The sequence below is a fragment of the Amycolatopsis sp. NPDC104819 genome, from assembly GCF_055583145.1.
This window is the reverse complement of record NZ_JBVJON010000003.1, coordinates 567,515-680,007: the sequence shown is the minus strand read 5'-3', so window position 1 is coordinate 680,007 and position 112,493 is coordinate 567,515. Positions and strand designations below refer to the sequence as shown.

The 112,493-nt window shown below is 69.7% G+C and carries 108 protein-coding genes and 4 tRNA genes (2 of these 112 running past the window's edge); 75 read left to right on the top strand and 37 right to left on the bottom strand.

Annotated features, from left to right (window positions below):
- The 3 genes in view from nuoL to nuoN are tightly spaced (at most 2 nt apart) and all read left to right on the top strand, a layout consistent with a single transcriptional unit that may run on beyond the window.
- Window positions 1-1,082, top strand: partial view of an NADH-quinone oxidoreductase subunit L gene (nuoL, locus tag ACZ63E_RS12490; RefSeq protein WP_465336047.1) — the 3' portion only. The gene continues 820 nt to the left of window position 1, outside the view; the window shows 1,082 of its 1,902 coding nt (coding positions 821-1,902); the start codon falls outside the window, past its left edge; it ends in the stop codon at window positions 1,080-1,082.
- On the top strand, window positions 1,082-2,632 hold the full coding sequence (locus ACZ63E_RS12485) for an NADH-quinone oxidoreductase subunit M (RefSeq protein ID WP_465336046.1): 1,551 nt from the start codon (window positions 1,082-1,084) through the stop codon (window positions 2,630-2,632). Before nuoL ends, ACZ63E_RS12485 begins: the two co-directional genes overlap by 1 nt.
- Window positions 2,633-2,634: 2 nt before the next feature.
- Complete coding sequence (nuoN, locus tag ACZ63E_RS12480) at window positions 2,635-4,203, top strand: NADH-quinone oxidoreductase subunit NuoN (RefSeq protein ID WP_465336045.1); 1,569 nt, start codon at window positions 2,635-2,637, stop codon at window positions 4,201-4,203.
- Window positions 4,204-4,245: 42 nt separating this feature from the next.
- Here nuoN and ACZ63E_RS12475 read toward each other — a convergent pair whose 3' ends face one another.
- The 5 genes from ACZ63E_RS12475 to ACZ63E_RS12455 form a co-directional block, all read right to left on the bottom strand.
- Window positions 4,246-4,923, bottom strand: a complete 678-nt coding sequence (locus ACZ63E_RS12475) for an ESX secretion-associated protein EspG (RefSeq protein WP_465336044.1) — start codon at window positions 4,921-4,923, stop codon at window positions 4,246-4,248.
- Window positions 4,924-6,186, bottom strand: coding sequence for a PPE domain-containing protein (locus tag ACZ63E_RS12470; RefSeq protein WP_465336043.1), 1,263 nt, complete (start codon window positions 6,184-6,186; stop codon window positions 4,924-4,926).
- 4 nt (window positions 6,187-6,190) lie between these two features.
- Window positions 6,191-6,814, bottom strand: coding sequence for a DUF3558 domain-containing protein (locus ACZ63E_RS12465; RefSeq protein WP_465336042.1), 624 nt, complete (start codon window positions 6,812-6,814; stop codon window positions 6,191-6,193).
- Window positions 6,811-7,158 (bottom strand): hypothetical protein, encoded by a 348-nt coding sequence (locus ACZ63E_RS12460; protein ID WP_465336041.1) that lies wholly within the window; start codon window positions 7,156-7,158, stop codon window positions 6,811-6,813. The genes ACZ63E_RS12465 and ACZ63E_RS12460 overlap by 4 nt, the downstream gene beginning before the upstream one ends.
- A 235-nt stretch (window positions 7,159-7,393) precedes the next feature.
- On the bottom strand, window positions 7,394-8,050 hold the full coding sequence (locus ACZ63E_RS12455) for a hypothetical protein (protein ID WP_465336040.1): 657 nt from the start codon (window positions 8,048-8,050) through the stop codon (window positions 7,394-7,396).
- Window positions 8,051-8,220: 170 nt separating this feature from the next.
- Between ACZ63E_RS12455 and ACZ63E_RS12450 the strand changes: the two genes are divergently transcribed.
- The 3 genes from ACZ63E_RS12450 (at window position 8,221) to ACZ63E_RS12440 (ending at window position 11,000) form a co-directional block, all read left to right on the top strand.
- On the top strand, window positions 8,221-8,547 hold the full coding sequence (locus ACZ63E_RS12450) for a DUF6204 family protein (RefSeq protein ID WP_465336039.1): 327 nt from the start codon (window positions 8,221-8,223) through the stop codon (window positions 8,545-8,547).
- A gap of 115 nt (window positions 8,548-8,662) precedes the next feature.
- On the top strand, window positions 8,663-9,715 hold the full coding sequence (locus ACZ63E_RS12445; protein ID WP_465309405.1) for a polyprenyl synthetase family protein: 1,053 nt from the start codon (window positions 8,663-8,665) through the stop codon (window positions 9,713-9,715).
- Window positions 9,716-9,731: 16 nt separating this feature from the next.
- Window positions 9,732-11,000 (top strand): sunset domain-containing protein, encoded by a 1,269-nt coding sequence (locus ACZ63E_RS12440; protein WP_465336038.1) that lies wholly within the window; start codon window positions 9,732-9,734, stop codon window positions 10,998-11,000.
- A gap of 43 nt (window positions 11,001-11,043) precedes the next feature.
- On the opposite strand, the gene ACZ63E_RS12435 is transcribed toward ACZ63E_RS12440, so the two are convergent.
- The 4 genes from ACZ63E_RS12435 to ACZ63E_RS12420 form a co-directional block, all read right to left on the bottom strand.
- Entirely contained in the window at window positions 11,044-11,373 is a 330-nt protein-coding gene (locus tag ACZ63E_RS12435) for a VOC family protein (RefSeq protein WP_465336037.1), read from the bottom strand.
- A 97-nt stretch (window positions 11,374-11,470) separates the two neighbouring features.
- Window positions 11,471-12,535, bottom strand: coding sequence for a 2-oxoacid:ferredoxin oxidoreductase subunit beta (locus ACZ63E_RS12430; protein ID WP_465336036.1), 1,065 nt, complete (start codon window positions 12,533-12,535; stop codon window positions 11,471-11,473).
- On the bottom strand, window positions 12,532-14,454 hold the full coding sequence (locus ACZ63E_RS12425; protein WP_465336035.1) for a 2-oxoacid:acceptor oxidoreductase subunit alpha: 1,923 nt from the start codon (window positions 14,452-14,454) through the stop codon (window positions 12,532-12,534). Before ACZ63E_RS12425 ends, ACZ63E_RS12430 begins: the two co-directional genes overlap by 4 nt.
- 262 nt (window positions 14,455-14,716) lie before the next feature.
- Window positions 14,717-15,472, bottom strand: a complete 756-nt coding sequence (locus ACZ63E_RS12420) for an enoyl-CoA hydratase (RefSeq protein ID WP_465336034.1) — start codon at window positions 15,470-15,472, stop codon at window positions 14,717-14,719.
- Between the two features lie 23 nt (window positions 15,473-15,495).
- Between ACZ63E_RS12420 and ACZ63E_RS12415 the strand changes: the two genes are divergently transcribed.
- Complete coding sequence (locus ACZ63E_RS12415; protein ID WP_465336033.1) at window positions 15,496-15,879, top strand: hypothetical protein; 384 nt, start codon at window positions 15,496-15,498, stop codon at window positions 15,877-15,879.
- A 4-nt stretch (window positions 15,880-15,883) separates the two neighbouring features.
- On the opposite strand, the gene ACZ63E_RS12410 is transcribed toward ACZ63E_RS12415, so the two are convergent.
- The gene (locus tag ACZ63E_RS12410) at window positions 15,884-16,330 is read right to left on the bottom strand and encodes an Lrp/AsnC family transcriptional regulator (protein WP_155548792.1); all 447 of its coding nucleotides are present in this window, start codon (window positions 16,328-16,330) and stop codon (window positions 15,884-15,886) included.
- A gap of 83 nt (window positions 16,331-16,413) precedes the next feature.
- Here ACZ63E_RS12410 and ddaH point away from each other — a divergent pair, with 83 nt between their 5' ends.
- From ddaH to ACZ63E_RS12310, 20 genes are all read left to right on the top strand, one after another.
- Window positions 16,414-17,241, top strand: coding sequence for a dimethylargininase (gene ddaH, locus ACZ63E_RS12405; protein ID WP_465336032.1), 828 nt, complete (start codon window positions 16,414-16,416; stop codon window positions 17,239-17,241).
- Between the two features lie 80 nt (window positions 17,242-17,321).
- Window positions 17,322-17,975, top strand: a complete 654-nt coding sequence (locus ACZ63E_RS12400; RefSeq protein ID WP_465336031.1) for a polysaccharide deacetylase family protein — start codon at window positions 17,322-17,324, stop codon at window positions 17,973-17,975.
- A gap of 329 nt (window positions 17,976-18,304) precedes the next feature.
- Window positions 18,305-19,024, top strand: a complete 720-nt coding sequence (locus tag ACZ63E_RS12395) for a glycoside hydrolase family 75 protein (RefSeq protein ID WP_465336030.1) — start codon at window positions 18,305-18,307, stop codon at window positions 19,022-19,024.
- Between the two features lie 63 nt (window positions 19,025-19,087).
- Window positions 19,088-19,351 carry a helix-hairpin-helix domain-containing protein gene (locus tag ACZ63E_RS12390; RefSeq protein WP_465336029.1) on the top strand — a complete coding sequence of 88 codons (264 nt, stop codon included), beginning with the start codon at window positions 19,088-19,090 and terminating at the stop codon, window positions 19,349-19,351.
- A gap of 184 nt (window positions 19,352-19,535) precedes the next feature.
- Window positions 19,536-20,852, top strand: coding sequence for a nucleotide sugar dehydrogenase (locus tag ACZ63E_RS12385; protein ID WP_465336028.1), 1,317 nt, complete (start codon window positions 19,536-19,538; stop codon window positions 20,850-20,852).
- Entirely contained in the window at window positions 20,842-22,023 is a 1,182-nt protein-coding gene (locus tag ACZ63E_RS12380; RefSeq protein WP_465336026.1) for a glycosyltransferase family 4 protein, read from the top strand. The genes ACZ63E_RS12385 and ACZ63E_RS12380 overlap by 11 nt, the downstream gene beginning before the upstream one ends.
- A 125-nt stretch (window positions 22,024-22,148) precedes the next feature.
- Entirely contained in the window at window positions 22,149-23,483 is a 1,335-nt protein-coding gene (locus ACZ63E_RS12375) for a YveK family protein (RefSeq protein WP_465336025.1), read from the top strand.
- Window positions 23,480-25,255, top strand: coding sequence for a Wzz/FepE/Etk N-terminal domain-containing protein (locus ACZ63E_RS12370; RefSeq protein ID WP_465336024.1), 1,776 nt, complete (start codon window positions 23,480-23,482; stop codon window positions 25,253-25,255). Before ACZ63E_RS12375 ends, ACZ63E_RS12370 begins: the two co-directional genes overlap by 4 nt.
- 36 nt (window positions 25,256-25,291) lie before the next feature.
- On the top strand, window positions 25,292-27,202 hold the full coding sequence (gene asnB / locus ACZ63E_RS12365) for an asparagine synthase (glutamine-hydrolyzing) (RefSeq protein ID WP_465336023.1): 1,911 nt from the start codon (window positions 25,292-25,294) through the stop codon (window positions 27,200-27,202).
- A complete protein-coding gene (locus ACZ63E_RS12360; RefSeq protein WP_465336022.1) occupies window positions 27,199-29,376 on the top strand; it encodes a bi-domain-containing oxidoreductase in 2,178 nt (725 codons plus the stop codon). Before asnB ends, ACZ63E_RS12360 begins: the two co-directional genes overlap by 4 nt.
- Entirely contained in the window at window positions 29,373-31,316 is a 1,944-nt protein-coding gene (locus ACZ63E_RS12355; protein WP_465336021.1) for a heparinase II/III family protein, read from the top strand. Before ACZ63E_RS12360 ends, ACZ63E_RS12355 begins: the two co-directional genes overlap by 4 nt.
- Window positions 31,313-32,833, top strand: a complete 1,521-nt coding sequence (locus ACZ63E_RS12350; RefSeq protein ID WP_465336020.1) for a right-handed parallel beta-helix repeat-containing protein — start codon at window positions 31,313-31,315, stop codon at window positions 32,831-32,833. Before ACZ63E_RS12355 ends, ACZ63E_RS12350 begins: the two co-directional genes overlap by 4 nt.
- Complete coding sequence (locus ACZ63E_RS12345; protein ID WP_465336019.1) at window positions 32,833-34,113, top strand: O-antigen ligase family protein; 1,281 nt, start codon at window positions 32,833-32,835, stop codon at window positions 34,111-34,113. The genes ACZ63E_RS12350 and ACZ63E_RS12345 overlap by 1 nt, the downstream gene beginning before the upstream one ends.
- A 100-nt stretch (window positions 34,114-34,213) precedes the next feature.
- Window positions 34,214-35,413 carry an HAD-IIIA family hydrolase gene (locus tag ACZ63E_RS12340; RefSeq protein ID WP_465336018.1) on the top strand — a complete coding sequence of 400 codons (1,200 nt, stop codon included), beginning with the start codon at window positions 34,214-34,216 and terminating at the stop codon, window positions 35,411-35,413.
- Window positions 35,414-35,417: 4 nt separating this feature from the next.
- A complete protein-coding gene (locus ACZ63E_RS12335; protein WP_465308519.1) occupies window positions 35,418-36,563 on the top strand; it encodes a glycosyltransferase family 4 protein in 1,146 nt (381 codons plus the stop codon).
- A complete protein-coding gene (locus tag ACZ63E_RS12330) occupies window positions 36,560-37,672 on the top strand; it encodes an NAD-dependent epimerase/dehydratase family protein (protein WP_465336017.1) in 1,113 nt (370 codons plus the stop codon). The genes ACZ63E_RS12335 and ACZ63E_RS12330 overlap by 4 nt, the downstream gene beginning before the upstream one ends.
- The gene (locus ACZ63E_RS12325; RefSeq protein ID WP_465336016.1) at window positions 37,669-38,367 is read left to right on the top strand and encodes a nucleotidyltransferase family protein; all 699 of its coding nucleotides are present in this window, start codon (window positions 37,669-37,671) and stop codon (window positions 38,365-38,367) included. The genes ACZ63E_RS12330 and ACZ63E_RS12325 overlap by 4 nt, the downstream gene beginning before the upstream one ends.
- Window positions 38,364-39,353, top strand: a complete 990-nt coding sequence (locus ACZ63E_RS12320) for a GHMP family kinase ATP-binding protein (protein WP_465336015.1) — start codon at window positions 38,364-38,366, stop codon at window positions 39,351-39,353. Before ACZ63E_RS12325 ends, ACZ63E_RS12320 begins: the two co-directional genes overlap by 4 nt.
- A 37-nt stretch (window positions 39,354-39,390) precedes the next feature.
- Window positions 39,391-40,071 (top strand): phosphatase PAP2 family protein, encoded by a 681-nt coding sequence (locus ACZ63E_RS12315; RefSeq protein ID WP_465336014.1) that lies wholly within the window; start codon window positions 39,391-39,393, stop codon window positions 40,069-40,071.
- 28 nt (window positions 40,072-40,099) lie between these two features.
- A complete protein-coding gene (locus ACZ63E_RS12310) occupies window positions 40,100-41,548 on the top strand; it encodes a right-handed parallel beta-helix repeat-containing protein (RefSeq protein ID WP_465336013.1) in 1,449 nt (482 codons plus the stop codon).
- A 317-nt stretch (window positions 41,549-41,865) separates the two neighbouring features.
- Here the strand turns inward: ACZ63E_RS12310 and ACZ63E_RS12305 are convergent, their stop codons facing one another.
- The 10 genes from ACZ63E_RS12305 to ACZ63E_RS12260 are packed head-to-tail and all read right to left on the bottom strand — an operon-like array spanning window position 41,866 to window position 52,054.
- A complete protein-coding gene (locus tag ACZ63E_RS12305; protein ID WP_465336012.1) occupies window positions 41,866-43,185 on the bottom strand; it encodes a glutamate-1-semialdehyde 2,1-aminomutase in 1,320 nt (439 codons plus the stop codon).
- Window positions 43,186-43,190: 5 nt separating this feature from the next.
- On the bottom strand, window positions 43,191-43,739 hold the full coding sequence (rfbC, locus tag ACZ63E_RS12300; protein ID WP_465336011.1) for a dTDP-4-dehydrorhamnose 3,5-epimerase: 549 nt from the start codon (window positions 43,737-43,739) through the stop codon (window positions 43,191-43,193).
- Complete coding sequence (locus ACZ63E_RS12295) at window positions 43,736-44,926, bottom strand: polysaccharide pyruvyl transferase family protein (RefSeq protein ID WP_465336010.1); 1,191 nt, start codon at window positions 44,924-44,926, stop codon at window positions 43,736-43,738. Before ACZ63E_RS12295 ends, rfbC begins: the two co-directional genes overlap by 4 nt.
- Complete coding sequence (locus ACZ63E_RS12290; protein ID WP_465336009.1) at window positions 44,923-45,780, bottom strand: glycosyltransferase family 2 protein; 858 nt, start codon at window positions 45,778-45,780, stop codon at window positions 44,923-44,925. Before ACZ63E_RS12290 ends, ACZ63E_RS12295 begins: the two co-directional genes overlap by 4 nt.
- Entirely contained in the window at window positions 45,777-47,075 is a 1,299-nt protein-coding gene (locus tag ACZ63E_RS12285) for a hypothetical protein (RefSeq protein ID WP_465336007.1), read from the bottom strand. Before ACZ63E_RS12285 ends, ACZ63E_RS12290 begins: the two co-directional genes overlap by 4 nt.
- Window positions 47,076-47,080: 5 nt before the next feature.
- Window positions 47,081-48,361 carry a DUF4910 domain-containing protein gene (locus ACZ63E_RS12280; RefSeq protein WP_465336006.1) on the bottom strand — a complete coding sequence of 427 codons (1,281 nt, stop codon included), beginning with the start codon at window positions 48,359-48,361 and terminating at the stop codon, window positions 47,081-47,083.
- Complete coding sequence (locus ACZ63E_RS12275; RefSeq protein ID WP_465336005.1) at window positions 48,361-49,380, bottom strand: NAD-dependent epimerase/dehydratase family protein; 1,020 nt, start codon at window positions 49,378-49,380, stop codon at window positions 48,361-48,363. The genes ACZ63E_RS12280 and ACZ63E_RS12275 overlap by 1 nt, the downstream gene beginning before the upstream one ends.
- Before the next feature lie 4 nt (window positions 49,381-49,384).
- Complete coding sequence (locus ACZ63E_RS12270; protein WP_465336004.1) at window positions 49,385-50,032, bottom strand: PIG-L deacetylase family protein; 648 nt, start codon at window positions 50,030-50,032, stop codon at window positions 49,385-49,387.
- Window positions 50,029-50,820 carry a sugar phosphate nucleotidyltransferase gene (locus ACZ63E_RS12265; protein WP_465336003.1) on the bottom strand — a complete coding sequence of 264 codons (792 nt, stop codon included), beginning with the start codon at window positions 50,818-50,820 and terminating at the stop codon, window positions 50,029-50,031. Before ACZ63E_RS12265 ends, ACZ63E_RS12270 begins: the two co-directional genes overlap by 4 nt.
- Window position 50,821: 1 nt before the next feature.
- Window positions 50,822-52,054 (bottom strand): class I SAM-dependent methyltransferase, encoded by a 1,233-nt coding sequence (locus ACZ63E_RS12260; RefSeq protein WP_465308549.1) that lies wholly within the window; start codon window positions 52,052-52,054, stop codon window positions 50,822-50,824.
- 236 nt (window positions 52,055-52,290) lie between these two features.
- Between ACZ63E_RS12260 and ACZ63E_RS12255 the strand changes: the two genes are divergently transcribed.
- Both ACZ63E_RS12255 and ACZ63E_RS12250 read left to right on the top strand, forming a co-directional pair.
- Entirely contained in the window at window positions 52,291-52,611 is a 321-nt protein-coding gene (locus ACZ63E_RS12255) for a hypothetical protein (protein ID WP_465336002.1), read from the top strand.
- Between the two features lie 73 nt (window positions 52,612-52,684).
- Window positions 52,685-53,053, top strand: a complete 369-nt coding sequence (locus tag ACZ63E_RS12250) for a YrdB family protein (protein WP_465336001.1) — start codon at window positions 52,685-52,687, stop codon at window positions 53,051-53,053.
- 57 nt (window positions 53,054-53,110) lie between these two features.
- On the opposite strand, the gene ACZ63E_RS12245 is transcribed toward ACZ63E_RS12250, so the two are convergent.
- Complete coding sequence (locus ACZ63E_RS12245) at window positions 53,111-53,986, bottom strand: LLM class F420-dependent oxidoreductase (protein WP_465308553.1); 876 nt, start codon at window positions 53,984-53,986, stop codon at window positions 53,111-53,113.
- A gap of 39 nt (window positions 53,987-54,025) precedes the next feature.
- On the bottom strand, window positions 54,026-54,994 hold the full coding sequence (locus ACZ63E_RS12240) for a YncE family protein (RefSeq protein ID WP_465336000.1): 969 nt from the start codon (window positions 54,992-54,994) through the stop codon (window positions 54,026-54,028).
- Between the two features lie 136 nt (window positions 54,995-55,130).
- Between ACZ63E_RS12240 and htpX the strand changes: the two genes are divergently transcribed.
- On the top strand, window positions 55,131-55,991 hold the full coding sequence (htpX, locus tag ACZ63E_RS12235; RefSeq protein ID WP_465335999.1) for a zinc metalloprotease HtpX: 861 nt from the start codon (window positions 55,131-55,133) through the stop codon (window positions 55,989-55,991).
- A gap of 12 nt (window positions 55,992-56,003) precedes the next feature.
- Here the strand turns inward: htpX and rfbA are convergent, their stop codons facing one another.
- The gene (gene rfbA / locus ACZ63E_RS12230; protein WP_465335998.1) at window positions 56,004-56,885 is read right to left on the bottom strand and encodes a glucose-1-phosphate thymidylyltransferase RfbA; all 882 of its coding nucleotides are present in this window, start codon (window positions 56,883-56,885) and stop codon (window positions 56,004-56,006) included.
- Window positions 56,886-56,959: 74 nt separating this feature from the next.
- Window positions 56,960-58,096: a sialidase family protein gene (locus tag ACZ63E_RS12225; RefSeq protein WP_465335997.1), complete on the bottom strand. Its 1,137-nt coding sequence runs from the start codon at window positions 58,094-58,096 to the stop codon at window positions 56,960-56,962.
- Between the two features lie 189 nt (window positions 58,097-58,285).
- Here ACZ63E_RS12225 and ACZ63E_RS12220 point away from each other — a divergent pair, with 189 nt between their 5' ends.
- The 3 genes from ACZ63E_RS12220 to ACZ63E_RS12210 all read left to right on the top strand — a co-directional run bounded on the left by ACZ63E_RS12220 (window position 58,286) and on the right by ACZ63E_RS12210 (window position 59,963).
- Window positions 58,286-58,951, top strand: coding sequence for a hypothetical protein (locus tag ACZ63E_RS12220; RefSeq protein WP_465335996.1), 666 nt, complete (start codon window positions 58,286-58,288; stop codon window positions 58,949-58,951).
- 65 nt (window positions 58,952-59,016) lie between these two features.
- On the top strand, window positions 59,017-59,610 hold the full coding sequence (locus tag ACZ63E_RS12215) for a hypothetical protein (RefSeq protein ID WP_465335995.1): 594 nt from the start codon (window positions 59,017-59,019) through the stop codon (window positions 59,608-59,610).
- Window positions 59,607-59,963 (top strand): toll/interleukin-1 receptor domain-containing protein, encoded by a 357-nt coding sequence (locus ACZ63E_RS12210; RefSeq protein WP_465335994.1) that lies wholly within the window; start codon window positions 59,607-59,609, stop codon window positions 59,961-59,963. The genes ACZ63E_RS12215 and ACZ63E_RS12210 overlap by 4 nt, the downstream gene beginning before the upstream one ends.
- A gap of 48 nt (window positions 59,964-60,011) precedes the next feature.
- Here ACZ63E_RS12210 and ACZ63E_RS12205 read toward each other — a convergent pair whose 3' ends face one another.
- On the bottom strand, window positions 60,012-60,503 hold the full coding sequence (locus ACZ63E_RS12205; RefSeq protein WP_247015184.1) for a YajQ family cyclic di-GMP-binding protein: 492 nt from the start codon (window positions 60,501-60,503) through the stop codon (window positions 60,012-60,014).
- A 128-nt stretch (window positions 60,504-60,631) separates the two neighbouring features.
- Between ACZ63E_RS12205 and ACZ63E_RS12200 the strand changes: the two genes are divergently transcribed.
- A tRNA-Tyr gene (locus ACZ63E_RS12200) sits at window positions 60,632-60,714 on the top strand.
- 292 nt (window positions 60,715-61,006) lie between these two features.
- Window positions 61,007-61,828 (top strand): class I SAM-dependent methyltransferase, encoded by an 822-nt coding sequence (locus tag ACZ63E_RS12195; RefSeq protein WP_465335993.1) that lies wholly within the window; start codon window positions 61,007-61,009, stop codon window positions 61,826-61,828.
- Between the two features lie 73 nt (window positions 61,829-61,901).
- Here the strand turns inward: ACZ63E_RS12195 and lon are convergent, their stop codons facing one another.
- The 4 genes from lon to ACZ63E_RS12175 form a co-directional block, all read right to left on the bottom strand.
- Window positions 61,902-64,304 carry an endopeptidase La gene (lon, locus tag ACZ63E_RS12190; RefSeq protein WP_465335992.1) on the bottom strand — a complete coding sequence of 801 codons (2,403 nt, stop codon included), beginning with the start codon at window positions 64,302-64,304 and terminating at the stop codon, window positions 61,902-61,904.
- 100 nt (window positions 64,305-64,404) lie between these two features.
- Window positions 64,405-65,253 (bottom strand): SAM-dependent methyltransferase, encoded by an 849-nt coding sequence (locus tag ACZ63E_RS12185; protein ID WP_465335991.1) that lies wholly within the window; start codon window positions 65,251-65,253, stop codon window positions 64,405-64,407.
- Entirely contained in the window at window positions 65,250-66,104 is an 855-nt protein-coding gene (locus ACZ63E_RS12180; protein WP_465335990.1) for an SAM-dependent methyltransferase, read from the bottom strand. Before ACZ63E_RS12180 ends, ACZ63E_RS12185 begins: the two co-directional genes overlap by 4 nt.
- A 71-nt stretch (window positions 66,105-66,175) precedes the next feature.
- Window positions 66,176-67,114, bottom strand: a complete 939-nt coding sequence (locus ACZ63E_RS12175) for a GNAT family N-acetyltransferase (protein WP_465335989.1) — start codon at window positions 67,112-67,114, stop codon at window positions 66,176-66,178.
- Window positions 67,115-67,617: 503 nt separating this feature from the next.
- Here ACZ63E_RS12175 and ACZ63E_RS12170 point away from each other — a divergent pair.
- From ACZ63E_RS12170 to ACZ63E_RS12145, 6 genes are all read left to right on the top strand, one after another.
- Window positions 67,618-70,272, top strand: coding sequence for a putative bifunctional diguanylate cyclase/phosphodiesterase (locus ACZ63E_RS12170; protein ID WP_465335988.1), 2,655 nt, complete (start codon window positions 67,618-67,620; stop codon window positions 70,270-70,272).
- An 80-nt stretch (window positions 70,273-70,352) separates the two neighbouring features.
- A tRNA-Thr gene (locus tag ACZ63E_RS12165) sits at window positions 70,353-70,425 on the top strand.
- 50 nt (window positions 70,426-70,475) lie between these two features.
- A tRNA-Met gene (locus tag ACZ63E_RS12160) sits at window positions 70,476-70,548 on the top strand.
- 51 nt (window positions 70,549-70,599) lie between these two features.
- Window positions 70,600-70,764, top strand: coding sequence for a 50S ribosomal protein L33 (gene rpmG, locus ACZ63E_RS12155; protein WP_005152047.1), 165 nt, complete (start codon window positions 70,600-70,602; stop codon window positions 70,762-70,764).
- 81 nt (window positions 70,765-70,845) lie between these two features.
- A complete protein-coding gene (locus ACZ63E_RS12150; protein ID WP_465308580.1) occupies window positions 70,846-71,295 on the top strand; it encodes a MaoC family dehydratase N-terminal domain-containing protein in 450 nt (149 codons plus the stop codon).
- A complete protein-coding gene (locus ACZ63E_RS12145) occupies window positions 71,292-71,690 on the top strand; it encodes a MaoC family dehydratase (protein ID WP_465308582.1) in 399 nt (132 codons plus the stop codon). Before ACZ63E_RS12150 ends, ACZ63E_RS12145 begins: the two co-directional genes overlap by 4 nt.
- Here the strand turns inward: ACZ63E_RS12145 and ACZ63E_RS12140 are convergent.
- Genes ACZ63E_RS12140 through ACZ63E_RS12130 form a run of 3 tightly spaced genes read right to left on the bottom strand, consistent with a single transcriptional unit; the run spans window position 71,687 to window position 73,930 of the window.
- On the bottom strand, window positions 71,687-72,592 hold the full coding sequence (locus tag ACZ63E_RS12140) for an SGNH/GDSL hydrolase family protein (RefSeq protein WP_465335987.1): 906 nt from the start codon (window positions 72,590-72,592) through the stop codon (window positions 71,687-71,689). The two genes, ACZ63E_RS12145 and ACZ63E_RS12140, sit on opposite strands and share 4 nt — an antisense overlap.
- 34 nt (window positions 72,593-72,626) lie before the next feature.
- Window positions 72,627-73,583: a hypothetical protein gene (locus tag ACZ63E_RS12135; RefSeq protein WP_465335986.1), complete on the bottom strand. Its 957-nt coding sequence runs from the start codon at window positions 73,581-73,583 to the stop codon at window positions 72,627-72,629.
- Window positions 73,580-73,930 (bottom strand): GntR family transcriptional regulator, encoded by a 351-nt coding sequence (locus ACZ63E_RS12130; RefSeq protein WP_465308588.1) that lies wholly within the window; start codon window positions 73,928-73,930, stop codon window positions 73,580-73,582. Before ACZ63E_RS12130 ends, ACZ63E_RS12135 begins: the two co-directional genes overlap by 4 nt.
- Window positions 73,931-74,065: 135 nt before the next feature.
- Here ACZ63E_RS12130 and ACZ63E_RS12125 point away from each other — a divergent pair, with 135 nt between their 5' ends.
- Complete coding sequence (locus tag ACZ63E_RS12125) at window positions 74,066-74,281, top strand: hypothetical protein (RefSeq protein WP_465308590.1); 216 nt, start codon at window positions 74,066-74,068, stop codon at window positions 74,279-74,281.
- Window positions 74,282-74,285: 4 nt separating this feature from the next.
- On the opposite strand, the gene ACZ63E_RS12120 is transcribed toward ACZ63E_RS12125, so the two are convergent.
- Window positions 74,286-75,209: a TIGR03619 family F420-dependent LLM class oxidoreductase gene (locus ACZ63E_RS12120; RefSeq protein ID WP_465335985.1), complete on the bottom strand. Its 924-nt coding sequence runs from the start codon at window positions 75,207-75,209 to the stop codon at window positions 74,286-74,288.
- Between the two features lie 206 nt (window positions 75,210-75,415).
- Here ACZ63E_RS12120 and ACZ63E_RS12115 point away from each other — a divergent pair.
- The 6 genes from ACZ63E_RS12115 to ACZ63E_RS12090 all read left to right on the top strand — a co-directional run bounded on the left by ACZ63E_RS12115 (window position 75,416) and on the right by ACZ63E_RS12090 (window position 79,006).
- Window positions 75,416-75,488 (top strand) — tRNA-Trp (locus ACZ63E_RS12115).
- Window positions 75,489-75,514: 26 nt separating this feature from the next.
- Complete coding sequence (gene secE, locus ACZ63E_RS12110; protein ID WP_465308594.1) at window positions 75,515-75,955, top strand: preprotein translocase subunit SecE; 441 nt, start codon at window positions 75,515-75,517, stop codon at window positions 75,953-75,955.
- Window positions 75,956-76,028: 73 nt separating this feature from the next.
- Entirely contained in the window at window positions 76,029-76,853 is an 825-nt protein-coding gene (gene nusG, locus ACZ63E_RS12105; protein ID WP_465335984.1) for a transcription termination/antitermination protein NusG, read from the top strand.
- 74 nt (window positions 76,854-76,927) lie between these two features.
- The gene (gene rplK, locus ACZ63E_RS12100; protein WP_043781763.1) at window positions 76,928-77,365 is read left to right on the top strand and encodes a 50S ribosomal protein L11; all 438 of its coding nucleotides are present in this window, start codon (window positions 76,928-76,930) and stop codon (window positions 77,363-77,365) included.
- 77 nt (window positions 77,366-77,442) lie between these two features.
- Entirely contained in the window at window positions 77,443-78,162 is a 720-nt protein-coding gene (gene rplA, locus ACZ63E_RS12095; RefSeq protein ID WP_284747830.1) for a 50S ribosomal protein L1, read from the top strand.
- Window positions 78,163-78,232: 70 nt separating this feature from the next.
- The gene (locus ACZ63E_RS12090; RefSeq protein WP_465335983.1) at window positions 78,233-79,006 is read left to right on the top strand and encodes an alpha/beta fold hydrolase; all 774 of its coding nucleotides are present in this window, start codon (window positions 78,233-78,235) and stop codon (window positions 79,004-79,006) included.
- A 6-nt stretch (window positions 79,007-79,012) separates the two neighbouring features.
- On the opposite strand, the gene ACZ63E_RS12085 is transcribed toward ACZ63E_RS12090, so the two are convergent.
- Entirely contained in the window at window positions 79,013-79,864 is an 852-nt protein-coding gene (locus ACZ63E_RS12085; RefSeq protein ID WP_465335982.1) for a hypothetical protein, read from the bottom strand.
- A gap of 314 nt (window positions 79,865-80,178) precedes the next feature.
- On the opposite strand from ACZ63E_RS12085, the gene rplJ reads away from it, so the two are divergent.
- The 14 genes from rplJ to ACZ63E_RS12015 all read left to right on the top strand — a co-directional run bounded on the left by rplJ (window position 80,179) and on the right by ACZ63E_RS12015 (window position 93,163).
- The gene (gene rplJ / locus ACZ63E_RS12080; RefSeq protein WP_465335981.1) at window positions 80,179-80,733 is read left to right on the top strand and encodes a 50S ribosomal protein L10; all 555 of its coding nucleotides are present in this window, start codon (window positions 80,179-80,181) and stop codon (window positions 80,731-80,733) included.
- 49 nt (window positions 80,734-80,782) lie between these two features.
- Window positions 80,783-81,169: a 50S ribosomal protein L7/L12 gene (gene rplL / locus ACZ63E_RS12075; protein ID WP_465308605.1), complete on the top strand. Its 387-nt coding sequence runs from the start codon at window positions 80,783-80,785 to the stop codon at window positions 81,167-81,169.
- Between the two features lie 108 nt (window positions 81,170-81,277).
- Window positions 81,278-81,415, top strand: a complete 138-nt coding sequence (locus ACZ63E_RS12070; protein ID WP_465308607.1) for a hypothetical protein — start codon at window positions 81,278-81,280, stop codon at window positions 81,413-81,415.
- A 288-nt stretch (window positions 81,416-81,703) separates the two neighbouring features.
- A complete protein-coding gene (locus ACZ63E_RS12065; protein WP_465308609.1) occupies window positions 81,704-82,915 on the top strand; it encodes an ABC transporter ATP-binding protein in 1,212 nt (403 codons plus the stop codon).
- A 38-nt stretch (window positions 82,916-82,953) separates the two neighbouring features.
- On the top strand, window positions 82,954-83,706 hold the full coding sequence (locus ACZ63E_RS12060; protein ID WP_465309407.1) for an MlaE family ABC transporter permease: 753 nt from the start codon (window positions 82,954-82,956) through the stop codon (window positions 83,704-83,706).
- A gap of 4 nt (window positions 83,707-83,710) precedes the next feature.
- Window positions 83,711-84,547 carry an MlaE family ABC transporter permease gene (locus ACZ63E_RS12055; RefSeq protein ID WP_003060266.1) on the top strand — a complete coding sequence of 279 codons (837 nt, stop codon included), beginning with the start codon at window positions 83,711-83,713 and terminating at the stop codon, window positions 84,545-84,547.
- Window positions 84,544-85,869, top strand: a complete 1,326-nt coding sequence (locus ACZ63E_RS12050; protein WP_465335980.1) for an MCE family protein — start codon at window positions 84,544-84,546, stop codon at window positions 85,867-85,869. Before ACZ63E_RS12055 ends, ACZ63E_RS12050 begins: the two co-directional genes overlap by 4 nt.
- Window positions 85,866-86,894: an MCE family protein gene (locus ACZ63E_RS12045; RefSeq protein WP_465335979.1), complete on the top strand. Its 1,029-nt coding sequence runs from the start codon at window positions 85,866-85,868 to the stop codon at window positions 86,892-86,894. Before ACZ63E_RS12050 ends, ACZ63E_RS12045 begins: the two co-directional genes overlap by 4 nt.
- Window positions 86,891-87,877 (top strand): MCE family protein, encoded by a 987-nt coding sequence (locus tag ACZ63E_RS12040; RefSeq protein ID WP_465335978.1) that lies wholly within the window; start codon window positions 86,891-86,893, stop codon window positions 87,875-87,877. Before ACZ63E_RS12045 ends, ACZ63E_RS12040 begins: the two co-directional genes overlap by 4 nt.
- Window positions 87,874-89,058 (top strand): MCE family protein, encoded by a 1,185-nt coding sequence (locus tag ACZ63E_RS12035; RefSeq protein ID WP_465335977.1) that lies wholly within the window; start codon window positions 87,874-87,876, stop codon window positions 89,056-89,058. Before ACZ63E_RS12040 ends, ACZ63E_RS12035 begins: the two co-directional genes overlap by 4 nt.
- Window positions 89,055-90,233, top strand: coding sequence for an MCE family protein (locus ACZ63E_RS12030; RefSeq protein WP_465335976.1), 1,179 nt, complete (start codon window positions 89,055-89,057; stop codon window positions 90,231-90,233). The genes ACZ63E_RS12035 and ACZ63E_RS12030 overlap by 4 nt, the downstream gene beginning before the upstream one ends.
- The gene (locus ACZ63E_RS12025) at window positions 90,233-91,498 is read left to right on the top strand and encodes an MCE family protein (protein ID WP_465335975.1); all 1,266 of its coding nucleotides are present in this window, start codon (window positions 90,233-90,235) and stop codon (window positions 91,496-91,498) included. Before ACZ63E_RS12030 ends, ACZ63E_RS12025 begins: the two co-directional genes overlap by 1 nt.
- A gap of 36 nt (window positions 91,499-91,534) precedes the next feature.
- Window positions 91,535-92,131: a hypothetical protein gene (locus ACZ63E_RS12020; protein ID WP_465335974.1), complete on the top strand. Its 597-nt coding sequence runs from the start codon at window positions 91,535-91,537 to the stop codon at window positions 92,129-92,131.
- Window positions 92,132-92,218: 87 nt separating this feature from the next.
- The gene (locus tag ACZ63E_RS12015; protein WP_465336110.1) at window positions 92,219-93,163 is read left to right on the top strand and encodes a hypothetical protein; all 945 of its coding nucleotides are present in this window, start codon (window positions 92,219-92,221) and stop codon (window positions 93,161-93,163) included.
- 1 nt (window position 93,164) lies between these two features.
- On the opposite strand, the gene ACZ63E_RS12010 is transcribed toward ACZ63E_RS12015, so the two are convergent.
- On the bottom strand, window positions 93,165-93,503 hold the full coding sequence (locus tag ACZ63E_RS12010) for a hypothetical protein (protein ID WP_465335973.1): 339 nt from the start codon (window positions 93,501-93,503) through the stop codon (window positions 93,165-93,167).
- A 202-nt stretch (window positions 93,504-93,705) separates the two neighbouring features.
- Between ACZ63E_RS12010 and ACZ63E_RS12005 the strand changes: the two genes are divergently transcribed.
- From ACZ63E_RS12005 to ACZ63E_RS11960, 10 genes are all read left to right on the top strand, one after another.
- A complete protein-coding gene (locus ACZ63E_RS12005; RefSeq protein ID WP_465335972.1) occupies window positions 93,706-94,614 on the top strand; it encodes a helix-turn-helix domain-containing protein in 909 nt (302 codons plus the stop codon).
- Between the two features lie 20 nt (window positions 94,615-94,634).
- Window positions 94,635-94,811, top strand: coding sequence for a DUF397 domain-containing protein (locus ACZ63E_RS12000; RefSeq protein ID WP_465335971.1), 177 nt, complete (start codon window positions 94,635-94,637; stop codon window positions 94,809-94,811).
- Between the two features lie 112 nt (window positions 94,812-94,923).
- Window positions 94,924-95,286, top strand: a complete 363-nt coding sequence (locus ACZ63E_RS11995) for a hypothetical protein (RefSeq protein ID WP_465335970.1) — start codon at window positions 94,924-94,926, stop codon at window positions 95,284-95,286.
- Window positions 95,287-95,384: 98 nt separating this feature from the next.
- Window positions 95,385-95,840: a hypothetical protein gene (locus ACZ63E_RS11990; RefSeq protein WP_465335969.1), complete on the top strand. Its 456-nt coding sequence runs from the start codon at window positions 95,385-95,387 to the stop codon at window positions 95,838-95,840.
- On the top strand, window positions 95,837-96,439 hold the full coding sequence (locus tag ACZ63E_RS11985) for a DUF3558 domain-containing protein (protein ID WP_465335968.1): 603 nt from the start codon (window positions 95,837-95,839) through the stop codon (window positions 96,437-96,439). Before ACZ63E_RS11990 ends, ACZ63E_RS11985 begins: the two co-directional genes overlap by 4 nt.
- A complete protein-coding gene (locus tag ACZ63E_RS11980; RefSeq protein ID WP_465335967.1) occupies window positions 96,439-97,713 on the top strand; it encodes a hypothetical protein in 1,275 nt (424 codons plus the stop codon). The genes ACZ63E_RS11985 and ACZ63E_RS11980 overlap by 1 nt, the downstream gene beginning before the upstream one ends.
- A gap of 5 nt (window positions 97,714-97,718) precedes the next feature.
- Window positions 97,719-98,423 (top strand): ESX secretion-associated protein EspG, encoded by a 705-nt coding sequence (locus tag ACZ63E_RS11975; RefSeq protein ID WP_465335966.1) that lies wholly within the window; start codon window positions 97,719-97,721, stop codon window positions 98,421-98,423.
- A gap of 831 nt (window positions 98,424-99,254) precedes the next feature.
- A complete protein-coding gene (rpoB, locus tag ACZ63E_RS11970; RefSeq protein ID WP_465335965.1) occupies window positions 99,255-102,758 on the top strand; it encodes a DNA-directed RNA polymerase subunit beta in 3,504 nt (1,167 codons plus the stop codon).
- Window positions 102,759-102,851: 93 nt separating this feature from the next.
- Window positions 102,852-106,763, top strand: a complete 3,912-nt coding sequence (locus ACZ63E_RS11965) for a DNA-directed RNA polymerase subunit beta' (protein ID WP_465335964.1) — start codon at window positions 102,852-102,854, stop codon at window positions 106,761-106,763.
- Window positions 106,764-106,858: 95 nt separating this feature from the next.
- A complete protein-coding gene (locus ACZ63E_RS11960) occupies window positions 106,859-108,343 on the top strand; it encodes an SdrD B-like domain-containing protein (protein ID WP_465335963.1) in 1,485 nt (494 codons plus the stop codon).
- Here ACZ63E_RS11960 and ACZ63E_RS11955 read toward each other — a convergent pair.
- The gene (locus ACZ63E_RS11955; RefSeq protein ID WP_465335962.1) at window positions 108,321-109,097 is read right to left on the bottom strand and encodes a M15 family metallopeptidase; all 777 of its coding nucleotides are present in this window, start codon (window positions 109,095-109,097) and stop codon (window positions 108,321-108,323) included. The genes ACZ63E_RS11960 and ACZ63E_RS11955 overlap by 23 nt on opposite strands.
- A gap of 47 nt (window positions 109,098-109,144) precedes the next feature.
- Window positions 109,145-109,645, bottom strand: a complete 501-nt coding sequence (locus ACZ63E_RS11950) for an Lrp/AsnC family transcriptional regulator (protein WP_465335961.1) — start codon at window positions 109,643-109,645, stop codon at window positions 109,145-109,147.
- Window positions 109,646-109,740: 95 nt separating this feature from the next.
- On the opposite strand from ACZ63E_RS11950, the gene ACZ63E_RS11945 reads away from it, so the two are divergent.
- The 3 genes from ACZ63E_RS11945 to ACZ63E_RS11935 all read left to right on the top strand — a co-directional run.
- The gene (locus ACZ63E_RS11945) at window positions 109,741-110,913 is read left to right on the top strand and encodes an MFS transporter (RefSeq protein WP_465335960.1); all 1,173 of its coding nucleotides are present in this window, start codon (window positions 109,741-109,743) and stop codon (window positions 110,911-110,913) included.
- Window positions 110,914-110,974: 61 nt separating this feature from the next.
- On the top strand, window positions 110,975-111,616 hold the full coding sequence (locus tag ACZ63E_RS11940; RefSeq protein ID WP_465335959.1) for a zinc ribbon domain-containing protein: 642 nt from the start codon (window positions 110,975-110,977) through the stop codon (window positions 111,614-111,616).
- Between the two features lie 299 nt (window positions 111,617-111,915).
- Window positions 111,916-112,493 carry the start of a hypothetical protein gene (locus ACZ63E_RS11935; RefSeq protein ID WP_465335958.1) on the top strand. It continues 1,270 nt past the right edge of the window, so 578 of the gene's 1,848 nt are visible here — the first part of the coding sequence; its start codon is at window positions 111,916-111,918; the stop codon falls past the right edge of the window.

Genomic DNA, 112,493 nt, shown 5'->3' with positions numbered 1-112,493 from the left:
AGGACGGCAGGCTGATCGTCACGCTCGTCGGCACGGTGACCCTGCTGCTCGGGTGCATCATCGGCTGCGCGTACGACGACATCAAGAAGGTCCTCGCCTACTCCACGGTCAGCCAGATCGGCTACATGATGCTGGCGGTCGGGCTCGGGCCCATCGCGTACGCGCTCGGCATCATGCACCTGGTCGCGCACGGCTTCTTCAAGGCCGGGCTCTTCCTCGGGGCCGGGTCGGTCATGCACGGCATGAACGACGAGGTCGACATGCGGAAGTTCGGCGGCCTGCGCAAGAAGATGCCGATCACGTTCATCACCTTCGGTCTCGGTTACCTGGCCCTGATCGGCATCCCGCCGCTGTCGGGCTTCTTCACCAAGGACGCGATCATCGAAGCGGCGTTCAGCCAGGGTGGCTGGCGCGGCTGGGTGATGGGCGGCGCCGCGCTGCTGGGCGCCGGGCTCACCGCGTTCTACATGACCCGCCTGATGGTGATGACGTTCTTCGGCAAGGAGCGCTGGAAGGACATCAAGTCCACCGACGGCCGCGACTTCCACCCGCACGAGTCCAAGGCGGTCATGTGGGTCCCGATGGCGGTGCTGGCGGTGGGCTCGGTCGGCGCCGGCGCGTTCTTCGCCATCGGTGACCGCTTCACCGAGTGGCTGACCCCCTCGGTCGGCAAGCTCGTGGAGGAGCACCACGCGCCGTTCGACGCCTGGGTGATCTCGGCGGGCGCGATCGTGTTCTCCCTGCTGGGCGTGCTGATCGCGATCCTGATCTTCCGCCGTGACGTTCCGGTCGAGCGGCCGGAGCGGGTTTCGTTCGTCACCCGCGCCGCGCGCAAGGACCTGTACGGCAACACGCTCAACGAAACCCTGGTCGCCCGCCCGGGCACCTGGCTCTCGCGGGCGCTGGTGTTCGTCGACAACCGCGGCGTCGACGGCGCGGTCAACGGCCTCGCCGCCTCGCTCGGCGGCGGCTCCGGCCGGCTGCGGCGGCTGCAGACCGGCTTCGTCCGGTCGTACGCGCTGTCGATGCTCGGCGGCACGTTCCTGCTTCTGGCGGCTCTCCTGCTGGTGAGGTTCTCCTGATGACCTGGTTGCTGATCCTCATCCTGGTGCCGCTGGTCGGCGCCGGAGTGCTGGCGTTCCTCAAGGGGAACGACCGCTCCGCGGTGCTGGCCGCGCTGGCGTTCTCGATCCTCGAGTTCCTGCTGATCATCCCGTTCTGGCTCAGCTACTCGCCTTCGGGCGCGCGGCTGCAGATGACGTCGAGCTTCGACTGGATCCCGAGCTTCGGTGTCCACATCGCGTTCGGCACCGACGGCATCTCGCTGATCATGATCGCGGTGATCGCGCTGCTGGTGCCGATCGTCGTCGGCGGCCTCGGCACGATGGACAAGCTCCCGCCCGGCCGCAGCGCCGGCGGGTTCCTGTCGCTGATCCTGCTGCAGGAGGCGCTCACGATCGGCGTCTTCGCCGCGACCGACGTCTTCCTCTTCTACGTGCTGTTCGAGATCATGCTGATCCCGATGTACTTCCTCATCGGCGGGTACGGCGGCGCGAACCGGCAGTACGCGGCGGTGAAGTTCTTCCTCTACTCGTTCCTCGGCGGCCTGATCATGCTGGCCTCGGCGATCGGGGCGTACTCGCTCTCGGTGGAGAAGAACGGGCACGGCACCTTCGACTGGGCCACGCTGGTCACGGTCGTCCGCGACGCGCCGCTGTCCACGCAGATCTGGCTGTTCCTCGGGTTCTTCCTGGCGTTCGCGATCAAGGCGCCGCTGGTGCCGTTCCACACCTGGCTGCCGGACGCGGCGGGGGAGGCGCCGATCGGCGTCGCCGTCCTGCTGGTCGGTGTGCTGGACAAGGTCGGCACGTTCGGCTTCCTGCGTTACTGCCTGCCGATGTTCCCGGACGCGAGCAAGACCCTGGCGCCGCTGGTGCTGGTGCTCTCGGTGATCGGCGTCCTTTACGGATCGATCCTCGCCGCGGGCCAGCGGGACATGAAGCGGTTCATCGCCTACGTCTCGATCGCGCACTTCGGGTTCATCTCGCTGGGCATCTTCGCGTTCAACGAGCAGGCGATGATCGGCTCGGCGACGTACATGCTCAACCACAGCCTCGCGACCGGCATGCTGATCGTGGTGATCGGCCTGGTCATCGCGCGCGGCGGGTCGTCGAAGATCTCGGACTACGGCGGCATGGCGAAGGTGACCCCGCTGCTGGCGGGCTTGTTCCTCCTCGCCGGGCTGTCCACGTTGTCCCTGCCGGGCACCAACTCGTTCGTCTCCGAGTTCCTGGTGCTCATCGGGTCCTATGTGGACCAGCCGGTGTACACGATCCTCGCGACGGTCGGCATGGTCCTGGCCGCGGCGTACGTGCTCTGGCTCTACCAGCGCGTCATGCAGGGTCCCGTCCGTGGTGACGCCCTCGTGGGTGTCGGCGGGGGACCGGGCACGGCGATCGCGCCGGAGCTGGGCGCGAAGAAGGCCATCCGCGACCTGAACGGCCGTGAGATCGCGATCCTCGCGCCGCTGGTCGTGCTGATCATCGTCCTCGGCTTCTACCCGAAGCCGGTGCTCGACACAGTCACCCCGACGGTGCAGCAGACGCTGTCCGCGGTTCAGGGAGGCAAGTAACCGTGCTCGACATCCTCCTGGCCCAGGCACCGGAGCCACCGGTGCAGGTGCCGTCGGTGAACTACGGCGCCGTGCTGCCGGTGCTGATCATCTTCGGCGCGGCGTGCGTGAGCGTGCTCGTCGAGGCGTTCGCGTCGAAGCGCTCGCGGTTCGGCGTGCAGGTCGTGCTGAGCCTGGCGGCGATCGTCGTGGCCGGCGTCTTCCTGATCACCTACGCGATCGGCTCGCCCTCCACCGGCGTCACGACGTTCAGCGGCGCGATCTCGGTCGACAAGCCGGCGCTGTTCCTCTGGGGCACGCTGCTCGCCCTGGCGGTCGGCGCGGTGCTGCTGATCTCCGATCGCGTGGTCGAGCCGGGCGGCGCGCTGGTCGCGCAGGCCGGCATCCGCCCGGGCACGGTCCAGGACCGCGCCCAGACGGCGACGGTCATGCAGACCGAGGTGTTCCCGCTGACGCTGTTCGCGCTCGGCGGCATGATGGCGTTCTGCGCGGCGAACGACCTGCTGACGATGTTCATCGCGCTGGAAGTGCTTTCGCTGCCGCTGTACCTGATGTGCGGCCTCGCGCGGCGCCGGCGGTTGTTGTCGCAGGAGGCGGCGGTCAAGTACTTCCTGCTGGGCGCGTTCTCCTCGGCGTTCTTCCTTTATGGACTCGCGCTGCTGTACGGCTACGCGAACTCCGTGAAACTGGGCGACATCGCGGCGGCGGCGGCCGGTTCGGACCGGTCGGACACGCTGCTGTTCGCCGGCCTCGGCCTGCTGGTGGTCGGCCTGCTGTTCAAGGGTTCGGTCGGCCCGTTCCACACCTGGACCCCGGACGTCTACCAGGGCGCGCCGACCCCGGTGACGGCGTTCATGGCGGCGTGCACGAAGGTCGCGGCGTTCGGCGGGATTCTCCGCGTGCTGTCGGTGGCGTTCGGTTCGACTTCGTGGGAGTGGCGCGGAGTGCTGTGGGGCGTGGCGATCATCTCGATGGTGATCGGCGCGATCCTCGGCCTGACCCAGACCGACGTCAAGCGCATGATCGCGTACTCGTCGATCGCCCACGCGGGCTTCCTGCTGATCGGCGCGATCTCGATGACGTCGGAAGGCCTGTCCAGCACGCTCTTCTACCTGCTGTCGTACGGCTTCACGACGCTGGCGGCGTTCGGCGTGATCAGCCTGGTCCGCGATTCCTCGGGCGAGGCAACACACCTCTCGGCGTGGGCAGGGCTGGCGAAGCGGTCACCGTTGCTGGCGGCGGTGTTCACGTTCCTGTTGCTGGCGTTGGCGGGTATCCCGTTGACGTCAGGGTTCGTGGGCAAGTTCGTCGTGTTCTCGGCGGCGCTGTCGGACGGAATGGCCCCGCTGGTGGTGGTGGCCCTGGTGTTCAGCGCGGTGGCGGCGTTCTTCTACCTGCGCGTGATCGTGTTGATGTACTTCTCGGAGCCGGCGGCCGAGGGCCCGTCGGTCTCGGTCCCGGGCTTCGGCACGGGAACGGCGATCTTCCTCGGCACGGCGGTGACGCTGGTGCTGGGCTTGGTGCCGGCGTTCGCCCTGTCTTGGGCCGGTGCGGGCGGTTTCGCTCTCTGAGTTTTGTCCGGGGCCGTCGCTCTTCGGAGCGGCGGCCCCTTTTTAATGCAGTTTTTGACTCAGCAGGGCGGGTTCCCCGGGCACAACGCTGATGTAGCCGTCGGCGAGGGTGAAGCCCACGCGCCCGGCGTCGAGGTCGAGATAACTGAGGGTCTTGTCCCCGGCGTACAGTTGTCCGATGCCGTGGTAGGGCTGAGCGAAGAGGGCGTCGAGCTCCTGCGCTTCCCGGCTGCGCGCGGGAGCGTCGTCGAAGATGTCGCTCTCCTCGGCCTTTTCGAAGTCTTCCTGAGGGAGCGAGAAGGGTCTGATGCCGGCCGCGGGGTATCCGGGCAGGGCGCCGACAAGAGCGTCGACGGGCCGGGTGTCGGCGGAGACCCCGGCGAGTTCAACCCGCTCACCCCGGCAGACCACAGAGACGGCGGTCCGCCCACTCGCGGCGACGAGAATCCCGATCTGCCCGGTTGTGTCCCGGGCGTAGCCGAAGAATTCCCGCGCGGGCCGCGTGATGAGGTGCAGGACGTCTTCGAATTCGGGCGTGAAGCCGTCGCCCTGGGTGAACCCGTATTCGCTGAGCTCCTCGAAGGCCTGGCGGTCCACCGCGGTTTTGCTGCTCGGCGGGATGTACCGAAGCCCGTGGGCGAAGACGGGATGCGGGTCCCCGCAGCCGATCCGGCGCATGGCCGTGAGCAGGGTGTTCAGCGAGAATTCGGCGTTGAGCATTTACTTCTTGTTCCGGCTCTCACCGATTACCGGCGGCATCGGCTTTTCGGGGAAACCGCCGAAGGTCTCGTCGGGGTCGGGGTTTTGGAGGTAGGGGGCTTTTTTCTTTTCGCGGTCTTCGTCTTTACCGCCGCGGCCGGCGCCGAGAGGGCCGCCCATGGGCATGCCGTTGGCGCCGCGGGGTCCGGCGGTGCCGCGAGTGTTGGGGCCGTTGCGTTCTTCGGGGAGGCGGGCGCCGGAGTTGGCCCCTGGGCTGCGCATGCCTTGGCCTGTTCCCGGCCCGGCTCCTGGTCGGTATCCGGTGCCTGTTCCTGTGCTTGGGTTCGCGCCGGTGCCGTATCCGCCTGTGCCGGGCCCGAATCCACCGCCGGAGTAGCCACCAGTGCCGGGCCCGAAGGGGGTGTAGGTGTTGTTCCCGCCGAGGTTGCTGACGGGCTGCCCGGTGGGCCCGAACTCATAACTGCCCTGCGCGGCCGGAGGCATGACGGGCTTGGGAACGTAGCTGTCGGCGTGGGTGTTGTCCCCACCGGTGTTCCCGGGCTGCTGGACCTGGTTTTGCCCCTGGTTCGGGTTGGGGATCTGGTGCTGATTCTGGTTCTGCACCTGGTTCTGTCCGGGTTGGACGGTCTGCCGATTCTGCTGCACGGGAACCTGAGGCTGCCGCGGGTTGCGCGCCCACTCACCGGCATCGGTGGTCCCGCTGGTCTTCTTCGGCGTGTCGTCAGCCATGGAGACGGGAGCACCGGAGTCACGAAGCTGGGCGTATTGAGCGGGCATCTGCCCACCATTGGCCGAGCTGGCGGAGTGATAGGCGCTGAAGGCGTCGATGTTGGCCTGACTGTCGGCCTGCCAGCCGGCGACCTTGGAGTTGTAGGAGCCCCAGCCCTTACCGCTGATGGCCTCGACAACATCACCTGCAGTCAACTCAGGCGCGGCCGGCGCCACGGGCTTGACGGAGTTCTTGGCGGTACCGAAGGCATCCATCTGAGCCCCAACCGCGGTCCGCGCAATCTGAAGATGAACAGCATCATCAGCAGCGGCCTGCACGAGGGGAAGGGTGGCATCAGAAGCAGAGTCCCCAGCACCCCCTTGCCAGCCGGTCATGGTCTTGGCCCGGAGGGCGCTGATCCGTTGGGCCCGTTCAACCATCCGAGTGGTCAACTGCTCGGCGCTCTCGTGCGCGGTCCCGAGTGATTGAGTGCCCTTCCCGCCTGTGATCTGCTCGTAGATCTCAGCGGCGGTCAGCAGTCCTTCGTCGACCATCAGTTCACCCGGCCCGGAGATTGTTCAGCACGGTCACCGTCACCTCGTGCGCTGCGGCGCAAGGGTCCTTCTTGCCGACATTGCCCTCCGAAAGGGCTACCGACACGTCGAGCATGTCTTCGTTGCTGGTTCCCAGAGCGATCGCGCAAGTGCCCTTGGGGCGCAGGTCTGCTTGTCCGTAAGCCACGGTCGGGTAGCCATCGATCGGATCCATGGGAACGAACAAGGGAAACGTCGTCCCCTGTTGCTGGTAGATCGATGTCAGGCCACGCCGGTTCTTAGTGGCGTAGATGACCGATACGGCAGCCTGGGTGACCGATCTCGGATGCCAGAAGCAGCTGGAGCCGGCCGGGTCGTTCGGATCTTCCTTCGGCTCAGCGTCGGGACCGAGAAGTTCGGCGATCTGCGCATCAGTGAGTGTGGTGCAAGGTTTCTGCTGAAACTTCGTGGTGTCGATCGGGGTTGCTACGCCGGGTGCACCGGCACCGGGCAGTTGTGAGGCTGGGGTATCGGTCGGAGAGTTGGACGCATCGGCCGGTGAAGGTGTGGCAGTGCCGTTCTGAGTCGTGGTGCAAGCAGCTGCGATGAGCATCGTCGCGCCCAGCCCGAGCAGCAGTGGGCGTTTCACAGGCTGCCTCCGGCGTTTTTGATCTGCGTCGTGTGCGTCTCTTCGGCAGTGGCGTATTTGCCCAGCGCTGCTTCGAATTTCGCGGCCATGTTCCGGCAGTAGGACGCACGCTCGTCAAGGGTGGTCGTCAACGCTGAGCCGGACCGGCGAATCAGATCGGCGTTGCCGCCACTCGCGTAGTCAAGACCAGGTCCCTCGGTCGCAGCGATCAAACGCGCTCTGCTCAGGTCGTCCTGGAACTCGTTCGCGAGGTCGTTCCACTCCCGAACCAGCTCATGCAGCGTCGCCTCGTCGTACTGGAACCCCGGCCCCCCACCGGACTCCACCCCATACGAACCCGCCACCGGAACCCCATTCGGTCCCGGAAGCTCCCAATCCCCGCTCGGGTCGTAAACCGGTGGTTCAGGCACCGTGCATCACCGATACCGCAGTCGTCATCAGCCCTCCCCTGGCTCGCAGTGTGCTCCCTCCCGAGCACCCTGCGTATCCGACGGCGAAAACCTTACCAGGGTTCCCCCGTCCGAAATCCCGAAACAGCACGAGGGCCGCGGCCCCCTCGGCCGCGGCCCTCAATCACCCCTACGGGGTCGGTGAGCAGGACGTATGCCCCAGGATCACCTGCCCACTGATCCCCGACGCCGGCAGGAAGTCGATCTTCAACATCGTCAGCCCGATGCTCCCGTCCCCGGGAAGGTTCTGCGTGTTGAACACCGCGTTCGCCAGCACCGTGCCGTTGGACTTCTTGATCGGCGCCACGTACCCGACCGGCACCGGGCTCGGCGGGTTCGGGATCCCGGACATTCCGCCGTATGTCCAGCTCGCGTTCGTCTGCGTCTGCGTTGCCGTGCACGTCACCTTGAAGCTCGACAGCTTGATGCGCGCGCCGCCCGCGCTGACCAGGGCCGAGAGCTCGAAGTTCTTGCCCGTGGCCGTCGAGGCCGTCGATGTCGCGTCCGTGTTCGGGTCCGTCACCGTCGTTGTGCACGACGACGTGCCGCCGCCGAACGTGATGCCCGTTTTGGTCACCGTCTGGGCCGTGGCCGTCGTCGGGCCGTCGATGGAGCACTTGCCCTGGACCGGGACCTTGATCGTCGTGCCGCTCTTGGTGAACTCGGCGGAGCCGATCTGGGCCACGCCCGGCTGGGGCGCCGCCTGGGCCGGGGCCGCGGTCACCGCGATGCCGGCCACCATCAGTGTTCCGGCGAGCGCGGCCCGCCTCGCGAGGGTGTTGCGCATTTCGCGTCCTCCTTGCCGACCGGGGAGAGCCACGCTCTTCCTCGAGCTGAATATCCGCCCGCCGGAGACGTCCGTTGCGCCGGAAACCGCTGATCACCCCTTCGTGGATCATGAACCACCCGGTGGATAATCCCTTCGGTATCCGGATACAGGTCTGTATCTTGACGCGCATGCCGACCTACCGCGTCCTCGTCCGGGGCAAGTTCGACCACCCCGCCCAGGCAACCCGCGCGAAACTCCTCGCCGCCCCCGACACCGGGGACGACCTGGCCGGACAGCTCTTCAGCGAAGCCGGCACGCTCACCTACAGTCACCATCTCGGCGGCTTCAGCTTCCGGGTCGCCGTCGAGGTCGCTGCTGGTGACGGCGCGACCCAGGCAGCGCACGAGCAGGCGGAGCTCGCGGCCATGGAACTGCTGGAGCGCGAGGGCTACCCGTACCGGGATCTGACCGTCAGCTCCACGTGCCTGGACGACGTCCGGGCCAGGCGCCGGTGAGGTGTCATGTTCGTCACCGTTTCCGCAGGACAGCGGGTAAACGACAGCGCGGGGTAACCACTACGCTCAAGGGACAACCCGACCGGTGCACGAGTAGAGCGGAGCCGACGTGTCTGTGCCTTCCCCAGCCCCCGGGGCGGGATCCCTCCCCGCTGCGCCGGGTGGCGCCCTCGAGGACCTGCGCGCGTCCGTCGGCCTGCAGATCGACGACGAAGCCCTGCTGCGCGCGATCGCCGGCGGGCTGGCCGAGGTCGAGAAGCTGCTGCGCGACGTCGTCCGCAGTGACGTCCAGGCTGTCAACGACGCCGCGTTGCACCTGGTCGAAGCCGGGGGCAAACGCTTCCGTCCGCTGTTCACCCTGCTCGCCGCGCAGTTCGGGCCGAAGCAGGACGACCACGTGGTGATCGCCGCCGCCGCGGTCGAGCTGGTGCACCTCGCCACGCTCTACCACGACGACGTCATGGACGAGGCGGACATGCGGCGCGGCGCCGAGAGCGTCAACTCCCGTTGGGACAACACCATCGCCATCCTCACCGGCGACTTCCTCTTCGCGCACGCCTCACGCCTGGTCGCCGACCTCGGCACGGACGCGGCACGGATCATCGCCGAGACCTTCGGCGAGCTCGTCACCGGCCAGATGCGCGAGACCGTCGGCCCCGGCCCGGGTGACGACGCCGTCGCGCACTACCTCACCGTGATCGGCCAGAAGACCGGTTCGCTGATCGCCACCTCCGGCCGGTTCGGCGGCATGATGTCCGGCGCGGCCGAGGAGCACATCGGGGCGCTGCGGCGCTTCGGCGACATCATCGGCGCCGCCTTCCAGATCTCCGACGACATCATCGACATCGCGTCGCCGTCCGACGAGCTCGGCAAGGCGCAGGGCACCGACCTGCGCGAAGGCGTCCGGACGCTGCCGATGCTCTACGCGCTCGCCGACCCGGGCACCGACCCCCGGCTGGTCGAGCTGCTCTCGGGGCCGATCGCCGACGACGCCGTCGTCCAGGAGGCGTTGGAGCTGCTTCGGGCGAGCAGTGGACTCGAACGAGCACGCGTCACCCTTTCCGACTACGCTCGTCGCGCGCGAGCCGAGCTCGCCGCGTTGCCCGCGTCACCCGCCCGGGACGCGTGTGAGTCGGTCGCCGACTACCTGGTCGCGCGCACGCACTAAACAGGGGCAGGGATAGATGTCCATATTCGGACAGGTTTGGCTGTGGAGCCTCGCCGCGTTCTTCGTCGGAGTCCTCCTCACCTGGCTGGTGCTGGTGCTGCCGCTCCGCAAGAGCGTCCGCAAACTGGAGAGCTCGCTGGCGCAGGCGCACGCCGACGCCGCGCGCACCCCCGCGAACGCCGCCGGGCTGGCCGCGCCGGGCACCGAGGTCTTCGCGCGGCCCGAGCCGCGGCCGGAGCCGGAGCCCTCCCGCCAGGAGACCTCCTACCCGGGCACGCTGGTGGCCGCGCCGCCGATGAGCCGCGGTGACGTCCACGACGACATCGACGAGGACTTCGCCGAGCTGGACTCGCAGGTGCCGCCGGGGACGCTGCCGGAGCCCGAAGGGGCTTACCGGCCGGAACCCGAGCCGGAGCCGGAAGCGGACGACCCGTACCGCTCGGCGGCGACGCAGTTCCTGTCCCCGGTCGGCGAAGCGGTCGAGCCGGACGCCGACCCGTACCCGTCCGCGGTGACGGAGTACCTGGTCCCCGACGAGGAGCCCGAGCCCGAGACGCCCGCGCTTTCGCGGCTGGAGCAGCAGCTCGAACCGGACAGCACGGCGGGCTCGCTGTTCCAGCCCCCGCCGGGGGAGTCGCACGCGCCCGATCCGGACTGGTTCGACCACGAGCCGCCGGCCGAGCGGTCGGCGTTCGAGGAGCCGATGGAGCGCACGCGGTACATCGGTGAGCACCCCGGTTCGGCGCGACACGCGGAGCCGGAAGACGACGAGGACGAAGAAGAGACGCCGCAGTACGCCTTCGCCGGAGATGACGCGGCCACCGGCGGCGAGCTGGACGTGCCGCCGGAGACTCCGGCCGAGGCGACGCAGGTGTTGCCGAAGCGGCAGCCGCGGGGCGCGGTGCGGGGCGGGTTCGACGCACCGCAACCGATCCAGCCGTCGATGCGCACGGTCGAGCGGCGCGAGCCCGACCTGGCCGGCGCGCACAGCGGCTCGCTGTTCGAGCCGTCCGTGCAGCCGAACCAGGCGGCGGTCTCGGCCCCCGAACCCCCGCCGGCCCGGCAGACGGCGGGCGACGCGGTGCCGCCCGGCCCGTTCGGCCCGGGCTCGGCGATGCCGCGCCCCGGCGGCGGAGCGCCGAGCGACGGCTTCGTGGTGAAGGCGAGCGTCACGGCGTTGCGGTACTGCACCGAGGAATCCGCGCAGTTCCCGAAGATGGTGGCCGAGGTGTGGTTCCGCACCGCCGAGGACGCCGAGCGGGTCGGGTTCCGGCCGATCACCTGAGTTTTCCCGACCCAGGGCCGCCTTCGGGCGGCCCTTCGTCGTTTCAGGCCACTTGGAACAGGACCATGGCCGCGCCGCCGGGATCGGTGACCACCACGAGGGAGCCGACCGGCAGATCGGTGCGTTCGCGCACGACCTTTCCGCCCAGCGCCACGGCTTTCGCCGCCGCGGAGTCCACATCGGACACCGGCGCGTAGGGCAGCCACTGCGGCGCGCGGCCGTCGTCCGGCGCCAGTTCGGTCAGGCCGCCCCACGGCACGCCGTTGTCGGTCAGCAGGGCGCCGGACGACTGCCAGCCGAGCAGCTCGCCGAAGAACCGCTTGGTGCCGGCCACATCGGCGGTCCGGACGTCGAAGAACACAAAAGGTCGCATGACCCAAAACTTAGGACACTTGTCCCAACTCTGGCAACCCCGGAAACACCGAAGGCCGCCACGCGCTGGGCGTGGCGGCCTTCGGGGCAGCGTGGGACTACGCGACCGTCCAGGTGTCCTTGCCGCGCAGCAGGCCCTGCAGGTCGGGGGTGCGGGCCGCGCGGGCCTGCTCGACCTGGGCGCGGGCGCCGTCGTCGTAGGTCGGGCGCTCGACCTGGCGGAGGATGCCCGTCGGGACGTGGTTCAGGCTCTGGTCACCCAGGCGCGACAGCGCGAACGCGTACGACGTGTCGGCGATCGACGGGTCGTGCACCACGACGTTGTCCTCGCCGATGTCGGCGACCTTCCCGACGTCCAGGCCGCCCCAGTCGCCGCGCTTGACGCCGAACTCCTGGTTGGGGCCGAAGCGGATCGGCTCGCCGGCCTGCAGCGGGATCAGCCGGGCGGCGGCCTCGTCGGCGTCCTTGAGGACGTCGAACGCGCCGTCGTTGAAGATCGGGCAGTTCTGGTAGATCTCCACCAGCGCCGACCCGCGGTGCTGCGCCGCGGCCTGCAGGACCTCGGTGAGGCCCTTGCGGTCGGAGTCCATCGCGCGGCCCACGAACGACGCCTCGGCGCCGATCGCCAGCGACAGCGGGTTGAACGGCGTGTCCACCGAACCCATCGGGGTCGACTTGGTGACCATGCCCTGCCCCGACGTCGGGGAGTACTGGCCCTTGGTCAGCCCGTAGATCCGGTTGTTGAACAGCAGGATCTTGATGTTCACGTTGCGCCGCAACGCGTGGATCAGGTGGTTGCCGCCGATGGACAGCGCGTCGCCGTCGCCGGTGACGACCCACACCGACAGGTCCGGGCGCGTGGTCGCCAGGCCGGTCGCGATCGACGGCGCGCGGCCGTGGATCGAGTGCATGCCGTAGGTGTTGAGGTAGTACGGGAAGCGCGAGGAGCATCCGATGCCCGAGATGAACACGATGTTCTCGCGCTTGAGGCCGAGCGTCGGCAGGAACGACTGGACCGCGTTCAGCACGACGTAGTCGCCGCAGCCGGGGCACCAGCGGACTTCCTGGTCGGACTTGTAGTCCTTGGCCTTCTGCGGCTCTTCGGTGGTGGGCACGAGATCCAGACCGCCCAGTGCGGGCAGCCCCAAGTCGGTCGCAGTCACTTCGCCGCCTCCATAACGCCGGTGATGATCTCCGAGAACACGTTCTGCAGCTCTTCGGCCTTGAACGCCATCCCGGCGACCTTGGTGTGCGAGTGGACGTCCACGAGGTACTTCGCCCGCAGCAGCAGCGAGAGCTGGCCCAGGTTCATCTCCGGCACCACGACCTTGTCGTAGCTGCGCAGGATGTCGCCGAGGTTGCCCGGCAGCGGGTTGAGGTGCCGCAGGTGGGCCTGCGCGATCGGCATGCCGAGCTTGCGCACGCGCCGGCAGGCCGCGCCGATCGGGCCGAACGACGAACCCCAGCCCAGCGCCAGCACGCGGGCCTTGCCGCCGCTCGGGTCGTCGACGACGAGGTCCGGGACGTCGATGCCGTCGATCTTGGCCTGCCGCAGGCGAACCATCTTCTCGTGGTTGTCCGGGTCGTAGGAGATGTGTCCGGTCTTGTCGGCCTTCTCCAGCCCGCCGATGCGGTGCTGCAGCCCGGGCGTGCCCGGGATCGCCCACGCGCGGGCGAGGGTCTCGGGGTCGCGCACGTACGGCCAGAACTCGCCGGAGTCGTTGTCCGCGTTGGGTTCCGAGGCGAACTCGACCCGCAGGTCCGGCAGCGTCTCGACGTCCGGGATCAGCCACGGCTCGGAGCCGTTGGCGATCGCGCCGTCCGAGAGCAGCAGCACCGGCGTGCGGTACTTCAGCGCGATCCGGGTGGCCTCGACGGCCGCGTCGAAGCAGTCGGCCGGGGAGAGCGGCGCGACGATCGGCACCGGCGACTCGCCGTTGCGGCCGAACATCGCCTGCAGCAGGTCGGCCTGCTCGGTCTTGGTCGGCAGGCCGGTGGACGGGCCGCCGCGCTGGACGTCGACGACGACCAGCGGCAGCTCCACCATCACGCCGAGGCCGACGGCTTCGGACTTCAGCGCGACACCCGGCCCGGAGGTCGAGGTGACGCCGAGCGCGCCGCCGTAGGACGCGCCGAGCGCGGCGCCGATGCCGGCGATCTCGTCCTCGGCCTGGAACGTGATGATGCCGAAGTTCTTGTGCTTGGACAGCTCGTGGAGGATGTCCGACGCCGGCGTGATCGGGTACGTGCCGAGCAGGATCTGCAGGCCCGAGCGCTGCCCGGCGGCCACCAGCCCGTAGGCGAGCGCGGTGTTGCCGGTGATCTGCCGGTAGGTGCCCTGGGCGAGCTTGGCCGGCGCGACCTCGAACGTCGTCGCGAACGACTCGGTGGTCTCGCCGTAGTTCCACCCCGCGCGGAAGGCCAGGATGTTCGCCTCGGCGATGTCCGGCTTCTTCGCGAACTTCTCGCGCAGGAACCGCTCGGTGCCCTCGGTGGGCCGGTGGTACATCCAGGACAGCAGGCCGAGCGCGAACATGTTCTTGCAGCGCTCGGCGTCCTTCTTGCCGAGGCCGGTCTCGGCCAGCGCGCCCTGGGTCAGCGTCGACATGGCGACCCGGTGCACCTGGAAGGGGCTGAGCGTGTCGTCGTCGAGCGGGTCGGTGGCGTACCCGACCTTGGTGAGGTTGCGCTTGATGAAGTCGTCGGTGTTCAGGATGAGCGTGCCGCCGTGCGGGACGTCGGCGAGGTTCGCCTTGAGCGCCGCCGGGTTCATCGCGACGAGGACGTCCGGGCGGTCGCCGGGGGTGAGGATGTCGTAGTCGGCGAAGTGCACCTGGAAGCTCGAGACGCCGGGGATGGTGCCCTGGGGCGCACGGATCTCGGCGGGGAAGTTCGGCATGGTCGACAGGTCGTTGCCGAACGCGGCGGCTTCGGACGTGAAGCGGTCACCGGTCAGCTGCATGCCGTCACCGGAGTCGCCCGCGAACCGGATGACGACCCGGTCCAGCTTGCTGACCTCGGTGGGCCTGGTAGCGGCGAGCGAGCCGTCACCAGCGCCGTTGCCGTTCGCACTCGTGCTCATGGCTCAGGGATTCCCTCTCTCCCGACGTTGCGGCCTTCGTTCGCCCGCCCGGTGTCGTGACAGGCCGATCACCAGGCCTTACCACGAGGTTAGCTCGCGCACGACCTCGATGTTCCTAGACTCCCGGCTTGCCGGCGACCTCATCTGTGCGCTTGCCGGTTCCTCTGCGCTGGTCCGGCAATTACCTGTAACCGATGGTAACGGGCAAAGTGCAGGGCACGCTGTGACACGTGTCTCGGGGAGAGTGTCCACCCGCTGGGATTCAGGCCCGGGACCGGATCCGCGCCCGCATCGCTTCGAGCCGTTCGGCGAACTCGGGCGAGGCCAGCGACGCCAGCTGCGGCTCGATTTCGACGTCCACGGCGTCGGCGTGCGCGGCCAGCGAAGCGGTCTTCCGGAGGCTGCGCTTGGTGGCCAGGAGAGCCTCTCGCGGAGCGGCGACGGCGGGCGCCGCGAGCTCCCGCGCCGCGGCCACGACGTCGCCGTCGACGACGCGCAGCGCCAGCCCGGCGCGGACCGCCTCCTCGGCGTCGAGCGACTGGCCGAACAACGTCATGGCGGCGGCCTGCTGCGGCCCGGCGAGCCGCTGCGTCATCCAGGTCATGCCGCCGCCGGGGTGCAGGCCGAGCTCGAGGAACCGGGCGACGAACTTCGCGCGCGGCCCGGCCAGCCGCACGTCGGCGGCGAGCGCGAGGTTCAGCCCGGCCCCGACGGCCGCCCCACCGACCGCGGCGATCGTCGGCAGCGCACACCGGGCGACGGCAAGGAAGCCTTCGTAGATGGCCCGCAGACCGCGTTCGTCGGCTTCACCCAGCGCGGACAGGTCGGCGCCGGCGCAGAAGGCGGGCGGCGTGCCGGTGACGACGACGGCGTGGACTTCGTTGTCGCGCTCCGCGGCTTCGACAGCGGCCGCGAGCTGCGCGGACAGGTCGAGGGTGAGCGCGTTGCGGCTGCCGGGCGCGTCGATGGTGAGCAGGGCGATGCCGGATTCGTGCTCGCTGACGATGCGGTCGGTCATCGGTCCAGGGTATGGGTGGAGACATGGGGGAACTTCTCGGCGTCCTGGTCAAGGGAATCATCGTGCTGGCGGGCAACGCGCTGACGGTGGTCGACACTTCGGAGCTGTTCGGTGGCCGCCGCCGGCGCTCGCGGCGGAAGGCTTTCGAGAGCGGCTCGCGGGTGGAGTTCCCGTGCGTGCTGCGGGACCCGGAGCTGACGGAGGGGCGCACGCGGCGGGGCTGGGTGGCGGTCGGCGGTGGGGTGGCGGAGTGGCGGGTGCCGGGTGGGGAGCCGGTGGTGTTCGAGCCTGGTGAGTTGACGATGCAGGCGGTTGATCGGCAGGCGGTGACGTTCCAGGCGGGTGCGACCGAGCTGCGGGTGCATCCGGACGAGGCGCCGTTGGTGTTGCGGGGGCTGGCGGGGTGAGGCGTCAGCTCTCCGGCGTCGGCGGGCGTTCCAGCAGCCGGGAGAGCACCACCGTCGACACCGTGCGGTCGACGATCTCCAGCCCGCGCAGCCGCTCCAGCGCCGTCTCCAGGTGGTGGATGTCCGCCGCGCGGAGGTGGACGATCGCGTCCGCCGCGCCGGATACCGTGTACGCCGCCACCACTTCCGGCAGCGGCTCGAGGCGCGCGCGGATGCGGGCCGGCGTGATGTTGCCCTGGCACGTGACCTCGACGAACGCCTCCGTGCCCCAGCCGAGCGCCTCCGGGTCGACCACCGCCGTGAACCCGCGGAGGATGCCCGTTTCGAGGAGCCGGTCGACCCGCCGTTTCACCGCCGGGGCGGACAGGCCGACGACCTTGCCGATCTCCGCGTAGCTCGATCGGGCGTTCGCCACGAGGCACGAAACGATTCGCTGGTCGATGGTGTTCACACGCAACATCTAGCACAGATGCGCGCAGCGAACAGCGATTGATTGCGAGTTTAGGTGCCCCTTACCCTGCAATCATGCAGGCGATGCGTGTACCGACCACCCGTCGATACTTGATGTGTTCCCCGCGGCACTTCGCGGTGGACTACGTGATCAACCCCTGGATGGACCCGACCCAGCCGGTCAGCGCCGACGTCGCCGTCGCGCAGTGGACCGAGCTGCGCGACACCTACCGCCGCCTCGGCCACACCGTCGAGGAGATCGAGCCCCAGCCCGGCCTGCCCGACATGGTCTTCGCCGCGAACTCCGGCACGGTCGTCGACGGCCGCGTCCTCGGCTCGCGGTTCCGCGCGCCGCAGCGCGCCGCCGAGGCCGAGCACTTCCGCCGCTGGTTCGTCGAGCACGGCTACCGCGACATCACCATGCCGGAGAAGATCAACGAGGCCGAGGGCGACTTCGCCTGGACCGGCTCGGTGCTGCTGGCCGGCACCGGTTTCCGCACCGACCCGGCCGCGCACGCCGAGGCGCAGGAGGTCCTCGGGGTCCCGGTCGTCTCGCTGAACCTGACCGACCCGCGCTACTACCACCTCGACACGGCGCTGTTCGTGCTCGCCGAGGCCACGGACACCACCCGCGCGCAGATCGTCTACTACCCGGACGCGTTCTCGGCGGGATCACGCCGTGTGCTCGAGCGGCTGTTCCCGGACGCCGTGCAAGCGACCGCCGCCGACGCCGAGTGCTTCGGGTTGAACGGCGTTTCCGACGGCCGCAATGTCGTGCTGCCCGTCGAGGCCACCCGGCTGGGTGAGCTCCTCGCCGACCGCGGGTACGAGCCGGTCTACGTCGACATCTCCGAGCTGCGGAAAGCCGGCGGCGGCCCGAAGTGCTGCACGCTGGAGATCCGGAAGGGCTGAATTTCCGGAAAAACTGTAACTCACCCGTTTGCCACCGCGATTAATCGAGGTAACAAAGCGACTACTCGCGGTGGCAGGCGGTGGGAGAGGTGACGGTGAACCTCGCCGTGCACGGGATCGGCCGTCCGGCTCGCCCGCTCGACCCCGGTGAGGACGAGCGCTGGGTGACGGTCGAGCAGTTCGAGCGCGTGCTGGACGCGGTCGAGGGCGAAGACGTCCACCTGACCTTCGACGACGGCAACGAGTCCGACGTCGAGATCGTGCTGCCGCGCCTCGTCGACCGCGGCCTGACGGCGGAGTTCTTCCCCCTGGCGGGCCGCCTCGGCCAGCGCGGCTACCTCGACCGCGACGGCCTGCGCGAGCTCGTCCGGGCGGGCATGGAGATCGGCTCGCACGGCTGGGAGCCGAGGGACTGGCGCCGCCTCGACGACCGTCACGCCCGCCGCGAGCTGACGGACGCGCCGAAGCTCCTGGGGGATCTGTGCGGCCGGCCGGTGGAGCGGTTTTCGCTGCCGTTCGGGGCGTACGACCGGCGGGTGCTGGCGCGGCTCAAGCAGGCGGGGGCAACGCGGGTGTACACGATCGACGGCGGCGAGGCCCATCGCGACGGGTGGCTTCAGGGGCGCACCGAGGTCCGGCACGACCTGGACGGCGAGTGGCTGGATGGGGTGCTCGCCGGGGGACGGCGGCGGGGGAGCTGGGTGGAGCGGTTGTTTCGGCGGGGTGGCCGCTAGCCGGGGTGCTGCGGCGGCCCGCAGTTGGATGCGCGCAGCCGCGACCATCCAGCCCTGAGCGACCACTGCGCACTCCTGCCGGCTACACCCGGAGAATCCGCTAAGACCGTTTTGACCGTTCCTCTGCTCATCAGCCGGTTTCCCGGTGGCCGGAACACGGTCCAGACCAATTTAACGCTGCCGCACCCACTGAGCAGCCTTTTCGTCAAGACCGGCCGCATGATGGGAAATTCCCGCACCGCAAGGTCTTGAACCACCCCCTCCCCGGGTGCATCCTGAGTGCCTCGCCGCCGTAAGGAAAGTTTCCTAACTAAAGGGAGCAACCAGGAATGCGGAAACTGATCCTGCTCGCGACCATGGCGCTGGCCGCGGCCGTGATGCCCTCGGCGCTCGCCTCAGCGGCCCCGGCGCCCGCCTCGACTCCGGTCCAGGCCCAGCCGGCCCAGACCCAGACCGTCGCCGCTGCCCCCACCGCGGCCCAGCTGCTCGCCAAGACGAACAGCTGCAAGCAGATCTCCAACGGCAAGTACAAGACCGACGAGGACGTCTCGGCCAAGACCGTCGCCGTCTGTGATGCCAATGGTGCCGTCTTCTGGAAAGCCGACATGGACATCGACTGCGACGGCCAGCGCTCGACGCAGTGCAACGAGGACACCGACTGCTGCTACCAGGACGACACCGCCTTCCACCAGTCGGACGGCAAGCCGCTCAACGCCGCGAAGCTGCCCTACATCGTCGTGCCGAGCTCGAGCAGCATCTGGAAGTACTCCTCCTCGCAGCTGAAGGGCGGCGGCTCCTGCGCCGTGATCTACAACGGGAAGGTCGAGTACACCGTCATCGGGGACACCGGCCCGACGCAGATCATCGGTGAGGCCTCCTACGCGACCGCGAAGGACCTCGGCATCAACCCCGACCCGTCCAACGGCGGCACGGACTCCGGTGTGACCTACATCTGCTTCAAGAACTCCACCGTCTCGCCGATCGAGAACCACTCCGCCGCGATCAGCAAGGGTGAGGGTCTCGCCACCACGTTCGTCAACAACAACTGACACACGCATTCCGGGGCCGATCCGTTCAAGACGCGGATCGGCCCCGGCTGCTGTCCTGGGGGCATGAGCCAAGAACTGCTGAAACTGGCGAACATCGGCCCGGCGATGGTCCGCGACCTCGCCCGGCTCGGCATCACCGAACCCGCCCAGCTCGCCGGGCGTGACGCCGTCGAGCTGTACGAGCGGCTCTGCGAGACCGACGGCGTCCGGCACGACCCCTGCGTGCTCGACACCTTCATGTCGGCCGTCGACCAGGCGGACGGCGCGCCGCCGCGGCCGTGGTGGACCTACACCCCCGAACGGAAACGGCTCTACGAAAGCCGTTGACGAAAACCGCGCCGAGCGTGTTGCCCGCCCACGGCAAGTTGCAATTCGAGACCCGATTTTTACGCGAAAACCGTTACGCCTAACGGCCTCCTCACGCTTTACCCCGTTCGCCGCGCCCCCGGTAACGATCCAGGGGGCCCCGCCGACCAACTTGAGGGTCGCGCGGAAAATGCGGAGGTTTGGCGTGAAGATCAGTGTCTTCGGGCTCGGTTACGTCGGTTGTGTCTCCGCCGCGTGCCTGGCGGGGCAAGGGCACCGGGTGGTCGGCGTGGACGTCAACCCGGTGAAGATCGACCTCATCACCCAGGGCAAGGCCCCGGTGGTCGAGGAGCGGATCGGCGAGCTGACCGCCGAAGTCGTCGCGAGTGGCGCGCTGAGAGCCACGACCGACGTCGCGGAAGCCGTCGCCGACAGCGAGATCTCGCTGGTCTGCGTCGGCACGCCGTCGGCGCCGAACGGCAGCCTCTCGACGGTCTACCTCGAGCGCGTCGCCGAGGAGATCGGCGAGGCGATCGCGAACAAGAGCGAACGGCACACCGTCGTCTTCCGCAGCACGATGCTGCCGGGCACCTGCCTCGACCTGCTGATCCCCATCCTGGAGAAGTCCTCGGGCCGCACCGCCGGGGTCGACTTCGGTGTCGCGGTGAACCCCGAGTTCCTGCGCGAGGGCACCAGCGTCAAGGACTTCTTCGACCCGCCGAAGACCGTGATCGGCGAGATCGACACCGCGAGCGGGGACGCCGTCGCGGCGCTGTACGAAGGCCTGCCCGGGCCCGTCTTCCGCGTGCCGATCCCGGTCGCGGAGATGACGAAGTACGCCGACAACTCCTTCCACGGCCTGAAGATCGGGTTCGCGAACGAGCTCGGCTCGATCTGCCGCGCGCTCGGCCTCGACTCGCACCAGGTGATCGACGTCTTCCTCGCCGACACCAAGCTGAACATCAGCCCGGCCTACCTCAAGCCCGGCTTCGCGTTCGGCGGCTCGTGCCTGCCGAAGGACCTGCGCGGGCTGGTCTACGCCGCGCACCGCGCCGACGTGAAGGTGCCGATCCTGTCGCACGTGCTCAGCTCCAACGAAGAGCACCTGCAGCGGGCGTTCGACCTGGTCGCGCGCACCGGCAAGCGCAAGGTCGGGCTGTTCGGCCTCTCGTTCAAGCCGGGCACCGACGACCTGCGCGAGTCGCCGCTGGTCGAGCTGGCCGAGAAGCTGCTCGGCAAGGGCTACGACCTGAAGATCTACGACGCCAACGTCAGCCTCTCGCAGCTGATGGGCGCCAACCGCGAGTACATCGAGGGCCGGCTGCCGCACCTCGGGCAGCTGCTCGCCGGATCCGTCGAAGAAGTCATGGACCACGCCGACGTCGTCATCGTCGGCTGCAAGGACCCGGCCGTGCTGGCGGCCCTGCCGCACGGCGGCGACCGGGTGCTGATCGACCTCGTCCGCCTGCCCGACGCCGAGACGCGTCGCCTTGAAGAGGGATACGCCGGCCTTGCCTGGTAAAGCGCTCATCCTCGTCGAAAACCTGTCCGTCCCCTTCGACCGCCGCGTCTGGCAGGAGTCCACGACCCTGCGCGACGCCGGCTGGGAAGTCCACGTCATCTGCCCGCAGGGCACCAAGCGCGACACCGAGGCCGAGGCCGTCATCGACGGCGTCCACATCCACCGGTACCCGCTGAAGGCCGCGACCGGCGGCCCGGCCGGGTACCTGCAGGAGTACGGCAGCGCGCTGTGGCACACGCTGCGGCTGGCCCGCAAGGTCGGGCCGGTCGACGTCGTGCACGCCTGCAACCCGCCGGACCTGCTCTACCTGGTCGCTAAGTACCTGAAGCGGCAGGGCGCGCGGTTCATTTTCGACCAGCACGACCTCTGCCCCGAGCTGTACCTCTCGCGGTTCGACCGCGGGCAGGACCTGCTCTACCGCGGGGTCTGCGCGCTGGAGCGCGCCACCTACCGCGCCGCCGACGTCGTGATCTCGACGAACGAGAGCTACCAGCAGGTCGCCCGGATCCGCGGCGGCAAGAAGCCCGAGGACGTCTTCGTGGTGCGCAGCGCCCCGGTCGTCGAGCGGTTCCACGAGGTGCCCGTCGAGCCCGAGCTGAAGAAGGGCAAGCCGCACCTGCTGGCCTACCTCGGCGTGATGGGCCCGCAGGACGGCGTCGACTACGCCCTGCGCGCGCTCGCGAAGCTGCGGGACGAGGTCGGCCGCACCGACTGGCACGCGGTGTTCGTCGGCTCCGGGGACGCCTTCGACGACATGGTCGCCCTCTCGGGCAAGCTCGGGCTGGCCAACCAGGTCGAGTTCACCGGCCGGATCTCCGACGAGGACCTGGTCCGCTACCTCTCCACCGCCGACGTCTGCCTGTCGCCGGACCCGCTCAACCCGCTCAACGACGTCTCCACGATGAACAAGGTCATGGAGTACATGGCGATGAGCAAGCCGATCGTCTCGTTCGAGCTGCGGGAGGCGCGGGTGTCGGCCGGGGACGCCGCCGTCTACGCCCCGGCCAACGACGAGTCGGCCTTCGCGAAGCTCGTCGCGCAGCTGCTCGACGACCCGGAGGAGCGGGCCCGGATGGGCAAGCTCGGCCAGGCCAGAGTGGCCGGCGCGCTCTCGTGGGAGAACTCGGCGAAGAACTTGCTCGCCGCATATGAGCACGCGGTGAAGTCCTGATCGCCATTCGGTCAAGAAGCCACCGGACGTGTAACCAATGCTCCCGGCCCGACGACGGTTGGGGTAACCGGCCGATCACGTGAGACCCGTTCGGCGTAGCCGTCCCAGGAATGGAGAACCCGCCGTTGACTGACGACACGGTACGCCTGGCCCTCATCGGGCAGGTTCTCCGACGGCGCTGGCGGCTGCTCGCCGTCCTCGCCGTCCTGGGCGGTCTCGCCGGCTACGGCGCGTCCATGGTGCTCTCGCCCGGCTACCAGACCACGTCGAGCGTGCTCCTCCAAGGGCCGCGGCAGGCGGACGAGCTGCTCACCCAGGCCGAGGTCGCGGTGAGCTCGGTGGTGCTCGACCGGGCGGCCGCGCAGCTGCCGTGGCACCCGAGCGGCAGCGACCTGAAGAAGCAGGTCAGCACGTCGGCGGCGAACGGCAACGTCATCACGATCACCGCGGCCGCCGACACCGGTGAGCACGCCCAGCTGCTCGCCGACGAGGTCGCCCAGCAGTACGTGAAGTACGCCGGTCAGGTGGCGAGCAACTCCGGGGACGCGGCCGTTCAGCTCGCCGGCGAACAGCGCGCGGCCCTGCGCCAGAAGGTGCAGGAGGCTTCGCAGCAGATCGACGAACTGGCCAAGGGCGCGCAGAACGGCGTCACGGTGGAGAGCGTGAACGCCCGCACCCAGCTCGAAGGCCTGCGGTCGTCGCTCGACCAGGCGATCAAGGTGCTCGGCGAGGCCGACGCCACCGCCAGCAGCAACAACGCGGTCGAGATGGGCAACGCGCCCGCCCCGACCGGCCAGGCCTCGCCGACGCCGGTGCAGGTCTCCGTCGGTGGCGCGCTGCTCTTCGTGATCGTCGGTGTCTTCGGTCACCTCGTGGCCTACCGGCGGGACCGCCGGCTGCGCCACCAGGACGAGATCGCCGCGGCGCTCGGCACCGCGGCGCTCGCGGTGGTCGACGTCGAGCTGCCGGGCGCCGACGGCCCGCGGGCCGAGGGCCTGGCCGGCCGGGTCCGGCGGCTGCTCGGGGCCGACCAGCCGTGGCTGCTGCCCCCGATCGCGGTCCCGGACGGCGACACCCAGCGTGAGATCCGGTTCCGCCGGGTGCTCGCCCAGGTGCACGCCGACGCCCGCGGTGTCCTCGTGCTCGTGCCGGAAGACGACCCGGGTGCGCAGACGGCCGCCGAGCGGCTCGCCGAGGTCGCGGACCGCCTGAGCATCCCGGCGCGGGTGTGCCCGGTGTCGCCGGCGCGGCCGCTGGTCCCGGACGGCGACGACACCACCATTGTCGTGGCCAGCCCCGGCACCCGCATCGACTGGGAGCTCGTCGACCTGTCCGCCGCGTGCGCCGAGGCCGGGCGGGAAATCGCCGGGGTGGTCGTGACGTGCCCGGTGCGGCCTTCCGGTCGTGCCCCCTCAGCGGAGTCCGAGGCTCCCGGCGAAGCACTGGCAGGTCGATCGTGACGAACCCGAACGCCCCGGCGGCGCCGCTGATCGACCTGCAGCGGCTGGTCGTCGCGATCCGCCGCCGCAAGCGCCTCTGGCTGGCCACCGCGCTGCTCGGCCTGATCGGCGGCGTGCTGGTCACGGTCCTGCTGCCGCCGCCGCCCACCGCGGTGGTGACGGTGATGGTCACGCACGCGCAGGACTCGCCGACCGACAGCGGGTCCCTGATCCGCACCGACATCACGGTGCTGCAGACGACCCAGATGGCGGGCCAAGCGCTGAAGGCGATCGGCGGCACCGAAAAGCCCGAAGACTTCACCAAGGACTACGCGGCTCTCGGCCTGAGCAACAACATCATGCAGATCACGGTCAAGGCGAAGACGAGCGAGGACGCCGTCGCCAAGGCGAAGGCGCTGGCGGACACCTTCATCGCGGACTACGTGAAGCAGGACAAGGCCGTCGCCGACGCGCAGGCCAAGGCCCTGCTCGACCAGCAGAAGACCGCCCAGGACGACCTGGCCGCGGTCAACCAGCAGGTCGTCGAGGAAGAGGGCAAGGGGAACAAGAAGAACGACAGCACCCTCGACGCGCTCTACAGCCGCCGCGCCGCGCTGCAGTCGCAGATCTCGGACTTCTCCTCCCGGGCCCAGCAGGCCGGGGTCGGGAACCCGAACGTGGCCGCGGGCACGCAGGTCGTCGACGCGGCCCGGCCGCTGCCGAGCGGCAAGCTGAAGGCCGGCGCCCTGAACGGCGGCATCGGGCTCGGCCTCGGCCTGGCGCTCGGGCTCGCCTTCGCCGCGGTCGCCGCGATCTCGCGGGACAAGCCCGTGCTGCGCGGCGAGATCTCCGCGGGCCTCGGCGCGTCGGTCATCGCCCAGCTGCAGAGCCGGCTGCCGGGTCCGGCCCGGTTCTGGCGGCGGTCCCGGGCAGTCTCCGAACGCAAGCGCGTCGCGACGACGCTGGTCCGCGCGATCAAGGCGGACCAGCCCGGGGTGTCGGTGCTGGAGCTGGGCGCGCCCAAGGTCGCGGCCGCGCTGGCGCTGGACATCGCGACGGAGCTCGCGGCCGAGGGCAAGGCGAGCGTGGTCGACGACCTGCCGGGCGAGAACGTCCGCAAGCTGGCGGCCGAGACCCACAGCGAAGTCGTCGTGCTGGGCGCCGGTGACCCCGACGCCGAGCCGGAGGAACGCCGCATCGGGGTCGGCACGGTGTCCCCGGGCACCGCCTGGACCGACCTGGCGCACCTCGGCCCGGAGACCGTGCTGGTCGTCAAGGCCGGGCACGCGAACACGCTGTGGCTGCACACCGTCGCGCGGCAGCTCGCCGAGCAGCAGATCCCGATCGTCGGGGTCGTGCTGGTCGACCCGGACCCGCGCGACAAGTCCGACGGCACGCTCTGGGACGGCCTGCACACGGCGTTGCGAGGCCGCGCGAAGGTGGCGTCCACCGTGCAGCGGGTTCCGGTTGTCGAGCACGAGGACCGCATCGACGAACTGGCCGCCCGCATCGCGGAGCGCGTCGCCGTCGCGGAGCTGCCGACCCGCCGGATCGCGCCGGTCCGGCCGGTGGCGGCGCCGCCACCGGTGGTCGCCAAGCCCAAGCCACAACCCGCGCCGCTGCCGGAACCCGGCACCGTGAGCGTCCCGGACCACCTGGACGCGCCGACGAAGAAGTTCGCCCCGGTCAAGCCGAAGCGGCCGACGCCGTTCAAGCGCGACCACGGCGAGCCCACGCACCAAGGCGAACTGGGCGCCGAGCTCGAGCCCGAAAAGAGCGCGGAGGTCTCCTGACCACCCCGCACCGTGACCGAAGGGGACACACTCGAGATGTGCGGCATCGCAGGCACCTACCTCTGGCCGGACGGCGGACCGCTGACCGACCGGCTGACGAAGACCCTGGCCCACCGCGGGCCGGACGGCTCCGGCCGGTACGACCACCGCGCCGGCGCCGGTGAGGTCCACTTGGGACACCGGCGGCTCTCGATCATCGACCTGTCCGAGACCGGGGCGCAGCCGATGGCCCTCGACGGCCTCGCGCTGAGCTACAACGGCGAGCTGTACAACGCGCCGGAGCTGCGGGCCGAGCTGGAGAGCGCCGGCGTGCGCTTCCGCGGGACGTCCGACACCGAGGTGCTGCTGCAGGCGTGGCGGCGCTGGGGCACCGACTGCCTGCCGAAGCTGCGCGGGATGTTCGCCTTCGCGCTGTTCGAAGAGGGCACCGGCGAGCTGTTCCTGGTCCGCGACCAGCTGGGCATCAAGCCGCTGTTCTTCGTGCAGCGGGCCGGCGGGGTCGCCTTCGCGTCCGAGCTGAAGGCGCTGGCCGGTGAGCTGGGCGGGTCGCTGCAGGTGGACAACGCCGCGCTGATCGCGTCGCTGCTCTACTACTGGGTGCCGGACAGCCGCTGCGCCTACCAGGGCGCCGAGAAGCTGCAGCCGGGCACGTGGCTGCGCTGCCGCCCGGACGGCCAGGTCGACCGCGGCCGGTTCTGGTCGCTGCGGGAGGTCGCCGAGGAGGGCGCGGCCTACGAGGGCGACGTCGACCTGCACGAGGTGATCTCCGAGTCGACCGCCAAGCACCTGCTCTCCGACGTCCCGGTCGCGACGTTCCTTTCCGGCGGCCTCGACTCCAGCTACCTGACGGCGCTGGCCGCGCGGTCGCAGCCGGGGATCTCCGCCTACACCATCGGGTTCCGCGCCGAGGACGCCAAGTTCGAGGCGATGCCGGACGACCTCAAGTACGCCCGGATCGTGGCGCAGCAGTTCGGCGTCGACCTGCACGAGATCGAGATCGCGCCGCAGGTGCTCGACCTGCTGCCGAAGATGACCTACCACCTCGACGAGCCGATCGGCGACCCGGCGGCGATCAACTCGTTCCTGATCTGCTCGGCCGCACGCGACGCCGGCGTCAAGGTGATGCTGTCCGGGATGGGCGCCGACGAGCTGTTCGCCGGGTACCGCAAGCACCTCGCGAACCTCATCGCGCTGCGCTACCACAAGGTGCCGGGCGCGGTCCGCAGGCCGGTCGAGTCCCTTGTGGACAGACTGCCGGTGGCGTCGGCCAAGCGCGGCTACCGCTCGGTGCGCTTCGCCAAGCGGTTCCTGTCCTTCGCGGGCCTGCCCGAGGAGACGGCGTTCCGGCGCAGCTACACCATGTACGACCAGGCGGAGCTGCTCGCGCTGGTGAACCCGGACTTCGCGCCCCAGGTCGGGGAGGTCCTCACCGAGCACGAGGACACCTACCACGACCAGGCGCTCGACGACTTCGTCAACCGGATGTGCCTGGCCGACTCGCGGATGTTCCTGCCCGGCCTGAACCTCACCTACACCGACCGGTCGACGATGGCCGCGTCCACCGAGGTGCGGACGCCGTTCGTCGACGTCGAGGTCGTGCGCGCCGCGTTCCGGATCCCCGGCAACCGGAAGATCGTCGGCCGTGCCGGGAAGATGGCGCTGAAGAAGGCCGCGCTGAACATCCTGCCGAGCGAGATCGTGCACCGGCCCAAGGGCCTGTTCAGCGCGCCGCTGCGGGCCTGGATGAGCCGCGACCTGGCGCCGCTGGTGCGCGAAGTCGTCAACGAAGGGGTGCTCGTCTCCTCGGGCTTCCTGCAACGCGAGGCCCTGCAGCGGATGGTCGACGAGGACGCCGCCGGGCAGCAGGACCGCGGCAAGCATCTCTGGCACGTCTTGACCCTTGAGTACTGGTACCGGAACGCGATGTCTGGAGCGGGAGCGAAGTGAAGCAGGTAGTCCAGAACTACAAGAGCGGGGAACTGGCGCTCCTCGAGGTCCCCGAGCCCGCCTGCAAGCCCGGCGGCGTGCTGGTGCGCACGGTGTACTCGCTGATCTCGACCGGCACCGAGATGATGAAGGTGTCCGAGGCGAGCATGTCCCTGGTGGGCAAGGCGAAGGCCCGCCCGGACCAGGTCGCGAAGGTCATGCAGAGCGTCGCCACCAACGGCCTCTCCGCGACCTACCGCAAGGTGACGTCCAAACTGGACTCCTACACCCCGCTCGGCTACTCGCTCTGCGGCGTGGTCGAGCAGGTCGGCGACGGCATCACCGACGTCGCGGTCGGCGACCTGGTGGCCTGCGCGGGCAACGAGCACGCGCTGCACGCCGAGCTGAACTGGGTGCCGAAGAACCTCTACTCCCGCGTCCCCGACGGCGTCGACCCGCGGCACGCGGCGTTCGGGACCGTCGGCTCGATCGCGATGCAGGGGGTCCGCCGCGGCGAGCCGCAGATCGGCGACGTCGCCCTGGTCATCGGGCTCGGCCTGATCGGCCAGCTCGTCGTGCAGCTGCTGGCGTCCTCCGGCGTGCGCGTCGTCGGCGTCGACCCGGACCCGGACCGCTGCAAGCTCGCCGAGAGCCTCGGCGCGCTGACCTGCGCACACCCGGCGTCCGGCATCGTGGACACCGCCGTCGCCGAGCTGACGCACGGCGCGGGTGTCGACCAGACCTACCTCGCCGCCGGCGGCAACACGAACGAGCCGGTCGAGCTGGCCGCGAAGCTCTCGCGCGACCGCGGCCGGGTCATCGACATCGGCAAGTGCAAGCTCGACCTGCCGTGGAACGCCTACTACGAGAAGGAACTGGACGTCCGGTTCTCGCGCTCGTACGGCCCGGGCCGCTACGACCCGTCCTACGAGCTCGAAGGCCGCGACTACCCGATCGGCCAGGTCCGCTGGACCGAGCGCCGCAACCTCGAGTGCGTGCTCGACCTCGTCGCCCGCGACCGCCTCGACGTCGAGCCGCTGATCACGCACATCTCGGACTTCTCCGACGCCGCCGAGACCTACCAGGCGCTCAACGACGGTGAGCTGAAGGCCGTGGCGGTGCTGTTCCGCTACCCGGACGCGGTCGCGAAGACCGAGCCGGTCGTGACGTCCGCGCGGGTCGGGCTGGTCGAGCACAAGGCCGCGCCGCTGCCGGCCGGGCAGCCGGTGCGCCTCGGGTTCATCGGGGCCGGCAACTACGCGTCGTCGATGCTGCTGCCGCACCTCGCCGAGCGGGCCGACGCCCAGCTCAAGCACGTCGCGACGACCTCGGCGCTCTCCGGCGCCAACGCCCGGCGCAAGTTCGGCTTCGCCGAGGCATCCACCGACATCGACAACGTGCTCGGCGACGACTCGATCGACGCCGTGTTCGTCGTGACGCGGCACAGCTCGCACGCCGAGCTGACCCGGCAGGCGCTGCTCGCGGGCAAGACGGTGTTCGTCGAGAAGCCGCTCGCCCTGTCGCCGGAGGAGCTCCAGAAGGTCCTCGACGCGATCGAGGAGTCCGGCAACGACCGCCTGCAGGTCGGCTTCAACCGCCGGTTCGCGCCGCTGCTGCACGAGGCCCGCGGCCAGTTCGGCCCGCGCGTCGGCCCGGCGACCGTCCGGTACCTGGTCAACGCCGGCCGCCTCGACCACGGCAGCTGGTACAACCAGACCGCCACCGAAGGCTCCCGCTTCGCCGGTGAGGGCGGGCACTTCATCGACACCGTGAGCTGGCTGCTCGACGCCGACCCGGTCTCGGTCTACGCGACCGGCGACGTCCAGGTGACGCTCACCTACCCGGACGGCTCGACGGCGGTCATCACCTACGCGGAGACGGGTTCGGCCGGCTTCCCGAAGGAGACGCTCGACCTGACGGCCGACGGCAAGGTCCTCAAGTTCGACGACTTCGTCCGCGCGTCGGTCTACTCGCGCAAGAAGTGGGCCAGCTCGCGGATCCCGAAGGGCCGCGACAAGGGCCAGGCCGCCGAGGTCGACGCCTTCCTCGAAGCCGTCCGGACCGGGGGCCCGATGCCGATCTCGGTCGCCTCGCTGGCCGCGACGACCCTGGCCACGCTCGCCGCGCAGACGAGCGTCGCGAACGCGGCGCCGGTCCGGCTCGACCTGCCGCGGAAGGCTGGTGCCCCGGCATGATGGGTCCCGGCTGGTACCTGCGTCGGCTGTCTCGGATGGGGCCGGCGGAGGTCGTCGGCCGCGCGCGGCACGCCGTCGTCCAACGTCAGTGGCGGTCTTCGCTGCCGGAACCGCCCGACTGGCCGTCGCACCCGCGGTTCACCGCCGCGCTGCCGGCGGGCGTGCTCGGCCGGGTGTCCGGTGAGGCCGTCAAGCGGCTGCTGGTCACCGCCGACGAGCTGATGGCCGGGCGCGCCGAATACTTCGGCGTCGTCCGCGAGGACATGGTCGCGCCGGACTGGTTCCTCGACCCGAAGACCGGCCGTCGCGCACCCGGCGACGGGTACGCCTTCGACGTCCCGTACCGGTCCGAGGACACGGTCGGGGACATCAAGCAGATCTGGGAGCCGTCGCGCCACCAGCACCTCACCGTGCTGGCCGCGGCGTACGCGCTGACCGGGTCCGAGGCGTACGCCGAGCGCGCCGCCGAGCACCTGCGGTCGTGGTGGGCGGCGAACCCGCCGCTGCGGGGGCCGCACTGGGTGAGCGGCATCGAGCTGGGCATCCGGCTGCTGTCGTGGGTCTGGACCCGGCGCCTGCTCGACGGCTGGGCGGGTGTCGTCGGCCTGTTCGACGAGAACCCGGACTTCCAGCTCCAGCTGTGGCACCACCAGAACTGGCTCGCGACCCTGCGCAGCCACGGCTCGTCGGCGAACAACCACGTGCTCGCCGAGGACGCCGGGCTGCTGGCCGCGGCGTGCGCGTTCGGCTGGTTCCCGGAGTCGCCGCGCTGGCGGACCGAGGCCATGCGGTCGCTCGACGTCCAGCTGGGCCGCAACACCTTCCCGTCCGGGCTCAACGCCGAGCTCGCGTCCGAGTACCACGGCCTGGTGCTGGAGCTCGGGCTCGCGGCGGCGGTCGAGGCCGACGTCGCGGGCACCCCGGCGCCGGAAAGCACCTGGGCCGTCCTGCTCCGGATGACCGACGCGCTGGCGTCCATTGTGGACAACCGGTTCCGGCCGCCGCGCCAGGGCGACGCCGACGACGGCTTCGGCCTGGTCGTCGACGGCGAGGAGACCGACCGCTGGGCGTCGCTGCTGGCGACCGGCGAGGCGCTGTTCGGCCGCCGCGACTGGTGGCCGGCGGTCCCCGGGGACGACGTCCGCACGCCGCTGCTGGCGTCGCTGGCGCTGCGGACCCCGCGAGCCACCGGCGTCCGGCCCGACCGGCGGCCGGCCCAGCTGCGGGACGCGGGCATGACGATCCTGCGGTCCGGAAAGGTCTGGGCCCGCTGCGACGGCGGCCCGCACGGCTTCCTCTCGATCGCCGCGCACGCCCACGCCGACGCGCTTTCGGTCGAGGTCCGCCACGACGGCGTCGACATCCTCGCCGACCCGGGCACCTTCTGTTACCACGGTGAGCCGCAGTGGCGGTCGTACTTCCGGTCGACGCTCGGCCACAACACGCTCGAGCTGGGCGGGCGCGACCAGTCGGTGTCCGGCGGGCCGTTCCTGTGGACGCGGCACGCCGTCACGAAGGTGCTGGCGGTCCAGACGCCGGCGGAGGGGCCGTCCAGCTGGTCGGCCGCCCACGACGGGTACGCCCCGGCGGCGCACCGCCGCACGGTGGAGCTCGACGGTGACGCGCTGAAGATCGTCGACGAGGTGCTCGGCGGCGACGGCACGGACTTCCGCCTCGCGTTCCACTTCGGACCGGACGTCCGGGTCGTGCTCGACGGCAGCCGGGCCCGGCTGTCCTGGGCGCACGACGGCGAGCGGCGCACGGCGTCGGTCACCCTGCCCGCGTCGGCCCGGTGGACCGCGCACCGCGGCGAGACCGAACCCCCGCTCGGCTGGTACTCACCCGGCTTCGGCCGGCGCGAACCCGCCACCACGCTCGTCGGCGCGGGCACGGTCGTGTCCGGCGAGAGCCTGACCACGCTCCTCGGTTTCGGGTCATGACGGCCGCGCGGCGTAGCTTTCACGTGAAAGCTACGTCTTGGGGAGGGCTCTTCGGGGCGCTCCTGCTGACGCTGGGCGCCTGCACCGCCGAGCCCCCGCCCGACACCACCCCGAAGGCCGCCGCGGTCTGCGGCCACCTGCCGGCGGGGCCCGCCACCGCGCCGGCCGGCGCGGTCACCGTCGACCCCGCGGTGCACGGCGACCTGCTCACCAAGACCTCGGCGAACCCGCCCGGGACGACGTTCTGGCTCGCCCCGGGCACCCACACCCTCGGCGACGGCGAATACGACCAGGTGGCGCCCAAGGAGGGTGACCACTACATCGGCGCGCCCGGCGCGATCGTCGACGGCAAGCAGGTGAACCGCTACGCCTTCTCGGGCAAGGCGGCCAAGGTGACGATCGAACACCTGACGGTCACCCGGTTCAAACCGCCGGACAACGAAGGCGCGGTGAACCACGACTCCGGCGCCGAGTGGACGATCGAGGCCAACAACCTCGTCGACAACGCGGGCGCGGCCGTGATGGGCGGCACCCGCGAGGTGCTGAAGGGCAACTGCCTGCGCAACAACGGCCAGTACGGCCTCAACGGCTGCTGCGACGACCTCGGCGGGCTCGCCGGGCTGGTGATCGAGGGCAACGAGTTCGTCGGCAACAACGCCGAAGACGTCGAGAAGAAGTACCCCGAGGGGTGCGGCTGCAGCGGCGCGATGAAGCTCTGGGCGGTCAACGGCGCCGACATCCGCGGGAACTGGATCCACGACAACCGCGGGCCGGGGATCTGGGCGGACACGAACAACAACGACTTCGTCATCGAGAACAACGTCATCGAGAACAACGACGACACCGCGATCTTCTACGAAACCAGCTACAACGCGGTCATCCGGAACAACCTCATCAAGGGGAACAACCTCGTCGCCGGGCGCAAGTACGTCCAGGAGGACGACAGTTTCCCGGTGGCCGCGATCTACGTTTCCGAATCCGGCGGGGAACCGCGCGTCAAGGCACGCACGGCGAAGCTGGAAATTTCCGGCAACACCCTGGTGAACAACTGGTCGGGCATCACGCTCTGGGAGAACGCGGACCGGTTCTGCAACAGCCCGGCGAACTCCTCCACGGGCGTGTGCACCTTGCTCGTTCCGGACGTCGCGAAGTGCGCGCCGCCGGGGATCGCGAGCGAGCCGCTGCGCAGCGACTGCCGGTGGCGGACGCAGAACGTCGACATCCACGACAACAGCTTCTCCGTCGACCCGGCGGCGATCGACTGCCAGGAGATGTGCGCCCGGATGGGCCTGCTGTCGAACTACGGCACGGTGCCCGAGTGGTCGCCGTACAAGGCCGAAGCCGTCGAGCAGGCGATCTCCTTCAACCAGAACAACCACTGGCACGACAACCGCTACTCCGGTCCGTGGACGTTCGTGACCGAGGAAGCCAGCAAGCTCAGCGACCCCGGCCGCTGGCAGGGCGTGCCCTACCAGCAGGACCAGGGCAGCTCGTTCAACGCGGGAGGCGGCAGCTGATGACCCGTGCTGTGACATCCGGGGCTTCGCCCCGGACCCCCGAAAAGAGAGTCGAGCAGTCCCAGGACGTCCCGCGCACCGCGCAGGCGACCAAGGTCATCTGCGTGGTGTGGGCCCTGCTGGTCTTCAACACGCTGGGCTCGCTCGGCGCATCCCTGCTGCCGATCCCGCGCTCGGTGCTGCAGATGCTCACCATGTCGTCGGTCGGCTTCGCGTTCGTGCTCGCGCTGGCGGTCAACCCGCGGTTCAGGTTCCGGCCGAGCGCCTACCTGCTGCTGCTCAGCCTGATGCTCGTCGGCAGCTTCGCCAGCAGCGCGCAGCTGACCTCCGGCTGGGGTGGGCTGTTCCGGTGCGCCCGGTTCACCCTCTTCATCGGCACGTTCTGGCTGATCAGCCCGTGGATGGACAACGCGCTGCACTACGTCAAGCACCACGTGCGGGTGCTCACCGCGTTGCTGGTCTCGGTCGGGATCGGCCTGGTCGTCGCGCCCGGGCTGGCGCTGTCCGAGCTGAACGAGGGACGGCTCACCGGCGTCGTGTGGCCGCTGACCGCGACCCAGGTCGGGCAGTACGCGGCGATCACGATCGGGCTGAGCGTGCTGCTCTGGCTGAACAAGCTGACCACCGGGCGGAGCGTCGCGCTCATCTCGGCCCCGGCCGCGGTGATGCTCGTGCTGACCCACACCCGGACCGCGACCGCCGGCCTGGTGGTCGGCCTGACGGTGGCCGGCCTGTCGATGCTGCTCACCAACGCCCGCGCCCGGAAGGTGCTGGCCTGGTCGATCGCGGTGGGCGCGGCCGCGGTCGTGCTGCTCGGCGCGTTCATCCAGGCCTGGCTGCTGCGCGGGCAGGACCAGGAGAACTTCGCCAACCTCACCGGCCGCGCGAAGGTGTGGGGCCGGCTGCTGGACATGCCGCGGACCTGGTTCGAGCAGGTTTTCGGCACGGGATTGTCCAACAAGTCCTTCGACGGCTTGCCGATCGACAACAGCTGGCTCGCCGTTTACCACGAACAGGGCTACATGGGCGTGGTCATCGTCGCCCTTTTCCTGCTGACGCTCGTCGTCTCCGCCATTTCCCGCGCGCCGTCACCGGCCCGGGCGTGCGCGCTGTTCCTCATCAGTTACTGCCTGCTCGCTTCCTACACCGAAGCCGGGCTCGGGGACGCGTCGCCGTATCTGCTGCACCTGGCGCTCGCTTCCTGGCTGCTCGTGACGCCGTTGCCGGACCGCGAAGCCGTGTTCTCACCCGCGTCCGACCACCTGAGCCGGGCGACGTAACGATGCCCCCGGCCCGGACGACCTCATTGACGCACCGTGAATTCCTCCGGCGCGGGGCCGGCCCGGCCCATTCCCCCATTCCGCGAAAGGCGGGCGAACCGTGAGCCGACCAGGGGTGCTGCTCGACCGCGACGGCACGATCATCGTCGACAGCGGTTACGTCGGATCGGTCGACCGGGTCGAGTTCATCGACGGCGCGATCGAAGCCATCGCGGCCCTCAACCGCGCCGGCCTGCCGGTGGCCGTGGTCACCAACCAGGCCGGGGTCGCCCGGGGGTACTACGGGATCGAAGACGTGGAGCAGGTCCACAAGTACATGATCGCGGAGCTCGCCCGGCACGGCGCGCACATCGACCTGTGGCTGTTCTGCCCGTACCACACCGACGGCATCGTGCCGGCCTTCGCGCGCCCCAGCGCCGACCGCAAGCCGGGCCCCGGCATGGCGCTCGCCGCCGCGCAGGCGCTCGACCTCGACCTGAGCGCCTCCTGGGTGGTCGGCGACAGCCCGTCGGACGTCGGGCTCGCCGAGTCCGTGGGCGCCCGCGCGCTGCACGTCGGCCCGCCCAGCTCGGCCGTGCACGGCGTCGAGACCTACCCGGACCTGGCCGCCGCCGTCCGGGTGATCCTCGGCTCGGAAGACCTGACGGCGCCGGATGGCCACACCGCGGTGGCCGGCGTGCCGAAGTTCCCGGCCGCGCGGTTCCACCGGGCGGACTCCTTCGGCGGCGCCTACGTCAACGAGATCACCCGCGCGTTCGGCACGGTCGACCTGGAGCAGATCAGCCGCGCGGCCAAGATCCTGACCGCGGCCCACGACCGGGACGCGACGATCTTCGCCTGCGGCAACGGCGGGTCGGCGTCGATCGCCAACCACCTCCAGTGCGACCACCTGAAGGGTGTCCGCAACGGGACCGACCTCACCACGCGGGTGCACAGCCTCTCGACCAACGTCGAGCTGTTCAGCGCGATCGCCAACGACCTCGGGTACGAGCAGGTCTTCGAGTACCAGCTCGAGTCCCAGGCCCGCGCCGGTGACGTCCTCATCGTGATCTCGTCCTCCGGCCGGTCGCCGAACATCGTGCGCGCCCTCGACTGGGCCGCCGCCCACGACGTGGCGACGATCGCGCTCACCGGCTTCGAAGGGGGACCGGCGCGGACCAAGGCGACGGTTTCGGTGCACGTCGACTCCGTCAACTACGGCGTGATCGAAGACGTCCACCAAGGCTGCATGCACCTGCTGGCCCAGTACGTCCGACAAGCGAGGATGACCCCCGATGCCGTTGTCACCCAGACGTTCTGAGCACATGCGCGTCGCCATCAACCTGCTGACCGACGACCCCGGCAACCCGTCGGGCGCGCACTGGTTCTGGACCCGGGTCATCCCCGAGATGGCCCAGCGGCTCGAGGAGCACGAGTCGTTCCACCTGCTGGTGAGCCCGAAGTCGAAGCCGACGCACCAGGGTTACGGCCCGAACGTGCGCTACATCACCTTCCCGTGGTCCAACGAGAAGCGGAACCTCCGCACGCTCTCGGAGCACCTGCTCTCGCCGGTCCGGCTGCCGCTCGGGCGCATCGACGTGCTGAACACGCTGATGGCGCCGATCGTGCGGTCGGCGCCCGGGCTGGTCGCGCACATCAAGACGTTGCACGCCTACACGACGCCCGACGCCATCTCCCGCGGCGCGCGGTTGTACCGGCAGTTCAGCTACCCGCGCACCGTGCAGAAGGCGGACGCGGTCATCCTGAACTCGAACAGCCTCGTCGCCGAGGCCCAGGAGTACCTGGACATCGACCCGGCGAAGATCCGGCTGATCCCGGAAGCCGTGGACCACGAGCTCTTCAACCCGGGTGACCGGGAAGAGGCGTTCCAGCACGTCTCGCGGCAGTTCGGGGTGCGGAAGCCGTTCGTGCTGTTCGTGTCCTCGCTGTGGCCGTACAAGAACTGCGAAGGCCTCATCCGCGCGTTCGCCGCGGCGAAGGCCGAGCTGGGCGACCGGCAGCTGGTCGTGGTCGGGCCCGGGCGCGACACCGAGTACGTCGGTGAGCTCAAGGCGCTCGCGGCCGGCCTCGGGATCGGCGACGACGTGCTGTGGGTCGGCGGGGTGCCGCTGACCGAGACCGTGCACTTCTACCGCGCCGCCGACGTGTTCGTGTACCCGTCGCACAACGAGACGTTCGGCCTGCCGATCCTCGAGGCGATGGCCGCGGCCTGCCCGGTGGTGACGTCCGACGTCACCGCGATGCCGGAGACCGCAGGCGGCGCCGCGCTGCTGGCCGACCCGAAGGACCCCGACTCGATCGCCGACGCCATCGTCAAGGCCTGCGGGCCGGAGAACGAGCGGCTGCGCAAGGCCGGCCCGGAGCGGGCCGGCGAGTTCACCTGGGCGGCCACCGCGGAGAAAACGCTGGCCGTCTACCGCGAAGTGCACGCCCTCCGGAGCAGCCGATGAGAGTCCTGGTCACCGGCGGCGCCGGCTTCATCGGGTCGCACACGTGCGACCGGCTCGTCGAGCTCGGCCACGAGGTCACGGTGCTGGACGCGCTCGTCTCGCCCGTCCACCGCGACGGCAGGCCGAACCACCTGACCCCCGGCGCCGACTTCTTCGAGGGCGACGTCCGCGACCGCGACCTGGTGCGCAACCTGCTGCGCCGGACCGACGCCGTCTACCACTTCGCCGCCTACCAGGACTACCTGCCGGACTTCGCGAAGTTCACCGACGTCAACGTGACGTCGACGGCGATGATCTACGAGATCATCGTCGCGGAGCGGCTCGACATCTCCCGCGTGGTCGTGGCCTCGTCGCAGGCTGCGATGGGCGAGGGCCTCTACCGGTGCCCCGAGCACGGTGAGCAGACCCCCGACATGCGCCCGGAAAGCCGGCTGAAGGCCGCGCAGTGGGACGTCCGGTGCCGGGAGTGCGACGGCCCGCTCACCATGCTGGCGACGCCGGAGCGCGTCTCGAACCCGCAGAACGCCTACGGGATGTCCAAGCACGGCGAAGAAGTCGTCGCGGTCAACCTCGGCCGGCGGTACGGGATCCCGACCGTCGCCCTGCGGTACAGCATCGTCCAGGGCCCGCGGCAGTCGGTCTACAACGCGTATTCGGGCGCCTGCCGCATCTTCAACCTGCACTACCTCCTCGGCAGCGCGCCGACGCTCTACGAAGACGGCCAGGCGATCCGCGACTACGTCAACATCCACGACGTCGTCGACGCGAACGTCCTGGTGCTGACCGACCCGCGCGCCGCGGGCCGCGTGTTCAACGTCGGCGGCGGCGAGGCGTACACAACGCAGCAGTTCTCCGACGTCGTGCAGCGGCACTACGGCTCGGCGGAGGCCGGCGTGATCAGCGGTGAGTACCGCTTCGGCGACACGCGGCACATCCTCTCCGACATCGACGCGCTCAAGGAGCTCGGCTGGAAGCCGCAGCGCTCGCCGGCGGAGTCCGTCGCCGAGTACGCCGCTTGGCTGCGGGACATGCCCGGCCTCGACGAGATCCTCACCCAGGCCAACGCGAAGATGCGCTCGCTCGGCGTCGTCCGGAAGGCCGGCGCGTGAAGGCCTTCCTGCTCGCCGCCGGCCTCGGCAGCCGGCTGCGGCCGCTGACCGACCGCGTGCCGAAGTGCCTGGTGCCGGTCGGCGGCCGGCCGATGCTCGACATCTGGCTGGACGCGCTCGAGGGCGCCGGTGTCGACGAGGTGCTGGTCAACCTGCACCACCTCGCGCCGCTGGTCCGCGCGCACCTCGCCGGGCGCCGCGGCGGGCCCGTCGTGCACCTGGTCGAGGAGCCGGAGCTGCTCGGCAGCGCCGGAACGCTGGCGGCCAACCGGGAGTTCGTCGAGAACGAGGACAGCTTCCTCGCCCTCAACGCCGACAACCTGACCGACTTCGACGTCCGCGTCCTGATCGACGCGCACACCGCCGGCGGCGCCCTCGCGACGCTGTCGCTGTTCCACGCGGCGGAGCCGTCGCGGTGCGGCATCGTGACCGTGGACGACGAGGGCGTCGTCACCGCGTTCCACGAGAAGCCGGAGAACCCGCCGGGCGACCTGGCCAACGCCGGGATGTACGCGTTCACCCCGGAGGTCCTCGACCTGATCGGACCGGCGCCGCGCGACATCGGCTTCCACCTGCTGCCGCAGCTGGTCGGCCGGGCGCGGACGGTCTCGATCGGCGACGCGTACTTCCTCGACATCGGCACGCTCGAAGCGCTCGCGAGCGCGCGGGACCACTGGGAGAGGCGAGCAGGATGATCATCACCCGCACCCCGCTGCGCGTCGGCCTCGTCGGAGGCGGCACGGACCTGCCGGTGTACTACCGGGAACACGGCGGCCGTGTGCTCAACGCGGCCATCGACAAGTACATCTACGTCGTCGTGAAGCAGCGCTTCGACGACGACATCTACGTCAACTACTCGAAGAAGGAAATCGTCTCGCGGGTCGAGGACCTCGAGCACGAGCTCGTCCGCGAAGCCATGCACATGACCGGCGTGCGCGGCGGCGTCGAGATCACCACGCTCGCGGACATCCCGTCGTCCGGGTCCGGGCTGGGGTCGTCGTCCTCGGTCACGGTCGGGCTGCTGCACGCGCTGTTCGCCTACCAGGGCCGTCAGGTGACGGCGGAGGAGCTCGCGGACCGGGCGTGCACCATCGAGATCGACCGCTGCGGCAAGCCGATCGGCAAGCAGGACCAGTACGCGGCGGCCTACGGCGGCCTGTGCGACCTGAACTTCGGCCCCGGCGACGACACCGTGGTGAAGCGGATCGAGCTGCCGCGGCCGCAGTGGCGGGCGCTGCAGGACGAGCTGATGCTCTTCTACACCGGCGTCACCCGCAGCGCGAACAACATCCTGGGCGAGCAGACGGCGAACGTCGGCGACCGGCTGCCGCAGCTCAAGCAGCTGCGCGACCTCGCCGGTGAGGCGGCCGACGGCCTGCGCGCGCTCGACGTGAGCGCATTGGGCAACGCGCTGCGCAAGAGCTGGGACGCCAAGCGCACGCTGGCGTCGGGGGTGTCGAACCCGCAGATCGACGAGGCCGTGGAAGCGGCGCTCGCGGCGGGCGCGTCCGGGGCCAAGGTGACCGGGGCCGGCGGCGGTGGCTTCCTGCTCGTCACCTGCCCGCTGGAGCACCAGCAGGCGGTCCGGAACGGGCTGCCGGGGATGAAGGAGCTGCCGATCCAGCTCGAGCGGCAGGGCTCGCGCGTGATCTTCAACGTGCACCAGGACATTTGGAGCTGACCGGCCGCGTGCGCGCCTATGATCGAAACGTGGCTCGGTGGATCCTTCGGTGACGCGCGTGGGGTTGCCCGACGCCGCGCCCGCCCTGCCCGGGCCGGTGCGGGTGCCGCTGTTCGCCGTCGCGGTCGTCGCCGCGGTGGTTGCCCTCGTGCTGGGGTTCCTGTTCCACGGCCACACCCTCGGCACCGACCTGGACGAGTCCGTCTACCGGTCGCTGCGGGGGAGCATCGAGCCGCCGTTCGCCTACGGCGTGGCCTGGGTGATCGGCACGGCCGGTGATCCCGTGGTGGCGGGTCCGCTCGCCGTCCTGCTCGCGTTGTTGTTCCGCGCGGCCGGGCAGACCCGGCTCGCCGTGCTCGTCATCGCCGGTCCGGTGGTCACCGGCGCCGTCACGACGTTGGCGAAGCCGATCGCGGGCCGGTACATCAACGGCGACAACCTGTCCTACCCCAGCGGGCACACCGCGTTCCTGACCTCCCTCGGCCTGGTCGTCGGGCTGTTCCTCACCACCCGCAACGAGCTCGGGCGGCTCGCCGGGACGGCCGTGGTGCTGGCGCTCGGGCTCGTCTGCGCGGCGGCGATGTCGTGGTCGCAGGTGTCGGACCGGGTGCACTACCTTTCCGACACCTTCGGGGGTTTCTGCGTCGCCGTGGCACTGGTGACGGCGACCGCGGCCACTGTGGACGCCGTCATCGATAGGGTGAAAGCCCGCCGCTGAAACCGGTTCCGGCCTTATCGTTGCCGACGTGAAGTCGTTGGCGGTTCTGGTGTTCCTGCTCGCGGTCGTCGTCCCGGCGCCGGCCGCGAACGCCGATCCGGCGCGCGTCGCGGTGTGCGACAGCAAGGAGCTCCTCGGCCCGGACACCCCGCCCGCGGGCGCGGTCGTCGTCCCGGCGGGGCGCCTGAACGGCAGCGACCTCGAGACCCCGGGCGCGACCTACTGGTTCGCCCCCGGCGTGCACACGCTGGCCCCGGGCGAGTTCTCCCAGCTGTCCCCGGCCGACGGCGCGACCTTCGTCGGTGCGCCGGGTGCGATCCTCGACGGCAACCACGACAACCGGTACGCCTTCACCGGCCGCGCCACCGGCGTCACCATCCGGTACCTGACGATCACCGGGTTTGCCGCGCCGCGCGACGAAGGTGTCGTCAACCACGACTCCGGCAACGGCTGGCTGGTGGAGCACACCACGCTGATCCGCAACGCCGGGGCGGCGCTGATGGCCGGCGCGGAGAACACGATCCGCGGGAACTGCCTGCGCGACAACGGCCAGTACGGCCTCAACGCCTACCAGGCCGGCAACGGGATCCGGCGGCTGGTGGTCGAGGGCAACGAATTCACCGGGAACAACACGGCCGACTGGGAGTCGAAGGTCCCGGGCTGCGGCTGCACGGGCGCGGCGAAGTTCTGGGCCGTCGACGGCGCCGACGTCCGCGGCAACTGGATCCACGACAACCGCGGCCCCGGCCTCTGGGCGGACACGAACGACAACGACTTCCTCATCGAGGACAACGTCATCGAGAACAACGACGACGTGGGGATCTTCTACGAGATCTCGTACAACGCGACGATCCGCGGCAACGACCTGCGCGGCAACGGCCGGGTGGCGGGCCGCCACGCGGCGGAGCGCGGCGACCCGTTCCCGGTGGGCGCGATCTACTTGTCCGAAGCGGGCGGCGACGCCCGGGTGGCCGCGCGCGTCGCGAAGATCGAGGTGACGGGCAACCGCCTGGAGGACAACTGGGACGGCATCGTCGCCTGGGCCAACGCGGACCGCTTCTGCAACTCCCCGGCGTCGACGACGTCGGACTGCACCCGGATCGTGGGGCCGTCGAACACCTCGCGCTGCGCGGCCCCGGCGATCAGCTCGGCGCCGTTGTACCGGGATTGTCGCTGGTGGACGGCCGAACTGGACATCCACGACAACGTGTTCAGTTTCGACCCGGCGGGGTGTGCGTCCCGGCCGTGCGGCCGGATGGCGTTGTTCGCGAACGTGGGAACGGTGCCTGCGTGGTCCCCGTACCAGGGCGACGTGATCCAGCGCGACATGCTCCACACGGCGGGCAACCGCTGGCACGACAACAAGTACGAGGGTCCGTGGCAGTTCATGGCGGGAGACATGGCCACGACGGTCCCGGCCGGAGTGTGGACCGGGCCGTCGTACGGCCAGGACACGGGGAGCACCTTCGCCGGGTGACCCCGCCCGGGCTCAGGCGAACCGGCGGAACACCGGCCGCACCGGTCTGTTCGGTTCGGTCAGATCCAGCCGTCGTAACGGCGCCAGTGACCGATTGGCGGCGCCAGACTTCCCGAACGGGTCATTGGCGGCGCTGAGGCCGCCGGGCTTTGGTGAGCGGGTGGAGGCGCCGGGTGACCCCCGCCCGCCCGGTTCAGCCCGGCTCGGCTCGGCTTGGCTTGGCTCGGTGAGATTCAGCCGTCGGAACGTCGCGAATGACCCATTGGGGACGCGAGACGTCCCGAATGGGTCATTGGCGACGCTGACCCCGCCCGGGCTCAGGCGAACCGGCGGAACACTGGCCGCACCGGCCGCCCGCCCATCCACGGCGTGGGATCCCCGGCGTCCAACGCCTTCCGGTACACCGTGCAAGCCTGCGCGACGACATCGATCGTCTTGTCGATGTCCGCGTCGGTGAGACCCGCACTGACCACAAAGGACGGACCCAGCACCCCACCGGACACCAGTTCCCGCAGGAACAACGTCCGGTACGGCTGTGACGGCTTCCCCTCTTCGTCCAGCGTCCCGAAGACCAGGTTGCTCGCCCGCCCGCGCACGACCACGTGCTCCTCGACGCCGATGCCCGCCGCCACCTCGCGGACGCCGGCGGCCAGGCGGTCGCCCAGTGCGTGCAGACGCGCGATGACGTCCTCGTCGCGGTACACGTCCATCACCGCCATGGCCGCCGCCAGCGAATGCGTCTCCGCGCCGTGCGTGGTCGAGAGCAGGAAGACCCGCTCGCGGTCGCCGGCGCGCAGGCCGCCCAGCTCCATCAGCTCGCGCTTGCCCGCGAGGGCCGAGACCGCGAAGCCGTTGCCGAGGGCCTTGCCGAACGTCGAGAGGTCCGGCGTGACGCCGTACAGACCCTGCGCGCCGTGGGCGGACCAGCGGAACCCCGTGATCATCTCGTCGAAGATCAGGACCACGCCGTGGCGTGTCGCGAGCTCGCGCAGGCCGCGCAGGTAACCCGGCGGGGGGCCGACCACCGTCGCCGGCTCCAGGATCAGGCACGCGATCTCGCCTTCGTGCCGGCGCAGCAGCTCCTCCGTCGCCGGGAGGTCGCCGTACGGGAACGACAGGGTCGCGTCCGTCGTCTCGTCCGGGATGCCCGCGTTCATCGGCGTGGTGCCGATGAACCAGTCGTCGGTCGAGAAGAACGCGTGGTCGGCGCACTTCGCGACGAGCTTGCGGCCGGTCGCGGCGCGGGCCAGGCGGACCGCCGCCGTCGTGGCGTCCGAGCCGTTCTTGGTGAACTTCACCATGTCGGCCGTCGGCACGTTCTCGAGGAACCGCTCGGCGGCCTCGGCCTCGATGATCGACGGCCGGATGAAGTTGCTGCCCTTCTCCAGCTCGTCGCGGACGGCCGCGACCACCCGCGGGTGCGCGTGGCCCAGGCTGACCGCTCGCAGTCCGGAGCCGTACTCGACGTACTCGTTGCCGTCGACGTCCCAGACGTGGCCGCCGCGGCCGTGGGAGATGACCGGAGCCATCCCTTCGGGATACTGGTCCGAGCCCTTGGCGTAGGTGTGCGCACCGCCGGGGACGACCCGGTGCAGCCGCTCGTTCGCCGCCGCGGAGCGGGGCAGGTTCGTTCCCATGGGGATCACCTCGTTGGTTTCAACGCCTCTCCGAGAGACGGCGCGCGCTCATCCCGGTCACTGACCATTGTGACCGCCAGTGGCCACGAAATGTCCAATTCAGGGTCTTTGTACGAAATTGTGATGTCTTCGGCGGGATCGTGGGCCCGGTCGATACGGTACGAAACGTCCGAGGGATCGGTGAGTGACTGGAACCCGTGCGCGCAGCCCGCCGGGATGTACACCGAAACCTGCGTGTCACCGGAGAGTTCGAACGTCTTCACATTCCGATACGTCGGTGAATCCGGGCGGAGGTCCACCACGACGTCGAAGACCGCGCCGTGCGAGCACCGCACCAGCTTGGCCTCGCCGGCGCCGCCACGCAGATGCATCCCGCGGACGACTCCCTTGCGGGACCGGGAAAGGCTGTCCTGGACGAAGCCGTCCGGGTTGATGCCCACCGAGGCGACGACGTCGCGGTCGAACGTCCGGCTGAAGAACCCGCGCTGGTCGGGGAACGGCGTCGGCTCGAAGAGGTACACCCCGTCGATCTCGGGGACCGGAATGGCCTTCACACCGCACCTCCGTCGATGACGAGCTTCGAAAGCTCGGTGAACTGGTCTTCGACGCGGGCAGCCATCTCTTCGGCCCGCCGTTCGATGGTTCCGGTGACTTCGGCGCGGTTCTCTTCCAGCCGGCGGAAAAGCGCCACCAGCCGGTCGAAGTCGGGCTCGCGCGCCGAAATGCAGAACTCCTCGACACCCATCGACGCCATCAGCACGTCGCTCTTGCGCGCGTACCCGAACGAAACGGTCGGTTTTGCGGACTTCAGCGCGCACAGGACGTTGTGGTACCGCGTGGCCACGATCGTGTCGGTCGCCGCCATCTGCGCCATCAGGTCGCCCAGCGACTTCAGCGGCTGGGTGGTGACGTCGGCGTCCGGCCGGTGCGCGACGGCGTCGGCGATGACCTCGCCGGGCACGTCGAGGTCGGCGACGTCGCCGATGAACAGCCGGACCGGGCGGCCCTCGTCCACCATCAGCCGCACGAAGCGCTTCACGGTGTCGAGGTAGGACGCGTTGATCTGCTCGGCGCGGGCGCGGTCGTCGTTGCCGCCGTGGAACTCCATCAGCCCGACGCCGACCGCGCCGGTCGACGGCCGCGGTGCGGGCGCGGGCAGCGCGAAGGCGAGGTCGGGGAAGACGTGGTCGTCGCGGACGTCCACGCCCATCCGGCCGAGCGCCGCCCGGGAGTGCTCGTCGCGGAACGACCGGTAGTGCGCCAGGCGGGCCGCGCGCGAGACGACCCACCGGGTCCCGCGCTTGCGCACGTAGTCCGCGCCGACGCTGACGAGCGCGACCTTCGCGCCGGTCAGCCGCGCGGTGATCCCCAGCCACAGCAGGGAGTACGGCAGCGCCCACGGCCGGATCGGCAGCGTCGCTTCGAGCACGCCCATGCCGGGCACGATGACGACGTCCTGCTTGCGGACCCAGCGCCAGGTGCGGACCGGGTCGAGGAGCTTGCCGAGCACCTTGAGCGCCGCGGCCCGCACCCCGGTCGCGTCCCCGGCGTGCGGTTCGTACCACTGCAGGTGCGTCGCCGGCGCGCCGTAACGCGCGGTGAGCTCTTCCGGGCCCATGGCGAGGAAGTCGAGCCGGACGTCGGGGTACCGGCGGCGCACGTAGGCGAGGACCGCCTCGAGGGAGCCGTCGTTGCCGAGGTTGCCCGAGCCGAGGATGCCGAAGAAGCCGATCCGCGTCACGCCATCAGCCCGATCTTCCGCAGCGGCTTGCCGCCGAGCCATTCGGCCATGACGCCGTAGCAGTGCCGGCGCTCGGTCGCCGTCAGCGGCGCGTCCCGGATCGCGGAGACGTATCCGGCGAGGTACTCGCCGAAGAGCCGGGCCTTCGACTGGCCCGCCCGCCGCGGGTCGAGGTTGGTGCACACCCGCTGGACCGTGCCGAGGTTGTCGCCGCGGCCGGGGTGCTCCCGGCGGAAGAACATGACCTCGGGCACCTGGATGAACGGGCCGTGCAGGGCGAGCTCGCCGACGAACTTGCGGCCGGCGTTGTGGTAGCTGTCGTGCGGCGGGATCCGGCGCAGCACCGCGGTCCGGATGACGCCGTAGAAGTCGTCGCCGCCTTCGCGGAACATCAGGTCGCGGAACCGGACCGCCGGGTCGGGCGAGTCGGTCGCGAGCTGGTAGTCGTAGTTCTCGAGGATCTCGCCGCGCTCGTCGACGATCGCCATGTACGAGTGGGCGAGGACGGCTTCCGGGTGCTCGTCGAGCGTCCGGACGCAGGCCTCGATCAGCCCGGGGGCGAACAGGTCGTCGTGGGCGGCCCACTTGAAGAGCTCACCGCGGGCCGCGCGGACCAGGAAGTCGTGGTTGGGGGCCGCGCCGATGTTCCGGGGCTGCCGGATGTAGCGGATCCGGTCGTCCTTCGCGGCGTACTTCTCGCAGATTTCCCGGGTGCCGTCGGCCGACGCGTTGTCCGAGATGACCAGTTCGTAGTCGGTGTAGGTCTGCGCGAGCAGGGCTTCCAGCGCCTCGGCGAGGTAGTTCTCCCCGTTGTAGACCGGAAGTCCGATGGTCAGCCGTGGTGCGCCGGTCATGGTGTCCTCGTTTCCTGAGGGGTTTCCGAAGGGGTCCGGGTGTGTGCGCGTACCGCGAGGTGGAGCTGGGTCCACCAGATGAAGGCGGCGGTGAACGTGGCCGAGGCGACACCCCAGCCCGACCCGACCGCGCCGCCGATCACGGCGCCGCCCAGGCCACCCGTCACGTAGAGCACCGAGGCGATCAGCTGGCAGCGCATGCTGCGGCGGGCCGCGCCCAGCGCGCGCAGGCCGGTCGCCGCGCCGCCGATGAAACTGGCGTTGAACACCGAGAACGTGGCCGGGAGGATCAGCAGCCGCGCGGTGTGCCAGACGTCGCCGAGGACGAACTCGCCGAGCCGGTCGTTGAGCACCAGCAGCAGCGTGACGCCCCAGAGCAGCGCGGCGAAGGCCTGCGCCCCGCCGAGGACGAAGCAGAACTTCATGAGCTTGTGGACGTTCCGCTTCACCACCCGCGCGGCTTCGGGCACCGCGACGAAGGCGAGTCCCATGAGGACGGCGACGAACGGCCCGAGCAGCAGCTCACCGCCGCGGACCGTGCCGACGGCGGCGACCCCGGCGATCGCGCCGAGGCCGTACATCCGGATCTGCGAGCCGCTGCTGTTGCTCACGTTCTCGACGAGGTAGCGGGTCCCGAGGTCGCGGTGATCCCGCAGCCAGGTGCGGACACCCGTGACGCTCGGCCGCAGCCGCGTCTGCACGTAGCCGTACCCCGCGGCCACCGCCGCGCCGCCGCCCCACGCGAGCAGGAACGTGACGACGTTGGCGTACATGCTCGCCAGCAGCATCGTGGGGATCATCGCGACGGCCCAGACGACGTCGTTCAGGAACGCCTTCTGGCCTTCGCCGGCGGCGAAGAACGCGAACCGCCAGGTGTCCTGCAGCAGCAGGAACGGCAGGATGATCCCGAGGGCGACGAACGCGGAGCCGAGCTGGCCGCCGACCGCGATACCGAAGAGCACACTGAGGATCCCGGCGGCGACGCCGATGACCAGGCCGGTCGCCGACGCCCGGGCCACGGCCGCGCGCCAGAGCCCGGTCTCGACCCCGCTGAACCGCACGATCAGCGGGTCCGTCGCCAGGCCGCGGGAGATGTTGATCAGGACGCCGTAGGTCACCCAGGCGAGGCTGAACAGGCCGAACGCCGTCACGCCCAGCTCGCGCGCGACGAAGATGCCGATGGCGAAGTTGGTCAGGCTGGAGACGGCCTGGTCGCCCAGGCCCCAGGAGAGCCGTCCCGCCATCGCCTTGAGACCGCGGGACGGGCGGACGGCGCGGTGCTGACCGGTCGTCATCCCGCTCACTCCTTGACCAGACCGGCGTCGTGCAGGGCACGCGCCGCGACGTCGACGATGTCGAAGGGCAGGCCGGCGCGCTCGGCGATGTCCAGCAGGCCGTGCTCGCCGTCGGAGAGGTTGAGCACCCACAGCATCGCCATCTGGGCCTGCTTGGCGTCGCTGCGGCCGCCGAGCGAGTCGTACAGCCCGCGCTTGCCGAGCTGCGGCTCGCCGTACGGGCTGAGGTTGACGTACCGGCGGTTGCGGTCCAGAACGCCGAACGCGTCCGTCAGGGCGCCGAGCGTGTCCTCCATGGCCGACGGCGAAACGAAGGCCGGGTTGTCGGCGGAGGTGTGGTACTCGGGGTAGCCCGCGTACGGCGTCCGAGTCAGCGACCCGACCCCGAGGTTGAAGCCTGGCGAGCAGAACTGGCGCTCGTCGTAGCCGTACGGCGAAAAGTCGATGACGCGGTGTTCGCGCGTCTTCAGCACGTGCTGCACGACGCGGTCGATCTCGGCGTCGTCGCGGCGGGACTTCTTGTAGGTCAACGGTCCCGTGTCACCCGCGCACGCCAGCACGAGCCCGTGCTTGACCCGCTCGATGCGCTCGGCGTTGCGCGCGAGCCAGGTGATCGAGCCGATCGTGCCCGGCATGAACAGGAACCGGTAGGTGTAGTGCGGCTGCGTCTCGGCCAGCTGCTGGGCCAGCGAGATCGCGACGGCGATGCCGGCGAGGTTGTCGTTGGCCAGCGACGGGTGGCAGACGTGGCACGACACGATGACCTCGTCGGACACGCGGCCCGGGACGACGTGCTCGCCGTAGGTCAGCGAGCCGTCGGCCAGGGTCGAGTCGATGACGACGTCGTAGTCGCCGTCGGGCAGCGCGTCGAGCTTCTCCTGCGCGAGGCAGAACCCCCAGGCCGGGGCGTAGTAGCTGGTCCGGTAGGGCACCCACGACGGCTGGTCCGGCAGCGTGTGCAGGTGCGCCCGCAGCTCGCTCAGCGGCATCCGCTCGCGCACCGGGACGCTGTACCCGACGACGTGCAGGTTCGACTCCCGGAAGTCGATTACCCGCTCACCCGAAGGCGCCGCGACGTAGGCGTCGCGGATGTTCCACTCCTGCGGGATGGTCCAGTCCAGCACCTGGGTGCCGGTCGGGACCTCGTGCCGCTCCAAGGAAATGTGCTCACCCACGATGTCCAGGGTCTGCCGCACGCCGTCACCGGTGATGCTGCGGCAGATCGGGTACAGCCGTTCGACCAGGGCGTGCAGTTCCGCCCCGGTCCGCAGCCGCGTGCCCGCCACTAACGCCGCCGCAGGGTGTCGTCGACGCGGCCGGCTTCGCCCTCGCTCTTCAGCCAGGCGAGCCGGGTGAACAGCTGCCGGAACGACTCCTTGGTGAGCCCGAACCGGCGGTAGGCCTCGATGAGCTCGACGGCGCCGTCCTTGACCGACCACTCGCAGGCGAAGCCCGGGATGGCGGCGCGGAAGCGCGAGAAGTCGACGCGGTAGGAGCGCGGGTCGGCGCCGGCCTCGCCGGTGATGTTGAGCGTCGAGCCCGGCACGGCCTCGACGACCTCCTGCGCGATCTCGGCGACGGTGACGTTGTTGTCCTCGGTGCCGATGTTGAAGGCCTTGTTGTGCACGGCCTCCTTCGGCGCCGTCAGGGCCGCGGTGAACGCGCGGGCGATGTCCTGGGCGTGCACGAGCGGCCGCCACGGCGTGCCGTCGGAGAGCACCAGCACCTCGCCGGACAGGTGCGCGTGCGCGGTCAGGTTGTTCAGCACGATGTCGCCGCGCAGCCGGGGCGAGTAGCCGAACGCGGTCGCGTTGCGCATGTAGACCGGGGTGAAGTCGTCGTCGGCGAGCTCGTGGACGTCGGCCTCGACGCGCACCTTCGACTCGGCGTACGGCGTCACCGGCTTCAGCGGGGCGTCCTCGTCGACCAGGAGGTCGCCGCCGGCGCCGTAGACCGAGCAGGTCGACGCGTAGAGGTACCGCTGCACACCGGCGTCCTTGGCCAGCTTCGCGAGCTTCACCGACGCGTGGTGGTTGATGTCGTAGGTCAGCTCCGGCGCGAGCGAGCCGAGCGGGTCATTCGACAGCGCGGCCAGGTGGATCACGGCGTCGAAGCCCTCGACGTGCTTCGCTTCGACGTCGCGCAGGTCGACGACGTGCCCGGCCGGGTCGGCCGGGACGGGTCCGAGCAGGCACTCTTCGAACAGCCCGGAGTCCAGGCCGACGACCTCGTGACCGGCGGCGGCGAGCACCGGGGCCATCACCGTCCCCAGGTAGCCCTTGTTCCCCGTCAGCAACACCCGCATCGGATCAGCCCTTCAGGTCGAGAGTGAGTTTCTTGACGAAAAACGCTTCGGCGTACTTCGCGGCGGCTTCGATCCCGCGGATCCGGGCCAGCCCGAGGAACGCCTCGCGGTCGTACCAGGGCCGGTGCCGCTGGGACGCGTAGTGCGTCTGCAGCAGCCGGACCTTCTCCTCGGCGACGTCTTCGTCCAGGGGCTGGTAGACCGACGGCGCGCCGAGGTCGCCGTCCCACTTGACGATCTCGTAGCCGAGCGCGAGGTGGTCGCGGAACGCGGTCGGCACCAGCTTGGCCAGCCCGCGGTGGTCCTGGTGGGCGTCGTCGGTGCGCGGCGCCAGGATGAGATCCGGCTCGGTCCGCCGCCGCAGCTCCTCCAGGGCGTTCTTGGCCTCTTCCCAGTGCGCCGGGAACCGGCCGTCCGGCAGCTTCAGCACCGTGACGTCGAGCTGCGCGCCCGGGCAGAACGCCGCGAGCGCGGCCCGCTCCTCGTCCTCGCGGTGCGTGCCGCCGCCGGAGAGGACCAGCGCGTCGACCTTGAGCCCGGGACGCGCGGCGCAGAGCGTCAGCAGGGTGCCGCCGGCGCCGATCGCGACGTCGTCGCAGTGCGCGCCGAGGGCGACGACCCCGCCGAGCCGTCCCGGCCGGAGCCCGATCACGCGGTGCTCGCGACGGGCCGCTCCCAGAGCGCCCAGGGCTTCTTGCCGTGCGTGTACGCGTCGTCGAGCGCGGCGCGTTCCTTGACGGTGTCGGTCGGCTTCCAGAACCCGCGGTACGGGTAGGCCAGGAGACGGCCGCGCTTGGCCAGCTCACCGCAGCCGTCGGCGACCAGGTCGCCGTTCTCCGGGATGTGGTCGAACACTTCCTGCCGCAGCACGAAGTACCCGCCGTTTTCCCACAGCGGCATTTCGCTGACCGCGGTGATCGCGCCGACCATACCGCCTTCGTCCATTTCCACGCAGTGGAACGACGACTGCGGCGGCACGACCATCATCGAAGCGCCGGCGTCGGTGTTCTTGAAGCGCTCGATCATGTCCGGCAACGGCGCGTCGGAAAGGACGTCGGCATAGTTCGCGAGGAACATCTCGTCGCCGTCGAGGTAGTCGCGGACGCGGCGCAGGCGCTCACCGATCGGCGACTCGATCCCGGTCTGCACGAAGGTGATCGTCCAGTCCGCGATGTCGGTCGACAGCAGCTCCGCCTTGCCGTCGCGGAGGATGAAGTCGTTGGAAATGGTTTCCTGGTAGTTCAGGAAGAAGTTCTTGATGTGCGCCGCGCCGTAGCCGAGGCACAGGATGAACTCGGTGTGGCCGAAATGCGCGTAGTACCGCATGACGTGCCAGATGAGCGGTCTCGGACCGACCATCGCCATCGGCTTCGGGACGTCGTCGGCCGCGCCGTTGCGCATCCGCATCCCGTAACCACCGCAGAAGAGGACGACCTTCACTTCACTGCACCTCGACGATTTCCAGGCGGGGAATGGGGAACACGAGCTTTCCGCCCCAGGCACCCACGAACGACAGCTGTTCGGTCAGTTCCTCCCGGAGGTTCCACGGGAGGACGAGCACGTAGTCGGGCCGGTCGGCTTCGATCCGCTCCGGGGGCAGCACGGGAATGCGCGTGCCCGGGGTGAACCGCCCGTGCTTGTACGGGTTGCGATCGACCGTGTACTGCAGCAGGTCCGTCCGGATGCCGCAGTGGTTCAGCAGGGTGTTGCCCTTGCCCGGGGCGCCGTAACCGACGACGGTCTTCCCGTCGTTGCGCGCCTCGATGAGGAACTTCAGCAGGTCCAGCCGCACGCGCGTGACGCGCTCGGCGAACTCGGTGTACCCGGACAGCTCGTGCAGCCCGGCGGCCTTTTCGCGCTCCAGGACGTCGGTCATCCGCTCGCTGGGCTCGCCCGCGACCCCGTCGGGACGCGCCCACAGCCGGATCGACCCACCGTGCGTCGGCACGAGTTCGACGTCGACCACGGTCAGGCCGCCGGTCGCGAGGGCGCGCCGGGCGGATTCGACTGTGTAGTACTGGAAGTGCTCGTGGTAGATCGTGTCGTACTGGTTCTTTTCGATCAGCGTGAGCAGGTGCTGGACCTCGATCGAGACCCAGCCGTCGTCCGCGACCAGGGCGCGCAGGCCCTTGGTGAAGCCGAGGACGTCGGGGATGTGCGCGTAGACGTTGTTGGCGGCGACGAGGTCGGCCGGGCCGTGCTCGTCGCGCACCTGGCGGCCGGTTTCCTCGGAGAGGAAGGCCGTGAGGGTGGGCACGCCGGCGTCCCGCGCCGCCTGCCCGACGTTCACCGAAGGTTCGACACCCAGACACCGGATCCCGTGCCCGACGACGTGCTTGAGCAGGTAACCGTCGTTGCTGGCGACCTCGACGACGAAGGACTTCTCGTCCAGGCCCAGCCGCTCGACCGAGCCGTCGACGAACCGCTTCGCGTGCTCCACCCACGACGTCGAGAAGGAGGAGAAGTACGCGTACTCGGTGAAGGTGTCATCCGGGTCGATCAGCGGCGGGATCTGCGCCAGCCAGCACTCGGTGCACACGATGAGGTGCAGCGGGAAGGTGGCTTCCGGCTCGTCGAGCTGCTCGGCGGTCAGGAATCGCTCACACGGGGGAGTCGCGCCGAGGTCCACGACACTGGCCGTGTTTGTCGAACCGCAGAGTCGACATGTGGTCATCTACCAGGCTCCTTGGCTCGCGGTCGCGATATGCGTTAAACACGTCGAGCAGGGGCGGACCGTCGTTACAGCGACGCGTGGCGGCCTGGTGGACCGATTCGGAACCGCAACCTGAATGGCCTAACTGTGGTGAAAATCACCCGGAGTGCGTGAGTGTACCCGTAACGTCCACTGTGGACGCGGGTCCTGGGCCGGCCGGGTCACGACCTGGAGGCGTTCGGTCACCGAGGAGGGTCATGGCAGGCGACATCTCCCTGTCGAAGGAGACGCACTGGGCGGTCGCGTCCTGGGCGTTCCACTGGGTGAGTGAGTTCCTGGTGGAGCACGTGAAAGACCCCGAAGCGAGCGAGCTCCTGCGTGAGATCGTCGAAAACAACATCAAGATGATCAACCTCGACGACTTCGGGACAGCCGCACGAGCGGAGTTGTTGCTCCTCCTGCGTGAGGAAGTCCTCCCGGATGCGGAGAAGCGGCTGCCGCCGGACATGCCGGACCGAGCCGGCGCGCTGGCGGTGCTGGCCGAACTCCGTGACAAGGCCATCGCCGTTTCCGGCTGACCCGCCAGGTCCGGTGTTCGCCGAGCGCGGAGTCGGCCCGTGGTCACGGCCTGACGGGTCCTAGGCTGGCCGGATGAGTTCGGAGACGGGTCCCCGGCCGAACGGGGTCGCGGGTGTGGTGCTGACGGTCCGCTTCCTGACGGAGCTGGCCCTCCTGGGCGGCCTCGCCCTGGCCGGCACCCAGCTCGGCGCCGGCGTGGCACTGGCGATCGTCGACGCGGTGCTGCTACCGGTCGCGGCGGCGGCGATCTGGGGCCTGTTCATCGCGCCGAGGGCCCGCCGGCGGCTGGGGGAGCCGGCCCGCTTCCTGGTGGAGTTCGCCCTGTTCGCGGTGACCGGGGTGGTCCTGGCTCTGGTGGGCTGGGTGGTGACGGGAGTCGTGCTGGCCGTGGTCGGCATCGGCGTCGCGGCGCTCACCCGCCGCGTCGCCAAGGACGGCTGACGCCGGTGAGGCCTCCGGCGAGGAGGCCTCCACGGCATCTTGCCGATCGCGACTTGCTCAGCCGATCTTCTCGGCCGCCGGAATCACATCAGTGCCGAACTTCTCCAGCACCGCGGTCTTGTGCACGTGCGGGACCGCGCCCAGGGCTACGTCGATGCCGAGCCCATTCAGCCGCTCCAGCTCCGCGAGCAGCGGGCCCGTCTTCGAGCCGTCCTCGCCGATGTCGAGGACGTGGTAGACCGTCTTGGTGATCGTGTCGTAGTCGCGGCCCTCGGTGTCGCAGTGCCGCTTCAGGACGTCGAGCTTGTGCTCCAGCTCCGGGCTGTTGAAGAGGTTGCACTGGTCGGCGTACTTCGCGACCAGCCGCAGCGTCTTCTTCTCCCCGCCGCCGCCGATCATGATCGGCGGGCGGGGCTTCGACAGCGCCTGCGGCACGTTGAGCAGGCGGGAAGCGTCGAAGTGCTTGCTCTTGAACGGCCCGTCGCCGTCGGCCCACATCTGCAGCACGTACTGGAGGTTCTCCTCCAGCAGTTCGAACCGCTCCGCGACCGGCGGGAACGGGAAACCGAGCCCGCGGGACTCCTCCTCGTTCCAGCCCGCGCCGATGCCGAGGATCGCGCGGCCGCCGGAGAGCACGTCCAGCGTCGTGATCGCCTTGGCCAGCACGCCCGGGTGCCGGTAGAGCACCCCGGTGACGACGGTCAGCAGCTTGGCGCGTTCGGTGTGCGCCGCGATGAAGCCCAGGGCGGTGTACGCCTCGAGCATGTCGTTCTCGACGGGACCGACCCCGGCGATCTGGAAGAAGTGGTCCATGACGGCGATGGAGTCGAAGCCCGCCTGGTCGGCGGTGCGGACGACGGAGGCGAGGTCGGCGCCCAGCGCGGACGCCCCGTTCGGCCAGGTGAAGTCGGGGATCTGCAGTCCGAGTTTCATAGTCTCCGACCGTATACCTGGAGTTACGCCAGCTGCCGGTCAAAAATCGCGGATCACGGAAACCCTGCCGTGCAAGGGATCGGTGACGAACACCGTGCGCGTCCGCTGGTCGACCGCGACGTCGCCGGGGTTGACGCCCAGCGACAGCTCGCCGGTGAGCGTGCCGCCCGTGCCGTCGATCCGGCTCAGGCCGTTCTGCCCGCCGTTGGTGTACACCGTGTTCGTGCCCTGGTGCACGGCCAGCGCGGAGGATTCGCTGCGCAGCAACACGGTCTTGCGCTCGGTGCGCGTCGCGGCGTCCACAATGGACATGTGGTGGATGCCGGAGTTGGCCACGTACACCGTGCCGCTCGCGGCGTGCACGGCGACGGCGGTCGGCCGCGCGCCGACCTTCACGCTCCCGACGAACTTCCCGCTGTCGATCGAGAACACCTCGACCGAGTCCGTGCCGGTGCTGGCGCAGTAGGCGAGCTTGCGGCCGGGGTCGACCGCGAGCCCGGCGAGGCTCGGTTTCGGGCCCGGGACGAGCGCCGCGAGGGTGCAGCTCACGCCGTCGAGCACGGCGAGCGTGCCGGTGCCGCCGCTGGCCGCGTAGACGCGGTTGGCCTGCTCGTCCACGGCCAGCGCGGACGCGCCGGCGCCCGCCCCGATGACGCTCACCAGGTCGTGGGTCCGTCCGTCCAGCACCACGACGGTGCCCGCCGGCGGGTTCGCGACGTAGATCCGGCCGGCCTTCGGGTCGACGGCGACGTCGGCCGGCGCCCCTCCGACGTGCACCTCGGCGACGACCGACGCGCTCTGCGGGTCGACCACCGAGACCGTCCCGGAGTCGGGATCCGCGACGTACGCGAGCCCGGTGACCGGATTCACCGCGACCCCGGTGGGGGCCCCGCCGACCTCGACCGAGCGGACGTCCTCCGCCCACGCGGACCCGGGCAGGGCCAGGGCGCCGGCACCCGCCGTGACCAGGGCGAACAGGGTCCGCCGGCGTATCTGGCGACCTCGCATCGGCGCCTCCGCTCGTGATCAACTCGCGGTCCGAGCGTAACCCGCCGGACGATCACGTGAAGGAACTTCGCGTCCCCCGATCGCGTTGTTTCCCTTGGGTAACCCCGGGGAACAGAGCGGACGGAGGCGAGCACGCGTGCACGGGCACCAGAACGGGTTGAAGACGGCGTTGCTGCTCGGCCTGCTGTCGGCGATCATCGTCGCGATCAGCGGGCTGTTCGGCCGTGGCGCCCTGGTCATCGGCCTGCTCGTCGCCCTCGGGATGAACGCGTTCGCCTACTTCAACTCGGAGAAGCTGGCGCTGCGCGCGATGCACGCCCGGCCGGTGTCCGAGGTCGAGCAGCCCACGATGTACCGGATCGTGCGCGAGCTCGCCCACGTCGCGCGCCAGCCGATGCCCCAGCTGTACCTGAGCCCGACGAGCGCGCCGAACGCGTTCGCGACCGGCCGCAGCCCCCGCCACGCGGCGGTCTGCTGTACGACCGGCATCCTCGACCTGCTGGACGAGCGCGAGCTGCGCGCGGTGCTCGGCCACGAGCTGTCCCACGTGTACAACCGCGACATCCTGATCTCGTGCGTCGCGGGCGCGCTGGCCAGCGTGATCAGCGTGCTGGCGAACATCGCCCTGTTCTTCGGCGGCAACAACCGCGACGGAAACCCCCTGGTCAGCCTGCTGTTGATCTTCATCGGCCCGATCGCGGCGGCGGTCATCCGGATGGGCGTGAGCCGGTCCCGCGAGTACCAGGCGGACGCGTCCGGCGCGGAGCTGACCGGTGATCCGCTGGGCCTGGCGTCGGCGCTGCGAAAGCTGGAGGCCGGCACGCGGGCCCGGCCGTTGGTGGCCGAGCCCCAGCTGGTGTCACAGTCCCATTTGATGATCGCGAACCCGTTCCGGCCGGGGGAGGGGCTGAGCAAGCTGTTCTCGACCCACCCGCCGATCGCCGATCGCATCGCGCGGCTCGAGGAGATGGCGCGCCGCGCCCCAGGCGGCCTGTAAGTCGGGCGCTCGCTACGCCGAAGCCCCCGCCGCCACCGCGACAGCCTTCACGTAATCGCCGTAACCGGACTTCGCCAGCTTCATGCCCAGCGCGTAGCACTCGTCGGCGTCGATGAAGCCCATCCGCAGCGCGATCTCCTCGAGGCACGCGATGCGGACACCCGTCCGGTGCTCCAGCACCTGCACGAACTGCCCGGCCTCCAGCAGCGAGTCGTGCGTGCCGGTGTCCAGCCAGGCGAAGCCGCGGCTGAGCTCCACCAGCGTCGCGCGGTCCTTGTGCACGTACGCGAGGTTGACGTCGGTGATCTCCAGCTCGCCGCGCGCCGAGGGCTTCAGCGAGCGCGCGATCTCGACCACCTCGTTGTCGTAGAAGTACAGCCCGGTGATCGCCTTGTTCGAGCGCGGCTTCTCGGGCTTCTCCTCGATGGAGATCAGCTTGCCGTCGGCGCCGACCTCGCCGACGCCGTAGCGCTCGGGGTCCTTCACCGGGTAGCCGAACAGGACACAGCCGTCGAGCTCGCGCACCGCGTCCTGGAGACGGGTCGAGAAGCCCTGGCCGTAGAAGATGTTGTCGCCGAGCACCAGCGCGACGTCGTCGTCGCCGATGAAGTCCGCGCCGATCACGAAGGCCTCGGCCAGGCCGTTCGGGCTCGGCTGCTCGGCGTAGGTGAACGAGAGGCCGAACTGGTCGCCGTTGCCCAGCAGCTTGCGGAAGTTCGGCAGGTCGGTGGGCGTGGAGATGATCAGGATCTCCCGGATCCCGGCCAGCATCAGCACCGAGATCGGGTAGTAGACCATCGGCTTGTCGTACACCGGCAGCAGCTGCTTCGACACCGCCTGGGTGATCGGGTGCAGGCGCGTCCCGCTGCCTCCGGCCAGCACGATGCCCTTCATGAGCTGCCTCCCTTGGTCGGTTCTCGGCCGGGACCCACCCTACGGGGGAGTCTGGAAGGCTCGATCGGGAAGCGCTAGAAGGCCGGCCCCTTGCCGAAGTAGGCCTTGCAGCCGAGGTTGTACTCGGTGGCGACCTCCAGGACGTTCTTGCCGTCGTCGACCGGCAGGAGCGTCGAGGAGTAGTTGGGGCAGAAGTTGTTGTAGATGCCGGTGATGTGCACGGGGGCGGGCAGCTCGTACCAGTTGCCGCTGCCGAAGTTGTCGTTGGCCAGCAGCACCTGGCCGTTGCCGGGCTGCGGGGCGCCCTTGGCGTCGGTGTAGATCTGCCCGACCATGACGATCCGGACGCCGTTCGGGCCGCCGGGGAACAGCGTGATCGTCTGGGCGTGCTGGAAGTAGTTGCCGTTCGCGGTGGTGACGCGGGTGCCGGGGTCGGTCGGGCTGCCCCAGTTGGCGCCGTCGGGCGAGATCTTGAAGTACGGGTCGCAGTAGCGGTCGCGGAAGTTGCAGATCTCGTAGGCGAAGTAGTAGCGGCCGTCGGGCAGCCGCCGGATGATCGGCATGCCCGGCCGGACGCGGTCCGGCGGGATGGCCAGGGTGAGCTGCTTGGTGCCCCAGGTCACGCCGTCGGTCGAGGCGACGCGGTTGAGCACCTGCGCGTACTTCGGCGCCTGCGTCTCGTCGGCGTAGTGCAGCCAGAGCGTGCCGCCGGCGTCGACGGTGAACTCGGGCTCCCAGATGCCGTCGATGTTGTGCGACCGCGCGGCCTCGGAGAGGAACATCCACGAGCGGCCGCCGTCCTTGCTGGCCCAGACCCGGATCCCGACGCGCCGCTGCGCCCCGGCGTCCTGCCGGTAGGACGCGGCCCACAGCAGCGTGCCGGCCCGGAGCTTCCCGACCCGCTGCGGCAGCTCGTAGACGGTGCCGCAGCACATGCCGTACCGGCCGTCGGGGTCGTGGATCTCGCCGATCTTGTGGAAGGACTCGCCCTCGTCGGTGCTCTCCATCACCGGCGTGAACTTGCCGCCGGCGTCTTCGCTGGTCAGCGTCGCGATGATGCGGCCGCGCCCGATGATGGAGTGCTCGAGCCGGATCAAACGCGCGTAGGAGCCGTAGCCCGGCACGAGCTGCTGGCGCTCGGCGGCGCTCGCGGGTGTCAGGAGCGTGGCGGCGAGGATGACTGGCAGCACGAAGACGAGCAAGCGGCGCATCCTTGACCCTCTCCACGCGGTGACCGCGCGATTACAACACGCGTGTGGGGTCCACCGTGGACAGTCACACGGCGCATTCGCGCGTTCGAGGGGTTTGCCGACCGCGAATGGGTGATCCATCACCCTCGGCGACGGTAACGCTCGGGCAAAGTGCGTCGAAAGATCACCTGAGGGTCTTGAGGGGGAACGATGAGAGTTCGGCTGTCCTGCGTCCTGGCGGCCGTGGTGCTGACGTCGGGGTGCGCGTCCGGCATCGGCGGCTACGGCGAGATCGTCGCCGCTTCCGGCGCGGCGGTCCCGACGCCGTCGTCGACCGCGCCCCCGGCGCCGCGCGAAGTGCCGACGGAGACGCACACGGGCAAGGGGAGCGGCGAGTTCGCGACCACGTGGCCGGCGGACCAGCTGGGGTTCTTCACGTTCGACTGCCCGAAGTGCACGAGCAACGTGATCATCGACACCGACGGCGGCGAGCACGGCCTGGTCAACGCGATCGGCGCGTACAAGGGGACAACGTGGCTGAACACGTACCCGGACCAGCCGGTGAAGAGGGTGACGATCCACGCGAACGCCCCTTGGACGGCGACGATCGCGGACCAGCGAAGCTTGCCTACTGCGGCCACTGGAGCTGCGTCGTCCGGAAAGGGTGACGCGGTGCTTCGGCTGCCGGAGGGGGTGAGCCGCGTGCAGCTGACGGCGAAGACGCGGGGGAACATCGCGCTGTGGATGATGTCGCCGGAGAAGCGGGATCTGCTGCTGAACCAGATCGGAGACGTGCAGGTGGAGCGCGATCTCCGGGGGCCGGCTTTTGTGCGGCTGGATGGTTATGAAGCGAGCTGGACGCTGACGCCGTCCTGATCCGTGGGCATTTTTGGACCGGAATTGTCCATTTCCGTGCCGGTGGCTTGCGGCAAACTGTCGGGGTGGCAAACCGGGCCGGACGGGCGACGACCGTGATCGCGGTGCTGGGTTTGTCGGCCTGGGTCGCGCGGGAGTTCCGGAAAAAATCACCAGGGAGCCCGAACCTCGGCGAAACCCCGCCGGCGGAGCGATCCGTTTCCGGCGAACCGTCAGCGGATTCCCTGGACAAGGAGCAGCTGGACCAGCTTCACGCCGCGACCCTGAAGGCCGCGGACTCGTGTTTCGAGCTGAAGAAGCTGTGCGCCACCGTTCTGGTACCGGCGGGTGTGCTGGTGGCGACGTTCAGTGACAAGAAGCTGAACCCGGCCGTCTTCGTGGCCGCGTTCCTGATCATCGTCGCTTTCTGGATCGCCGACGCGTTCAGCTTCTACTATCAGCGCCGGCTCCGGCTGTTGATGAAAGAGATCTGGCTCCGGCGCGGCTCACGCTGCGCCGGTGGCTACCAGCACACACAAGAGGTGGCGGCGGTGAACTGGCGGACGGCGGCGTTCAACGCGTCGATGATCTATTACCTGCTGCTGATCGTCCTGGTGGGCGTGGCACTGGCGGCCTACTCGCTCAACCTGCTCGACGTCGCGAATGCCGGTACCGGATGAGTGTCTTCGTCAGCTACTCGCGGGCGGACAACACGCTGGAAGCGCTGGGCCGGCTGCGCGACCGGCTCGGGTTTGCCGACGTCTACGTCGACGATCTCGACTGGGCGAAGTCGGGACTCACCAGGCTCGAGTCGGTCCGCAGCCGGTTGCTGACCGCCTCGGCCTTCGTCGCGGTGGTGAGCGAGAACTACCGCAAGACGGCTTGGACGGCGTGGGAGTTCCACGTGGCGACCGTGCGTGAGGTCCCGAAGTTCGCGCTCCTGCCCACCGGCGCGCTCGTGGCCGAGGGGACGGCCTCGTGGCCGTTCGAGGCGTTCGCCCTGGAGGGAGGCGCCGCCCGGCGCCCGTGGTGATGACGCGTCACGCCTGCGGGCACCCGGGGGCCGGGTGCCCGCAGGGTGTCACCGGTAGTTGGTGAACTGCAGGGCGATCTCGAAGTCCTTGCCCTTCAGCAAGGCGATCACGTCCTGCAGCTGGTCCTTCTTCTTGCCCGACACCCGCAGCTGGTCACCCTGGATCTGGGCCTGCACGCCCTTCGGCCCCTCGTCGCGGATGAACTTGGCGATCTGCTTCGCCTTGTCCGAGGCGATGCCCTGCAGGATCTTGCCGCCGATCTTGTAGATCTTGCCCGAGAGGGCCGGCTCGTCCGCTTCGAACGCCTTCAGGGAGATGCTGCGCTTGATCAGCTTCTCCTTGAAGACCTCGACCGCGGCCAGGGCGCGCTCCTCGGTCTCGGACTCGATCGCGATCGCCTCCTCGCCCGACCAGTTGATCGTCGTGCCCGTGCCGCGGAAGTCGAACCGCGTGCCCAGCTCCTTGCTCGCCTGGTTCAGCGCGTTGTCCACCTCCTGGCGGTCGACCTTGCTCACGACGTCGAAAGAGGGATCCGCCACGTGTCCTCACACCTCGTACTCGCTTGTCAGGGGCACCCAGCCTAGCCCCCACCACGGGACGGGCATCCCGGTTGACCCCCGCCGAGAGGCGTTGGGTAAGCTTCTCTCCGGCCGGTACGACCGGCCTGGGCGGGTTACCCGAGTGGCCAAAGGGGACTGGCTGTAAACCAGTTGGCTTACGCCTACGGGGGTTCGAATCCCTCACCCGCCACCCACAGTGGGCACGGCCCCGCGACCGTTACTCCGGTCGCGGGGCCGTTTCCTTGTATACCGGACACGAATGTTTGCCGGTGGTTTCCCCGCTGTACAACCAGATGTTCGAATTGTCCAATAAATGCCTCGTGTCGATTAAAGCCGCGATTCGGCGGCAATTCTGCGGCGAAACGGTGGAAGATTCATTCGTAGGTACGGCCCTAATTTCGAAATCGAGCGGGAATCCGTAACAGCCTTCTCGGCCCGCTCGACCCAGCTGGGTGGCAGAGGTCCGATCGATGGAGGCGAACATGCCCGTTCCCGGCACGCTCGAACGTCCGATGCGTGAACAGCTCGTGCAGGTCCAGTACGCCGACGCCCAGCTCGTCGCCGACTACGCCGACTCCTACTCCGGATGGGGGCCCACCGCCCGATATCACCACTCCCGCATGCACGCCGTCGACCAGGTGCTGCGGCGGTGCGCCGACGGGAAGCTCCTCGACGTCGGCTGCGGGCCGGGGATGATGGTGCGGCACCTGGTCGACGACCGGCCCGGGGACTTCGCCGTCACCGGGTGCGACCGGTCCGCCGCGATGGTCGACGCCGGACGACGGCGCGTGCGGGAAGCGGCCGGTTTTGCCGTCGGGGACATCGAAGAAATGCCGTTCCCCGACGGCGTTTTCGACATCGCGCTCGCGATGGGCGTGCTCGAGTACGTCGACATCGGCACGGCGTTGACGGAAATCGCGCGGGTGGTGCGGCCCGGTGGGCTCGTGGTCGTCACGATGCTCAACCCGCGCAGCCCCTACCGGCTGTTCGAATGGGGCCTGTACTGGCCGGCGCGCCGCGTTCTCGGCGGCCTCGAGCACGCGCTGAGAGTCCCGCAAAAACACGGCGCGCGCCGCACCGGAATCCAGGCGCTGCCGACCCGGCGGCTGCACCACGAACTGTGGCAGGCCGGCCTGCAACCGGAGGACACGCTGTTCTACGACGTCACCGCGCTGGTGCCGCCGCTCGACCGGGTCGTCCGGCGCTGGGACCGCCGGTGGCGCGCGCGGCCGGAGTCCACCGTGGCCCGCGGCGCCGCGGGCCGCCTCGGCACCGGGTACCTCGTCGCCGCGCGGCGGCTCTGACCCCGGAACGGAAGAACGGCCGGTTTCCCTGGGGGTGGGGAAACCGGCCGTCCGGGGGCGGCGGCGCTCGGGGTTACGCCGCCTGGGAAACCGGCGTCGAAGCCGGGGTCAGGGCGAGGTCGAGGACCTCGCGGACGTTGGCCACCGCGTGCACGTCCAGCTGGGACAGCACCTCGGCCGGGACGTCGTCGAGGTCCGGCTCGTTGCGCTGCGGGATGATCACCGTCTTCATCCCGGCCCGGTGGGCCGCCAGCAGCTTCTGCTTGACACCGCCGATCGGCAGGACGCGTCCGGTCAGGGACACCTCACCGGTCATCGCGACGTCCGCCCGGACCACACGGCCCGAGAGCAGCGACGCCAGCGCCGTCGTCATCGTGACGCCCGCCGACGGCCCGTCCTTCGGGACCGCGCCCGCCGGGACGTGCACGTGGATGCCCCGCTCGCGCAGGTCGCCCACCGGCAGCTCCAGCTCCGCGCCGTGCGAGCGCAGGTAGGACAGCGCGATCTGGACGGACTCCTTCATGACGTCACCGAGCTGGCCGGTCAGCTGCAGCCCGGACGCGCCGGACTCCTTGTCCGCCAGCGACGCCTCGATGTAGAGGACGTCACCGCCGGCGCCGGTCACCGCCAGGCCCGTGGCCACACCCGGGGTCGCGGTCCGCTGGGTCGACGCGGGCAGCGACGACTCCGGCAGGTGCCGCGGGCGGCCCAGGTAGGTCTCCAGGTCCGGGGAATCCACCGTGAGCGGCAGGGCCACCTCGTCCAGCGCCACCTTGGTCGCGATCTTCCGCAGCACCTTCGCGATCGTGCGGTTCGCGTCGCGCACGCCCGCCTCACGGGTGTACTCGGCGGCGATCCGGCTGAACGCGGCGTCCGTCAACGAGACGTCGGCTGTGCCCAGGCCGGCGCGCTCCAGCTCCCGGGGGAGCAGGTGGTCGCGGGCGATGGTGACCTTCTCGTGCTCGGTGTAGCCGTCCAGCGTGACGAGCTCCATGCGGTCCAGCAGCGGGCCGGGGATGGTCTCGAGCGCGTTGGCCGTCGCCAGGAACACGACGTCGGACAGGTCCAGCTCGACCTCGAGGTAGTGGTCGCGGAACGTGTGGTTCTGCTCCGGGTCCAGCACTTCGAGCAGCGCCGCCGTCGGGTCGCCGCGGTAGTCGGCGCCGACCTTGTCGATCTCGTCGAGCAGCACGACCGGGTTCATCGAGCCGGCTTCCTTGATGGCGCGGACGATCCGGCCGGGCAGCGCGCCGACGTAGGTGCGGCGGTGGCCGCGGATCTCCGCCTCGTCGCGGATGCCACCCAGGGCGACGCGGACGAACTTGCGGCCCATGGCCTTCGCGACGGACTCACCCAGCGACGTCTTGCCGACCCCGGGAGGGCCCGCGAGGGCGAGCACCGCGCCGGAACGCCGGCCACCGACCGGGCCGAGACCCGATTCGGCACGGCGCTTGCGCACGGCCAAGTACTCGATGATGCGTTCCTTGACGTCGTCGAGGCCGGCGTGGTCGGCGTCGAGCACCGCCCGCGCCGCGGCGATGTCGTAGACGTCCTCGGTGCGCTCGTTCCAGGGCAGCTCCAGGACGGTGTCCAGCCAGGTGCGGATCCAGCCGCCCTCGGGGGACTGCTCGGACGTCCGGTCCAGCTTGTCCACCTCGGCCAGCGCGGCCTTCTTCACGGCGTCGGGCAGCTCGGCGCCTTCGACGCGGGCGCGGTAGTCCGTGTCGTCGGTGGAGCCGTCGAGCTCGCCCAGCTCCTTGCGGATCGCCTCGAGCTGGCGGCGCAGCAGGAACTCCTTCTGCTGCTTCTCCATGCCCTCGGAGACGTCCTTGCGGATCGTCTCGGTGACTTCCAGCTCGGCCAGGTGTTCCTTGCTCCACTCGAGCGCCTTCTCCAGGCGCGCGGTGACGTCCAGCGTGGTGAGCAGCTCGACCTTCTGGTCGGTGTCGAGGTACGGCGCGTTGCCGGACAGGTCGGCGACCGCGGACGGGTCCTCGACCTGCTGGACGGCGTCCATCAGCTGCCAGCCGCCGCGCTGCTGCAGGATCGAGATGACGACGGCCTTGTACTCGGCCGCGAGCGGCGCGGTCCGGTCGTCGGTGGTTTCGGGGGCGTCCTCGGCGTGCACCCAGCGGGCGGCGCCGGGTCCGTCGGCGATCCGGCCGACGAGCGCGCGGCTCGTGCCGCGCAGCAGGACGGCGGCCTTGCCACCGGGCACACGCCCGATGCGCTCGACGGTCGCGACGGTGCCGTACTCGGCGTACTCACCGTGGACGCGCGGCACGATCAGAACCTCGGCCTTGGTGGCCGCGGCCGACCGGATGCCGGGGAACGACGCCTGGCTCGGCGTCTTGGCCTGGGCGGACTCCACCGCGGCCCGCGTCTCGGTGTCGGTGAGGTCGAGCGGGACGACCATGCCCGGCAGCACGACGTCGTCATCGAGCGGGAGCACGGGCAGGAGGCGGGTGTCGGTCATGTGCACTCCTCGGGTAGTTGAGTCTGCCTAGCTCAACTCTCCGATGGGTGTGTTTGTTTCCGATGGTGCGTTCGCCCACAGCGATCAGGGAAAGCGCAGTTCAGCGGGCCGGGCGGCGTGCGACGGCGCACCACGCGAACGGCCGGGTTTCGAAATCCAGGACCGTCGGACGCTCGTCGGGGCGCCAGTCCGGCAACGAGGTCATCCCCGGCGGCAGCAGCGGCCAGCCGCCGAACCAGGGCAGCAGTTCGTCGGCCGAACGCAGCCACGCCGGGTTCGACGTGTCGCGGTAGGCGTCGATGAACCGGTGCACCTCGGCCGCGCGGTCCGGCGGCGCGTCGTCGCGGCAGGTGCCGTGCGTCAGCGCCAGCCAGCTGCCCGGTGCGAGCTTTGAGCGGTACTCCGCCATCAGCCCCGCCGGGTCGTCGGACGGGCCGACGAAGTGCATCACCGTGATCATCAGCAGGCACACCGGCCGTGACCAGTCGATCAATGACGACGTTGCCGGGTCGGCGAAGATCTCCTTCGGCCGCCGGATGTCCCGCTCGACGAGCCCGGCCCAGTCCGACGCGCCCTCGCGCTCCAGGATCAGCCGCGAATGCGCGGCCGCCACCGGTTCGTAGTCGACGTAGACGACCGAAGCCCGCTCGCCGGACGGCAGCAGGTCGCGGACGATCTCGTGCACGTTCCCCGCCGTCGGCACCCCGGAGCCGAGGTCGACGAACTGGCGGACCCCGGCGTCCATCGCGGCCGCGACGACGCGGTTCATGAACGCCCGGTTCTGCCGGGAGATCGGCCGGATCAGCGGCCACACCTTCTCGACGCGGCGGCCGAACTCGCGGTCCACCGCCCAGTGGTGGTTCCCGCCCAGGTACCAGTCGTAGACCCGGGCCGCGGACGGCTTGTCGGTGTCCACCCCGGCCGGGGCGATCGGCGCGGTTTCGCTCATCCGCCGGGCTTCTCCGCGATGCCGCACCAGGCGTACGGCCGCGCTTCCGCCTCGAGCGCGTTCAGCTTCCGGTCGGGCCGCCAGTCCGGCAGGTGCACGATGCCCGGCTCGAGCAGCGGCCAGTCGCCGAACAGCGGCTCGATCTCCTCGCGGTCGCGCAGCCAGACCGGGTTGCTCGTCTTCCGGTACTGCTCGACGAACCAGCGCAGGCCCGCCAGGTACTCGCCGCTCCCGTCACCCTCGCTCATCTGCGAAAGCGCCAGCCAGCTGCCCGGCGCGAGCGCGTTCCGGTAGTCCGCCAGCAGGCCGTGCGGGTCGTCGTCCGGCCCGACGAAGTGCAGCACCGCCGCCATGATCAGGCAGACCGGCTTGGAGAAGTCGATCAGCCGCTTCGTCTCCGCGGCACGCAGCACGGCCTTCGCGTCCCGCATGTCCGCCTGGACGATGCCGGCCCAGTCGGTCGCCACCTCCTCTTCGAGGATCAGCGTCGCGTGCGCGACGGCGACCGGCTCGTAGTCGACGTAGACGACCGTCGCGTCGTGCTCGTCGGGCAGTTCCGCCTCGACGACCTCGTGCACGTTGCCGGCCGTCGGGACGCCGGAGCCGAGGTCGACGAACTGCCGGATCCCGGCCCGCAGCGCCGCCCGCACCGCGCGGTTCATGAACTCGCGGTTCTGCTTCGACCCGGGGCGCACGAGCGGCCACTGCTGCTCCACGCGCCGGCCGAACTCGCGGTCCACGGCCCAGTTCTGGGTACCGCCGAGGTACCAGTCGTAGATCCGGGCCGCCGACGGCTTCTCCGTGTCGACGCCTTCGGGCGCTCTGGGCGCGGAATCCCGCTGATCGGTCACTTCGGCTCCCACTCCCTCATCCTGGTGGCCAGCCTACAAAGAGCGGGTGTCCGCGGGGATCCGCCAGTCGTTCACCGAACGGCTGGTCGACGCTGCCAGTACGTCCAGAGCGGGCGGTAGCCCTGCGCGTACCAGAACGGCGTCGAAAGCGGGTTCGCCGCCGCGTGGTGCAGGAGGACGACGTCGGCGCCCTCCTCGTCCAGCACCTGGTGGGCGTGGGCGGCCAGCGCGGTGCCGACGCCGGAGGACCGCGCGGCCTCCGCGACGGCGAGCGAGGAGAGGTAACCGACGCGGGTCGCGGCCACGCGGTCGCTGATCCAGCCGGTCTCGCCGGGGTGCTGGACGTTCACCATGCCGAGCGGGCGGCCGTACAGCTCCGCGATCCACACCGCGGGCTCCGGCCGGTTCAGCTGCTCGGCGAGGTCCTTGGCCAGGATGTCCTCGACGCCCTCACGCCAGTTCACCGTGCCGTACTGGGCGTCGTAGGAGTGCAGCTCCATGCCGAGCGCGACGGCGGTTTCGAGGTCGTCCGGCCCGGCCCGGCGGATCTTGACGCCGGGGGTGCCGCGCTCGCCCGCCGGGACCAGCCGCTCGGCCGGGCGGACGGCGATCACGCGCAGCGGCGCGAAGCCGTGGTGCAGCATCTCGCGCGCGCCGGCGGCGTCGCGGCTGGCGCGCGGCACGACCGCCGCGGTCTCGGTGTCACCGTGCTCGGCGACCGCGCGCAGATGTTCATCCCATCGGGTGAGCAGGGCGTCGAGGACGGCCGCCGGCTGGGAGCCGGCCAGCTGGAGGTCGAGCCGGTGTTCGGTCAGCGCGCGCCAGGGGGCGTTGGGCGCGCCCTGGTCGACCTGGATGCGCGAGGCGAGGCCGGACGCGGCCGAATCACCGGTGGCGACTTCCAGCACCACGGCGTTTTCGGCCGCCTCGAAGGGAGAAGAACCGGGGAGCAGGGGATCCACCGCCGCGAGCCGGGCCGCGTGTTCGGTGGCAATCACGTCGCTGTGCATGGGCACATTCAATCGCTACCCGGGCTGTCGTGCGCACAGAAGTCCGTCAAGGTAGGACACCCCCGTCTTGCGGCGGGGTTCCGGCGAAGTCGGATTCGCCGGTCGGCTCGTAGCGCGGACGGCCAGGTACATCACGCCGGAGGTCGCGGTAGCGGCCCGGGAAGGGTCATGAATGACTCATTCATGACCTCTGACGAGGTGAATGAGTCATTCACGACATCGCAGCGGCCCGCCGGTCACGTTCGCCCCGACTTTGCCGGGACCCTGCCGTCTTGCGGGGGTCCGGGTGGCGGAGCCCCCGGCCCGGGGCGGAGCCCCGGTTGTCACAGATGTTTCACCCCTTGGTCCACGCAGGTCAGCGCCTTCGAGGCATTGTTAACCCTGGGGTGATCTCCTACTGTCTCGAAAGGGACACGGGTACGCCCTACGGGGTACGGTATGGCCCTTGTCCACACCCGAAGTCACGGATCAGCACCGGTGGACAAGCCGGGAGGGAAGGTCGGATGCCGGACACCAACGCCCACGGCGACGCCGTCGCACAGGCGCAGCCCGGGCCGGGAGCCGCTTCCGAGGCACCTCACCAGCCCGCCGCGTCCGCCGAGGCGCGCACCGACGAGCGCCGGTTCCGCGTCTACACCTTCGCCGTCCTGAGCCTGGGGCTCGTCGCCGCGTTCGCGGTCGGCTCGTGGCTGCCGTTCCACTGGGACAGCAAGCTGCTGTGGATCGGCCCGGTGCTCGCGGTCGCGTTCCTGCTCGCCGAACAGCTCGGCATCAACGTCGACGTCCGCAGCGGCATCTCGTGGACCATCTCCTTCACCGAGATCCCGCTCGTCATCGGGTTCTTCGTCGCACCGTTCGAAGTCGTGCTGGCCGCGCACCTGGTCGCCGGCATCGGGACGCTGCTCGCGCGGAAGGTCTCCGGCCGCGTCCTCTACAACGCGGGCGCGTTCCTGCTCGAGATCACCGGCGCCTTCGCGGTCGCCGGGTTGGTGAAGGTCGCCGTCGGCGCCGGGGCGGGCGCCGAGATCCCGTGGGTCGCCGCGCTCGTCGGCACCCTGACCGCGCCGCTCGTGAGCACGCTGCTCGCGCTGGCCGCGGTCCGCGTGCTGCGCCGCCGGATGCGGGTCAGCACCGCCGTCCGGCTCACCGCGCGGATCCTGGTCGTCGGGTTCGTCAACGCCTCGGTCGGCCTCTCCGGCTACCTCGTCATCTCCAACACCCCCAAGGCGTGGCCGCTGGTGCTGGCCGTGTTCCTCGGCCTCACCGCGCTCTACTGGGCCTACTCCGACCTGCTGCGCGAGCAGCGGGACATGGAGGCGCTCTCCGACGTCAGCCTGATGGTGGCCCGCTCCGGGCAGCAGGCCGCGGCGCGCCCGGCCAGCCGCGCGGAGGAGCTCGTCGGCGGCGTCGACGTCCGGGAGTGGGCGACGATCGCCGAGCGCATCAAGGACCAGCTCGCCGCGGGCCGGGTCGTGCTCCGGCTGCGGCTCGAAGCGAAGGACCCGATGCGGGTCGTCGTCGCGGGCGACGACCTGCCGCCGGCCGACCCCGCCGCCGACGACCCGCTGCTGCGGCTGCCCGGCGCGCACGTCCGGCACTTCCGGATCACCGAAGCCAACCCCGACGTCCGCACGGCGCTCCTCGACCGCGGCGCGCAAGAGGCGCTCGTCGTCCCGCTGCGCAGCGGGAACCAGCTCCTCGGCGTCGTCGAGGCGCACGACCGGCTGTCCCGCTGGCGCGGTTTCGGCAAGTACGACGTCCAGCTGCTCGGCACGATGGCCAGCCACCTCGCGACGTCGCTCGACAACCGGCGGCTGCTCGCGACCCTGCGCCACGACGCCTACCACGACCCGCTCACCGGGCACCTCAACCGGCTGGGGTTCCGGCAGGTGGCGAAGGAGCCGTTGCGGGACTTCGCCAACGCCGTGGTGCTGCGGATCGACCTCGACGTCTTCTCGACAGTGTCCGACGCGCTGGGCTACGCCTGGGCCGACCGGATGGTGATCGCCGCCGGCCGCCGCATCCGCGACGCGCTCGGCCCCGACGTCCCGCTCGCCCGCCTCGAAGGCGCGTCCTTCGCGGCGCTGCTGGTCGGCTGCCCGCCCGAGGACGCCCACCGCGCGGCGGAACGGCTGCGCGAAGAGCTTTCCGCGCCGTACCCGGTCGACCGGCTTTCGGTCGAGGCCAACGCGATGATCGGCTACGCGACGACGTCCGCGGACGAACCCGGCGACGTCGTCGACATCGAAGGCCTGCTGCAGCGCGCCGATGTCGCGGTCCGCGCCACGAAGGGCGGCGAAGAGGTCCGCGGGTACGTGCCGAGCATGGGCCAGATCTTCCTGCGGCGCTTCCAGATGGTCACGCAGTTCCGGCAGTCCCTCGAGGACGGCCAGGTCAGCGTGCACTACCAGCCGAAGATCACCCTGCCGAACCGTCAGGTCCAGGGCGTCGAGGCGCTGGTCCGCTGGGTGCACCCGGAGTTCGGCCGGCTCGGCCCGGACGAGTTCGTCCCGGCCATCGAGGCGGCCGGCCTGATCGGCGTGCTGACGTCGTTCGTGCTCGGCGAGGCGCTGAAGCGCTGCCGCAAGTGGCTCGACGAGGGCCTGCGGATCTCGGTGGCGGTCAACCTCTCGGTGCGCAACCTCGCCGACGAGGACTTCCCGAACAAGGTCGCGCGCGAGCTGGACCGCGTCGGCATCCCGCCCGAGCTGCTGACGTTCGAGCTCACCGAGTCCGGCGTGATGTCCGACCCGCAGAAGGCGCTGCCGATCCTGCGGGAGCTGCACTCGCTGGGCATCACGCTCGCCGTCGACGACTTCGGCACCGGCTACTCGTCGCTGGCCTACCTGCGGCAGCTGCCGGTCGACCAGGTCAAGATCGACAAGAGCTTCGTCCTCGGCATGGGCACCGACCTCGGCGACCTCGCGGTGGTCCGGTCGATCGTCGAGCTGGGCCACTCGCTCGGCCTGACGGTGGTCGCGGAAGGCGTCGAGGAGGACGTCGCGCGCGACCAGCTCGAGGCGATGGGCTGTGACGTCGCCCAGGGCTACCTCATCTCGCGCCCGCTGCCGGAGGACCGCCTCGAGGCGTGGCTGCAGGCTCGGACCGCGCGCTCGCCGGGTCGCCACTCCGAGACCGTGCTTACCTTGCTGACCTGAGGTTTTGCCGTTTGTCGACCCCGGTTGCACGGCCGGGTGACGGGGCTTGGTAATCTTTCCAAGTCCTCGCGAGAGGCCAGGCCCCTTTAGCTCAGTCGGCAGAGCGTCTCCATGGTAAGGAGAAGGTCTACGGTTCGATTCCGTAAAGGGGCTCGCGACCTCAGCCGCGCCACGTTCGCGTGTCGCGGCTTGGGTCATGTAAGGGCGGTGTAGCTCAGTTGGCAGAGCAAGCGGCTCATAATCGCTGTGTCGCCGGTTCAAGTCCGGCCACCGCTACGCGGTAACGACTGGGGCTGGCCCCCGGGACCTGAGAGAGAAGGAAACGCTGTGGCTGCCACCGACGTGCGACCCAAGATCACGCTGGCGTGCGAAGAGTGCAAGCACCGCAACTACATCACCAAGAAGAACCGGCGCAACAACCCGGATCGCCTGGAGATGAAGAAGTTCTGCCCGAACTGCGGTACGCACCGGACGCACAAGGAAACTCGCTGACCGCGTAGCGCGTTCGCACCAGCTTCGAAGAGCCGCCCTGGACCACCGGGGCGGCTCTTTGCTGTTGGTAGCCTCCTCGACGTGCCCTTGGACGAGTCGTTCACCGGGCGGGTGTACCCGCCGCAGACCAGTTACGAAGTGAGCCGGGAGAAGATCCGGGAGTTCGCCGACGCCATCGGCGACGGGAACCCCGTCTTCCGCGACCCGGAGGCGGCCAAGGCGGCCGGCCACCCGGACGTCATCGCGCCCCCGACGTTCATCACGATCATCAACCTCGCCGCGATCAACGCGATCGTCACCGACCCCGAGCTCGGCCTCGACTACTCGCGGATGGTGCACGGCGACCAGCAGTTCAGCTACACGCGCCCGGCGCACGCCGGCGACCGGCTGCTGCTGACCACGCACATCGACCGGATCATGGCCCGGGCCGGCAACGACTTCATCAACCTGCGCGCCGAGATCACCGACGCCGACGGCGCGCACATCGCCACCACGCGCGCGCAGCTCGTGGTGCGGGGGGAGGACGCGTGAACGTCGGAGACGAGCTGGGCACCCTCGAGGTCCGGATCACCCGCGAGCAGCTGGTGCGCTACGCCGGCGCGGCGCTGGACTTCAACCCGATCCACTGGAACGAGGCGTTCGCGAAGGGTGTCGGCCTGCCCGACGTCATCGCGCACGGCATGCTCACGATGGCCGTGGCCGGGCGCGTCGTCACCGACTGGCTCGGCGACCCCGGCCGGCTGGTCGACTTCAGCGCCCGCTTCACCCGCCCGGTCGTCGTGCCGAACACGCCCGAGGGCGCGCTGGTCGAGATCACCGGCAAGGTCGGCGCGATCCAGGACGACGGCATCGTCCGCCTCGACCTCGTCGTGAAGCACGACGGCAAGACGGTGCTGGGCAAGCCGCAGGCCCTCGTCCGCGCCTAAGGCAGCTTCAGGAGGGCCAGGACGGCGTCCGCCATGCCCTGCTCGCCGCGTGCGTTGGGGTGCAACGGCGCGGCGGGCGAGGCGGGCAGCAGGCCCTCCACCCAGCGTGTGCCGGACGCCGAGCAGACGTCGTGGCCCTTGCCGGGCGTCGCCGTGTCGGCGTACCCCGCGCGGTGGCCGTCGGCCTGGTCCTCGAGCATCTTGTTCAGCTTGCCGAGCGCCTCGCGGAAGTAGGCGACGTCGCCGGCGCCGACGGGCAGCGACGGCCAGCAGCCGTCGCCGTCGGGCAGCACGGTCGGGTAGCCGACGACGACCACCTTGGCCTTCGGCGCCTTCGTGTGGATCCGGTCCAGCACGGCGCCGACCTTCGGCGCGGCGGCGTCGATCCGCTCGGCCAGCTGGTCGTGCCCGCCGGCGGTCAGCCGGTCCTTGCACGGCGACGACGCCGGCTGGGTCGTCGCGCACGACGACGCCAGCTGCAGGAAGCCGACGTCGTTGCCGCCGATGCCGAGCGTCACCAGCGTGGTCTTGGCGGTCACGGCGTCGAGCTGGGGCGGGTTCGTGCCGTTGCCGGTCTTCTGCGCGGCGGTCAGGTTCGCCGTCGTCGCGCCGCTGCAGCTGACGTCCGCGAACTCGGCGGGCTTCAGCTTCGCGGAGACGAGGTGCGGGTAGTTGTCGTCCGAGCGGTCGCAGCCGGCGGGTGTCCCGGCCTGGCGCCCGGTGCGCGGCGCCGACGTGTAGGAGTCCCCGAGCGCGACGTAGCGCCCGGAGCCGCCTCCGGTGTCCACGCCGTCGGGCGGCGCCGACGAAGAGCCGTGCTGCCACTTGTAGTACCCGAAGGCCAGCAGGCCGAGCACGAGCACCAGGACGAGACAGCCGCCGCCCCCGCTCTTCTTCGCCACTCCTTCGTTCTACCGGGCCCGCACCCGCGCCGACCTAGTCAATCCGGGTGACGCGCTGGGCGAGCAGGTCGTTCACCAGCCCGGCGCCGCCCTCCGGGTCGTCCACGCTGACCAGCACCGTCCGCCCGCTTTCCAGCGCCAGCGCCATGGCCGGGCCGCCGCGCACCTTGTAGGCGGTCGTGCCGGTCACCGGGTTGAAGCGCAGGCCGAGCCCGGTGTCGCCGAACGTCGACAAGTCGCGTGTCGTGGCTTCGCGGATGCTGCCCAGCCCGATGTGCCGCCACGGGACGCCGAGGAGGCCGAAGCGGATCGTCACGCCCTTGGCGTCCACGGTCGCCTTCAGCCGGTAGGTCATCGCCGTCACGAGGGTGCCGACCAGCGCGATCCAGACGGCCATCGGCCAGGAGAGCCCGGCGGGCAGCAGGCCGATCGCGACGGGGACCAGCAGCAACGCCCAGAGCATCGCCGGGTTCACCGCTCGGCTCGTCCAGTAGGCACGCTGGCCCGGCTGGAGCCCGACGCTCGGGCGGTCCGGGCTGGCTTCGACGGCCGGGGCGGGGAGGCCGCCGACGAACGCCGCCACGACCCCGAGGACGGCCGCGCCCGCCAGGAACAGCACCACGACCGCGCCACTGCGCGCCGCGTGCCAGTCCGGCACGTCGAGGTTGGGCACGAGCACCGAAAGCAGGGTGGCCGGCGCCAGCACGGCGAACCCGGCGCCGACCCCGACGGTGACCCGCGGCACCGGCCGGCCCCGGCGGAGCGCGGCGACGGCCGTCGTCGCGAGGACCACCGTCGCGACCGCGCCGAGCGCCAGGCACACGGTGACGAACACCCCGGCCGGGGTCGAGCCGTCCGGCCCGTCGTTCCAGTGCGTCGCGATGGGGTCGGGCAGCCGGCCGGCCCAGGCGCCCGCGAGGAGCCCGGTGGTGACCAGCACCGCGCCCGGCAGCACGGCCGTCGCGGTCAGGACCCGGATCAGCTTGGTCATGAGTACTTCTCCTTCAGGATCCCGGTGAGCTCCTCGAACCCGACACCCGCGCGTTTGGCCTCGCCGGCCAGTTCGGCGGCCAGCTCGGCCAGCCGGGCCCGCGCCGACGCCCCGCCGATCACGACGGCGCCCCGGCGTCGCCGCAGGTCGATGAGGCCTTCGTCGCGCAGCACGGCGTACGCGCGCAGCACGGTGTGGACGTTGATCTCCAGCGCCGTCGCCAGCTCGCGGGCGGGTGGCAGCTGCTCGCCCGGGGCCGGGCTGCCGTCCGCCAGGGCGCGGCGCAGCGACGCCGCCACCTGTTCGAAGAGCGGGACGGTCGAGCTCGGGTCGATCCGGACCAACATAGTTCTAACTGTACTAGAACTAACCGGCTTTGGTCGGGTGAACCTGAACGAGGGATCGATGGTTGCGTGCGGCGGGGATCACGGCGAGGGTGGGGCCCGCCGGAAGAAGTCGAACCGAGAAAGGCAGGAAAAGCTGTGGGCCTGAACCTGAACAAGCTCGTCGACAAGGCTTACGAAGACAAGTCGATCAAGGAGCTGCTGGACGCCCCGCCGTCCGCGCTCGAGGGGCTCACGCCGAAGCACGACGAATTGCTCGCGGAGCTGAAGATCAAGACGGTCCGCGACCTCGCGAACTGGAAGTACGCGGCCAAGGCGCAGGCGCTGGCCACCCTCGCCGACAGCGAGTCCTGACCGCTCAGGCGGCCAGTCCGGCCGCCAGCTCCAGTGCGTGGTCGACGTCCTTCGCGACGTAGTGCAGGTCGACCAGCACCTCCGTGATGCCCGCTTCGCGGGCGACGTCCAGGCACGCCGGGACGTCCGCGACCGAAGCGACCCCGGTGCCCGCGCGCGGGTTGATCCGCAGTACCCGCCGCAGCGCGCCGGGGTCGCGTCCGGCCTTCTCGGCCGCTTCGAGCGCGACCGACCAGAGGCCGTCGAGGTACTGCCTCGGCATCCAGCCGGCGAGCCAGCCGTCCGCGCGGCGCCCGACCCGCGCCAGCGCCGGCGGCGAGAACCCGCCGAGCAGCACCGGCGGCCGCGGCCGCTGCGCCGGGCGCAGGCCGACCGTCGACGGCGCGATCCGCCACTTCGGGCCGTCGTGCGCCGCCGGGTCGCCGGTCCAGAGCGCTTCCAGCGCGTCGAGCACGTCTTCGAGCCGCTTGCCGCGGCCCGCCCACGGCACCCCGGTCGCGAAGTACTCCTCGCGCAGCCAGCCGAGCCCGAACCCGACGTCCAGCCGGCCGCCGCTGGCGAGGTCGAGTGAGGTCAGGGCCCTGGCCAGCAGCACCGGGGAATAGACCGGCCCGGTCAGCGCGCTCATCCCGAGGCGCGCGGTCCGCGTCACGGCGGCGGCGGTGGCCAGCGTCGTGAACGGGTCCGCGAAGGTCTCGAACTCCTTCGGGTACGGCTCCGCCGGCGTCCCGCCGCCCGGGTAGAGATCGGACGGCTCCCGGGGCGTCAGGATCCGGTCGCCGACCCACAGCGAGCCGAAGCCGAGGTCCTCCGCGGCGGTCGCGAAGCGCGCGACGGCGGCGGGGTCGGCGAGGGCGCCGTACTGGGGGAGCGCCAGGCCGAGCCGCGTCCCGCTCACCGGTGAGCGGGACTCCGGGGTGCTCGTCATGGCGGACATCCTGGCATGATCAAGGGGTCGGCGGGAGGTTTTCCGCAGGCCGACCGGGCTTCGGCGGTCGATCGGGGGGCGCGGTTGCGGGCTCTCGTGAGGCTTGCCGTAGACTTCGGGACTTGGAACGCACTACGGTCATCCCCGCCTGGATGGTGGGGATGCTGGAAGGCGTCCACCGAGGCTTCGAGAGATCGAAGTCTCACAGGGGTGTAGCTCAATTGGCAGAGCAGCGGTCTCCAAAACCGCAGGTTGCAGGTTCAAGTCCTGTCACCCCTGCGTAACGGAACTGGTGGAGCGGAGGAGTGGTCGTGAGCGACAGCGACGCCAGCGGCGGCGAGCAGGAGCAGGACGGCAACGGGCAGAAGCCCGAGAGCCCGTCCCGTCCCGTCACAGCCGCCGCCCGGCGTGAACGCCGTGCGACCGCTCGTCCGGCGGGCAAGTCCGCGGCACGTGCGGACGACAAGTCCCGACCGGCCGGGAAGTCGGGGGAGAAGGCCGCCCCCGACGCGAAGGGCGCTCCGACTCCCAAGCGGGACCAGAAGGCGAAGAAGGCCTCCGTGTTCGCGCGGCTGGTGCGCTTCGTCCGCGAAGTGTGGGCCGAGCTGCGCAAGGTCATCTGGCCCAACCGCAAGCAGATGGTCACCTACACCGCGGTCGTGCTGGTCTTCGTGGTGTTCATGGTGGCCCTGGTGAGTGGTCTGGATCTCCTGTTCAAGTGGGGCATCGGCCACGTTTTCGGCTGACGCGCCTCGGCGCGCGCCGATGGGGCTCAGGTCCCGGCCTGACCCCGGCAATGATCAACTGAGAGGACGGAACGTGACCTCCGACAACGGCACATCAGCCGGTCACGACCTGACCGAGCTTTCCGACGAGCAGGTGCACGCGGCACTCGGTGACGAGGAGTCCGCGCACCTCGAGCCCGTCGAGGTGTCCGACGAGGTCGACGAAACCGCCCCTGCCGACGCCGAGGCCGCTCCGGAAGAGGCCGCGGCCGACGAGGCCGAGCCCGCCGCGGCGGACGACGACCCGGTCGCCACGCTGCGCGCCGAGCTGATGGCCGCGCCCGGCGAGTGGTACGTCGTGCACTCCTACGCCGGGTACGAGAACAAGGTGAAGACCAACCTCGAGACCCGGACCACGACCCTGGACGTCGAGGACTACATCTTCCAGATCGAGGTCCCGACCGAAGAGGTCACCGAGATCAAGAACGGCCAGCGCAAGCAGGTGCAGCGCAAGGTGCTGCCCGGCTACATCCTGGTCCGGATGGACCTGAACGACGCCTCGTGGAGCGCGGTGCGCAACACGCCGGGTGTCACCGGGTTCGTCGGCGCCACCTCGCGGCCGTCGCCGCTGACCGTGGACGAGGTGCTGAAGTTCCTCGCCCCGCAGGTCGAGAAGGAAGCCCCGGCGAAGGCCGGCAAGGGCGAGTCCACGACGACCGCGGCGCCGCTCGGCGGCCCGGCCGTCGAGGTCGACTTCGAGATCGGCGAGTCGGTCACGGTCATGGACGGCCCGTTCGCCACGCTGCCGGCGACGATCTCCGAGGTCAACGTCGACGGGCAGAAGCTGAAGGTCCTGGTGTCGATCTTCGGCCGGGAGACCCCGGTCGAGCTGTCGTTCACCCAGGTCTCCAAGATCTGACGGCCGCTCGGTCGGCCGCAGTCCCCACGTCCACGGCAGGTACGCGGGGAACGTAGTACAGGACAGGAAAAGAAATGCCACCCAAGAAGAAGAAGCTTGCGGCGATCATCAAGCTGCAGATCAAGGCGGGCGCGGCCAACCCCGCTCCGCCGGTCGGCCCGGCCCTGGGTCAGCACGGCGTCAACATCATGGAGTTCTGCAAGGCCTACAACGCCGCGACCGAGTCGCAGCGCGGGGACGTCGTCCCGGTCGAGATCTCCGTGTACGAAGACCGGTCGTTCGACTTCAAGCTGAAGACGCCGCCGGCCGCCAAGCTGCTCCTCAAGGCCGCGGGCGTCGAGAAGGGCTCCGGCGAGCCGCACAAGACCAAGGTCGCCAAGGTCACCTGGGACCAGGTCCGCGAGATCGCCAAGACCAAGGAGACCGACCTCAACGCGCACGACATCGACCAGGCGGCGAAGATCATCGCCGGCACCGCTCGTTCGATGGGCATCACGGTCGTCGACGCCTGATCCACCGCAGTACGTGGGAGAGCCGGGTGCGGCTCGTCACCACACTGATCCGTTTTTGAGAAGTTAAGGACAGAAGCATGACCAAGCACAGCAAGGCATACCGCCAGGCTGCGGAGCTCATCGACAAGGCGCGGCTGTACGCGCCCCTCGATGCCGCGAAGCTGGCGAAGGAGACCTCCAAGACCAAGATGGACGCGACCGTCGAGGTCGCGATGCGTCTCGGTGTGGACCCGCGCAAGGCCGACCAGATGGTCCGCGGCACCGTGAACCTGCCGCACGGCACCGGTAAGACCGCCCGCGTCATCGTCTTCGCCGTCGGCGACAAGGCCGCCGAGGCCGAGGCCGCCGGCGCGGACGCGGTCGGCACCGACGAGCTGATCGAGCGCATCCAGGGTGGCTGGCTCGACTTCGACGCCGCGATCGCGACGCCGGACCAGATGGCCAAGGTGGGCCGCATCGCCCGCATCCTCGGCCCGCGTGGCCTGATGCCGAACCCGAAGACCGGCACGGTGACCCCCGCGGTCGAGAAGGCCGTGAAGGACATCAAGGGCGGTAAGATCAACTTCCGCGTGGACAAGCAGGCCAACCTGCACCTGGTGATCGGCAAGGCTTCCTTCGACACGGAGAAGCTGGTCGAGAACTACGCGGCCGCGCTGGACGAGATCCTCCGCGCCAAGCCGTCGTCGGCGAAGGGCCGGTACCTGAAGAAGGTCACCTTCACCACGACGATGGGCCCGGGCATCCCGGTCGACCCGCTGCGGACCCGCAACCTCCTTTCCGAGGACGCGAACGTCTGAGTCGGACATCACCGGAAAGGGCGCCCCCGCTTGCTGCGGGGGCGCCCTTTTTTCGTGTCTGATGGACGGCATGCCGACTTTCGCGTCGTTCGACGGCCTCCGGTTGAACTACACCGTGTGGGAGGGCGACGGCGCCCACCGCCCGGTGCTGCTGCAACACGGCTTCGCGGCCGACACGAACGCGAACTGGATCTCGACGGGCGTCGTGGCGGCCCTCCGTGCGGCGGGCCTGACGGTGATCTCCCTGGACGCGCGCGGCCACGGCCGTTCCGAGAAGCCCCACGACGAGTCCCGCTACACCGAAGACAGCATGGCCCGCGACATCTCGGCCCTGCTGGACGAGCTGGCCCTGGACGAGGTCTCCCTGGTCGGCTACTCGATGGGAGCGATCATCGCCCTGGCCGCAACGGCAGCGGACAAGCGCATCCGCTGCCTGGCAACGGGAGGAGTGGGCTCGGGCATCGTCGACTTCGGCGGCGTGGACCTGAGGGTCGTGAAGCCGGCGGACATCGCTTCGGCGCTGCTGGCCGAGGACCCGTCGACGGTCCCCCCGTCGGGGGTTCCGTTCCGCCTGCTGGCGGACGCCACCGGCGGCGATCGTCAGGCGCTGGCCGCGGTGGCGTTGGCTTCGCGGGAGGGGCACCTGGATCTGTCGTCGATCGGGGTCCCGACGCTGGTGTTGGCGGGAGACCAGGACCTGCTGGCCGCCGAACCGGAGAGACTGGCGGCGGCGATCGCGGGAGCCAGGCTGGTGAGAATCCCGGGCGACCACATGACGGCGGTGATGTCGCCGGCGTTCTCGGAGTCACTGGTCGCGTTCCTGTCGGCGCCGCACCCCCGCTGAGCACCCTCAGCTCGTCGGCGGCGCCGCCGGGCACGGGGTGGGCTCGTTCGTGTGGGCCGTGATGAGCCACTGGCTCTTGTCGACCTTCTGCACGGTGAACGCGCCGAGCGCGGGACCGCCCTTGACGCCGAACCGGCACGAGCTGATCGTGAACCGGTCGCCGGGCAGCGGCTCGGACACGTACGAAGGCATCGACTCGGCGTAGTCGTTCTTGCTGGTGACCTTGCGGTTCAGCTCGTGCACCGCGACCTGGCAGTCGGCGTAGCCCAGGTCCTGGGCGAACTTCTGCTGGACGGGCTCGTCCATCCGCCCGCACGCCTGCGGGACGAGGTTCTGCGCGACGGCGTCGTAGACCTCGCGGACGGCTTCGTACGGGCTGGTCGAGAGGATGCGGTTGGTGTGGTAGGTCCCGCCGCCTTCCTGGGCCAGCTGGGCCGACGTCTTCCCGGCGTCGTTGGGGAAGAAGTGGTTGTACAGCCAGGTTCCCGCCACACCCAGGATGATGATCGCCAACGCCCAGGCGATGACCTTCTTACCCAGCCACTTCACCCACCGGGGCGGGCCACTGCGGCCGCGTCGACCCGCCGGGACCAGCTCGTATCCCGGCGGAATCGCCGGCGGCTGGCCCGCTCCGTGCTGCGGCACGGGGTGCTGGGTCTGGACGAGCCCGGCGTCCGGCGGGGGCGCCGGCTGGTTGCCCTGCTGGGCCTGGGTGAACTTCAGGTAGTCCTGGAACTGCTGGAACTGCCTGAACTGCGCCAGCTCCGCCGGATCCACCGGCGGCGTGGGAGCGGGCGTGCCGGAGCCCGCCGGTTCGATGTCCGAGCCCGGCTTTCCGTCATCACGCTGCTCCGCCACGTGACCATGATGCCCGCCGACGCGCGGTAAGGAACCCCCAGCCGCCCTAAACGCAGGTCAGGGCAGCCCCGCGGAAGACCGCGCAACCCACCCTTGTATAGTGAACAACGGTTCTACCGAAGACCGCTGGTTTTCCGAGCGCTCCCCTGAGCACGAGGAACGAAGGTCCCGCATCCGTCGGGCGGCCCGCGCAGGAGGAACGAGGCCCGGCTTTGTGCCGGATTGACGCCCCGCGCCTGCTTGCGCGAGGGCGTTTTGTCGTTTCGGGGGGCTCTTCGGGCCAGTGGAAACACTAGCCAAGAGAGGAGGCGACCATGGCGAAGCCCGACAAGGTGGCGGCCGTCGCCGAGATCGCGGAGAGCTTCCGCACCAGCTCGGCCACCGTCGTTACCCAGTACACCGGCCTCTCCGTGTCCCAGCTGTCCCAGCTGCGCCGCGCTCTCGGCACCAGTGCCAAGTACCGGGTCGCGAAGAACACCCTCGTCAAGCGTGCCGCCGAAGACGCGGGCGTCACGGGGCTCGAGGACCTGTTCGTCGGCGCCACCGCCATCGCCTTCGTCGAGGGTGAAGCGGTCGACGCCGCCAAGGCGCTTCGCGACTTCGCGAAGGACAACAACGCGCTTGTGATCAAGGGCGGCTACATGGACGGCAAGACGCTGTCCGTGGACGAGATCAACAAGATCGCCGATCTCGACAGCCGTGAGGTCCTGCTCGCCAAGGCGGCGGGCGCGTTCAAGGCGAAGCTGTCCCAGGCCGCCGCGCTGTTCCAGGCGCCGGCGTCCCAGGTCGTCCGCCTGGCTGCCGCGCTGGAGGAGAAGCAGCGCAACGCCACCGGTACCGAAGCAGCCGAAGCACCCGCCGAGAGCTGAACCACCCCCACCCCGAACGTCTAGTTCGTATTTCTGAGAGGAAGCCATCATGGCGAAGCTGAGCACCGCCGAGCTGATCGACGCCTTCAAGGAGCTCACCCTCCTCGAGCTGTCCGAGTTCGTGAAGGAGTTCGAGGACACCTTCGACGTCACCGCCGCCGCCCCGGCCGCCGTCGTGGCCGCCGCCCCGGGTGCCGCTGCCCCGGCCGCCGCCGAGGAGCAGGACGAGTTCGACGTCGTCCTCGAGGGCGCCGGCGACAAGAAGATCCAGGTCATCAAGGTCGTCCGCGAGGTCGTCTCGGGCCTGGGTCTGAAGGAGGCCAAGGAGCTGGTCGAGGCCGCTCCCAAGGCCCTCCTGGAGAAGGTCGACAAGGAGGCCGCCGAGGCCGCCAAGGAGAAGCTCGAGGCTGCGGGCGCCAAGGTCACCATCAAGTGATCCCGGGCGCGCAAGCGCCTACGCACCACCTCGTGAAGGGGCGGGCATCCACTCGGATGCCCGCCCCTTCCGTGTTGCGCGGAAGCTTCCCGGAGCGACTTGACGACCATGACCGACCCCGAGCACCTCGACCTCCTCGCGCAGCAGCTGTCCGCGCGCCAGCCCCTCCTCACGCTCTCGGCGGCCGCCGTCCTCGCACCCGTGGTGTTCTTGCTGGTCTTCGTCGCCTTCGCGGTGATCCCCTAGGAGCGGTGTCCGAATAGCCCCGGGTCCCTAAATCGTGGGTTCGGGGCTCCGCCGGTCTGCGACGGCGCTTTTCGTGGACTAGGTTGCTGCCAGTTGCCGATCACGGCGGGGTGACGATGGGCGCGAGGCTGGCCAGAAAAGAAAACTGGTGAGTAACCTGTTCGCACTCAGCTCGTTGCACCTGGTTGACGCGGGTTCACGGGGCCCGGCGGCCCACACCCGTCATCGACGTGGGTGGCGTGGGTGTGGCAGCGGGCGCAATGACGCGGAACAGCTCCTGGAGGTGCGATGGGTGCCGAGGTGGTCATCGAAGGCCTGACCAAGTCCTTCGGTAAGCAGGCCATCTGGCGGGACGTCACGTTGACGCTGCCCCCGGGCGAGGTGTCGGCGATGCTCGGTCCGTCCGGAACCGGCAAGTCGGTCTTCCTCAAGTCGATGATCGGGCTGCTCAAGCCCGACCGCGGCCGCTGCGTGATCAACGGTGTCGACATCGTCACCTGCTCCGAGCACAAGCTCTACGAGATCCGGAAGCTCTTCGGCGTCCTCTTCCAGGACGGCGCGCTGTTCGGCTCGATGAACCTCTACGACAACGTCGCGTTCCCGCTGCGGGAGCACACGAAGAAGTCCGAGACGGAGATCCGCCGGATCGTCCAGGAGAAGCTCGAGATGACCGGCCTCGCCGGCGCCGACAAGAAGCTTCCGGGCGAGATCTCCGGCGGTATGCGCAAGCGCGCCGGCCTCGCCCGCGCCCTGGTGCTGGACCCCGAGATCATCCTCGTCGACGAGCCGGACTCCGGCCTCGACCCGGTCCGCACCACCTACATCTCGCAGCTGTTCCTGGACGTCAACGCGCAGATCGACGCGACGTTCCTGATCGTCACGCACAACATCAACCTGGCCCGGACCGTGCCGGACAACCTGGGCATGCTCTTCCGCAAGGAACTGGTCATGTTCGGCCCGCGCGAGGTGCTGCTGACCAGCGAGGAGCCGGTCGTCAAGCAGTTCCTCAACGGCAAGATGCAGGGCCCGATCGGCATGTCCGAGGAGAAGGACAGCGCCCAGATGGCCGCCGAGCAGGCGATGTTCGACGCCGGGCACCACGCCGGTGGCGTCGAGGACGTCTCCGGTGTGCCGCCGCAGATGCAGACGACGCCGGGGGTGCCGCAGCGGATGGGCGCCGTGCGCCGCAAGGACCGCGTCATGGAGATCATGCACCGGCTGCCGGACGCCGCCCAGCAGGGCATCATCGCTTCGCTGAGCCCCGAGGAGCAGCGTCACTACGGCGTCAGCCCGCGGCAGGTCGCCCAGGCCCAGCAGCAGCTGCAGCAACAGCAGCAGGTCCCGGCCGGCGCCCGGCCCGGTGACGGCGTCCCGAACCAGCACCACGGTCAGCTGCCCGCCGACCAGGTGGCCCGCATCCCGGGCGGCGGCCAGCCGCCGAGACCCGGTGGCTCGCACCGGATGCCACCGCCGCCGAACAACGGGCCAGGTGGCAGGTGAGCTCTCCCGCTTCACAGGCGAAGATCCCCGGAATCGGCATGCTGCGCGAAACCGGGAACCTGTTCGCTCTCGGCCTCGACATCGTTCGTGGCATCTTCCAGCGCCCGTTCCAGCTGCGGGAGTTCATCCAGCAGGCCTGGTTCATCGCGAGCGTGACGATCCTGCCGACGGCACTGGTGGCCATCCCCTTCGGCGCGGTCATCTCCCTGCAGTTCGGGTCGCTCGCCCGCCAGCTGGGCGCGCAGTCCTACACCGGCGCGGGCTCCGTGCTCGCCACCGTGCAGCAGGCCAGCCCGCTGGTCACCGCGCTGCTGGTGGCGGGCGCGGGCGGCTCGGCCGTCTGCGCCGACATCGGCGCCCGGACCATCCGCGAAGAGATCGCCGCGATGGAGGTGCTCGGCGTCTCCGCGGTGCAGCGGCTGATCGTGCCGCGCACGCTCGCGATGATGCTCGTGGCGTTGCTGCTCAACGGCATGGTCAGCGTCATCGGCGTGCTGGGCGGCTACTTCTTCAACGTCGTGCTGCAGGGCGGGACGCCGGGTGCGTACCTGGCGAGCTTCTCCGCCCTCGCGCAGCTGCCCGACCTCTGGGTCGGCGAGCTCAAGGCGCTGATCTTCGGGTTCATCGCCGCCGTCGTCGCGTCCTACCGGGGGCTCAACCCCTCCGGCGGCCCGAAGGGTGTCGGGGACGCGGTGAACCAGTCGGTGGTCATCACGTTCCTCATGCTCTTCGTGGTGAACTTCGTGATCACCCTGATCTACCTGCAGATCGTGCCCGGAAAGCTGGACTAGCGCCATGACGTTCCTCCAGGGCGCGAAACGCGTCGCCAACCGACCGCTCCAGACGCTGGACACGCTCGGCGACCAGATGTCGTTCTACGGCCGGGCGCTGCTGTGGACACCGCGGACGCTGCGCCGCTACACGAAGGAAGTCCTCCGGCTGCTGGCCGAGGTGAGCTTCGGGTCCGGTTCGCTCGCGGTCATCGGCGGCACGGTCGGCGTGATGGTCGGCCTGACGCTGTTCACCGGTGTCCTCGTCGGCCTCCAGGGCTACTCGGCGCTGAACTCGATCGGGACGTCGGCCTTCACCGGCTTCCTGACGGCGTTCTTCAACACGCGGGAGATCGCGCCGCTGGTCGCCGGCCTCGCCCTGAGCGCCACCGTCGGCGCCGGGTTCACCGCGCAGCTCGGCGCGATGCGGATCTCCGAGGAGATCGACGCGCTCGAAGTCATGGGTGTGCCGAGCCTGCCGTACCTGGTGACAACGCGGATCATCGCCGGGTTCGTCGCGGTCATCCCGCTCTACATCATCGGCCTGCTGAGCTCGTACCTCGCGTCACGACTGGTCGTCATCTACATCTACAACCAGTCGGCCGGTACCTACGACCACTACTTCGACCTGTTCTTACCACCGCAGGACGTGCTGTATTCGTTCATCAAGGTGCTGCTCTTCAGCGTCTTGATCATCCTGTCGCACTGCTACTTCGGGTACCGGGCGACCGGCGGCCCGGCCGGCGTCGGCGTCGCCGTCGGCAAGGCCGTGCGCCTGTCCATCGTCACGGTGTCGATCATGAACTTCTTCATCGGCTTCGCCATCTGGGGAACCGACGTCACGGTAAGGATCGCGGGATGAGGACGCTCCGACGCAGGCTGCTGGGCCTGGCGCTCGTCGCCGTGATGGTCGGCGGGGTGGCGCTGTCCATCGCCATGTACGACAAGGCGTTCACCTCCGTCGTCACGGTCAAGCTGCAGGCCGACAAGATCGGCAACCAGCTGATCAAGCAGTCCGACGTCAAGGTGCGCGGGCTGATCGTCGGGTCGGTGCAGGACATCGTCGCCACCGACCGCGGCGCGGAGCTGACCCTCGCGCTCAAGCCGGAGTCGGCGAAGCTGATCCCGGAGAACGTCTCGGCGCGGTTCCTGCCGAAGACCCTCTTCGGCGAGCGGTTCGTCTCGCTGGAGATCCCGAAGGACCCGTCGGCCAGGACGATCGCCAGCGGCGACGTCATCCCGCAGGACCGCACGTCGAGCGCGGTCGAGCTGGACCAGGCGTTCGAGCACCTCATGCCGGTGCTGCAGGCGGTGCAGCCGCAGAAGCTGTCGGCGACGCTCACCGCGATCTCGACCGCGCTGCAGGGCCGCGGTGACCAGCTCGGCGACACGCTGACGCAGCTGGGCACCTACATCGGCGAGCTGAACCCGCACGAGCCGGAGCTGCAGCACAACCTCAAGGCGCTCGCGGAGTTCTCCGACCACCTCAAGGACTCGGCGCCGGACCTGGTGCAGAGCCTGGACAACCTGAGCACGACGACCCGCACGGTCGTCGACCAGCAGCAGAACCTCTCCAGCCTCTACGGCAGCCTGACCCAGGCCTCGGTGGACCTGCAGACGTTCCTGCAGAACAACAAGGACAACATCATCTCCCTCGTCGACACCGCCCGGCCGACGGCCGAGCTGCTGGCGAAGTACGCGCCGGAGTACCCCTGCGTGATCTCCCAGATGGCCAAGAACGTGCCGCTGATCGACCAGGCGCTGGGCAAGGGCACCGACAAGCCCGGCCTGCACGCGACGATCGAGATCATCGTGCCGCGCGCCCCCTACGAGGCGGGCAAGGAAGAGCCGCGGTTCGACGACAAGCGCGGCCCGCGCTGCTACGACATCAAGGACATCCCGAAGCCGTTCCCGTCGGAGCCGCCGGACGGCGCGTTCAAGGACGGCACGCTGCACCAGGCCGCGCCGAAGAGCGTCGGCGAGGGCCTCAACCCCGCCAAGTTCAAGGCGGACGCGGCCGGAAACGGCGCCGCCGGCGGTGACCTGGCTTACTCGACGGCGGAGCAGGGCTTCCTGGCCGACCTGCTGGGCCCGCAGCTGGGCATGAACGCCGCGGACGTGCCGGACTGGAGCTCGCTGCTCGTCGGTCCGCTCTACCGCGGGGCGGAGGTGACGGTGAAGTGAGGGGCCTGCTCGCGCCGCTGATCAAGCTCGGTGTCTTCGTGGTCGTCACCGTGCTGTTCACGACGATCCTCGGGATCAGCATCGCCAACATCAACACCACCAGCACCAACGGCTACAAGGCGCGCTTCACCGACGCGACGCTCTTGCTGCCCAACGACGACGTCCGCATCGCCGGCGTCCGGGTCGGGCAGGTCAAGGACGTCAAGATCGTCGACAAGCGCCAGGCCGAGGTCGAGTTCGAGGTCGACTCGGGCCGGCAGCTGCCGGCCGGGGTGACCGCGCAGATCAAGTTCCGCAACCTGGTCGGCCAGCGGTATGTCTCGCTCGGCGAGGGCGAGAACTCCGGCGGCAAGACGCTGCAGCCCGGCGGCACCATCCCGCTCGACCGGACGACCCCGGCGCTGGACCTGACCGAGCTGTTCAACGGCTTCAAGCCGCTGTTCACCGCGCTCAACCCGGACGACGTCAACAAGCTGTCCTACGAGGTCATCCAGGTCCTGCAGGGTGAGGGCGGCACCGTCGAGAGCCTGCTGTCGCACACCGCGTCGCTGGCCACCACGATCGCCGACAAGGACCAGGTCATCGGCCAGGTCATCGACAACCTCAACTCGGTGCTCGACACGGTCAACGCGCACACCCCGCAGCTCAACGACCTGATCGTCAAGCTGCAGCAGCTGGTGTCCGGGCTGGCCGCGGACCGCAAGCCGATCGGGGACGCGATCGAGAGCCTCGGGAACCTGGCCCAGACGACGTCCGGCCTGCTGGGCGAGGTCCGCGAGCCCCTGAAGAACGACATCAGCGCCCTCGGGAACCTCACCGACCAGCTGAACAAGAACGAGCCGGAGCTGGAGCACTTCATCCAGTTCCTGCCGACCAAGGTGAGCACGCTGACCCGCACCGCGGACTACGGCTCCTGGTTCAACTTCTACGCCTGCGAGTTCTCCGGGAGCGTCAGCTTGCCCCCCTTGATCCCCGAAGTGTCGCTCCCGCTGGTGCCTCTCAACCGGGAGAGGTGCAAGGGATGAAGTCGTTCCAGAAGCGCAACCCCGTCCCGATCGCGCTGGTCGGCATCGCCGTCCTGGCGCTCGGGTTCATCGCCGCGCTGAACTCCGACGACCTGCCGGTGATCGGCGGCGGCACCACCTACACCGCCGAGTTCAGCGAGGCCTCCGGGCTGCAGCAGGACAACGACGTCCGGATCGCCGGGGTCAAGGTCGGCAAGGTCAGCGACATCGAGCTCGACGGCGCGTCGGTGAAGGTGTCGTTCAAGGTCAAGGACGCCTGGCTGGGCGACCGGACGAGCGCCGCGATCAAGATCAAGACGCTGCTGGGCCAGAAGTACCTGTCGCTCGACCCGCAGGGGGAGGGCTCGCTCAACCCGGGCGCCCCGATCCCGCGGGACCGCACGATGGCCCCCTACGACGTGCTCGACGCGTTCCGCGGGCTCTCGCAGACGGTCGACAACATCGACACGAAGCAGCTGGCGCAGAGCTTCGACACGATCTCGCAGACCTTCGCCAACACGCCGGAAGACGTGAAGGGCGCGCTGTCGGGGCTGTCGAAGCTGTCCGACACGATCGCCTCGCGCGACTCGCAGCTGTCGAACCTGCTGGCCAACACCCGCGAGGTGTCGCAGACGCTGGTCGACCGCGACGCCGAGGTCCAGAAGCTGCTCACCGACGGCAACAAGCTGCTCGACGAGCTGTCGAAGCGCGAAGACGCGATCACGTCGCTGCTGAACGGCTCCCGCGAACTGGCGACGCAGCTGCAGGGCCTGATCGACGACAACGGCAAGCAGCTCGACCCGGTTCTCACCTCGCTGGACCAGCTGACCTCGATGCTGCAGCGCAACCAGGACTCCCTGGCCGAGGGCATCAAGAAGTTCGCGCCGTTCATCCGCGTCTTCACCAACACCATCGGCAACGGCCGCTGGTTCGACAACTACATCTGCGGCCTGGTCCTGCCGTCGTTCGGCCCGATCAACGAAGAGGGGTGCTACACGAAATGAGTGACACCCGCTTCGGAATGGCCCTGACCCGGGGCTTCACCATCGCGATCGTGCTCGCGCTGGTCGTCGCCGGCGGGATCTGGTGGACCCTCAAGGACGCCGGCCGCAACCACCTGACCGCGTACTTCGCCGGCGCCGTCGGCCTGTACGAGGGCAACAGCGTCCGGATGCTCGGCGTCGACATGGGCACGGTCACCAAGATCCAGCCCATGGGCAACCAGGTGAAGGTCGAGTTCGAGTACGACCGCTCGGTCGCCGTCCCGGCCGACGCCAAGGCGCTCATCGTGGCGCCGTCGCTGGTGTCCGACCGCTACGTCCAGCTCGCGCCCGCCTACACCGGCGGCCCGCGGATCTCCGACGGCGCGGTCATCGGCCTCGACCGCACCGAGGTGCCCCTCGAGGTCGACCAGCTGGCCTCCAGCCTGGCCCGGGTCAGCGAGACCCTCGGCCCGAACGGCGCCAACAAGAACGGCTCGCTGTCGAACCTGCTGAACACCGCGGCGGCCAACGTCGACGGCAACGGCCAGGCCCTGCACGACACGATCACCAAGCTCGGCCAGGCGGCCGGCACGCTGTCGGGCAACAAGGACGACCTGTTCTCCACGGTCGAGAACCTCGGCAAGTTCTCCCAGACGCTGGCCGACTCCGACAAGCAGGTCCGCACCTTCGAGGGCCAGCTCGCCGACGTCAGCGGCTTCCTGGCGTCCGAAAAGGACAACCTCGCCGCGACCGTGCAGCAGCTCGGCACCACGCTCACCGCGGTGCAGGCGTTCATCGACCAGAACCACGACCGGCTCAAGTCCAACGTGGACAAGCTGGCCGGGGTCACCAAGGTGCTCGTCGACCAGCGCAGCTCGCTCGCCGAGATCCTCGACGTCGCGCCGGTCGGCCTGAGCAACCTGGTCAACACCTACAACGGCTCGGCCGGCACGCTCGACGCCCGGCCGAACCTCAACGAGCTCACCCAGCCGCCGCTGGTGATGATCTGCCGGCTGCTCAAGCAGGTCGGCACCAACAACATCCCCGACGTGCTCGGCAACGCCTGCGAGAGCATCGCGGGCGTGGTCGACAAGGTGATCCCGCTGCCGTCCGTGGCGCAGACCGTGCAGGCCCTGCAGTCCGGTCAGCTGCCGCCGCTCCCGCTGCCCATCGCCGGGCAGCTCTACGGAGGTGGCCAGTGAAGAAGCTCCTGACCGTCGGTGCGCTGGCCACCGTGTCGGCGCTGACGCTGTCCGGGTGCGCGTTCAACGGCATCTACGACCTGCCGCTGCCCGGCGGCGCCGACCTCGGCGACCACCCGTACACGGTGAACGTCGAGTTCCGGGACGTCCTCGACCTCACCCCGCAGGCCGGGGTGAAGGTCAACGAGGTGCCGATCGGGCGGGTCGAGAACGTCGGGCTCACCAAGGACGGCTGGCACGCGCTGGTGACGCTGAAGGTCAACGGCGACGTCAAGCTGCCGGCCAACGCGCTGGCCAACGTGAAGCAGTCCAGCCTGCTCGGCGAGAAGTACGTCGAGCTGGCTTCGCCCGGTGACGACCAGGCCCAGGGCAAGCTCGCCGACAACGCGACGATCCCGCTGGCCCGCACGAACCGCAGCGTCGAGGTCGAAGAGCTGCTCGGCGCGCTGTCGCTGCTGCTCAACGGCGGTGGGGTCGACCAGCTCAACACCATCACCAAGGAGCTCAACAACGCCACGTCCGGGCGCGAGCCGGACATCAAGGCGCTGCTGGACAACGCGAACCAGCTGGTCACCAACCTGGACAACCAGTCGCGCAACATCACCCGGGCGCTCGACGGGCTGAACCGGCTGTCCTCGACGCTCAACGACCAGAAGGACAAGCTGGTCGGCGCGGTCGACAACCTCGGGCCGGGGCTCGGGGTGCTGGAGTCGCAGCGCGGCCAGCTGGTCACCATGCTCAACGCCTTGAACAACCTCTCCGGCGTCGCCACCGAGACGGTGAACGCGTCGCAGAAGGACCTCGTGGCCGACCTGAAGGCGCTGACGCCGACGCTGCAGAAGCTCGGCGAGGCGGGCAACGACCTGCCGAAGGCGCTGGAGATCCTGCTGACGTTCCCGTTCAGCGACCAGGCCGTCAACGACGTCAAGGGCGACTACTTCAACCTGTTCGCGAAGGTCGACCTGAACCTGAAGACCGTCGTCGAGAACCTCGGCAACAGCCGGCAGAACATCCTGGCCGGCCAGCTGCCGCTGGACGGCCTGACCGGCGGGGTCTCGGGCACGCCGGCCAACCAGCCGCCGCCGCTCCCGATCCCCGGGGAGAACGGGCAGTCCGGCCAGACCAAGCCGGGGCTCGGCAACCTCTTCGGGCTGCTTTCGGGAGGTAACGGCTGATGCTGGTACGCAGGACGAGGATCCAGCTGGTCGCGTTCGCGGTCATTTCGGTCGTGGCGATCGTGTACGCGCTGATCCGGTTCGCCGGGCTCGGCAGCGTGTTCGGCAGCAGCGGCTACACGGTGAAGCTCGAGCTCAACGAGTCGGGCGGCATCTTCACCAACGCCGAGGTCACCTACCGCGGCTACAACGTCGGCCGGGTGGGGGAGCTGCGGCTCACCCGGACCGGGCTCGAGGCGGACCTCAACATCGACCCGTCGGCGCCGCAGGTGCCCGCGGACCTCGACGCCGTCGTCGCCAACCGTTCGGCGGTCGGCGAGCAGTACGTCGACCTGCGGCCCAAGGCCGACAAGGGCCCGTACCTCGCGGCGGGTTCGGTCATCCCGGCGTCGAAGACGACCACCCCGGTCAGCACCGAGCGGCTGATCGGCGACCTCGACACGCTCGCCGCTTCGGTCCCGGTCGACTCGCTGCGCACGGTCGTCGACGAGTCCTACGACGCCTTCCGCGGCACCGGCGGCGACCTGCAGAAGCTGCTCGACACCGCGCGCAGCTTCACCACGACCGCGCAGGAGTACCTGCCGCAGACCATCCAGCTGCTCGACGCCGGCGGCCAGGTGCTCGACACGCAGAACGACCAGGCGCAGAACTTCGCGTCGTTCAGCAAGAGCCTCAACGAGCTCACCGGCACCCTGAAGAACTCCGACGGCGACCTGCGCAAGCTCATCGGCATCACGCCGCAGGTGGCGTCGCAGATCAGCCAGGTGCTGCAGGAGTCCGGCCCGGGCCTCGGCGCGCTGACGGCGAACCTGCTCACCACGGCGAACCTGACCGTGACCCGGCTCGACGGGATCGAGCAGGGGCTCGTGACGTACCCGGCGCTGGCCGGCGCGGCGAGCAGCGTCGCGCCCGGCGACGGCACCGCGCACCTCGGGCTGGTGCTCAACCTCTTCAACCCGCCGGCCTGCACCAAGGGCTACCTCCCGTACTCGCAGTACCGCACGGGCGCGGACACGTCGGCGAAGCCGGCGAAGGAGGACGCGTACTGTGCCGAACCGAAGGGCAGCCCCATCAACGTGCGCGGGGCGCAGAACGCGCCGTACGGCGGGGTGCCGGTCGCGCCGAGCGACGCCGACGTGTCGGCCAACGCGAACCGGCCGGCGGAGGAGCTCGCCGACGAGCGCAACACCCGGGGTGTGCCGGGCATCGTCGGCAGCCCCGGCGTGAGCCTGAACAGCCTGGGCTCGCTGCTGGGCCTCGCCTGACGTGGATTTGATGACCGTTACCTACCCTGGAGTGTCATGAGTACGGACGAGCAGGCCGCGGTCGCGGTGGCGGAGCCCGAAGAGGCGTCCGGGGCCACCGCCGCGAAGCCGGCGAACGAGTCGTCCTCACGGATCCTGGTCTTCGGCGCGGCCGCGCTGGCGCTGGCCGCCCTGATCGCCGCGGCGATCTTCGGGATCATGTGGTGGGCGGCGGCGAACGACGACAACGCCGGCCTGGCCGCGTCGCGCGAAGCCGTCGTCAAGGCGGGCACCAGCGCGCTGAAGGCCTACACCGAGGTCGACTACCAGGACCTGGACGGCTTCTTCGCCCGGCAGAAGGCCGTGTCGGACGACAAGATGTCGCAGCAGATCGACCAGTCGGCGCCCACGTTCCGCAAGGCGCTCTCCGACGCCAAGACGAAGGTCACCACCGACGTCCAGGACATCGCCGTCGAGGAGCTGGACGACCACGAAGGCAAGGCCAGCTTCCTCGCCGCGATCGCCACGACCGTCACCCAGGGCGACAAGAGCAGCGCGAAGCCGCTGCGCCTCGAGGTGTCGATGACCCGCGTCGGCGACGAGTGGAAGCTGTCCGGCATCGACAGCGTCCCGCTCGTCGCGGCCGGCCAGTAGAGCGTCACGCAGAAGGAGCTCGTAGTGCCCCCCTCCCGCCGCCAGCCGCCTCGCAGCAGCAGCACCCCGCCGCCGCGCCGGCCCCGCGTGGCCGGGCTGCGCAAGCCCTCGACGGACGAGTCGCCCGCCGAGCGCACCGGCCAGCTCCCCGCGGTGCCGCCCGAAGGGGCGCGCAAGCCGCGGCCCCGGCCCGCTCCGCGTCCGGTGCCGCGCCCAGCCGCCAAGCCGGAGTCGTTCGAGGCCACGAGCGGGCAGCTCGACACGGCGCCCGCCGAGGACACCGCGGTGTTCGCCGCCGTCGACACCGAAGAGCCGGTCGAGGTCGACGCCCTCACCGGCGAAGCCGAGGAAGCTCCGGCGCCGCGGCGGAAGCGGCGGGACACCGGCATCGCGAAGCCGTCCGACGTCTCCGAAGCCGAGGCCGAGGCCGCTTCGACGGAGAAGCCCGTCCCGGCGGCGGGCCTGCCTTCGCCGAGGCCGTACCTGATCGCGACCGCGCTGGTGGTCGTGGCGCTGCTCCTGGGCGGGCTGGCGTACTGGTTCCATTCGAAAGAGGACGCGATTTCGAAGGCGACGAGCAACACCGCGCTGCTGGACGTCGCGAAGACCGCGCAGGTCAAGGACGCCGTGTCGAAGGCGGCCGAGGCGCTGTTCTCCTACGACTTCAACAACATCAAGAAGACCGAGGACGCGGCGAACGACCTGCTCGCCAACGACGACGTCAAGAACAAGTACAACTCGCTGATGGGCGAGGTGAAGCGGCTCGCGCCGGGGCAGAAGATGATCGTGACCTGCAAGGTCACCCGGGCCGCCGTGATCATGCTCAACGACGACCTGGCGAAGGTGATGGTCTTCGTCGACCAGACCTCGACCCGCACGGACACGAAGAAGACGACCGCGGGCACCGCCCAGCTCCACCTGAACGCCCAGCTCCAGGGCGACAAGTGGAAGATCACCGACATGGACACCTACAACGCGCCGAAGATCCCGGCGGCCACCCAAGCTCCGGCTTCCCCGTCGCCTTCCAAGTAGCTCAGCTCGCGAAGCGCAGCGTCTCTTCGGCGTGCGCGTAGGCGGCGATCGCGACTTCGAGCGCGACCATCGCTTCGCGCAGCTGCCGGTGGACCTGCCCGCCGCGACGGGAGCTTGGTTCCGAGACAGCACGCAGGGCGTTGTCGAGTTCGAGGTGCGCCTCGATCAGGCGGACGCCGAGCGGGCCGAGGGCATCGGCCGAACGTCGCGCGGCCAGGGGATCGGTGTCGAGAAAGGGCGATTCCAGCGCGGTCAGGTACGGCGGCAGGGGATCGTTCCCGGTTTCGTGGTCGTTGCGGATCGGCGGCCGGTTGACGCCTTCGTCCAGCAGAGTGCACACCGCGCAGTGACTGAAGGGTGCGCCGATCCGGGCACCGCACCGGCCGCGTCCGTTCGCCGCGAGCAGGTGGACGCGGTCCGCGTCGAAGTGGCTCGGCCGCCAAAGTGAGTTTATTGCGTCAACTTACGACTAAAGTTTAGTCTCTAGAACTGCACGATGGAGTGATTGCGTTCAGCGATGCGGACAGGCCACGCTTGCCGGTATGCCTCCGAAAGACCGGTCCCTGCCGCCGACGTCCGACGACCCGATCGTCGCCCGCATCCAGCTCGGCATCATCCTGCGCGAGCTTCGGGAGGATGCCGAGCACACGGCGGCCGAGGCGTGTGTCCACCTGAGCTGCTCGCCGGCGAAGATGAGCCTGGTCGAGAACGGCAAGCAGGGCATTCCGGTCCACGAGGTCGCGGCGCTGCTGGATTTTTACGGCGCTGATGACACTTCGGCCGCCGAAGCGCTGCGGCTGGCGGCGATCCCGTGGCCGCGGCGGCGGAAGCGGCGACGGGCGCTGTACCAGGAGGCTGTCCCGGCGACCGCGCGGCGATATGTCGCCTTGGAGGCGGACGCGCGGGAGATCGTCGCTTACGACAACGCCGTGATCAATGGGCTGCTCCAAACCCGTGACTACGCCAGGGCGCTGCTCGAGGCGGGCGCGCCGTACGCGGGCAGCCAGGAGATCGACGTCAAGCTCGACATCCGGATGAACCGGCAGGAGAAGCTGTTCCGCACGGAGCCGGCGCCGCTGGGGCTGGACGTGATCATCGACGAAGCGTGCCTGCGGCGTCGGATCGGGAGTGCCGAGGTGATGCGGGCGCAGCTGGAGCACTTGATCGACGTTTCGGAGCGGGACAACGTCCGGTTGCAGGTGCTGCCGTTCGTGCCGAAGCCGACACCGAACAAGGACGAGGCGTTCTCGGCGCGTTCGAATTTCTGCATCCTGAAGCTGCCTGAACGTGGGTCGCTCGTCTACATCGAAGACTTCGCGGGTGGCACCTATCCCGAAGACGGCTTGCTGATCCAGGAGTATGCGGCGGCCTACGAGCGATTGCGCCGGGTGGTACTCGACGGTGATGAGGCTCGGACCTTCCTCGCTAAGCTGGTGGCCCAGGATGGGTGATCGGCTGAAGCGAGGTAGGGATGCCCGACCAGAAGTTGCCGTGGCGGACGAGCAGCTACAGCGGCGACGCGAACGGCAACTGTGTCGAGGTGGCGGTGTCGCAGGCGGTGTACGTCCGTGACACGAAGGACCGCGAAGGCGGGACGCAGCACTTCGAGGTCCAGGCGTGGTCGGCGTTCCTGGCTGCTGTTCGTTAGCGCGCTTCTGACGTCGGCGTGCGGCGCTGATTCGGGCTGGAACCGCGTCGCCGAGGGAATGCAGCTCGGACCGGCGCGTTTCGAGCTGCAGAGTTACGGCCGGAGCCGGTGCGTGAACGTCGACCGGTCGGAAGGACTGTTGGGCACCGGACTGGTCACCGGCACGCTCGACGTGGACGCCGCGCTGAGGAAGGTTCTGGCGGAAGGCCTGCTGCCCCGGCTGTCCGGCCCGCGGTCGATGGCCGTCGGCGGCGTCCCGCACAACACCCGTACTGGCGCTCCCGGCCGCGGAGCGACGATCTTCGTCATCGAAGACCGGTGTGTGCCGGCCGACCTGATGTCCGGATTGCTGCAGCTGGACCTGCGCGGTTACCCGGTCCACACCCCGGACGGCGTGGCGGTCGTCTTCCTGCTCGGCACCCTCCCCGCCGCCGAACGGGACCGTGTTCTGGCCTCCGTCTGGGTGAGGCGCTGACCCTGCGGAACCGCTGACCTGCTCTCCTGCGTCTGATACCGTGATCTGCTGACAGAGCGTGTGCGTGAGCTCACGGGACTTCGGGGAGGAAGTTCTGCATGCCTGATTTCGGACGCATGGTGACTGGTTCGGCCGGCTACCGGGTACCTTCGGACGACCCGTCTTTGAGAGGCGCCCACGTGGCGGAGATGATGCGCCTCCAGGCCCGCCTGGAGCAGGCGGACGCCGGTGGTGGTGCGGGCGGCGGCTTCAGGCTGGACGTGGAGCAGATGCAGGCTTTGCTCCCGCAGTGGAAAGACCTCCGCGACCTGCTCGGCGATCTCCAAGAGAGCGGCTACGAGCTCAAGCTGGTCAAGTCGCCGGCAGCCGACGAGGCAAGCACTGCCAACAACGCGGCGGCGAAGGCGCATGCGGAGTTGTATTCGAATAGCATCAAACAGCAGTGGCAGTATGCAAATGAGTATGTCGTTTCGCTTGAGAAGATGATCGAGAAGTATCAGCAGGCCGATGGTTCGGCAAGCCACTCGTTCAACGTCATGGGGACTGACCGGTGAAGCGCTGGAAATTTGCGATGGTGCTATCGGCGGCTGTGCTGGTCGTCGGTTGTTCTAGTGGTGTCACCGGTCATGCCTCGCCCTCGACGGCCGTGGGTACCTCGGAACCCTCTGCGAGCGGCGACCCAGACGTGCCGAAGGTGAGCCAGCCGCTCGACACCGCCCGGTACGAGCAGGATCCGTGTTCCGTGCTCACGCCGGGTCAGCTCGCTCAACTTGGTATCACGATCAAGCCGACGCCCAACCCGAGCAGTTTGGGGCCGGGTTGCGACTGGCGTGCAATCGATGAGGTTGGCTTCACCATCGGTAGCAGATTCCTAACGGCTGGCAGCAGTCTCGCCAACACCTATCAGCAGCAAAAAGACGGGGGGTCGAAGTTCTTTCAGCCTGTTGCTGATGTCTCAGGCTATCCCGGCGTGCTGCTGGATGATGATGCTGCGCCGAAGGATCACTGCCAACTTGCCGTCGGTGTTCGTGACGATCTTCTTTACAGTGTGCAGATTTCATTGCGCCCCGATGCCCAGATCTACGGGGATCCCTGTCCGACTCTGCAGAAGGTGACGGAAATGGCGGTCTCGACGATGAAGGCGGGGGCCTGATGACCGAGTACACCGCCCAGCAGATCGTCGACATGCTGAAGTCCGGCGACGGCCCAGAGAGCCTCTTCGAATCCAGCCGGATCGCCGAGGAAACCGCGGCCAAACACGTCGAGGCGCGGGACATGATGACCCGCCTGCAATCCGCCATGAGTGAAGCCTGGACCGGCAACGCCGCCGGTCAGGCGCAGGCCGGGGCGGGGCCGTTGCTGGCCGCGTCCGAGGTCAGCGCCGTGCACCTCGGCGCCGCGCGGGGCGCGCTCGTCACGCAGGGCAGCGACTACGCCGACCTGCGGAACAAGGTCGGCGATGGCCCCGGCCCGCAGCCGAGTGACGACTTCCTCAGCCGCAACCTGCCGATGCTGACCAACAAGGACGAGGAAATCGCGAGCTGGAACGCGAAGGCGCAGGAAGTCGTCCAGCACTACGGCACCTACAACGGCCAGACCGGTGGCAACACCGCCGGCCTGCCGCAGGACTACGGCGACCTCACCCTCCCCTCCGGCGGGACGGACATCGAGCACGCCGAGAAGCCACCGCCGGTCACCCCGCCCGGCGGGCACGACGACCAGGTCCAGCCACCCCGGCGGAACACGCAGGTCCAGGGCCAGGACACGTCCTGGCAGCAGCAGCGCCCGAACACGCCCGGGCAGCCGGACACTCCGCAGCCTGGCGAGACCACGCACACGTCCGGGCAACCGGACACTCGGCCGTCACACCCCGGTGACACCACGCACACGTCTGGGGTGACGCCGCCGGTCACCGCCTCGGGAGGGCAGAACCCGGCCTTCGGCCGCGACGGCGGTTCAGGTGACATCGGCTCCCGGCTCGGCACCAACGGCTCGGGCGGTGCGACATCGTTCGATACCCCGGGCGGCGGTTCCGTCACCGGCGGACGCTTCATCGAGGGAGGTCGCGGCGGAACCGGTCGCGTCGGCGAGCTGGGCGGTATCGGTGAGCCCGGCGCACGAACCGGCGGCCGTCTCGGCGAGCCGGGCACCCCGCGCGGCGGCGAGCCAGGCACACCTCGTGGCGTCGGCGAGCCCGGCGGACGCAGCGGCACCGGCCGGTTCACCGAACCCGGCTCCGTCCGGCCGGGCTCGGCCGGTGCCGCCGGAAAGCCCGGCACTCCGGGCGTCGGCGGACCGATGGGCCGCGGCGAAAAAGAAGAGGACAAGGAGCACAAGCGGCTCTCCGTCCTTCAGGAGCCCGATCCCGACGAACTGTTCGGACCGCCGAAGGACGTGAAGACGGTTCCCCCGACGATCGGCATGTAGTGACGGTGAACCGCGAGGTCGCGCTCGACGCGGCCAGCGTCCACTGGGCGGCCGGACGGCTCGGTCTCACGCTCCCCGCCGTGCTCGCACCCGCGCCGGTGTGGCGGAGCCCGGAAGCCGAAGAAGACCGCACCCGCGCCGCGCGCGAGGACTTGGCCGCCGAAGGACTGCTCGACCGCGGCGAACCGGCCGAAGACCTCGAAGAGAGCCTGCGCCTGCTCTGTCGTGCGCCGGCCGAGCTGTCCGCTTATGTGCAGACCACGGAACTCGGCTACCGGCTGCACGCAGGCGCGGGCCGCCGGGACGGAGCCTTCGCCTGCTATCTGCCTCGGGAAGGGCGGTTCCTGCTCCGGCCCGCCCGCCCGGAGGCGCTGGCCCGCGTCGTCGCCCGGGAGCTGCCCGAGCACCCGCCCGCGCGCTCCGTGTCCTATTCGGTGCCGGTCGCGGACCTGACCGCGGGAGAACCCCACGGTCAGGCGGCGCGCGTCGCGGCGATCTTCAAGCGTCCCCGCTTCGCGGGCGGGCAGCTCACCGCCGGCGTCCGGGACCGGCGCGGGCACCGGCGCAGCGAACCGGTGACGTTCGTCGACATCGAACAAGGCCGTTGGCTCGGCCATCGCTCCCCGGACGGCCGGTACGTGACGGCCGTCGGCGGGTCCGGCAGTGTGTTGCTCGCCAAGCTGGCCGAGCTGTATCACGAACTGAGCTGACGCGGCCCCGGCGAACCCTTGCCGTCCGGCTCGCTCGCGAGAGCTGTAGTGGCCCCGGCCCTCGGGGCCGGGGCGGCAGGCCGACCGGCCGGCGTCTCTCCGACTTGGCCTGCCACCGCCGGTGCCGTGCCCGGGCCGTCAGGGGCTTCTCGAGCCGCTGTCGGGGGCGTGCCAGCCCAATCTGACCTTGCCGTCGGCGTGCGACCGGCCGATTGCGTTCCGCTATCTCGCCGAGGCGCCTGGCGGGTCGGCCGGCCCGGGACACCTGCGACGCCCGGTGCACATGTGACACACCCCGCGCCCCCCGAAACCCGCTCACCCAAACCGCCACCACACCCCACCGCCGGCCGAAACCGGTGCCGCCGGAAGTGGGCTGGCACACACCCCCACCAAGATCAACACCAAAGAAACCCCCAGGTCCAAGCCCTACTGCTGGCGCTACCGGCCGGTAGCTGGAAGTATATTCGGCCGCTCACGCTCCGCTGACCCTCTTCCACGCTGCGCCAACCGGGCCGACCCCCGTGTGGCATCTTGACTCTCGCGCCCGGTGGGTTCACGCTTACTCCCGACGGCGAAACCGGCAGCCCTTGCGGGAGGGAAAACCGGGTCGCCTGGAGGCATACCTGAAGACGTCGCGATGCAGGCTGGGCCCCATCTGGAGCGCCCCCTGGACAGACCGCGCCGTTCGGGCTAGACTGCCTCTTTGCGCTGCCCTCTTTCAGGCTGCCCGGAGCCGGTAGTTAGGATAGTGGGCACACGGCACCCTTGACAGTCGCTGATAGCTGTTGCTATGGCGGCCGTCACCGCTCATTGTCCCCGGAAGGACGCATCTTGGCAGTCTCTCCCGCGAACCAGGCCACTGCTGCGACCACCTCGGCTGAATCTCGCTCGGAGTCCACGGGAATCCCCGGCGCGCCCAAGCGGGTTTCCTTCGCAAAGATTCGCGAACCGCTCAGCACCCCCAACCTGCTCGACGTCCAGATCCAGTCGTTCCAGTGGTTCACCGGGGACGAAGCGTGGTTCGAACGCCGTGTCGAAGAAGGTGAAGAAAACCCGGTCGGCGGCCTCGAAGAGGTCCTGAACGAGATCTCCCCGATCGAGGACTTCTCCGGCTCGATGTCCCTGTCCTTCTCCGCCCCGCGCTTCGACGAGGTCAAGGCCTCGATCGAGGAGTGCAAGGACAAGGACATGACGTACGCGGCCCCGCTGTTCGTCACGGCGGAGTTCGTCAACAACAACACGGGCGAGATCAAGAGCCAGACGGTCTTCCTGGGCGACTTCCCGGTCATGACCGACAAGGGCACGTTCATCATCAACGGCACCGAGCGTGTCGTCGTGTCCCAGCTGGTCCGCTCGCCGGGCGTCTACTACTCGAAGGACGTCGACAAGACGACCGACAAGGACGTCTTCAGCGTCCGCGTGATCCCGAGCCGCGGCGCGTGGCTCGAGTTCGACGTCGACAAGCGCGACACCGTCGGCGTCCGCATCGACCGCAAGCGCCGCCAGCCGGTCACCGTGCTGCTGAAGGCGCTGGGCTGGACCACCGAGGCGATCCGCGAGCGCTTCTCCTTCTCGGAGACGCTGCTGGCGACCCTCGAGAAGGACCACACCGCCGGCACCGACGAGGCGCTGCTCGACATCTACCGCAAGCTGCGCCCGGGCGAGCCGCCCACGAAGGAGAGCGCGCAGACCCTGCTGGAGAACCTGTTCTTCAAGGCGAAGCGCTACGACCTGGCCAAGGTCGGCCGGTACAAGGTCAACAAGAAGCTGGGCCTCGACACGCCGTACGACACCGGGACGCTGACCGAAGAGGACATCGTCACGACGATCGAGTACCTGGTCCGGCTGCACGCCGGCGAGGACAAGCTCGACGCGCAGAACGGCACCGAGATCCCGGTCGAGACCGACGACATCGACCACTTCGGCAACCGGCGCCTGCGCACGGTCGGCGAGCTGATCCAGAACCAGATCCGGGTCGGCCTCTCCCGCACCGAGCGGGTCGTGCGCGAGCGCATGACCACGCAGGACGTCGAGGCGATCACGCCGCAGACCCTGATCAACATCCGCCCGATCGGCGCGGCGATCAAGGAGTTCTTCGGCACCTCGCAGCTGTCGCAGTTCATGGACCAGAACAACCCGCTGTCGGGCCTGACGCACAAGCGTCGTCTGTCGGCCCTCGGCCCGGGTGGTCTGTCCCGTGAGCGCGCCGGCATGGAGGTCCGGGACGTCCACCCGTCGCACTACGGCCGGATGTGCCCGATCGAGACGCCGGAAGGCCCGAACATCGGCCTGATCGGCTCGCTCTGCTCCTACGCGCGGGTCAACCCGTTCGGCTTCATCGAGACGCCGTACCGCAAGGTCGTCGAGGGCCGGGTCACCGACCAGGTCGACTACCTGACCGCGGACGAAGAGGACCGGTACGTCAAGGCCCAGGCCAACGCGCCGATCTCGGACGACGGCACCTTCGTCGAAGACCGGGTCATGGCCCGCCGCAAGGGCGGCGAGGTCGAGCTGATCGACCCGCTCGACATCGACTACATGGACGTCTCGCCGCGGCAGATGGTCTCGGTCGCGACCGCGATGATCCCGTTCCTCGAGCACGACGACGCGAACCGCGCCCTGATGGGTGCGAACATGCAGCGCCAGGCCGTGCCGCTGCTGCGCAACCAGGCCCCGTACGTGGGCACGGGTGTGGAGCTGCGCGCCGCGGTCGACGCCGGTGACGTGCTCGTCGCCGAGCAGGCCGGCATCGTCGAGGAGCTCTCGGCGGACCTGATCACGATCATGCACGACGACGGCACGCGGAAGAGCTACGGACTGTACAAGTTCCGCCGCTCGAACCACGGCACCTGCTTCAACCACCGCCCGATCGTCAACGAGGGCGACCGGGTCGAGCAGGGGCAGGTCATCGCCGACGGCCCGTCCACCGAAAACGGTGAGATGGCGCTCGGCAAGAACCTGCTCGTCGCGGTCATGCCGTGGGAGGGCCACAACTACGAGGACGCGATCATCCTCTCGGAGCGCCTGGTGCAGGACGACGTCTTGACGTCGATCCACATCGAGGAGCACGAGATCGACGCCCGCGACACGAAGCTGGGCGCCGAGGAGATCACCCGGGACATCCCGAACGTCTCCGAGGAGGTCCTGGCCGACCTCGACGAGCGCGGCATCATCCGCATCGGCGCCGAGGTCCGCGACGGCGACATCCTGGTCGGCAAGGTCACGCCGAAGGGCGAGACCGAGCTGACGCCGGAAGAGCGCCTGCTGCGCGCGATCTTCGGCGAGAAGGCCCGCGAAGTCCGCGACACCTCGCTGAAGGTGCCGCACGGCGAGACCGGCAAGGTCATCGGCATCCGCGTGTTCTCGCGCGAGGACGACGACGAGCTGCCCCCGGGCGTCAACGAGCTGGTCCGCGTCTACGTGGCCCAGAAGCGCAAGATCCAGCCGGGCGACAAGCTCGCCGGCCGGCACGGCAACAAGGGTGTCATCGGCAAGATCCTGCCGGTCGAGGACATGCCGTTCATGGAGGACGGCACCCCGGTCGACATCATCCTGAACACCCACGGTGTGCCGCGACGGATGAACATCGGCCAGATCCTCGAGCTGCACCTGGGCTGGCTGGCCTCGCAGGGCTGGACGATCGAGGGCGACCCCGACTGGGCGAAGAACCTCAACGAGGAGCTCTACGACGTCGCGCCGAACACGAACACCGCGACCCCGGTGTTCGACGGCGCGAAGGAGGAGGAGCTCACCGGGCTGCTCGGGGCGACCAAGCCGAACCGCGACGGCGAGCGCATGGTCAAGGAGAACGGCAAGGCGACCCTGCTGGACGGCCGTTCCGGCGAGCCGTACCCGTACCCGGTCGCGGTCGGCTACATGTACATCCTGAAGCTGCACCACCTGGTCGACGACAAGATCCACGCCCGCTCCACCGGTCCGTACTCGATGATCACGCAGCAGCCGCTGGGTGGTAAGGCGCAGTTCGGTGGCCAGCGCTTCGGTGAGATGGAGTGCTGGGCGATGCAGGCGTACGGCGCTGCCTACACGCTGCAGGAGCTGCTGACGATCAAGTCGGACGACGTGGTCGGCCGCGTCAAGGTGTACGAGGCCATCGTCAAGGGGGAGAACATCCCCGAGCCGGGCATCCCGGAGTCGTTCAAGGTGCTCCTCAAGGAGCTCCAGTCGCTGTGCCTCAACGTCGAGGTGCTCTCCAGCGACGGCGCGGCGATCGAGATGCGCGACTCCGACGACGAGGACCTCGAGCGCGCCGCGGCGAACCTCGGCATCAACCTGTCCCGCAACGAGTCGCCCTCGGTGGACGACGTCGTGCACTGATCGCGAGCTGAGCGAGGGGGACCGGCCTCCCGCAGGGCCCCCTCGCTCGCCCGCCCCCCTCTCTAGCCGAAACAACCCCAAGGGGATCTAGACGTGCTGGACGTCAACTTTTTCGATGAGCTCCGCATTGGTCTCGCCACGGCCGACGACATCCGTCAGTGGTCCTTCGGCGAGGTCAAGAAGCCGGAGACCATCAACTACCGGACGCTCAAGCCCGAGAAGGACGGCCTCTTCTGCGAGAAGATCTTCGGTCCGACCCGGGACTGGGAGTGCTACTGCGGCAAGTACAAGCGCGTCCGCTTCAAGGGCATCATCTGTGAGCGCTGCGGCGTCGAGGTGACTCGCGCCAAGGTGCGCCGCGAGCGGATGGGCCACATCGAGCTGGCCGCCCCGGTCACCCACATCTGGTACTTCAAGGGTGTTCCCTCGCGCCTCGGCTACCTGCTGGACCTGGCGCCGAAGGACCTCGAGAAGATCATCTACTTCGCTGCTTACGTCATCACGGGCGTGAACACGGAGCTGCGCCACAACGACCTGCCGACCCTCGAGAACGAGATCGGCGTCGAGCGCAAGAACCTCGAGACCAAGCGCGACGCGGACATCGAGACCCGCGCGCAGAAGCTGGAAGCCGACCTGGCCGAGCTGGAGGCGGAGGGCGCCAAGTCCGACGTCCGCCGCAAGGTCAAGGAGGGCGGCGAGCGCGAGATGCGCCAGCTGCGTGACCGCGCCGGTCGCGAGCTGGACCGCCTCGAGGAGGTCTGGACGACCTTCACGAAGCTCGACACCCGTCAGCTGATCGCCGACGAGCTGCTCTACCGCGAGCTCGTCGACCGCTACGGCGAGTACTTCACCGGCGGCATGGGCGCGGAGGCCATCCAGAAGCTGGCCACCGAGTTCGACGTCAGCGCCGAGGCCGACAACCTGCGCGACACGATCCGCAACGGCAAGGGGCAGAAGAAGCTCCGCGCGCTGAAGCGGCTCAAGGTCGTCGCGGCGTTCCAGGCCACCGGCAACGACCCGCGCGGCATGGTGCTCGACGCCGTCCCGGTGATCCCGCCGGACCTGCGTCCGATGGTGCAGCTGGACGGTGGCCGCTTCGCGACCTCCGACCTGAACGACCTGTACCGCCGCGTGATCAACCGCAACAACCGCCTCAAGCGGCTGATCGACCTCGGCGCGCCCGAGATCATCGTCAACAACGAGAAGCGGATGCTGCAGGAGGCCGTCGACGCGCTGTTCGACAACGGCCGCCGCGGGCGTCCGGTCACCGGCCCGGGCAACCGGCCGCTGAAGTCGCTGTCCGACCTGCTCAAGGGCAAGCAGGGCCGGTTCCGCCAGAACCTGCTCGGCAAGCGCGTCGACTACTCGGGCCGTTCGGTCATCATCGTCGGCCCGCAGCTGAAGCTGCACCAGTGCGGTCTGCCGAAGGACATGGCGCTCGAGCTGTTCAAGCCGTTCGTCATGAAGCGGCTGGTCGACCTGAACCACGCGCAGAACATCAAGTCCGCCAAGCGGATGGTGGAGCGCTCGCGGCCGCAGGTGTGGGACGTGCTGGAAGAGGTCATCACCGGCCACCCGGTGATGCTGAACCGCGCGCCGACCCTGCACCGCCTCGGCATCCAGGCCTTCGAGCCGCAGCTGGTCGAGGGCAAGGCCATCCAGCTGCACCCGCTGGTCTGCGAGGCGTTCAACGCGGACTTCGACGGTGACCAGATGGCGGTGCACCTGCCGCTGTCGGCCGAGGCGCAGGCCGAGGCCCGGATCCTGATGCTGTCGGCGAACAACATCCTCTCGCCGGCGTCGGGCCGTCCGCTCGCCATGCCGCGGCTGGACATGGTGACGGGTCTGTTCCACCTGACCCGCCTCAACGAGCAGGCCGAGGGCGCGGGCAACGCGTACTCGTCGCCGGCCGAGGCCATCATGGCCTTCGACCGCAAGGCGCTGGGCCTGCACGCCCCGATCAAGATCCGCGTCATCGACCGCCAGCCGGCCAAGGCCGACGAAGCGGCGCTCGCGGAGAAGGGCTGGGAGCCGGGCAAGGCGTGGCTGGCCGAGACGACCCTGGGCCGCGTGCTGTTCAACGAGCTGCTGCCGGCGGACTACCCGTTCATCAACGAGCCGATGCCGAAGAAGCGGCAGGCCGCGATCGTGAACGACCTCGCCGAGCGGTACTCGATGACGCAGGTCGCGCAGACGCTCGACCGCCTGAAGGACGCCGGGTTCTACTGGGCGACCCGCTCGGGTGTCACCGTCGCCATCTCGGACGTGCTCACCCCGGTGGGCAAGGCCGCCATCCTCGACGAGTACGAGGGCAAGGCCTCCCAGGTGGAGAAGCGCTACCAGCGTGGTCAGCTGTCGCACACCGAGCGCAACAACGAGCTCGTCAAGGTGTGGACGCAGGCCACCGAAGAGGTCCACAAGATCATGGAGACGGCGCTGCCGGACGACAACCCGATCGCCATGATCGTGAAGTCGGGCGCGGCGGGCAACATGACGCAGGTCCGGTCCCTGGCCGGCATGCGTGGCCTGGTGTCCAACCCGAAGGGTGAGTACATCCCGCGTCCGATCAAGGCCAACTTCCGTGAAGGCCTGTCGGTGGCGGAGTACTTCATTGCGACGCACGGTGCCCGGAAGGGCCTGGCGGACACGGCGCTGCGGACCGCGGACTCGGGTTACCTGACCCGGCGTCTGGTGGACGTCTCGCAGGACGTCATCGTCCGCGAGATCGACTGCGGCACCACGCGCGGCATCATGATGCCGATCGGCGAGGACATCGGCGACGGCAAGGTGCTGCGCGACCAGCACGTCGAGACCTCGGTGTACGCGCGGAACCTCGCGACGGACGCGGTCGACGCCAAGGGCAACGTCGTGCTGAACGCCGGTGACGACATCGGCGACCCGGCCCTCGACAAGCTGCTCTCCAGCGGCATCTCGAAGGTCAAGGTCCGCTCGGTGCTGACCTGCGAGTCGGCCGTCGGCATCTGCGCGACCTGCTACGGCCGCTCGATGGCGACCGGTCAGCTCGTCGACGTCGGCGAGGCCGTGGGTATCGTCGCGGCCCAGTCGATCGGTGAGCCGGGCACGCAGCTGACGATGCGTACGTTCCACCAGGGTGGTGTCGCCGGTGACGACATCACGACCGGTCTGCCCCGTGTGCAGGAGCTCTTCGAGGCTCGTGTCCCGAAGGGCAAGGCGCCGATCGCCGACGTCGATGGCCGCGTGCGCATCGAGGAAAGCGAGCGGTTCTGGAAGATCACGCTGATCCCGGACGACGGCGGCGAAGAGATCGTCTTCGACAAGCTGTCCAAGCGTCAGCGGCTCGCGAACACCCCGAACGGCCCGCTGGGCGACGGTGACCACGTCAACGTCGGTCAGCAGCTGCTCGAAGGCACGCCGGACCCGCACGAGGTCCTGCGGGTCATGGGGCCGCGCGAGGCGCAGATGCACCTGACGGACGAGGTCCAGAAGGTGTACCGGGCGCAGGGTGTGTCGATCCACGACAAGCACATCGAGGTCATCGTCCGGCAGATGCTGCGCCGGGTGACGATCATCGACTCCGGTGCCACGGACTTCCTGCCGGGCGAGCTGCCCGAGCGGACCAAGTTCGAGGCGACGAACCGGGCCGCGGTCGCCGAGGGCGGCGAGCCGGCTTCGGGTCGTCCGGTGCTGATGGGGATCACGAAGGCGTCGCTCACCACGGACTCGTGGCTGTCGGCGGCGTCGTTCCAGGAGACCACGCGCGTCCTGACCGACGCGGCCATCAACGGCCGCTCGGACCGGCTCGTGGGCCTCAAGGAGAACGTGATCATCGGTAAGCTGATCCCGGCCGGCACGGGCATCAACAAGTACCGCAACATCCAGGTGCAGCCGACGGAAGAGGCCCGGGTCGCGGCGTACGCGATCCCGTCCTACGACGACGGCTACTACACCCCGGACGTGTTCGGTACGGGCACCGGTGCCGCGGTTCCGCTGGACGACTACGACTTCGGCCGCGACTTCCGCTGACGAAGTTTTTGACAGGAAAGGCCCCTGCCGGGTTTCCGGCGGGGGCCTTTCCCGTTTCGCAACTGTCACCTCAAACGATTGCGCACCCCGCTAGATTGATCGGGTTCACGCGCTACGTCGCCGCGCTCGCCACCGCGTCGGCCGTGACCGGCGTTTTCGCGGCACCGGCCGGGGCTCAGGAGGAGCCGACCGCCACCGCTCCGTCCACATCGGAGGCGCCGTTCGGCTTCAAGCCGTCGTACCCGACCGACGAGGACGTCCACTTCAGCATCAAGATCACGAACACCCGCAGCGTCCCGGTGGAGGGTCTGCAGATCACGCAGGTCTTCAACCCGGATGACCTGGTGGTCCCGTTCCTCGACGGCTGGGGGCCGCTCAGCCAGAAACCCGGGGTGACGTTGCAGCCGGGGCAGACCTTCGAACGGGACGTCGTCGGGCAGATCCAGGACATCAGCCAGGACCACGCGAAGGTGCGCGGTGTCGTGTACGGCGACCGCAACGGCGACGGCCGGCTCGACCGAGGGGAAGAGCTGAAGAGCGTCACCGTCACCCTCCAGCACCGGAACCTCAGCTACAAAGCCACGAGCGACGAGAGCGGTGCCCTCAACTTCGGCGACGTCCCGGCCGGGGAGTACGTCCTCGGCGGCGAGGTGATCGACGGCTGGCTGTTCCCCTTCGAGACCGTGCAGGTCGGCCTGGACACCAAGCTGGTCGTCCGCAGGGCGCCGCCGCTGAACGGCGCGCTCAAGGCGACGATGGCCTTCACCCAGGACACCTACAAGGCCGGTGACCTCGCGCACGTCACCGTGACGCTGTCCAACTCCGGCCCGATCCCGCTCACCGGCATCGTGGCCGAGTGCAACCAGGTCGGAAACGACTACATCCTCAGCGGCCGGGGTCCGGGGTGGGGTGACCTCGCCGCGGGCGGGGTGACGATCGCGCCCGGGCAGACCCGCACGGTCGACGTGTCCGAGACGGTGCCGGCGGCCGCCTTCAACAGCGGTTTTGTCATGGCGGCCTGTGATTTCGGGTATCGCGGCGTCGACCCCGACAACCGGGTGCGGGCTTCGGACCAGGCGGCGGTTCCGGGCGCCAAGGCCACCGTCACGGGTGATGTGGCCGTCCGCGGCGAGAAGCAAGGTGTCGCCGGGGTCAAGGTCGTGCTGGTGTCCGACCAGCACTGTCCGGTCACCGGGGAGCAGACGACCGACGCGAACGGGCACTTCGAGTTCCACGACGTCGTGCCCGGGCCCGAGTACCGGCTGTACTTCCTGCCGCCGAAGGGCTGGAAGATCAAGTACGAGAACCCGGCCTCGATCACCGTCTTCGGCCCGGCCGACCACACCAACCAGGTGGTGATCGACGCCGAAGAGGGCGACGCGCCGCTGCCGGTCGTGCCGGTGAACCCCGCGGACTGCGGCGCCGGCGCCCCGACGTCGACGACCGGTGCCGCGGGTGGCTCCGGTGGCGGTGAGAGCGGGGGCGGGCTGGCCAGCACCGGGGTGGACGTCCTCGGCATCGGCGCGCTCGCCGCGGTCGCCCTGGCGCCTTCGCGTTTCAGCGCAGGCTGTGACGGCTGACCGGGAAGTCGAAGTAGGTGTCCGGGAACGGCTCGTTGTCCAGGGTGTAGTGCCACCACTCCTCGGGCAGGTTGTGGAACCCGGACATCGCGGTGCGCAGCAGGTCGCGGTTCGTCCGGGCGACGCCGGTGATCGCCGGGTTGTCGGTGTGGGCCAGCGGGTCGAAGCAGTCGTAGCCGGTGCCCATGTCGACCGTGTTGTCGGGGAAGCGCTGGCCCCGCGGGGCGAAGCACGGCTTGAGCGGCTCACCCGGGAAGTACGGCCGCTGGAACCGCGGTGGGAGCTTGACCAGCGTCAGGTCCATGGTGCTGCCGCGGCTGTGCCCGGACTTTTCGGCGATGTACCCGTCCTCGAAGAGCCGGTCCTTGGCGACGTTCGGGTAGAACTCCGCCTTCATCTTCTCGTCGTCGAGGTCCTTCGCCCACCGCACGAAGTGGTCGACGGCGCGCTGCGGGCGGTAGCAGTCGTACACCTTGAGCGTGTACCCCTGCCGGACCAGCCGGGCCTGCGCCTTCCGCAGGCCTTCGGCGGCCTGCCGGGTCAGGATGCAGGTGGGTTCGAGGTACCCGTCGACCCGCCGGCCGACGAAGTTGTGCCGGGTGGCGTAGCGGATGTCCTGCAGGATCGACGGCGCGACGTCGGACAGCGCGACGAACTCGGCGGGAGCGGCCCGCGGCGCGGCCTGCGCGGTGCCGGGAAGGACGAGGGTGGCCAGGGTGGTGAGGGTGACGGCCAGCGCACGGAAGATCGGCATCCCTCTCGTTTATCAGCCCCGGCGCCGGACAAGCAGCCGCCAACCGGTCAAGACCAGCCTTCGGAGGTCGTCGCCCGGAGGTAGTCCTTCGACGGGCGCTCGACCGGCCGGCCCTCGTACTGCGTGGACAGCACCACCGACGACCGCAGCTCACCGTGGGTCCCGAGGCGTTCGAGCAGGCCCTCGAAGTGCTCCAAGGACGCCGCGCGGATCTTGAGCATCGTGCAGTGGTCGCCGCTGAGCCGGTGGATCTCCACCACCTCGGGGTAGTCCTCGGACTTCGAGGTCTTGAGCAGGCAGCTGCTCAGCGCGCACCGCATCTCGACGAACGCCTGCAGCGGCTGGCCCGCCTGCCGCGCGTCCACCTGGGCGCGGTAGCCGGTGATCACCCCGGTCTCCTCCAGCCGCCGCACCCGCTCGGCCACCGCCGGCGCCGAGAGGTTGATCCGCCGGCCCAGCTCCTTGAACGAGAGCCTCCCGTCGGCCTGCAGCAGGTCCAGCAGCCGCCAGTCGACGTCGTCCAGCGGCTTTTCCGAACGGAAGGTCATGGGCCCCATCTTCCTTCCGAAGTGCGGCCGTGGCGACGGATTTGCCGTTGACGGGCCCTTCGAAAGATCGCCGGGAGTTCCTAAAGTTGCTGGTCATGGGGACTTTGACGGTGACCGGCCGGACCCGGTCGATGGGCGCGCTGTTCGCGGGCGTCGCGCTGCTCAACACGGCAACGGTCGGCCTGAGCACCGCGGCGACGCTGATCGTCGCCGCGGGCAGCGGGCCGGGCTGGAGCGGCCTGCCGAGCGTCGCGAACGTGCTGGGCACGGCCGCCGGCGCGTTCGGCGCGGGACTGCTGCTGCCGGGCCAGGGCCGCCGCCGGGTGCTGGCCGCCGGTTACGGCGTCGCCGCGGCCGGTGCGCTGATCGCATTCGCCGGCGCGCTGACGACGTCGCTGGTGCCGCTGCTGCTCGGCATCCTGCTGGTCGGCCTCGGCAACGGCGGCGCGCAGCTGTCGCGCTACCTGGCCGCGGACCTCTACCCGGAGGAACGCCGGGGCCGCGCGCTGTCGAACGTCGTCTGGGCCGGGACGATCGGCGCGCTCGCCGGACCGGCGCTGATGGCCCCGGCGGCGGACGTCGCCACCGGCTTCGGCTGGCCGGCGCTGTCCGGGCCGGTCGCGGTCGCCGTGCTGACCACGGCGGGTGCGGCACTGGCGGCCGCGTGCCTCCCGCGGCACGTCCCGCCCCCGCGGGAGAAGCCGGTGGCCGCGCCGGTGCGCGCGACCGGCGTCGCGCGGCCGCTGGTCGCGATGGTCGCCGCGCAGCTGACGATGGTCGCGGTGATGACGATGACGCCGTTGCAGCTGCAGGACCACGGGCACGGCCTCGACGTCGTCGGCTGGGTGCTGGGCGCGCACCTGTTCGGCATGTTCGCGCTGGCGCCGCTGTCCGGCCGGATCGCCGACCGCTGGGGCCCGCGCGTCACGATCAACGCGGGCCTCGGTGTGCTGGCGTTGTCGACGGCGACCGCGCTCGCCGCGCCGACGGCCCACACCTCCGGGCTGCCGGTCGCGTTGTTCCTGCTGGGGTACGGCTGGAACCTCGTGTTCGTCGGCGGCAGCGCGCAGCTGAGCCGCGACCTCGCGCCGGAGACGCGCAGCCGGTTGCAGGGCACCGTCGACTCGGTGGTCTGGTCCGCGTCCGCTTTGGCCGGTTTGGGGTCGGGACAACTGTTTGCCGGCGGCGGGTACGCGCTCGTCGTGGTCGTCGGCGGTGTGCTGGCGCTGCTTCCGTTGGCCCTGCTGGGTTCTCGTCACGTCCGGTAGCCGAGCCGTTGTCGGCAAATCTCTCGTCGCCGAGGCCGCGGTGCGCTGGCGAAGATGGGCCGTGGCTGACTCTGTGCCCTTCACGGACAACTTCTCGGACCTCTCCAACACGCAGGGGTACCAGTTCGAGTTCCGCTGCGAACGCTGCGGGAACGGTTTCCGTTCCGCGTTCCAGCGCGACAACATGGAAACCGGGCGAAGCGTGCTTCGCACGGTCGGCTCGTTCTTCGGCGGGACGCTGCGGGACCTGAGCAACTCGGCCGACCAGTGGCGCTACGACCGCGCGACCAACTCGCCCGCGAAGGACCGCGCGCTGGCGGCCGCGGTCAAGGAGATCACCCCGAGCTTCCGCCAGTGCCGCGGCTGCGGCGACTGGATGTGCCACGACCAGTGCTGGAACGAGGACATCGGCCAGTGCCTGCGGTGCTCGCCGAGCGTCCCGGAGGAGATCTCGCGCGCGCAGGCCGCCGCCCAGCGCGACCAGATCTGGGAGAAGGCCCGCGAGAAGGACTGGACGGCGGGCCTCGACGTCGACACCCGCGCCAAGGTGAGCTGCCCGGGCTGCGGCCTGAAGGCCGACGGCGGGAAGTTCTGCTCCTCCTGCGGCACGGCGCTGGCGCTGAAGGTCGGTTGCGGCGGCTGCGGCAGTGAGACCAACAAGCCCGGCGCGATGTTCTGCTCGGACTGCGGCGCCAAACTCTGACCGGAGTTCCCGGCACTTCATAACGAATTCATAACCAGCAGCCCCGGCGTTCAGGCGCCGGGGCTGCGCCATTGTGACCAATTGTGACACCTCCGATTGGCCCATCACTCGTTCGGCTCAGTGAAAGCCGTCAATTCGGCCCACGTGGTGGGAATTTGACCCGATCGGCGTGAATCTCATTCTTTGATCACGACTGGACGCTTTGCCCGCTTGGCGCGAATATCCCGTCCGGATCTGCTGACATCAGCTTTCCGTTGTGCCCCAACGGTTTTCGTTCGTGTCAAAGAAGTGGGAGAACCATGCGACCTACCCCGTTGCGCCCCGGCCGGTGGCGAAAGGTGGTGACCGGCGCCGCGGCACTCGCCCTCGCGGTCGGCGCCGTCACCTACACCGGTTCGGCCACCGGCGCGTACGCCGACGTCCAGACCGTCACCGACGCGAAGACCGCGTCCGACGGCAAGCAGTACTGGGTCCAGAACCACCTGGTGACGAAGGACCTCGCCCGCGCCGAAAGCGGTACGCCCAAGAAGTGGCTGCTGGTCTGGGCCGGGGACGAGAACATCGCCGACACGCTCGTCAAGGACGTGAAGAACCTGCCGGGCACGCTCAGCGGTGGGCTCAACAAGATCAAGAACGCCTTGCCCGGCCCGGACTTCCTCGCCGTGATCGACGCGACGCAGGGTTCGCCGACGTACGGCAAGGTCGTAAACACCGCGACCGTCGGCCCGCTGGTCGAGAACGAGCCGCACCACATGCAGTACGTGTGGCACAAGGGCGACACGATCTACGCGGGCGCCCTGTTCGCCGCCGCGACGTACGCCTTCGACGTCAGCGCGCTGCCGCAGCTGAAGCTCAAGGGCGTCAGCCTGCCGACCAA

Excerpts from the sequence above, each read along its gene's own strand:
- rplK (WP_043781763.1), top strand. The coding sequence starts at position 76,928 with ATGCCACCCAAGAAGAAGAAGCTTGCGGCGATCATCAAGCTGCAGATC.
- ACZ63E_RS12130 (WP_465308588.1), bottom strand. The coding sequence starts at position 73,930 with ATGTTGGTCCGGATCGACCCGAGCTCGACCGTCCCGCTCTTCGAACAG.
- ACZ63E_RS12475 (WP_465336044.1), bottom strand. The coding sequence starts at position 4,923 with ATGCTCAACGCCGAATTCTCGCTGAACACCCTGCTCACGGCCATGCGC.
- ACZ63E_RS12220 (WP_465335996.1), top strand. The coding sequence starts at position 58,286 with ATGAGAGTTCGGCTGTCCTGCGTCCTGGCGGCCGTGGTGCTGACGTCG.
- ACZ63E_RS12250 (WP_465336001.1), top strand. The coding sequence starts at position 52,685 with ATGAGTTCGGAGACGGGTCCCCGGCCGAACGGGGTCGCGGGTGTGGTG.
- ACZ63E_RS12225 (WP_465335997.1), bottom strand. The coding sequence starts at position 58,096 with ATGCGCCGCTTGCTCGTCTTCGTGCTGCCAGTCATCCTCGCCGCCACG.
- ACZ63E_RS12455 (WP_465336040.1), bottom strand. The coding sequence starts at position 8,050 with ATGCGCAACACCCTCGCGAGGCGGGCCGCGCTCGCCGGAACACTGATG.
- ACZ63E_RS12065 (WP_465308609.1), top strand. The coding sequence starts at position 81,704 with ATGGGTGCCGAGGTGGTCATCGAAGGCCTGACCAAGTCCTTCGGTAAG.
- ACZ63E_RS12485 (WP_465336046.1), top strand. The coding sequence starts at position 1,082 with ATGACCTGGTTGCTGATCCTCATCCTGGTGCCGCTGGTCGGCGCCGGA.
- ACZ63E_RS12245 (WP_465308553.1), bottom strand. The coding sequence starts at position 53,986 with ATGAAACTCGGACTGCAGATCCCCGACTTCACCTGGCCGAACGGGGCG.
- ddaH (WP_465336032.1), top strand. The coding sequence starts at position 16,414 with ATGCGTGTACCGACCACCCGTCGATACTTGATGTGTTCCCCGCGGCAC.
- ACZ63E_RS12415 (WP_465336033.1), top strand. The coding sequence starts at position 15,496 with ATGGGGGAACTTCTCGGCGTCCTGGTCAAGGGAATCATCGTGCTGGCG.
- ACZ63E_RS12425 (WP_465336035.1), bottom strand. The coding sequence starts at position 14,454 with ATGAGCACGAGTGCGAACGGCAACGGCGCTGGTGACGGCTCGCTCGCC.
- ACZ63E_RS12035 (WP_465335977.1), top strand. The coding sequence starts at position 87,874 with ATGAGTGACACCCGCTTCGGAATGGCCCTGACCCGGGGCTTCACCATC.
- ACZ63E_RS12000 (WP_465335971.1), top strand. The coding sequence starts at position 94,635 with ATGCCCGACCAGAAGTTGCCGTGGCGGACGAGCAGCTACAGCGGCGAC.
- ACZ63E_RS12435 (WP_465336037.1), bottom strand. The coding sequence starts at position 11,373 with ATGCGACCTTTTGTGTTCTTCGACGTCCGGACCGCCGATGTGGCCGGC.
- asnB (WP_465336023.1), top strand. The coding sequence starts at position 25,292 with ATGTGCGGCATCGCAGGCACCTACCTCTGGCCGGACGGCGGACCGCTG.
- ACZ63E_RS12290 (WP_465336009.1), bottom strand. The coding sequence starts at position 45,780 with ATGACCGGCGCACCACGGCTGACCATCGGACTTCCGGTCTACAACGGG.
- ACZ63E_RS12275 (WP_465336005.1), bottom strand. The coding sequence starts at position 49,380 with ATGCGGGTGTTGCTGACGGGGAACAAGGGCTACCTGGGGACGGTGATG.
- ACZ63E_RS11945 (WP_465335960.1), top strand. The coding sequence starts at position 109,741 with ATGGGGACTTTGACGGTGACCGGCCGGACCCGGTCGATGGGCGCGCTG.
- ACZ63E_RS12005 (WP_465335972.1), top strand. The coding sequence starts at position 93,706 with ATGCCTCCGAAAGACCGGTCCCTGCCGCCGACGTCCGACGACCCGATC.
- ACZ63E_RS11950 (WP_465335961.1), bottom strand. The coding sequence starts at position 109,645 with ATGACCTTCCGTTCGGAAAAGCCGCTGGACGACGTCGACTGGCGGCTG.
- ACZ63E_RS12450 (WP_465336039.1), top strand. The coding sequence starts at position 8,221 with ATGCCGACCTACCGCGTCCTCGTCCGGGGCAAGTTCGACCACCCCGCC.
- ACZ63E_RS11990 (WP_465335969.1), top strand. The coding sequence starts at position 95,385 with ATGCCTGATTTCGGACGCATGGTGACTGGTTCGGCCGGCTACCGGGTA.
- ACZ63E_RS12390 (WP_465336029.1), top strand. The coding sequence starts at position 19,088 with ATGAGCCAAGAACTGCTGAAACTGGCGAACATCGGCCCGGCGATGGTC.
- ACZ63E_RS12255 (WP_465336002.1), top strand. The coding sequence starts at position 52,291 with ATGGCAGGCGACATCTCCCTGTCGAAGGAGACGCACTGGGCGGTCGCG.
- ACZ63E_RS12070 (WP_465308607.1), top strand. The coding sequence starts at position 81,278 with ATGACCGACCCCGAGCACCTCGACCTCCTCGCGCAGCAGCTGTCCGCG.
- ACZ63E_RS12020 (WP_465335974.1), top strand. The coding sequence starts at position 91,535 with ATGAGTACGGACGAGCAGGCCGCGGTCGCGGTGGCGGAGCCCGAAGAG.
- ACZ63E_RS12175 (WP_465335989.1), bottom strand. The coding sequence starts at position 67,114 with ATGCACAGCGACGTGATTGCCACCGAACACGCGGCCCGGCTCGCGGCG.
- ACZ63E_RS12185 (WP_465335991.1), bottom strand. The coding sequence starts at position 65,253 with ATGAGCGAAACCGCGCCGATCGCCCCGGCCGGGGTGGACACCGACAAG.
- ACZ63E_RS12090 (WP_465335983.1), top strand. The coding sequence starts at position 78,233 with ATGCCGACTTTCGCGTCGTTCGACGGCCTCCGGTTGAACTACACCGTG.
- ACZ63E_RS12055 (WP_003060266.1), top strand. The coding sequence starts at position 83,711 with ATGACGTTCCTCCAGGGCGCGAAACGCGTCGCCAACCGACCGCTCCAG.
- ACZ63E_RS11980 (WP_465335967.1), top strand. The coding sequence starts at position 96,439 with ATGACCGAGTACACCGCCCAGCAGATCGTCGACATGCTGAAGTCCGGC.
- rfbA (WP_465335998.1), bottom strand. The coding sequence starts at position 56,885 with ATGAAGGGCATCGTGCTGGCCGGAGGCAGCGGGACGCGCCTGCACCCG.
- ACZ63E_RS12240 (WP_465336000.1), bottom strand. The coding sequence starts at position 54,994 with ATGCGAGGTCGCCAGATACGCCGGCGGACCCTGTTCGCCCTGGTCACG.
- ACZ63E_RS12210 (WP_465335994.1), top strand. The coding sequence starts at position 59,607 with ATGAGTGTCTTCGTCAGCTACTCGCGGGCGGACAACACGCTGGAAGCG.
- ACZ63E_RS12345 (WP_465336019.1), top strand. The coding sequence starts at position 32,833 with ATGACCCGTGCTGTGACATCCGGGGCTTCGCCCCGGACCCCCGAAAAG.
- ACZ63E_RS12260 (WP_465308549.1), bottom strand. The coding sequence starts at position 52,054 with ATGACCACATGTCGACTCTGCGGTTCGACAAACACGGCCAGTGTCGTG.
- ACZ63E_RS12135 (WP_465335986.1), bottom strand. The coding sequence starts at position 73,583 with ATGACCAAGCTGATCCGGGTCCTGACCGCGACGGCCGTGCTGCCGGGC.
- ACZ63E_RS12395 (WP_465336030.1), top strand. The coding sequence starts at position 18,305 with ATGCGGAAACTGATCCTGCTCGCGACCATGGCGCTGGCCGCGGCCGTG.
- ACZ63E_RS12050 (WP_465335980.1), top strand. The coding sequence starts at position 84,544 with ATGAGGACGCTCCGACGCAGGCTGCTGGGCCTGGCGCTCGTCGCCGTG.
- ACZ63E_RS12060 (WP_465309407.1), top strand. The coding sequence starts at position 82,954 with ATGCTGCGCGAAACCGGGAACCTGTTCGCTCTCGGCCTCGACATCGTT.
- ACZ63E_RS12335 (WP_465308519.1), top strand. The coding sequence starts at position 35,418 with ATGCGCGTCGCCATCAACCTGCTGACCGACGACCCCGGCAACCCGTCG.
- ACZ63E_RS12195 (WP_465335993.1), top strand. The coding sequence starts at position 61,007 with ATGCCCGTTCCCGGCACGCTCGAACGTCCGATGCGTGAACAGCTCGTG.
- ACZ63E_RS12330 (WP_465336017.1), top strand. The coding sequence starts at position 36,560 with ATGAGAGTCCTGGTCACCGGCGGCGCCGGCTTCATCGGGTCGCACACG.
- ACZ63E_RS12285 (WP_465336007.1), bottom strand. The coding sequence starts at position 47,075 with ATGACGACCGGTCAGCACCGCGCCGTCCGCCCGTCCCGCGGTCTCAAG.
- ACZ63E_RS12350 (WP_465336020.1), top strand. The coding sequence starts at position 31,313 with ATGACGGCCGCGCGGCGTAGCTTTCACGTGAAAGCTACGTCTTGGGGA.
- ACZ63E_RS12025 (WP_465335975.1), top strand. The coding sequence starts at position 90,233 with ATGCTGGTACGCAGGACGAGGATCCAGCTGGTCGCGTTCGCGGTCATT.
- ACZ63E_RS12470 (WP_465336043.1), bottom strand. The coding sequence starts at position 6,186 with ATGGTCGACGAAGGACTGCTGACCGCCGCTGAGATCTACGAGCAGATC.
- ACZ63E_RS12355 (WP_465336021.1), top strand. The coding sequence starts at position 29,373 with ATGATGGGTCCCGGCTGGTACCTGCGTCGGCTGTCTCGGATGGGGCCG.
- ACZ63E_RS12305 (WP_465336012.1), bottom strand. The coding sequence starts at position 43,185 with ATGGGAACGAACCTGCCCCGCTCCGCGGCGGCGAACGAGCGGCTGCAC.
- rplA (WP_284747830.1), top strand. The coding sequence starts at position 77,443 with ATGACCAAGCACAGCAAGGCATACCGCCAGGCTGCGGAGCTCATCGAC.
- ACZ63E_RS12420 (WP_465336034.1), bottom strand. The coding sequence starts at position 15,472 with ATGACCGACCGCATCGTCAGCGAGCACGAATCCGGCATCGCCCTGCTC.
- ACZ63E_RS12120 (WP_465335985.1), bottom strand. The coding sequence starts at position 75,209 with ATGACGAGCACCCCGGAGTCCCGCTCACCGGTGAGCGGGACGCGGCTC.
- lon (WP_465335992.1), bottom strand. The coding sequence starts at position 64,304 with ATGACCGACACCCGCCTCCTGCCCGTGCTCCCGCTCGATGACGACGTC.
- rplJ (WP_465335981.1), top strand. The coding sequence starts at position 80,179 with ATGGCGAAGCCCGACAAGGTGGCGGCCGTCGCCGAGATCGCGGAGAGC.
- ACZ63E_RS12040 (WP_465335978.1), top strand. The coding sequence starts at position 86,891 with ATGAAGTCGTTCCAGAAGCGCAACCCCGTCCCGATCGCGCTGGTCGGC.
- ACZ63E_RS12170 (WP_465335988.1), top strand. The coding sequence starts at position 67,618 with ATGCCGGACACCAACGCCCACGGCGACGCCGTCGCACAGGCGCAGCCC.
- ACZ63E_RS11955 (WP_465335962.1), bottom strand. The coding sequence starts at position 109,097 with ATGCCGATCTTCCGTGCGCTGGCCGTCACCCTCACCACCCTGGCCACC.
- ACZ63E_RS12440 (WP_465336038.1), top strand. The coding sequence starts at position 9,732 with ATGTCCATATTCGGACAGGTTTGGCTGTGGAGCCTCGCCGCGTTCTTC.
- ACZ63E_RS12320 (WP_465336015.1), top strand. The coding sequence starts at position 38,364 with ATGATCATCACCCGCACCCCGCTGCGCGTCGGCCTCGTCGGAGGCGGC.
- rplL (WP_465308605.1), top strand. The coding sequence starts at position 80,783 with ATGGCGAAGCTGAGCACCGCCGAGCTGATCGACGCCTTCAAGGAGCTC.